The sequence below is a fragment of the Candidatus Alistipes pullistercoris genome, assembly GCF_027665465.1.
GTDB lineage: Bacteria > Bacteroidota > Bacteroidia > Bacteroidales > Rikenellaceae > Alistipes_A > Alistipes_A hominis.
The window spans coordinates 57,672-171,212 of sequence record NZ_JAQDED010000001.1 but is presented as its reverse complement, the minus strand read 5'-3'; the positions used below and the strand labels follow the sequence as shown (position 1 = coordinate 171,212).

Sequence of the window (113,541 nt, the reverse complement as noted above, 5' to 3'; positions counted from 1 at the left end):
ATCTCTCCACTCGTGCTAAAAACGTTACGACAATGAGATTTATTAATTACGTTAAAAACGCCTACGCCGAGCTTGTTCAAAAGGTGACGTGGCCGTCCTGGAATCAGCTTTCCAATTCAGCGGTAATTGTTATGACAGCTTCCCTGTTATTCGCTGTAGTGATTCTTGCGATGGACCTGGCATTCGAGAACATCATGAAGGCCATATATAGTATTCTTTATTAATTCTGTAAAGAAAAGATAAAGATGAGCGAAAAAGAGCAAAAACAGTGGTACGTGATCCGTGCCATCGGAGGTAAGGAAAAAAAGGTGAAGGAATACATCGAGACGGAAGTCCAGAATTCTCACCTCGAAGACTATATCTCCCAGGTTCTGATTCCGACTGAGAAAGTTTACCAGATCAAAAACGGTAAAAAGATCAGCCGGGAAAAGGTCTCTTATCCGGGCTATGTATTGGTCGAGGCCGCTCTCGTGGGCGAAATCCCGTTTATGCTTCGCAACACTCCCAACGTCTTAGGCTTCCTCGGAGACACGAAGGCTTCTTCCATGGTGGCAACCCCTCTCCGCCCTCAGGAAGTGAGCCGGATTTTAGGACGTGTCGACGAACTGAGCGTCAGCGAGGAGGAAAACGAAGTTCCTTTCTTCGAAGGAGAAACCGTCAAGGTTACCGATGGCCCATTCTCAAGCTTTTCGGGTACGATCGAGGCGGTGGACAACGAGCGGAAGAAACTCACGGTTTCCGTGAAGATATTCGGGCGCAAGACTCCTATGGAGTTGAGCTTTATGCAAGTAGAAAAAGAATAATTAACCAAGGAAAATTATGGCAAAAGAGGTTGCTGCGTTAATTAAACTGCAGATCAAAGGTGGTGCCGCCAATCCTTCGCCTCCGGTAGGGCCCGCTCTGGGTTCGAAAGGAGTGAACATCATGGACTTCTGTAAACAGTTCAATGCGAGGACCCAGGACAAGGCAGGCAAGGTACTTCCTGTCATTATCACCGTTTATGGCGATAAGTCGTTCGACTTTATCATTAAGCAGCCGCCGGTAGCCGTACAGCTCAAGGAAGCCGCAAAGCTTCAGTCGGGTTCCGCCGAGCCGAACCGTAAAAAGGTAGGCAAGGTGACCTGGGATCAGATCAAGGAGATCGCCCAGGATAAAATGCCGGATATGAATTGCTTTACGCTTGAGTCCGCGATGCGGATGGTGGCCGGTACAGCACGTAGCATGGGTATCGATGTCGTTGGTGAATTTCCTAATTTGTAATTGATAAAAATTACTGAAATGAGTAAGCTGACCAAAAATAGAAAATTAGTTCTTGCTAAGATTGAACCGAATAAGGCGTACAAGCTCAGCGAGGCGGCAGCTCTTCTAAAGGAGATTACCTTTACGAAATTCGATGCTTCCGTGGATTTGGACGTGCGACTTGGTGTTGATCCCCGTAAGTCCAACCAGATGGTAAGAGGTGTCGTTACGTTGCCCCACGGAACCGGGAAATCGGTTCGCGTGCTGGTGCTTTGTACTCCCGACAAGGAGACCGAAGCGACCGAGGCAGGCGCCGATTACGTAGGTTTGGACGAATACGTCGAGAAGATCAAAGGCGGTTGGACCGATGTGGACGTGATCATCACAACTCCTAATGTAATGGCGAAGGTGGGTGCGCTCGGACGTATTCTGGGTCCCCGTGGCCTGATGCCGAACCCTAAGACGGGTACCGTTACGATGGAAGTCGGAAAGGCGGTAAAAGAGGTGAAAGCCGGTAAGATCGACTTCAAAGTCGACAAATTCGGTATCGTTCACTCTTCGATCGGCAAGATCGCGTTCTCTGCGGAACAGATCGTCGACAATGCCAACGAGTTCATGAATGTAATCATGAAATTGAAACCGGCTACGGCTAAAGGTACTTACGTGAAGAGTATATTTCTCTCTACTACGATGAGCCCGGGCTTGCAGATTGATCCCAAATCCCTTGAAAACAAATAAACCGAAAGACGATGAACAGGGAAGAGAAAAAAGTTGTAATTGATAGTCTGGCCGAGAAGCTCACCGCATACGCTCACTACTACATTACCGATACTTCGGAACTGAACGCAGAGCAGACCGCTGCTTTGAGAAAGCTTTGTTTCGAAAAGGAAGTGAAGCTGGTGGTTGCGAAGAATACGTTGTTTATCAAGGCTCTCGAACAGACCGGGAAGATTAACGAGGAGGTGCTCCCTTCGCTGAAAGGCGAAACGGCGATCATGTTCGCCAACGTGGGTAAGAGTCCCGCCAAGTTGATCAAGGAGTTCCGCAAGGCGAATCCGAAACCGGTTCTGAAAGCTGCATGCGTGGAAGATTGCATCTATCTGGGCGATGCCGCCGTAGAGGAACTGGTTAACATCAAGTCGCGCGAAGAGCTTATTGGTGACATCATCGGACTGTTGCAGTCTCCCGCGAAGAACGTTATCTCCGCACTGCAGGGTTCTGCCGGACAAAAAATCGCAGGGTTGGTTAAAACCCTCGAAGCAAGGGGATAATATTTCCGGACGGTTTGCCGGAGGGCGTTATCGAAAATCCGCCTGAGTCCGCTGCCGAAGGAATGGTTCCCGAAAATTAACCAAAACGTTTAAAAGTCAAACATTTTAAAAATTTTATATTACGATGGCCGATATCAAAAAATTAGCTGAGGAGTTGGTTAACTTGACAGTTAAAGAAGTAAACGAACTTGCCAATGTTCTGAAAGAAGAATACGGAATTGAGCCCGCTGCTGCTGCTGTTGCCGTTGCCGCTGCTCCTGCTGCCGACGGTGGCGCCGCTGCTGCTGAGAAAACGTCTTTCGACGTGATCCTGAAGAGCGCAGGTCAGGCGAAACTGCAGGTAGTGAAAGTAGTGAAAGACATTACCGGTCTGGGTCTGAAAGAGGCTAAGGATCTGGTTGATGGCGCACCGAAAGCTATCAAAGAAGGCGTTTCCAAAGAAGAAGCAGAACAGGTTAAATCTCAGCTCGAAGAAGCTGGCGCTGAAGTTGAAGTTAAGTAGTAACTGCTTATAGTTCAGAACATATCGGGTGTAGAGTCTATTCTGATAGACTCTATACCTTTTCTCATTTAACAGAAGCAACAGCCAGTAACCGGCCCTACGGGCGGTTATGTTTTGCAAAAAGAGATGGCAGGGGTGGAAAACCAGTGATCCCGAACGGATTTTTCCGATCGGTCGTTTGAACTGCCGGGTCAGTTGCCGCGTTTGAAACTGAAAGCAGAAGCGCATTTCAAATCAGTTCTTATCTTCAACTTTAATTATTGGATACAATGTCTTCAAAAACAGATAATCAGCGTATTAGCTTTTCTTCCGTAAAAAACAGATTGCATTATCCCGATTTTTTGGAGGTGCAACTCAAATCATTTCAAGACTTTTTCCAATTAGATACCACGGCCGAGAACCGCAAAAACGAAGGGCTGTACAAGGTGTTCATGGAGAACTTCCCGATAACCGATACGCGTAACAACTTCGTGCTGGAATTCATCGATTATTACGTGGATCCGCCCCGTTACGGCCAGGACGAGTGCCTCGAACGCGGACTGACGTACAGCGTACCGCTGAAAGCGAAGCTGAAGTTGTACTGTACCGATCCCGAACACGAGGACTTCGATACGGTGATTCAGGACGTTTACTTCGGCACCATTCCCTATATGACTCCGCGCGGCACGTTCATTATCAACGGCGCCGAACGCGTAATCGTATCGCAGTTGCACCGTTCCCCGGGGGTGTTCTTCGGTCAGAGCACCCATACCAATGGAACCAAACTCTATTCGGCCCGTATCATCCCGTTTAAAGGGTCGTGGATCGAGTTTGCGACGGACATCAACAACGTGATGTACGCCTATATCGACCGAAAGAAGAAATTGCCGGTAACCACGCTGCTCCGTGCGATCGGATTCGAGAGCGACCGGCAGATCTTAGAGATATTTAACCTTGCGGAGGATGTAAAGGTTACTAAAGCCAACCTGAAGAAGATGGTCGGACAGCGGCTGGCTGCCCGGGTGCTGAAGACATGGGTTGAAGACTTTGTGGACGAAGATACCGGAGAGGTGGTTTCGATCGAACGAAACGAGATCATCATCGACCGGGAGACCGTCCTCGAAGAGAGCCATATTGAAGACATTATCGAGTCGGGCGCCAAAAGCATCCTAATCCATAAGGAGGCCCAGAACGGCACCGATTTCTCCATCGTATACAATACCCTGCAGAAAGACCCGTGCAACTCCGAAAAAGAGGCCGTCGTTTATATCTACCGCCAGTTGCGTAACTCGGAGCCGCCCGACGAGGCGACTGCGCGCGACGTGATCGAAAAGCTGTTCTTTTCGGACAAGCGTTACGACCTGGGAGATGTGGGGCGTTTCCGTATCAACAAGAAACTGGATCTGGACATCTCTCCGGACGTACGGATCCTGACGCGGGAGGATATTATCGCCATCATCCGTTACCTGATTCTGCTGATCAACTCGCAGACCGATGTGGACGATATCGACCATTTGTCGAACCGCCGCGTACGCACGGTGGGCGAGCAGTTGGCCAACCAGTTCAGCGTAGGTTTCGTCCGCATGGCGCGTACGATCCGCGAACGGATGAACGTGCGCGACAACGAAGTATTTACGCCGGTAGACCTGATCAATGCCAAAACGCTGTCGTCGGTCATCAATTCGTTCTTCGGAACGAACCAACTGTCGCAGTTCATGGATCAGACCAATCCGCTGGCCGAAATGACCCATAAGCGCCGCCTGTCGGCTCTGGGGCCCGGCGGTCTGTCGCGTGAGCGCGCCGGATTCGAAGTGCGCGACGTGCACTATACCCATTACGGCCGTCTGTGTCCGATCGAAACGCCGGAAGGCCCGAACATCGGATTGATTTCGTCGCTGTGCGTTTACGCGAAAATCAGCGACATGGGCTTTATCGAAACGCCGTACCGCAAAGTGGCGGACGGACGGGTCGATCTGACGGATAAAGGGATTCATTATTTCAGCGCCGAAGAGGAGGAAGGACTGACCATTGCGCAGGCCAACGCTCCGCTGAACGATGCGGGCGAGTTCCTCGTGCCGGACAAGATCAAAGCGCGCGACAACGGCGATTTTCCGGTGGTGACGGCTACGGAAGTGGATCTGATGGACGTTGCTCCGAACCAGATTTCGTCGATCGCCGCCAGCCTGATCCCGTTCCTCGAACACGACGATGCCAACCGTGCGCTGATGGGATCGAACATGATGCGTCAGGCCGTGCCGTTGGTGATGCCGGAGGCTCCGATCGTCGGAACGGGTCTGGAAAAAGACATGATCGCCGACAGCCGGATCCAGATCGTCGCCGAAGGCGAAGGAGAAGTCGTCTTCTCGGATGCGACGCAGATTCAGGTCAAATACGAACGTACCGAAGACCAGAAGATCGTTACGTTCGATCCGGAAGTGACGACCTATCGTCTGCCGCGCTATCGTAAGACCAATCAGAGCACGTCGATGACCCTGAAACCCCTGGTTCGCAAGGGCGATAAAGTGACCAAAGGGCAGATCATGACCGAAGGTTATTCTACGCAGGGCGGCGAGCTGGCGCTGGGGCGCAACCTGAAAGTGGCGTTCATGCCGTGGAAGGGTTACAACTTCGAGGATGCCATCGTGATCTCGGAACGCGTGATCCGCGAGGATATCTTCACTTCGGTGCATGTCGACGAATATATTATGGAAGTGCGCGATACCAAACGCGGTGTCGAGGAGCTTACTTCCGACATTCCGAACGTCAGCGAAGACGCTACGAAAGATCTCGACGAGAACGGTATCATCCGCATCGGCGCCAATGTGCAGCCGGGCGATATCCTGATCGGTAAGATCACGCCGAAAGGGGAGAGCGATCCTTCGCCGGAAGAGAAACTGCTGCGTGCGATCTTCGGCGACAAGGCCGGCGATGTGAAAGACGCTTCGCTGAAGGCGCAGCCTTCGCTGTTCGGCGTCGTGGTCGATAAGAAACTGTTCAGTCGCGCCAATAAGGACGGCAAGAAGAGCAAGGCTTCCGAAAAGGCGCAGTTGGAAAAGATGGAGACCGAGTTCTTGCAGCAGGCCGATGCGCTGAAAGAGCGTCTGATCGAAAAACTGTGGACGTTGCTCAAAGACAAATCGACGATCGGTATCCGCGATTATTTCGGGGTGGAACTGGTCCCGCAGGGGACGCGTTTCTCGCAGAAAATGCTGGCCGAACTCGACTACCTGAATATCGGCACCGATAAATGGACGGGCGACGCGCGTCTGGATACGCTGATCGAACAGACGATCAACAACTATACGATCAAGTACAAGGAACTGGATGCGGTTCTCAAGCGCGAGAAATACAACCTGACCAACGGGGACGAACTCCCGACCGGAATTATCCAGCTGGCCAAAGTGTACATTGCCAAGAAGCGCAAGTTGCGCGTGGGAGACAAGATGGCCGGCCGTCACGGTAACAAGGGGATCGTGGCGCGGATCGTTCGCGACGAGGACATGCCGTTCCTCGAAGACGGTTCGATCGTCGACATCGTGCTGAACCCGCTGGGCGTGCCTTCGCGTATGAACCTCGGACAGATTTACGAGACCGTGCTCGGATGGGCCGGCCGCGAACTCGGTCTGAAGTTCGCCACGCCGATTTTCGACGGGGCTTCGCTGGAGCAGATCAACGAATATACGGCTCAGGCCGGCGTACCGCGCAGTGGTCGCACCTATCTGCGAGACGGCGGTACCGGTGAGCAGTTCGACCAGCCGGCGACCGTCGGGGTGATCTACATGCTGAAACTCGGCCATATGGTCGACGACAAGATGCATGCCCGTTCGATCGGCCCGTACTCGCTGATTACGCAGCAGCCGCTGGGCGGTAAAGCGCAGTTCGGCGGTCAGCGTTTCGGAGAGATGGAGGTTTGGGCGCTCGAGGCGTTCGGCGCATCGAACATTTTGCAGGAGATCCTGACGATCAAGTCGGACGACGTGATGGGACGTGCCAAGGCCTATGAAGCGATTGTCAAGGGCGACAACATGCCGCAGCCCGGCATTCCGGAATCGCTGAACGTGTTGCTGCACGAACTCAGGGGATTGGCCATCAGCGTCAAGCTGGACTAAAAGTGCGTCGGCCGGAGAGCGGCGTTGCTGACGAACGGCGGAAGATCCCGAGTTCGCCGCGGCTCGAAGGTTTACTTGTTGAAGAATAAATAAAAGTTTAAAAATATGTCATTCAAGAAAGACAATAAGGCACAGAGCGGTTTTTCGAAAATTTCCATTGGTCTCGCATCTCCGGAGGAGATTCTCGAAAACTCGAGCGGCGAGGTGCTGAAACCCGAAACCATCAACTATCGCACCTACAAGCCCGAACGGGACGGCCTTTTTTGCGAGCGGATTTTCGGCCCGGTGAAAGACTACGAATGCCACTGCGGAAAATACAAGCGGATCCGTTACAAAGGGATCGTCTGCGACCGTTGCGGCGTGGAAGTGACCGAGAAAAAGGTGCGCCGGGAACGGATGGGACATATCTCGCTCGTGGTTCCGGTGGCTCATATCTGGTATTTCCGTTCGTTGCCGTCGAAGATCGGATACCTGCTGGGTATTCCGTCGAAGAAGCTCGAAGCGATCGTCTATTACGAACGTTATGTCGTCGTACAGGCCGGCGCTGCAGCCGTGAACGGAGTGTCCGATCTCGATCTGCTTGCCGAAAAGGAATACCTCGATATCCTGAACGCGCTGCCGAAAGGAAATCAGCAACTCGACGACAGCGATCCCGATAAATTCATCGCGCAGATGGGGGCCGAAGCGATCTACACGCTGTTGCAGCGGGTCGATCTGGACGAGCTTTCCTATTCGCTGCGCCACAAGGCGAGCACCGAGACTTCGCAGCAGCGTAAGGCCGAGGCGCTCAAACGCCTGCATGTGGTGGAAGCGTTCCGCGAGTCGCGCGAGATCAACAAGCCCGAGTGGATGATCCTGAAAGTGATTCCGGTGATTCCGCCCGAACTGCGTCCGCTCGTTCCGTTGGACGGAGGCCGTTTCGCTACGTCCGACCTGAACGACCTGTACCGCCGGGTGATCATCCGGAACAACCGTCTGAAACGGCTGATCGAGATCAAGGCGCCGGAAGTGATCCTGCGCAACGAAAAGCGTATGTTGCAGGAGGCCGTCGACTCGCTGTTCGACAACTCGCGCAAGAGCAACGCCGTGAAGACCGAGTCGAACCGTCCGCTCAAATCGCTGTCCGACAGTCTGAAAGGAAAGCAAGGACGTTTCCGTCAGAATCTGCTCGGTAAGCGCGTCGACTATTCGGCCCGTTCGGTCATCGTCGTAGGTCCCGAGTTGAAGATGCACGAGATGGGGATTCCGAAAGACATGGCGGCCGAGCTTTACAAGCCGTTCGTGATCCGGAAACTGATCGAAAGAGGAATCGTCAAGACCGTTAAATCGGCCAAAAAAATCATAGACCGTAAGGATCCGGTGATCTGGGATATCCTGGAAAACGTGATTAAAGGACATCCGGTGCTGATGAACCGCGCCCCGACCTTGCACCGTCTGGGTATCCAGGCGTTCCAGCCGAAACTGATCGAGGGCAAGGCGTTGCAATTGCACCCGCTGGCTTGTACGGCGTTCAACGCCGACTTCGACGGCGACCAGATGGCCGTGCATTTGCCGCTGGGCAATGCGGCGATCCTCGAAGCCCAGATCCTGATGCTCGGTTCGCACAACATCCTGAACCCGGCCAACGGAGCGCCGATCACGGTGCCTTCGCAGGACATGGTGCTCGGGTTGTACTATATTACCAAAGAGCGCGCCGGATCGCAGGGCGAAGGGCTTCAGTTCTACGGTCCCGAGGAGGCGCTGATCGCCTACAATGAAAAACGCGCCGACCTGCACGCCAAAGTGAAAGTAATGGTCGATACGCTCGACGAGAACGGGCAGCCGGTTCGTAAATTGGTCGATACGACCGTCGGCCGGATCATCTTCAACCAGGTGGTTCCCAAAGAGGTGGGCTTCCTGAACGAAGTGCTGACCAAACGTTCGCTGCGCGACATCATCGGCCTGGTGATGAAGAAGGCCGGAGCCGACAAAACGGCAGCTTTCCTCGACGATATCAAGCACATGGGATACCAGATGGCCTTCCGCGGCGGACTGTCGTTCAACCTCGATGCGGTGATCATTCCCGATGAAAAGGAAGCGCTGGTCAACGAAGGTTACGAGCGCGTCGAAGAGGTGATGGAGAGCTACAACATGGGGCTTATCACCAACAATGAACGTTACAACCAGATTATCGACATCTGGACGAATATCAATATGAAGCTGACCAAGACGGTGTTGGATCACCTGACCAAGGACATGCAGGGTTTCAATCCGGTGTACATGATGCTGGATTCCGGGGCCCGCGGTTCGAAGGAGCAGATCCGCCAGCTCTCCGGGATGCGCGGTTTGATGGCCAAGCCGCAGAAATCCGGGGCCGAAGGAGGTCAGGTCATCGAAAACCCGATCCTGTCGAACTTCAAGGAGGGGCTTTCGGTGTTGGAATATTTCATCTCTACGCACGGCGCCCGTAAGGGTCTGGCCGATACCGCGTTGAAAACGGCCGATGCCGGTTATCTGACGCGCCGTCTGGTCGATGTGGCGCAAGACGTGATTATCTGCGAAGAGGACTGCGGTACGCTGCGCGGCCTGACCGCTACGGCGATCAAGCGCAACGAGGATGTCGTACAGACGCTGTACGAACGTATCCTGGGCCGTACGACCGTGCACGACGTCTACAATCCGCATACCGGCGAGTTGATCGTGGCTGCCGGAGAAGAGATTACCGAAACGATCGCCGAGGCGATCGACGCAGCGCATGTGGAATCGGTGGATATCCGTTCGGTGCTGACGTGCGAGTCGCGCAAGGGCGTATGCGCCAAGTGTTACGGACGCAACCTGGCGACCGGACGCATGGTTCAGAAAGGCGAAGTGGTCGGCGTGATCGCCGCCCAGTCGATCGGCGAGCCGGGTACCCAGCTGACGCTGCGTACGTTCCACGTCGGCGGTGTAGCCGGTGGCGTGGCGACCGACAACAGCGTCGTTTCGCGCTACGAAGGACGTCTTGAGATCGACGAATTGCGCGTGGTGAAGAGCAAGAACGACGCAGGCAAAGAGATCAATACGGTGATCAGCCGCCTGTCCGAGTTGCGGATCGTCGACGTCAATACCGATATCGTGCTTTATACGCACAACCTGCCTTACGGCGCTACGTTGTACTTGAACGACGGCGATTTGGTCAAGAAGGGCGATCTGGTTTGCGAGTGGGATCCGTACAACGCCGTGATTATTTCGGAATACGACGGTAAGGTGGCTTTCGAAAATGTGATTGAAGGTGTCACGTACCGCGACGAGTTCGATGAGCAGACCGGCTTCCGCGAGAAGGTGATTACCGAGTCGAGAGACAAGACCAAGAACCCGATCATCAAGATTCTGGACAAAAAAGGCGAGGAACAGAAACAATACAACCTACCGGTAGGCGCGCATATCGTCGTGAAGGAGAACGCCGCCGTCAAAGCCGGAGAGATTCTGATTAAGATTCCGAGAGCCGTCGGCAAGGCGGGCGATATCACCGGCGGTCTGCCGCGTGTGACCGAATTGTTCGAGGCGCGGAACCCGTCGAATCCGGCCGTGGTTTCGGAAATCGACGGCGAGGTTTCGTTCGGCAAGATCAAGCGCGGTAACCGCGAGATCATCATTACTTCGAAAGTGGGCGATGTGAAACGTTATCTCGTTCCGCTGTCGCGCCAGATCCTGGTGCAGGAGAACGATTACGTCCGCGCCGGGATGCCGCTGTCGGACGGCGCGATTACGCCGGGGGATATTCTGGCGATCCAGGGCCCGACCAAGGTGCAGGAGTACATCGTCAACGAGGTGCAGGAAGTGTACCGGATGCAGGGCGTGAAGATCAACGACAAGCATTTCGAGGTGATCGTTCGCCAGATGATGAACAAGGTGCAGATCGAAGATCCGGGAGATACCCGTTTCCTCGAAGAACAGATCGTCGACAAGTGGGAATTCATGGCTGTCAACGACGACTTGTACGACAAGGTCGTCGTAACCGACGCCGGCGATTCGGCGACGATGAAACCGGGTATGATCATCACGTTGCGCAAGTTGCGCGACGAGAATTCGCAACTGAAACGGAAAGACCTGAAGCTCGTGCAGGTGCGCGATGTGATTCCGGCGACGTCGAATCAGGTGCTGCAGGGGATTACCCGTGCGGCGTTGCAGACCAGCAGCTTCATGTCGGCGGCTTCGTTCCAGGAAACGACCAAGGTGCTGAACGAAGCGGCTATTCTGGGTAAGGTCGATCCGTTGGTGAACCTCAAGGAGAACGTGATCTGCGGTCACTTGATTCCGGCCGGTACCGGGCAGCGCGATTTCGATACGATTATCGTGGGCGCCAAGGACGAATACAACAGCATGGTTTCCGGAAAGTAACCGAGTACGGAAAACGATAAAGCGAAGGCCCGGGATCATTCCCGGGCCTTCGCTTTTTGGATGCGGACGGTTATTCGCATACCCGGACGACCAGATCCTTTACGGTCAGGCCGGGGGCCGTCGACCGGAAAGAGACTCCCGTCCCGAGGCTGTCGTAGATGCGCATCGTGAAGCAGTAGGCGTCGTTGACGAAGCATTCGGCGATCGTGCCGTCGACGAAGAGCCGGATCTTCAACGGGGCGTACGGATCGATGCCGCACTTTCTTTGGAAGGTGCGGTACCGGCTGCCGATTCCGATCTCGCCGGTCTGAAAATCGACGGTCAGACTGTACCCTTCCGTCCGGTCGGCGGACTCCCTGAAACGGAGCGTCGCCTGTCCGAAGCCGCTCTGCGGAAACAGCGTCGCCGTCAGCATGTAATTCTCGGGCAGGTCGTACCGGGTATTCAATCCGACCCGTTTTTCCCGCAACGCCGTCCTGTCGAACAGCCGGACGACTTCCCGCACGGGGCGCTGATACAGTTGGCCTGCTGCATCGGCGTATAGTTCCCGGGGCATACTCAGCGTGCCGCCCCATTCGTATTCTCCCGCGTCCGAGTCGTTTTTATAATCGCCGATCCATCCGATCAGTATCCTGCGTTTCCCGTCGGACATGGTTTTGGCCACCCGGAGGTCTCCGCAGTCGTAGGGCTGTACGGGCGGGTCGATCGCCCCCGTATCGCGTACCTGCATATAGTGATAATCGGCGCAGTTGACGTTCCACAAGCCGTTCAGCTCGAACAGGTCGGGACAGTCGCCCGAAACGGAAGCCGGGTAGACGACGAGCGGCGCGTGCGGCGTCCAGTGCGTCAGATCGCGGGACGTGTACAGGCCGACGTTCGGCGCCGAGCCGTCGGCGAGCATGGCGTGCAAGGCGAGCCACCATCGGTTCTCCCGGCCGTTCCACACGACGTGCGGATCGCGGAAAGCCTGGTGATGGTAGATCTGTTTGTCGTCGATCGCTCCGTTGATCGTTTTGTTCCAGTAAATCTTTCCGTCGGCATAGAACGTATATTCCGGATGTTTCGTCCAGTGGATCAGGTCGACGCTTCGCGCCTGCATCACTTTCTGATCGCCGAGCGGATCGTTGCTGTTTTTGCCGGTGTAGAACAGGTAGAAGGTTCCGCCGTGTTCGACGACGCTTCCCGTCCAGATACTCTCCCAGTCCGGTCCCAGCGGGTCGGAACCTTTAATCAGCGCGTTCGGAAGTTCCTGCCAACGCAGCAGGTCGCGGCTGACGACGTGCGCCCAATCCGGGCCTTTCAGGTAAAAGAGATGGTAGTCTCCTTTCCAGTAGAACGGGATGACGTCTCCCGCCTTCGCGTCCTGCGGACGGAAATGCAAGGTCGGTTTCGTGTTCGCCGTTTGTTGCGGCGAACGCGGAGCGGATGCCGGTAGCGTGACGGCTGAAAAAACGGATAACAAGACGGTCAGCGCCGCTCGGCGGCAACGGTTCGGATGGATTCGTTTCATAGTCGGGAAGATCAGTTTTATTCAAAGTTATGATTTTTTACGTATTATTATAACTTTGTATCGAAATTCCCGAATGATGGATCGTAAGCAAATCGTTTTTGATTATTTGGGCCGGTATGCCTTGAGGTACGACTATTACGAGCATCCGGCGGCCCCGACGATCGAACTGGCCCGGCTGTATTGGCGCGACGACGGCTCGAAACACTGCAAAAATCTTTTTTTCCGCAATCATAAAGGCGACCGGCATTACCTCGTCGTTTTCGACTGCGACCGAAATCTGGCGATCCGCGATCTCGAACGCCGGCTGCGACAGGGAAAGCTCTCGTTCGCTTCCGAACAGCGGATGGAACGGTATCTGGGACTCCGTCCGGGTTCCGTATCGCCGTTCGGACTGATCAACGACACGGAAAATCACGTGCACCTGTTTCTCGACCGGAATCTGCGGCAGCAGCACTCCCTGAGCTTTCATCCGAACGACAACACGGGGACGATCGTGATCCCGCAAGCCGAATTCATCAGATATCTCGACGGATGCGGGAACAGCTATGAGTTTATCGATTTGTATTGATTCGGGGCGCTGCGGGTCTTCCGTCAATCGTCGCGCGGTTCTTTTTCCCGGTCGATCGGCTCTCCCTTCGCATTGAACATGAGCTCGGTACGGTTCGAAAGTTTGATTTCGGTGTTTTTACCGTCTCGTTTGGCAGCCTGTACTTCGCATCCCGGGAAGCGGTCTCTCGCGTATTGCAGGATGTCGGCCGGGATGGCGCTCTGCGGAACGGAACCGACCTTGGCGTCCATTTCGGTCCACATTCCTTTGTGGTTGAACGCTACGGCCACCCCGTTTTCCATCAGGACGTCGTAGGTGGTCGCCGACCCTTTCGGTTCAATCTTTATGATCGATATTCGGGTGTCCGAGAAGTGCTCGGAGAGGAATTTTCGTGCCTGGACGGGCAGCCTCTCCGGATTGGTCGTGGTTATTTTGTCTCCGCCTCGCGCCGCTGTCAGCGAGATCAGCAGGCATAGCAGGACGAACAGCGTTTTTTTCATAACGGACGTTTTAACGGATTCTTACCCTGTGACGAAGGCAAAGCCGGTGCCAGATCCGGAGGGCTCTGTCGGACGCGGCGTAAAAAAGAACGGGCCGTCCTTGTGCGAAGGAAGGCCCGTTAGGAGATGTAAGGGAACGGATCGATTTGTCGCGGGATCAATAGATGCTGAAATCGAGCGGTTGACCGGCGTAAAAATCGAGGATTTTTCGGCTGAATATGAAATTGAATTTGGCTTGTACCATGTCCGATTCGGATTTTTCCATCCGGGTTTTGGCGTCGTTGTAGTCGAAGATGGTCGAACGTCCGGCGTCCGCTTTTTCTTTCTGGTAACGGAAAGCTTCGCGAGCCGCCGCGAGCGATTTTTCGGCCGACAGGTACTTCTGGTAAGCCGCATCGGCGCTGTAATAGCTCTGTTCGATCTCCTTGCGTAGCGCCAATTGGGCTTCGGTAATGGCCAACTCCTGGATGCGGATGTTGTTTTGAGCCATCCGAACGTTGTTGCGCGTCGCGTTGCGGTTGAATATCGGAATGTTGATACTCAGACCGATGTATTCGCTGCCGTTGTTCTTGAGCTGGTTGAAAAAGGCGGCGTTCCGGGCTCCTTCGTAGATCGAGAAGTAGTAACCGTTGCTATATCCGGCTCCGAGCGAAATCGACGGATAAAAAGCCGATTTGGCCGATAGCAACGCCTTTTCGCTGCTTTTCAGTCGGAGTTGTTCGGCCAGTATCCGGGGCCGGTTGCCGACCGCGTAATCGTAAACTGTTCCGGGAGTCTCCATGCGGCTCATCGAGGCGATCGTGATATTTCCCAGGTCGGGCATCCGGATGTCGAAGCCGTCCTTGTTTTCGAGGTTCAGCGCCTGGCTCAGGTCGAGCAGCGACAGCAGCAGCGTGTTCCGACTCTGCGTCAGGTTCATTTCGTCGTTGGCCAGCAGCGCTTTGCTTTCGTAAAGATCCGATTCCGGATTGCGTCCGTTTTTGACCAGCAGTTCGCTGCGTTCGACTTGCTGGCGGCTCAGTTCGACTTGATTTTCGGCTACCTTGACCATTTCCTTGTTCAGCAGCACCTGAAGGTACAGCGAGGTCACGTTGAGCGAGACGTCTTCGCGCGCCCGTTCCAAATCTTTCAGCGAAGCTTGTAGGGAAAATTTTTGTCCTGCGATGTCGTGTTTGATACGCATTCCTTCGAACACGGTAACACTTGCGGAGGCTCCCAGCGAGGTGGACAACTGCGTGTGATCGACCGTCGTTCCGTCGCGTCCGGGACCGCGGCCGAAGGAGGCGTTCTCGCTGAGGTTGATACCCACGTTCGGCAGTCGGCTGTTGCGCGTCGTATTCAGCCGGAGTTCCTGGTTGTTGCTGCTTATCTGGAACTGTTTGACCGAAATATTGTTTTCAATAGCATAGTCGATACATTGCTGAAGCGTCCAGTCCTCTTTCGGCTGAGCGGAAGCGGAAACCGAAAGAGCGGCCGACAATAGGAAAGCTGCAAGGGTTCGGATCATGGTTCTATGTTTTATTCGATATGAGATTTCTGTTCTGGATGTGCGGTTTATCCGTTATTTGGTCGGCGTTGTCTTCGTCCCGCGGATCTGTTCGTTTCCGGTCAGCCCTTCGGTAACTTCGACGTTGACCCCGTTCGACAGTCCGATCTGGATCTCCTTGCGTTCGAAAGTCTGGTCGGTCGCCGTGGAGTCGCTGGTCAGCAGGTTGACGAACGTTTTGGTTCCTTCGAACTCGATGGAGCTTTCCGGGATTGAAATCACCCCTTCGCGCCGGTCGATCAGGATGTCGGCGTTGGCGCTGTATCCGGCGCGGATGAACACGTCTTCCGGAATTTTCGCCGCCGCCTTGATCTCGAACATGATGACTCCGTTCTCCTCGGTGCCTTTCGGCGCGATGTATTCGAGCGTCGCATCCAGCGAGATGTCCTGCAGGGCGCCGATCGTCAGCTTGACGGGCATACCTTCGCGGATGCGTCCCACTTCGGTTTCGTCCACCTTTCCGCGGAAGATCATGTTGTTCATGTCGGCGACCGACGCGATGGTCGTACCGTCGTTGAAGTTGTTGGACAGAATGACCGAGTTGCCGACCTTGATCGGGACGTCCAGAACCATTCCCGTGATGGTCGAGCGGATCTGCGTATTGCTCAGTTCCGCATTCCGCTTGGCAATGCCGTTCTGTACGATTTCGAGGTTGTCCTGCGCGTTCTGCAGCTCCTCTTTGGCTTTGGAGTATTCCGTTTCGTTCTTCTCGAACTCCTCCTTGGCGACCACGCCGGAGTCGAACAATCCCTTGACGCGTTCGAATTCCTGTTTGGTCTGAGCCAGGTTGATCCGGGCCACGTTGACGCGCGATTCGGCTGCGTTCAGCGTAGCCATATCGGGGATGACTTTCACTTTGGCGATCACTTCGCCCTGACGCACCGGTTCGCCGGCCTGTTTGTACACTTCCGAGACGATCCCCGATATCTGCGGCTTGATCAGCACCTCGTCCCGGGGTTCGACTTTGCCGGTGGCGACTGCCCGTTTTTCGAGCGTGTCGATGTGCGGTTTGACGATGGCGTAGACCTCTTTGACCGGCCGGGTCTTGTTCCACAGGAAGACGAATGTCCCGATCAGCAGGATCAGGAACAATATGCCCAGCGAAATTTTCAGAACTTTTTTCATATCGTTTGTGAATTGAGTTTCGTTTTAATTTTATTCTTCGCGGATCGCATCCACCGGTTTGATCCTGAGCGCCCTGCTCGCCGGAAGGATGCCGGCCAGCAGGCTTCCGAGAATCAGTACCGTCATCGAGAGCATACCGGTGCCGAACGAGATCTGCGGGCGGATCGGCCGTCCGGCGCTGGCCGTGAGTACCGATTCGGCGCCCGACAGCAGTGCGACCGCAAGCGCCAATCCGAAAATTCCGGCGACGAACGTCAGCACGAAACTTTCGCTCATGATCTGCGAGATGATGATCCGGGGCCGCGCTCCCAGGGCCCGGCGGACGCCGATCTCCTGCGTTCGTTCGCGGACGATGACCAGCATGATGTTGCTGACCCCTACCAGTCCGGCCAGCAGCGTGCCGATCCCGACGATCCAGGTCAGCGTGCCGATTCCGCCGAACAGCGAGTTGAACTTGTTGACCTGTTCGCCGAGGTTCTGCGAGTAGACCGCTTTCGTATCGTCCGGCGATATGGTGTGTCGTGCGAAGACCAGTTGTTTGATATTCGTTTCCACCTCTTTGATGTCGGCATCGTCGTTTGCGGCGACCGCCACCGAGTGTAGCTTGTGCCCCATGTTGTACATTTGTTGCATCGTCGAAACGGGCATCAATACCGATTTGTCGCCGTGGAACCGGAACCCGCGGTCGGGGACTTTGATCATGCCGATCACGGTCAGGTACATGTTGTTCATGCGGATCGTGCTGCCGACCGGGTCCTCGCCGCCGGGAAACAGATCCAGCCAGACCTGCTCGGTGAGGATGCATACCTTGCGCTGCTGCTCCATGTCGATTTCGTTGAAAAACCGGCCGAACCGGATCGGCTGCGGGCTGATCTGCTGAAAATCGGGATTGTATCCTACCAGGCTGTAATCGCCTTTTTTGTCGTTCCGGCTGAATTTGTATTCGCTGCCCCAGATGACCGAGCCGACGCTGCGGACGTTGGGCACCTGTTTTTTGATCGCAGCGAGGTCCTCGTTCTCGAACTGCCAGTAACGTCCGGAAGGGAGCCCTTTGTAGGGGATCGAGGTACGGCCGCCCCAGAAGAAACAGGAGTTGACGGACATATCGCCCAACTGTGAGAAAAGGGCGTTTTTCAATCCCAGTCCCGCGCCCAGCATGATCGTCAGCATGAATATGCCCCAGAAGACGCCGAACGCCGTCATGATGCTGCGTTTGCGGTTCCTGCTGATCGTCTGCCAGATCTCTTCCCAACGGTCTAAATCAAACATCGTTTCGTCTCGGTTTCGTTATTTATTGTGTCGCATCGCGTCGATCGTCTTGATCCGGGCCGCCCGGCGGGCCGGCACGTAGCCGGCGATCATTCCGGCGACGATCAGTACCAGCGTGGCGCTTAGAGTCACCGACAGGTCGAGGGTCGGATTCTTGAACATTTCGAAGCTGTCCTGCGGGGCGTTCGCCGCCGCCCGTTCCATGAAAAAGTTGACCAGTTCCATGATGCCGACCCCGCCGATCATGCCGATATAGCCGAATGCGGCGGTAATCAGCACCGATTCGATCAGCACCAGCTTGACCAGCGACGAGGGCTTGGCTCCCATCGCCTTGCGGATGCCGAATTCGAACGTTCGCTCGCGGACGGTCACCAGCATGATGTTGCTGACGCCTACGATGCCGGCGATCAGCGTGCCGATCCCGATGATCCAGATGAACAGCGCGATACCGTTGAAGATCATCTGCCCCTGTTTGTAGTTCTCCATGACGTCCCAGATGTACATGGCGCTTTTGTCGTCCGGCGAAAAGGTATGCGCCGCTCCCAGGCGGGCGAAAAGCCGGTCTTTGAAGTCCTTGCTCTGTTCGTCCGTCCGGATGTCCTTGACGGTGAACGACAGATCCCCCACGTCCCGTTTGTTGGCCATGTAGATTTGGAATACCGTGCTGATCGGGCTGTAAATCCTCGGCGTGTATGAGTAGTTGTTCCCTTTGTACAGACCCACGACCGTGTATCCCATTTTGTCGATCTGAATGACTTTACCGATCGGGTCGGCCCCTTTGAACAGGGTTTTCGAGGTCATGTCGTCCAGAACGACCACCTTCCGCCGCTCCTTGATGTCCGTTTCGTTGATGAATCGGCCCGCCGTGACGCGGACGCCTTTGATTTCGGGAAATTTGGGCGTGACGCCGTACAGGTTTGCCGTGTTGTACTCCCGGCCGTAAGCCAGGTTGGCTCCCCAGTGGTAAACGCTGGCGGCGATCTGGTCGATTTGATCCGGAAATTCGTTGGTCAGAACCTGGATGTCGTCCAGGTTCGGGGTAATGTTTCGCCCGCTCTGGAAACCTTTGTAGGGCATCGAGGTGCGTCCGCCGTAGACCTGCATCGAATTGACGGCCAGGTCGCCGAACGAATCCTGCATGGCGTTGCGCAGCCCGTTGCCCGATCCGAGCAGCACGATCAGCATGAAAATGCCCCATGCCACCGAAAATCCCGTTAGGAATGTCCGTAGCTTGTTGCGGCTGATTGTCGAGGCGATTTCCTGCAGTTGCTCCCTCATCGTTTCAGGTCGGTTACCGAGCCGATCAGCCCGTCTTTGATGTGGATGATTTTATCGGTTTGGTCGGCGACGCCCTGTTCGTGGGTGACCAGGATGATCGTCATTCCGGTGTCGTTTACCTTGCGCAGCAGATCCATCACTTCCTGGGACGTTTTGCTGTCCAGGGCGCCGGTCGGTTCGTCGGCGAGGATGATCTCGGGCCCGGTAATCAGCGCGCGGGCGATCGCGACGCGTTGTTTCTGTCCGCCGGACATTTCGTTCGGCATGTGGTCGGCCCAGTCGCGCAGCCCCAGCGATTCGAGGTAGTCGAGCGCTATGGCATTCCGTTTTTTACGCGACACCCCTTGGTAATAGAGCGGCAGCGCGACGTTTTCCATTGCATTTTTGTAATTGATCAGGTTGAAGGACTGGAAGATGAATCCGATCATCCGGTTCCGGTATTCGGCCGCTTTCGTTTCGCTCGGATTTTTGATCAGCGTGCCGTTCAGGTAGTAACTGCCCGTGTCGTAATCGTCGAGGATGCCCAGAATGTTCAGCAGGGTCGACTTGCCTGAGCCGGAGGCTCCCATGATCGAAACCAGCTCGCCACGCTTGATCTCCAGGTCGATTCCTTTCAATACGTGCAACGGGGAGCCGTTGTTATACGTTTTGTTGATGTTCTCCAGTCTAATCAGGCTTGCCATGTCGTCGGAAAAAGTTTGTCGGTTCGAGGTTGCTCCGCAGACGGATGAACGGGGTCGGTTCCGGTATTCCGGTTTGTACTGACGGCGATTCTGTCGGCTGCAAAGGAAGTTTGCACTGCAAATATATATAATAAAATTAATATTATGCAATACATAATAATTATTTTATCAAATAATTGTGCGCTCAGTTGTCTGCGGCCGGGAGCCCGATAATTTTTTTGTCTGGGTCCGGAATGAAAAACGGGGATATACCGTGCTGTGTCGCGTTTTGTCGGTTTCGGTTTTGCTTCGAGCGGAGATTTATTTTGAAAAATAAGAAAAATTCCGACAATATAAAAATATTTCTTTTCGAACGATTTTTATACCTTATTATTGTATGAATGGTGTCGGATTTGTCCCGTATTGCGAATAAATTCTTATCTTTGATAAAACCTTTATTCCTGTCCGACCTAAATTTCGAATTATGATAAACGTTTTACGCTTTTTGGGCATACTGGGTATCTGCTCGCTCGCTTTGCTGTTCCGTCCGCTTCCGGCAGGGGCGCAATCTACCGAGGTCATTCTGACCAGCGACCGGCAACTGACCGATCTGACGGATCCCGATAAAAAAATCGATATTTCGCTCGGGTTCAATCCGCGCGTGCAGAGTCTGCGCGAAATCTGCGAAGAGGGGAAAAAACGCGGCTGCAAGGAGCTGATCGTGGCATTCGACGAATTTTTCAGACAATATCGCAAGGATACCGGTTCCGAAAGGAAACTGACTCCCGATATGGACGAGTATGTCGATAAGATCAAAGTGATCAGCGATTTTGCCGCCAAATACGACATGGGGATCTGCCTGAGTCTGCTCAGCCCGCTCGAACTGGGGTCGGCTTATAAGAAACAGACCGGGCACGGCGGCCGCTGGGTGGCTTACAAAGTCGGGTTCCGCGATCCGCAGACCGGAAAGTTCAGTCTTCCGGTCTGGCAGCAGCTCGCCTGGACGAACAATAAGGGAAAGTCTCCGGTGAAGCTGACCGGCGTCAAGGCTTACGCGTTCCGCGAAACGCCGCTGGGGGGCAGTCCGTTCCGGGCGGTCGTTCCGGCGGATATCGTCCCGGTGGAGCAGGTGAAGTACGAGGCGACCGACACGCTGGGCGACGAGGTTACGGGAGCGGCGATGGATACGCGTTTGCTGCGGGTTTACTGCGACCGGCCGCAGTTGCCGGGTTATAACCGGGTGATGGTGGTGTTGGAATACGAAACCCAGGAGATGGATTATTTCAACGCGGACGCTTCCGCTTTCCTGAAAAGGCTGATGAAAAAGTATAAGGATAAGGGCGTCAACCTGACGGCGCTCTATTCCGATGAAATGCATATCCAGCAGGACTGGGGGTATTTCGGTCACCACGAGGGCGGTCAGTTTGCCGAACGCTACCTTACGCAAAGCATGGCCGATGCCTATGCCGAAAAATTCGGGCAGCCGTTCGACGACCGGTATATGCTCTATTTCGCTTACGGGGCGCCCTATTTCGAACCTACCGCGAATGCGGTGGTGAACGTACAGTATGTGATGGGGCCGTCGCCCGAGGATATCCACCGGACTTTCCTGCTGCGCGATCGTTATTACAGAATGTTGAATAACGGCGTGGTCGATCTGTTCTGCGATGCGAAGAGCTATGCCGAGGGACTGTTCGGACGGGAACTCCGCACAGCGGCGCACGCTTCGTGGGCGCAGAGCCCGACCATCGACCTGTGGAATACCGAAAAGCAGCCTTCGAATCCGAATCAGTACGAATATACATCCAATTTCGTGTGGGGAAACACGGTGCACCAGGCTTCGGCGGCCTGTTACGACTATTTCAAGTGGAGCGAGTACCTGCAACCGACCGGAAACGACTTTGCCGAGGGCGGCTGGGGCGACCGGAATTATTACGGGGCGGCGATGGCCGCGTCGATCGGCGTGATCAACAAGTACCCGAACGCTTATGCCGCCGCCTGGGGAATGCCCGACAGGGTGTGGGAATGGAAGATGGCTATCAACAGCGCGTTCGGCGCGCAGGCAACGGCGCCGATCGACCTGATCTCCGGGCATGTGCACCGCGACGTGGACGTACTGATCCTCTATCCGATGAATCTGGTGGCCGTCGAGCCGCGTTTCGGCAGCTGGATGGCCCAGTACGGGTATGCCAATTACCTGACGGCCGACAAGCTGTTGGAGATGGGGAAAATACTGCCCGACGGGCGGATTCAGGTGGGCGACAAGAAATACGGTACGCTGGTGGCCGTCTTCGAGCCCCTTCCGGAGAAGGGACTGCTGGAGATGATGGAACGATTCGTCGAAAGCGGCGGCCGGGTGGTGTGGTTCAGCGCTCCGCCCCTGATCAACACGGCCGGGGAGAACTGCGCTGCGCAGTGGCAAAAATTGTTCGGCGCTACCTACCGGCATGACCAATATATGGGCGAGATCGCTGCCGGCAAAGAGGTCGCTTTCTGCGGCAGTTTCGCCGCGGTGCCGCGACAAACCGTTTTGACTGATTTTCTGGTCGACCGGATCTATCCGGTCGAAGCGGGAGCGGGGTGCGAAGTAGTCGCTCGGGCCGACGGGCGGATCGTGGGCACGATCCGGAAGACGCAGAAAGGATCGGCGAGCTATTTCGGTTTTCGTCCGCGCGACGACCAGTCGGCCAGTCTCGGTTACGAGACCCGGACGCTGTTCGAGATCCTGCATGCGGTCGGGGCTTATCCGTCCAGCGGGAAATTCGGCGGGGTGAATGACAATCCGTCGGTCGTGTCGCGGACGAGCGACTATTTCGTCACGGCGTTCCCGAATACGACGACCGTAATCGTGAAGCATTATCGGACTCACCGCGAAAGCTGGCCCGGCGGATTCTCGCGCAACCAGCAGGAGGATGCCGAAGCGCTGGCCGCGAATCCGCTGCCGTCCGACCGGATCGAACTGAACGATGCGGCGGTGAACGGGCATCGGGTTTCTTACGAAGGAAAGATGTCGGTCGCGTTCCGTACCGGCGCCGATGGCCGTCTGATCGCTTTCGTCGGCCGCGACTGCCGGGGGATCACGCTCGACGGCGTGCAGTATGTTTTTGGAGAAAAACCTTTCGATCAGGTGGTTTTTGCTCCCGAGGCCGAGGATTCTCCGGTTTACCGGATCTGTGTTTCGGGACAGGGGCGGATTGCGCTGCCGGTTCCGGTGACGGCGAAAAAAGCGACCGTACGGCTCGGGAAAAAAACGGTGCCGTCCGAAACGGCCGACGGGAAATTGATGCTGGACGTTACGCCCGAACTGTCGGGACGATGGTTGACGGTCGGGAAATAGCGGCGGTCGGATGACGGGGCGTGTTTTCGACATACAACGTTTTTGTACCCACGACGGACCGGGGGTACGTACCACGGTGTTTCTGAAAGGGTGTCCGTTGCGTTGCGCCTGGTGCCACAATCCCGAATCGCAGCGTGCGGCGGACGAATTGCTGTTCTACCGTACGCGCTGTATCGGGTGCGGAGTATGCGACGAAGCGTGTCCTTACCGCGATGCGCGCCGAACGCTGCGGGATGCGGCGCTTCGACGCGAGCGGTGCGGGGGATGTTCGCGTTGTGCCGACGCCTGTCCGACCGGGGCCATCGAACGGGTCGGCCGGGATATGACGGTCGGGCAGGTGATGGAAGAGGTGCGCGGCGACGTTTCTTACTTCCGGCATTCGGGCGGGGGAGTCACCCTCTCCGGCGGCGAACCGATGGCGCAGTTCCAGTTTACCGCCGCTTTGCTGGAAGCATTGCGCCGGGAGGGTATCCATACGGCAATCGAGACTTCCGGACAAGGCCGGCTCTCCGATTTTCTCAGGGCGCAGCCGATGACCGATTTGTGGTTGTGGGACGTCAAGTCGCTCGACGGGGAACTGTATGAAAAATATACCGGTTTGCCGCTCGCGGCGATGCTGGATAACCTGCGGGCGGTGCACCGGGCGGGCGGGAACGTGCTGCTGCGTTCGATTTTTATTCCCGAATTGCACGATAACGCCGCTCATGCCGGAGCTCTGGCCGATTTGCTGGACGGGCTGGATGGTGTGAAGGTGGAGTACGTGGCTTATCACCGGCTCGGGATTTCGAAGCTTGAAAAACTGGGCCTGCCTGCTTGCGGGCCTGCTTTTCGCCCGCCTTCGGCCGAGGAGATCCGCAGGTTCGGGGCCCGGGTCGACGGGTTGCTGAAAAAACGTCGGACTGGATCGTTCTGACTCATAATTTGTTACTGTTTAAGAATATGAATGTAAAACGGATTTTGGTTTGGGGAGTCGTGGAAGGGCTGGCCGTTCTCGGTCTGACCCAGTGTTTGGTCGCCTGTCGGGAGCGGGCGGAAGAACCGGCGCCCCGCATCGTGAATATTATTAATTTCGTTCGCCAGACCGAGCCGCGTCCGGTGAATATTTCGGACGAGGATCTTTTCCTGACAACGCTCCGGCAGGTCGAACTGCTGGAAAAACACCGCTTGCGCGGGACTTTCTTGTTGCAGTACGACGCGCTGCTCAATCCGCGTTATCAGGAACTGATGCGCAGGGCGTTGAAAGAGGGTTCCGAAGTAGGCGGCTGGTGGGAGATCACCCAACCTCACGTCGAAGCGGCCGGCATGACGTGGCGCGGGGCCTATCCGTGGGACTGGCACGCGAACGTAGGTTTTTCGACGGGATATACTCCCGAAGAGCGCGAAAAATTGGTCGACGTCTACATGGCCGAATTCAAAAAGATTTTCGGGGCCTATCCGACGGCGGTCGGATCGTGGTTCATCGACGCGCATACGTTGCAGTACATGGCCGATCGTTACCGGATCGTCGCTTCGTGCAATTGCCGCGATCAGGTGGGAACGGACGGTTACACGCTGTGGGGCGGTTACTGGAACCAGGCTTATTACCCGAGCCGTAAAAATGCCTACATGCCGGCGCAGACTCCGCAAGAGCAGATCGGCGTCCCGGTGTTCCGGATGCTCGGCAGCGATCCGATCAACCAGTACGATAGCGGGCTCGGGCTTCCGGCCCAGGGAGTCGAGACGCTGGAGCCCGCCTATACCGAAGGGGGCGGCAACCCGGTTTGGATCGATTGGTTTTTCGACATGCTGACCGACGGGCCGTGCCTGGCTTTCCAGTATGCGCAGGTCGGACAGGAGAATTCGTTTACCTGGCCTCGGATGCGGCGCGGACTGGAATACCAGGTCGCAGTGGCGGATTCGCTGTCTCGGGCGGGAGCCCTGACCGTACAGACGTTGTCCGAATCGGGGCGATGGTTCAAGGAGCGTTTCGCGGAGACTCCGGCGACCTGCATCGTGGCGATGAAGGACAGCAAGCCGGCCGGCCGCAAAACGGTGTGGTACGACAGCCGTTTTTACCGGGCCAATGTCGTGTGGGAGGATAGTACGCTGCGTTTCCGCGACATCCATCTTTTCGATGAACGGCTGCCGTCGGCTTACCTGACGCAGCCGGGCACTTCGACGCAGTGCCTGTATACGACCCTGCCTCTGGTAGACGGTTTCAATTGGAGTTCGACGACGGAGACGGCCGGCCTGCGGTTGGTGGAAAAGATGGCCGACGGTAGTTGGCGGCCGGTTCCGGTGGGGATGCCGGCGGCCGGGGAGACCGCGCCCGGCGAACTGACCGTGACGACTCCGATCCTCGCAGGAGGTTCGTGCCGGATGGTTTTCGATGAGCGGGCGATCCGTATCCGGTTGACCGAAAACGCCGGAAAAGAGTATCGTTTCGTGCTGACGACGGCCCCGGAGAAGGCGTTGCCTTTTACCGCGATCGAACCGCAGTGCGTTCGGGCCCGTATCGGCGATCTCGATTACCGGGCGCAATGTACGGCCGGAACCGTCGGGGAGGAAGAGGCTGCGGATACGTTTCTGCTTATGCCGGATGCGGACGGCAGCCTGACGCTGGATCTGTCGCAGCGATAGCCGGCGGCCGGTCAGAAATATTGTTTGCCCCAGATGAACAGCAGGGCCCAGCAAACGAAGCGGGCTCCTTTGCCGATCAGCATCAGGACGGCCGCTTTCTTGAAATCCACCTTGTAAAATCCGAGAGCGATCGCGAATACGTCGCCTACGACCGGCAACCAGGTCAACAGGGCCAGCAGCGAGCCGAAGCGGTCTATTTTGCTTTTGTGTTTGACGAGGGTTTCGTGCTTGACGCCCATGTAGCGCTCGATCCATTCCCATTTGCCGAGCCATCCGAGCCAGTACGAAGTCAGTCCGCCGAGCCAGTTGCCGAGCGTGGCGACCAGCACGCACAACCATACGTTTCCGCCTGCGGCCAGCATACCCAGCAGCAGCACGTCGGAACTGAACGGAACGACCGTCGCGGCGATGAACGAGCCGGCGAACAGGCCGACGTATCCCAGATTAAGCAGCCATTCCACGCGGTATGTTTAACGGATTGGACGATTCGGGTGCATTACAGGATGTAGTTTCCGGTTTCCACGTCGCCGACCATCCGGCGGATTTCTTCCCATACTTTTTCATCGAACGTGGTTCCGACGACTTCGATCACCTTTCCGGCGGCGATGGAGCCGATCGTGCCGCACTGTTCCATCGACAATCCCCGGCACAATCCGAACAGGAATCCGGCGGCGTAAAAATCGCCTGCCCCGGTGCTGTCGACCCGGCGGGCATTCCCCATGATCCCTATGTGATCCACCCGGCCGCGGTATTTGACGTAAGCGCCGCGCGTACCGACCTTCACGACTGCGATCGAGCATTTACGGGCGATCTTGTCGAGCGCTTCCAGCGGGTTTTTTTCTCCTGTGAAAGCGGCCGCTTCCTGCTCGTTCGCAAACAGGATATCGACGTGTCGGTCGACCAGGTCGTGCAGGAAGCCGAGGTTTTCTTCGACGATGTTGAAACTCGCCAGATCGAGGGCGACTTGCAGTCCGCGCTCTTTGGCGATGCGTACGGCGTTCGAGATCAATTCGTGATCCTGCACCAGGTAGCCTTCGATGTAGAAGTATTCGTAACCGTCGAAAATTTCGGGCGTAAGTTCGGTATGGCGCATTTCGAGCGCTGCGCCGAGGTAGGTGCACATCGTGCGTTCGCCGTCGGGGGAGACCAACGATACGCAGCGTCCCGACGGTTCGTCGCCGCGGAAAACGGTCGGGGCGATTTGTAGTTCGTTCAGCGTCCGTTCGAAAAAGTCGCCCGTTTCGTCGCGTCCGACTTTGCCGATGTAGCCTGTCGAAGCGCCCATCCGGGCCAGTGCGCGGATCGTATTCGAAGCCGATCCGCCGAGCGAAAGCGTGTGGGGCGCGTCGGCGACCGATGCGTCGATCTGTCGTTGCAGTTCGCTGTCGACCAGGTTCATGCTGCCCCGCGGTAACTTGAAGGTATCGAGTATTTCGTCGTTTTTCAGGTTGATCAGGATGTCTGTCAGGGCATTGCCCATTCCGATGACGCTTTTCATGGATGATTCGGTTTTAGGTACAGTTGAGGTTTCGTGAAAAAATCGTGCCTTTCCGTTCACAGTGGGTCGGGAACCGCGTATGGAACGCTGATATGCATGGTGCGCCCGTTTCCGGCCGTTTTCTCGGACCGACTTTGCAAAGGTGTCTTTTTTTTCCCGGATTCACAAATTTTCAGGCCCGTTCGTACGCCGGTTATTTCCCCTCTTTCGTGCCGTCCGCCGGCACTTCCCGGAAATAGCGGATCACTTCGGCGGCGCGTTGCCGACCGATCAGTTCCGATAGTTCGGTTTCGGAAGCCGTCCGGATTCGGGACAGCGTGCGGAAGCGTTGCAGCAGTTTCTCTACCGAACGGTTGCCGAGGGTCGGGATGCTTTCCAGTTCGCTTTTGATAAAGGCGAGCGAACGCTTCTTGCGGTGGAAGGTGATGCCGAAACGGTGCGCTTCGTCGCGTATGTGCATCAGCACTTTCAACGCTTCGCTGTTGCGGTCGAGATAGTAAGGGGTGGAGTCGTGCGGGAAATAGACCTCTTCGATCCGTTTGGCCAGTCCGACGATGGCGACCCGGTCGGCGATCCCGAGCCGCAGCAGGGTTTCGTAGGCGAAGCGGAGCTGCCCCTTGCCTCCGTCCACGACGATCAGTTGCGGCAGTTCGGCGTCTTCGTCGAGCAACCTGCGGTAACGGCGTCCGATCACCTCTTCCATCGAGGCGAAGTCGTTGGCTCCAACGACGGTCTTGATGTTGAAATGGCGGTACTCCTTGCGCGCCGGTTTTGCGTCGCGGAATACGACGCACGAAGCCACCGGATTGGTTCCCTGTAGGTTCGAGTTGTCGAAGCATTCGATGTGCCGCGGCGGGACGCTCAGGTGGAGCTCTTTTTGCAGGGCGGCCAGGATGCGGTTCGTGTGCCGTTCGGGATCTTTGATTTCGATCTGCTTGAGTTTTTCGAGCCGGTACAGGCGGCTGTTGCGCTCCGAGAGTTCCAGTAGATGCAGCTTGTCGCCGCGCTGCGGCACGGTGAACGTTACTCCTTCGAATAGTTCCTGCGCCGGCAGCAGCGGGACGATCGCTTCGCGCGACAACCGTCCGCCCGGCAGTTGTTCGGCGATCCGGCTGATCGCGTAGGTCAGGATGTCCTGCGGCCGGTCTTCCAGCCCCGGTTTCAGTTCGACCGTGAACGAATTGACGACGGCTCCGTCGGCGATCCGCATGAAATTGCAGTAGGCCGCATCGTCGTCGACGACCAGCGAGAAGACGTCCAGGTTGGTCAGCGTGTTGCTGACGACTACCGATTTGCTCTGATAGGCGGCGAGGGCTTCGATCCGTTTTTTATAGACGGCGGCCTCTTCGAACCGCATTTCGGCTGCCGCGCCGACCATTTTCGCGCGCAGGTATTCGGTCGTCTCCCGGGTGTCGCCGCGCAGCAGCGACGTTACCAGTTCGATCCCTTCGCGGTATTCGGTTTCGCTTTGCAGACCGACGCAAGGTCCCTTACAGTTGCCGATGTGGTATTCCAGGCAGACGCTGTATTTGCCTTTGGCGATCGCTTCCGGGGAGAGATTCAGCGAACACGTGCGCAGGCTGTGGATGCTGCGCACCAGGTCGAGCACCGTTTTCTGGATATAGACCGAAGCGTACGGCCCGAAATAGCGAGAACCGTCGCGCTCGCGCCGCCGGGTGGACTGTACGCGCGGAAACGGTTCGTTGCGGATCACGATCCACGGATAGGTCTTGTCGTCCTTCAGCAGGATATTGTACCGCGGCTGAAGACTTTTGATCATGCTGTTTTCGAGCAGGAAAGCCTCGTTCTCGGTTGCCACGACCGTGTGCCTCAGGTCGGCGATCCGCGAGACCATCACGCGCACTTTGGCGCTCTCGTTGGCTTTCGACGTAAAATAGGAATAGACGCGGCGTTTGAGGTTTTTCGCCTTGCCTACGTAAATCACGCGGCCGTCGGCCCCGAGGAATTGATAAATGCCCGGGGATTCCGGCAGCAGGGCTACTTTTTCTTTCAGTTCGGCAATGCGTTTCGAGTCGGCCATGCGGTTAATTTGTGGTTTCGAAAATTAAAAGTATCAAAATTTATTCTACATTTGTAAAACGGCCGGAACTTTTTGTGAAAAAATTCCGGAGCCGGCAGAGCTATTTTATCGCCCGATTATGGAACTTATACAGCCCAGTGACCTCTATTTTGGACGGAGGGGATGGATCGCCCGCCTGCAAGCCCGTCTGATTATGAAGGTGGCCGCCCTGAAGAAAATCAATCGACTGTACGAAAGCGCATTTTCCTACGAGGGGCCTTATCCGGAAGGGTTGTTGCATAATCTGGGCGTCTCGTACGACGTCGCTCCGTCCGATCTCAAGAATATTCCGGCGTCGGGTCCGGCGATCGTGATCGCAAACCATCCGACCGGTGCGCTGGACGGGATGATCCTGATCGACCTGCTTTCGAAAGCGCGTCCCGACGTGAAGTTCATGGGGAATTTCCTGCTGAGCCGGATCGGCCCCCTGAAACGGTTCTTTATCGACGTCGATCCGTTCGACGCGAAGTCCGGCGGTAACGTGTCTGGAATCCGCGAGTCGTTGCAGCATCTCTCCGGCGGCGGACTGCTGGTGATCTTCCCGGCCGGCGAAGTGGCGACTTGGCAGCGCGGGTTCCGGGACGTTAAGGACCGGCCGTGGCCCGAGTCGGTGCTAAAGTTTATCCGGAAGGCGCAGGTGCCGGTCGTTCCCGTTTATATCGAAGCTTCCAACAGCCGGACGTTCCGGCTGGCCGGGAAGGTGCATCCGATGCTGCGGACGTTGTTGCTACCGCGCGAGTTGGTCAACAAAGCGGGCTGTTCGGTGCCGTTGCGCATCGCTTCGCCGATCCTGCCCAAAAAGACCGAGGATCTTTCCAAAACGGCTTATAACAGTTACCTGCGCGCTTCGGTCGAGTACCTGAAGCCGTCCGGTAGACGGCGTCCCCGCCGGGCCGAGCGCCGTGCGGCGCGGAAGGTGCCCGATGAGGTTCGCGGGGACGTCGACGTGAAATTGCTTTGCAGCGAGTTGGAAAGCCTGCGGGGACATTATCGGCTGTTCGTTTCGGGCGGTTATGAGGTTTATTGCGCTCCGCCGCAGCAAATCCCGAACATGATGCTGATGATCGCCACGTTGCGCGAACGGACGTTCCGCGAGATCGGCGAAGGCACCAAGAACGAGATCGATACCGACCGTTTCGACCGCTATTACCGGCAGTTGTTCATCTGGGACAACGAGGCGCTGCGGCTGGTCGGAGCCTACCGTTTGGGATTGGGCGACGAGATCATGCGGAACTACGGATTGAAAGGTTTCTATACCCATACGCTTTTCCGGATGTCGCCCCCGATGGGAGAGGTGATGAGCCGCACCATCGAGCTCGGTCGTTCGTTCATCGCGCGCGAATACCAGCGGAAACCGGCGTCGCTGATGCTGTTATGGAAGGGGATTCTCCACGTTCTGCTACAGAATGAACAGTATCGCTATCTGATGGGGCCGGTGACCGTTTCGGGAGGTTTCCAGCATACGTCCAAGCTGATTATCGCCGCGTATGTCAGTCGTTTCTACTTGGATCGGAAGAAGGCCTCTTACATCAGGCCCCGGACGGGAATCGTCGTTCCGGCTCGGATCGACGAGTCGCTGATCGCGGAGGTGCGTCCGATCGAACTGATCAATAAGATAATCTGCGATATCGAACGGAATGCGTTTTCGATCCCTGTGTTGATTCGCAAATACTTGCAACTGAACAGCAGTGTGCTCGGATTCAATACGGATCACGAGTTCTGCGACTCGCTCGACGCCCTGATGCTGCTCGACCTGCGGCGGGTGCCCGAAGAGACGATCTTGATGTTGTCCAAAGAACTGACCGACATCGACGTGATCGGCCGTTTCAAAAAAATCAAAGACTAGAAAGCTGCGTTTGCATCTGACGGCGTCAGTATCCGCCGAGGAAAGTGTCGGCGTCGATTACTTCGATTTCGAAATTTTCGGCATCGATGCGGTCGTTCCGGTCGGCCGTAACGATCGTGCCTCGGCTCGACCCGGTTTGCCGTAGCGCCCATAGCAATCCGTCGGTTTTGGTCTGCATCAGGTCGGGGTCGTCGTCGTAGCAGGCCTGGATGCAGCGGACACCCCCTTCCGCATCGGACGCGATAAAATCGCATCCGCCCTGTTCGTTCGTATAGCATACCGACCGGCTCTCCCGGCACAGGTGGTTGAATAGCATCGTTTCGAACAGTTTGTTCCGGTCGACGGTTTCGGCGGTCGATACGGCTGCGGCCAGCGCCGTGTCGACCGCATAGACCTTGCGCGGATTGACCGCCTGGCGCGCCGGGTTGTCGCTGAGGATCGAAACGAAGCGTACGAGTCCGGCCGTTTCGATGCATTGCATGTGCTCTGCGGCCGTGCTCACGGCCTTTATTTTCAGTTTTTCGCGCAGTTTGTTGGCGGTGACGGGTTCTCCGGTGTTGGTGATTAGGTGCAATGCCATCCGTTGCAGGGTGTTCCGGTCGCGGATGCCTCCCGCGATGACGGCGTCCTTGCAGAGGATTTCCGTGTAGAGTTGATGGAGCGCTTCGGTGTGTCCCGTTTTGATGAGTCCGGGAAAAGCTCCCCGCGACAGAAATTCGTTGACGGCCTGTTCGCCGGCCGGTTTATGCGTGAAGCTGAGAAATTCGTTGTACGAAAAGAGGTCGAGTCGGCGGAGCGAGAAAATATCCGGGACGGCGCCTGTCCCGTCCGGACGCTCGGCTTTTGCGAGCCGCAGGAGGGTTTCCAGCGAAACGGTGGAGACAATCTTGATCCCCTGGCGGATTTTTCGGTCGCAGAATTCGATCCATCCGGCCGCCAGGTCGATCCGGTTGAACAGGGCGATGCCTTTGCCCGACTCTTCCAGCAGCCGATCGAGCTTCGTGAAATCGCCCGCGTCGAAACCTCCGAGCCGCGGGTCGTCGAAGTCGGTGTACCACGCTTCGGGATAGTCGTTGTTCAGCATCCGGTGCAGCAACGCGCTGCATCCGCATCCGCGCACGCCCCCGATCAGCAGCATACGGTCGGTTAGGTAGGGAATGGACTCCTCGATTTCGCGCGGATGTCCGGGCGAAACGTTCGCGAGCATTTTACGTTGTTTGGAGACGATGTTTTCGAGCGCTGTTTTCGTGATCATGACGGTCTGAATGAATTGAATATCTGCAAATATAATTATTATATTTTAAAAACAGACGAATTAATTTTTTGTTAAGATCAGAATTGCGCGCGGGCGAAAGTTTCCGTTTTCCGATTTAATGGTATTTTTGTGCCGGATTGTGGCCGTTGCGGGATTCGACCGTCTGCCGGGCCGTTAAAAAGAATGATAAATGAAAATGAAGTTTGTGTTGATTTCGCTTTTTGTGCTGTCTTCAGGCGTCGCCTTTGCTCAGTCGGACACGGTTGCGGCCGGGAAAAAGGCGGAGCCGGTTTCGTACGTGCCGAAACTGGACGGAACGATCAAAGCGAAGATGGAGGTCGATCTGAACGGCGGGGAGTACCGGTTCAGCGTACGCAACGCCCGGCTGGGCGTTCGGGGGAACGTTTCGCCGAAAATGAATTACCGCCTTCAGATGGATTTCGGTAACGAAGGGAAAATATCGTTGCTGGATGCTTATGCCGGTTACCAGTCCGGAGGTTTTACGGCCGAACTCGGGCAGCAGCAGTACCATTTCAGCACCGATATGGATCGGGGGCCGTCCACGAATCTGTTCGCGAACCGTTCTTTCCTGTCGAAATACTTGACGAGTTATTACGGCAGCGAACTATCCGGCGGGAAAACCGTCGACTACGTCCGGACGCTCGGTTCGCGCGATCTGGGCGCGTTTTTCTCATACCGTTTCGCATCGAAACTGCCGCTGAAATTGCTCGCCGGCGTTTTCAACGGTTCGGGAATCAACAATCCCGTGTGGGGGAAACACGTGAACGTGATCGGTCGCGCGGAGCTCGGCGGCAGCGAGGGACTGCAGGGGGCGGTTGCTTATTACGACGGTTACGCTCCGCAGCATACGCGGGTTGTAGAACGCGATGGCGAAAACGTAACGGAAAATTTCGAGCAAAAGATGCGGATGGCCGGTTTCGAATTGCGTTATGTCCGCGGAAAGTTCCGGATCGAGGGGGAGTACGCGCGTCGCTATCTCGGAACCGGTAGTTCGTCGGAGGTGATGGCCGTGGCTCTCGTGCAGGGGTTCTATCGGTTCGATCTGCCCGAAAGGTCGTTTGCCCGCTACCTGTTGCCGGTCGTGCGCTGGGATCTCGGCAACGGGGTCGATTACCTGAATAGCGATACCCGACGGCGCGAGCTTTTCGATGCGAACCGGATTACGGCCGGGATCAACCTCGGATTCTCGACAAAACTGGTGCGTTCCGAGGTGCGGCTGAATTACGAAAAATACCTTCTGAAAGAGCGGCCGTCCGATTTCGCCGTCAACAAATTGTTGCACGACAAGTTTACGCTGGAAATCGTCGCGTCGTTTTAGCGGCCGGGCCGTTTGCGCAGAACCGGCCCGTCGCGCGATCCTTGTTCTCAGTCGAAGTCGCCCGGCATCGGCTGAATCCGTATGCGGCAGAATCATCGAAAAAACATACCGGGCCGCCCGTTTGGTAGGGCGGCGATCCATATTCCGAAAATATTCCGACGGGTTTTCTCCGGCGTTTCGGCGGACGACGGTTATTTGTAAATCATTCCGATTCGCTGCGTGCCTCCCCAGCGGTTGACCTGTATTTGCTGCGCGTCGATTACCTCCTGTCCGCGCAGGATGCGGAACGATAGTTTGAACGGAGGAGTGTCGGCGACGATGTCGGACGGCGGGTCGGCCGTCGGCACGGCATAGACGGATGCTGCGACGGACGCCGCCGGATCGGAAGTTTGGACGCTGTAGGTCGTTTCTTTGCGGATCGGGCTCGCGTCCGTATGCTCGACGGCGATTTGACGCTCTTCGGAGTCGTAAGAAGCGAGGCTCAGGTGCAGATTCATTCGTTCGCCGGCCGGATCGTCGCATCGCGCTTCCAGGCGGAAAATAGCGGTTGTTCCCACGGATTTCAAATTTAAACGTTTCTCCGCCGGGGTATCCGGCCGGTTCGATTCGAGCCGGCCGGACACCATGATTTCCCGGTTGATACCGAGCAAAATTACGACAAAACGGCAGATTACAAAAAATAAGTTTCAGAAATATTTAGAGGTGATTTGTAATGTATTAATGTTTTGTTGAACAGTTGTTTGCGTGTTTGTGTATTTATTTTGTTTATTATGTTGTTGAAATCATAAAAATAAATGATAGTCACTAATGTGTTGAACGGCATGAAAAAGCCTGAAAAACACGGATTATCAGTGAAAAAAGATCGATAAATATTGCGGTTTCGAAAATTATTGGTATCTTTGCACTCCGTTTTGTGTGAATGGAACAGATTTTTAACCAAACAAAGTAAAGGAAAAAGTAAGTAAAATGCCAACTATTCAACAGTTAGTACGTAAGGGAAGGTTGACGCCGAGCTTTAAAAGTAAAGCTCCCGCGTTGGATGCATGTCCGCAACGTCGTGGCGTATGTGTTCGTGTTTACACGACCACTCCCAAGAAGCCGAACTCGGCTATGCGAAAAGTAGCCCGTGTGAGATTGACCAACGGGAAAGAGGTGAATGCCTACATCCCGGGCGAAGGTCACAACCTGCAGGAGCACTCGATCGTGCTCGTTCGCGGTGGCCGTGTGAAAGACCTGCCGGGTGTTCGTTATCACTTGGTGCGCGGAGCGATGGACGCCGCAGGCGTGGACGGTCGCAAGCAACGCCGTTCGAAGTACGGGGCCAAAAGGCCGAAAGCAGGAGCAGCAGCGCCCGCAAAGAAAAAGTAACCATTAAATCAAACACAAAGACTTTTTAAACAATGAGAAAAGCGAAGCCTAAAAAGCGAATTCTACTTCCAGATCCCAAATTCGGAGACGGACTTGTGACAAGGTTTGTAAACAACCTTATGCTGGATGGTAAGAAGAGTATTGCCTATACGATTTTCTATGATGCCATAGAGATCGTGGGTGAGAAGATGAAGGATGCGGACAAGGCTCCCCTTGATATCTGGAAAAAAGCCCTCGAGAACATCACTCCCCAGGTGGAGGTGAAGTCGCGTCGCGTGGGCGGAGCAACCTTCCAGGTACCGACGGAAGTGAGACCCGAGCGTAAAGTTTCAATAGCAATGCGGAACCTTATCCTTTACTCTAAAAAACGCGCAGGTCGATCGATGGCGGAAAAAATGGCTGCTGAAATTCAAGCTGCGTACAACGAAGAAGGCGCTGCCTTCAAGCGGAAAGAAGAGATGCACAGAATGGCCGAAGCCAACAAGGCTTTTGCCCATTTCAGATTTTAATTTGTGAAGCGAGGGTAATTATATGGCAAGGGATTTAACATATACGAGAAATATCGGGATCATGGCTCACATCGATGCCGGTAAAACGACTACTTCGGAACGTATCCTTTTCTACACGGGAAAAACCCATAAAATCGGCGAGGTGCACGAAGGTGCCGCTACGATGGACTGGATGGTTCAGGAGCAGGAACGTGGTATTACCATCACTTCTGCTGCGACGACCGCTTTTTGGCAGTACAAAGATAAGACCTATCAGATCAATATCATCGACACCCCGGGTCACGTGGACTTCACCGCCGAGGTGGAACGTTCGCTGCGCGTGCTGGACGGTGCGGTGGCCACGTTCTGCGCCGTGGGCGGCGTGGAACCCCAGTCCGAAACCGTATGGCGTCAGGCCGACAAGTACCGCGTGCCGCGTATCGGTTACGTAAATAAAATGGACCGTACCGGCGCCGATTTCCTGAACGTTTGCGCTCAGGTCAAGGAGCGTCTCGGAGCCAATGCGTTGCCGGTCGTTCTGCCGATCGGGGCCGAAGACAAATTCGCCGGTTTGATAGACCTTATATATAATAGGGCTATTATTTACGACGATTCGAAAAAGGCCGATCTGGTAAACTATACTTACGAGGAGATTCCCGAAAACATGAAGGCCGAAGCCGCCGAATGGCGCGCTAAGCTGATCGAAGAGGTCGCGTCGGTAGACGACGCCTTGATGGAGAAGTTCTTCGAGGATCCCGATTCGATCACGTCTGACGAGTTGATCGCCGCGATCCGCAAGGCTACGATCTCGATGACGGTCGTGCCGATGCTCTGCGGTTCGTCCTTTAAAAATAAAGGGGTGCAATTGCTGCTCGACTACGTGATGGCATTCCTGCCGTCGCCGGTGGATATCGAAGCCGTTATCGGCACCGATCCGCGCACCGGAGAGGAAACCAGTCGCAAACCGGTTGAATCCGATCCGTTCTGCGGTCTGGCGTTCAAAATCGCTACCGACCCGTTCGTGGGCCGTCTGGCATTCGTCCGCGTTTATTCCGGAAAGATGGAAGCCGGTTCTTACGTGCACAACAGCCGTTCTTCGAAAAAGGAACGTATCAGCCGTATCTACCAGATGCATGCCAATAAGCAGAATCCGATGGAAGTGATCGGAGCCGGCGATATCTGCGCCGCGGTCGGTTTCAAGGATATCCGCACCGGCGATACGTTGTGCGACGAACAGCATCCGATCGTGCTCGAATCGATGACTTTCCCCGAACCGGTGATCGGTCTGGCCATCGAACCGAAAACGCAGAAAGACCTCGATAAGCTCGGTATCGCGCTCGGCAAACTGTCCGAGGAAGACCCGACCTTTACGGTGAAGACCGACGAAGATAGCGGACAGACCGTCATCAGCGGGATGGGCGAACTCCACTTGGAGATCATCGTGGACCGTTTGAAGCGTGAGTTTGGCGTCGAAATCAGTCAGGGCGCTCCGCAGGTGAACTACAAGGAGTCGCTGAAATCGAAAGTTCAGCACCGCGAAGTGTTCAAGAAGCAGACCGGCGGTCGCGGTAAGTTCGCCGACATCATCTTCGAAATCGGCCCTGCCGAAGAAGGCAAGATGGGACTCGAATTCGTCGATGTCGTGAAGGGCGGTAATATTCCGAAGGAATACATCCCGTCGATCCAGAAAGGGTTCGAATCGGCCATGTCCAACGGCCCGTTGGCAGGCTTCGCGCTCGACAGCATGAAGATCACGCTGATCGACGGTTCGTTCCACCCGGTCGATTCCGATGCGCTCTCTTTTGAAATTTGTGCCCGCAACGGTTTCCGCGAGGCTGCCCGTAAAGCTTCTCCGGTAATCCTCGAACCGATCATGAAGGTCGAAGTGGTGACTCCCGAAGAAAACATGGGCGACATTATCGGCGACCTGAACAAACGCCGCGGACAGATCGCCGGCATGGAATCGCGCGGCAACGCCCGCGTGGTGGATGCCAAGGTGCCGTTGTCGGAGATGTTCGGCTACGTTACGGTGCTGCGTACGATCTCGTCGGGACGCGCTACTTCTTCGATGGAGTTCTCTCATTTCGAAGAGGTTCCTGCGAACCTTGCCAAGGAGATTATCGAAAAAACAAATGGTAAAAAGGAATAATCCGTAGATTTATCAGAATTATGAGCCAGAAAATAAGAATTAAATTGAAATCATACGATCATAACCTCGTCGATAAATCGTCGGAAAAGATCGTAAAGACTGTGAAAGGTACGGGGGCGGTCGTAAGCGGCCCGATTCCGCTGCCTACGCAGAAGAAGATTTTCACCGTAAACCGTTCGACTTTCGTCAATAAGAAAGCGCGCGAGCAGTTCCAGTTGTGCACTTTCAAACGGATCCTCGATATCTACAGTTCGACTCCGAAGACGATCGATGCGCTGATGAAACTCGAGCTGCCCAGCGGCGTAGAGGTGGAAATCAAAGTCTGATCGCAGTACCCAAGTTGAATAACAAACGTTTTTAACAAAAGGCGGAAGGCTTGTAAGGACGGCGGCCTGTTTCGTACGGGCTGCCGGGGCCTTGCAAGTGGACTTCGCCTCCAATACTAATTAACAGACAAAAATGTCAGGACTAATTGGAAAAAAGATCGGAATGACTTCCGTGTTCGGTGCCGACGGTAAAAACATACCGTGCACCGTAATCGAAGCTGGTCCCTGTGTAGTTACGCAATTGAAGACCCCCGAGAAAGATGGTTACTCGGCAGTCCAGATTGCCTATGACGAAACGACCGAAAAACACACCAGCAACAGTTTACTGGGCCATTTCAAAAAGGCCAACACCACTCCGAAACGGAAACTGGTCGAATTCACCAGCTTCGAAAACGAATTGAACCTCGGCGACGTGATCACCGTGGATATTTTCGAAGAGAACGACTGGGTGGACGTTACGGGCATCTCCAAAGGCAAGGGCTTCCAGGGCGTTGTGAAACGTCACGGGTTCGCCGGTGTCGGCGGACAGACGCACGGCCAGCACAACCGTCAGCGCAAGCCGGGTTCGCTGGGTGCCTCTTCGTATCCGTCGCGCGTGTTCAAAGGCAAACGCCTTCCGGGCCGTACCGGCGGAGAGCGCGTTACGGTGCTCAACCTGCGTATCGTTAAGAAACTTCCCGAAAACAACCTGCTTCTGGTGAAGGGTTCGATTCCGGGTGCAAAAGGTTCGTACTTATTAATCGAAGACTAACATGGAAATAGCTATCTATAACGTTTCAGGGAAAGATACCGGCAAAAAGGCCGTCCTGAAAGATGAGATTTTCGGTATTGAGCCCAACAACCACGCGATCTACCTCGATGTCAAGCAGTATCTGGCCAATCAGCGTCAGGGAACCCACAAGTCGAAACAGCGTAACGAAGTGGCCGGCTCGACCCGTAAACTGAAGAAACAGAAAGGTACCGGCGGCGCACGCGCCGGCAGCATCCTGTCTCCGCTGTTCGTAGGCGGCGGCCGCGTATTCGGCCCGGTTCCGCGCGATTACAGCTTCAAGCTGAACAAGAAACTCAAACAGCTCGCCCGTAAAAGTGCCCTTGCCTATAAGGTCAAAGGCGAAGCCCTGACGGTCGTGGAGGATTTCGCGATGGAAGTTCCGAAGACCAAAGAGTTTATCGGCATTACCAAGAACCTGAACCTCGAAGGCAAGAAAATTCTGCTGGTTCTTCCCGAATCCAATGCGAACGTAGCGCTGTCGGCCCGTAACCTGCAGAATGTAAAGGTGGTTTTGGCGTCGAACATCAATACGTACGACGTGATGAACGCCGGCAACATCGTATTGGCCGAAGGTTCCGTGAATGTAATTAATCAAATGTTCGGATTATAGGCTACCGTCCGTCCTAAAAATTAGCATGACACAATGGATATATTAATTAAGCCAATTTTAACCGAGAGAATGGCGGCTCAGGGCGAAAAGCTGAACCGTTACGGTTTTATCGTAGATCCGAGGGCTAACAAACTGCAGATCAAGGATGCCGTCGAGGCGATGTACAATGTGGTTGTTATGGATGTAAATACTCTGAATTACATGGGCAAGCTCAAAAGCCGCTACACCAAGCACGGACTTTTGGTCGGACGCGCCAACAATTTCAAGAAGGCGATCGTCACCCTGAAAGACGGAGACAAGATTGATTTTTACAGTAATATCTAAGAGAGATGGCAGTAAGAAAGTTTAAACCCATGACCCCGGGTACCCGCCACAAAGTGATCGGTACCTTTGACGATATTACTTCGTCTACACCGGAAAAATCATTACTCAGCCCTCTGAAAAGTTCCGGCGGCCGCAACAACAGCGGTAAAATGACCGTCCGTTATATCGGAGGCGGTCACAAACGGATGTATCGTATTGTCGATTTCAAACGTGACAAAGATAACATGAGCGCCCAGGTGAAGACCATCGAATATGATCCGAACCGTTCCGCTCGCATCGCTCTGCTCTGCTATCCCGACGGCGAAAAACGTTATATGCTCGCCCCGAACGGACTGCAGGTGGGACAGACCGTATCGACCGGAGCCGGCGTGGCCCCCGAAGTGGGCAACACGCTGTTCCTCGCGGATATTCCGCTGGGTACGGTGATCCACAACATTGAACTCTACCCCGGACAGGGAGCCGTGATGGCTCGTAGTGCCGGTACCTACGCACAGCTTCTGGCTCGTGAAGGTAAATTCGCTATTATTAAGCTTCCTTCGGGTGAAACCCGTATGGTGCTCGTAACCTGCCGCGCAACGATCGGCGTCGTGTCGAATCCCGACCACAGCCTCGAATCGCACGGTAAAGCCGGCCGCAAACGTTGGCTCGGACGCCGTCCGCGCAACCGCGGTGTATCCATGAACCCGGTCGATCACCCGATGGGTGGTGGCGAAGGCCGTTCTTCGGGAGGACACCCGCGTTCACGCAAAGGTCTTCTCGCCAAGGGTTACAAGACGCGCGATCCTAAGAAGACTACGTCTAAGTTCATCGTATCCAGAAGGAAAAAATAATTTAAAAATAGTAGCATAATGAGCCGATCATTAAAAAAAGGACCATACATCGAGCCCAAACTGGAAGCGAGAGTCATCGCTCAGAACGAGGGAGGCAAGAAGTCTGTCATCAAGACGTGGTCGCGTGCAAGCATGATTTCGCCCGATTTCGTCGGACAGACCATCGCCGTGCACAACGGGAATAAGTTTATTCCTGTATATGTAACAGAGAACATGGTAGGACACAAGCTGGGCGAATTCGCTCCGACTCGCAACTTCCGTGGTCATTCAGGTAATAAGAAAAAATAGTAGGTAAAAATGGGTGCAAGAAAAAGCATAAGAGCCGAAAAATTGAAGGCCGAAAAGAAGCAGACGGCGATTGCCGTACTCCGCGACTGCCCGACCTCGCCGCTGAAGATGCGCATCGTCGCCGACATGATCCGCGGCATGGAGATCAATAAAGCGTTGGGTACCCTTCGTTACAGCAAGAAGGCAGCTTCGATCAGATTGGAAAAACTGTTGCGTTCGGCGATCGCCAACTGGGAACAGAAAAACGAAGGACAGCGTTTGGAAGACAATACGTTGTGCGTGAAAGAGATTTTCGTGGACGGCGGCAAGATGCTCAAACGGATCCAGCCGGCTCCTCAGGGCCGCGCACACCGTATCCGGAAGCGTTCGAACCACGTTACGGTCGTAGTCGATAAAATGGTAGTTAAAGCAGATAAAAAAGTTAAAGCAGATGGGACAGAAAGTTAATCCGATAGCAAACCGACTTGGTATCATCCGCGGTTGGGATTCCAACTGGTACGGCGGGAAGGATTTTTCCAGCAAGCTCGTCGAGGATGCTAAGATCCGCAAGTATCTGAATGCCCGTCTGGCTAAGGCAAGCATCTCGAAAATCATCATCGAACGTACGCTGAAGCTCGTAACCGTTACGATTTCTACGGCACGCCCCGGCATTATTATCGGCAAGGGCGGCCAGGAGGTCGACAAGCTGAAAGAAGAACTTCGTAAGTTGACCGGCAAGGAGATCCAGATCAATATCTTCGAGGTCAAACGTCCGGAAATCGACGCCGTGATCGTCGGTAACAACATCGCACGTCAACTGGAAGGCCGTATTTCGTACCGCCGGGCGATCAAAACCGCCATCGCATCGACGATGCGTATGGGCGCCGAAGGGATCAAGATTCAGATCTCGGGTCGCGTGGGCGGAGCCGAAATGGCCCGTAACGAAACCTATAAGGAAGGCCGTATTCCGCTGCACACGTTCCGTGCCGACGTAGATTACGCGCTCTCCGAAGCCCTGACCAAAGTGGGTCTTCTGGGGATCAAGGTGTGGATCTGCAACGGTGAAGTATATGACAAGCGCGACCTGTTCCAGATCTCGGGAGTCAATGCGCAGGCATCGGCCGGCAACCAGCAGGGCGGCGGTTACCGCGGCGACAAGCCGCGCGGCGGACGCGATAACAAAAAAAGAAAAAATAATAAGTAGGACTTCTTAAAGCGATAATAGCATGTTACAGCCAAAAAGAACCAAATTCAGAAGAATGCAGAAGGGCCGCATGAAGGGCAACGCACAGCGCGGAGCTCAGCTTGCGTTCGGCTCGTTCGGCATCAAGGCTATGGAATCTACTTGGATAACCGGTCGCCAGATAGAAGCCGCACGTCAGGCCATCGTGCGCTGCATGAAACGTGAAGGTCAGATCTGGATCCGTATATTCCCCGATAAACCCATCACGAAGAAGCCTGCCGAGGTACGTATGGGTAAAGGTAAAGGTTCTCCCGAAGGATTCGTCGCTCCGGTTACTCCGGGCCGTATCCTGTTCGAAGCGGAAGGTGTTCCGATGGAAGTTGCGCAGGAGGCGCTCCGTCTGGGCGCCCAGAAACTTCCGATCACCACTAAATTTGTAGTAAGAAGAGATTACACTGAAAATTCGATTTAGAGATGAAAACTTCTGAAATAAGAGAACTTACCGTGGCTGAAATCGAGGAGAGAATCGATGCGGAAAAAGCGAACCTGCTCCGCCAGAAGCTCAACCACTCGGTTTCTCCGGTAGAGAACCCGACCACATTGAAAAAGGCACGCAGGGATATTGCCCGCATGATGACGATCCTTGCCGAAAAGCAAAACGTAAAAAGTTAATTACCCATGGAAAGAAATCTCAGAAAGGAAAGAATCGGGGTGGTTGTCAGCAATAAGATGGATAAATCCGTTACGGTTGCCATAAAGAGAAAGGAGAAACATCCGATCTACGGTAAGTTCGTGAACAAGACGTCGAAATTCGTCGCTCACGATGAAACCAACACCTGCAACCCCGGCGACACCGTGCGGATTGCCGAAACAAGACCTCTCAGCAAGACGAAGCGTTGGAGATTAGTAGAAATCATAGAAAGAGCTAAATAGTCATGATACAACAGGAAAGCAGACTAACGGTAGCTGATAACAGCGGAGCGAAGGAAGTCCTTTGTATCCGTGTGCTGGGCGGAACGGGAAAACGTTACGCGTCCATCGGCGATAAAATTGTGGTGACCGTCAAGAGCGCTACCCCTTCCGGAGACGTGAAGAAAGGTACGGTATCGAAAGCGGTCGTAGTCAGAACCAAGAAGGAGATCAGACGCGCCAACGGATCCTACATCCGTTTCGACGACAATGCCGTGGTGCTTCTGAATAACCAGGGAGAAATGCGCGGAACCCGTATCTTCGGGCCGGTTGCCCGCGAATTGCGTGATTCTTACATGAAGATCATTTCACTTGCTCCCGAAGTATTGTAATTTTTAAAAGATTTCAAGATGTCAGTAAAATTGCATATTAAGAAAGGGGACACGGTGATCGTCAATGCAGGCGAGAGCAAGGGTCAGCAGGGAAAAGTGCTTCAGATCCTTGTCGACGACGAGCGCGCGATCGTTGAAGGTGTGAACATGATCAGCAAGCACACCAAACCCAACGCCAAGAATCCCCAGGGCGGTATCGTAAAGCAGGAGGCTCCGATCCATATTTCGAACCTGCAGCCGATCGACCCGAAAAGCGGCAAAGCGACCCGTGTCGGGCGCAAAGCCGACGCAGAAGGTAAATTAGTACGTTACGCTAAAAAGTCAGGGGAGGAGATTAAATAATGACTTACGTTCCTACACTAAAGAAAATGTACAAGGAGCAGGTGGTGCCTGCGCTTGTAAAGGAATTTGGTTACAGCAGCGTAATGCAGGTTCCCGTGCTCGAGAAGATCGTGATCAACCAGGGCCTCGGCCAGGCTGTCGCCGATAAGAAGATTATCGAAACGGCGCTCGACGAACTGAGCAAAATCACCGGTCAGAAGGCGGTTACGACTAAGTCCAAAAAGGATATTTCGAACTTCAAACTCCGTAAGGGAATGACCATTGGCGCCCGCGTGACGCTGCGTCACAACAAGATGTACGAATTTCTCGAAAGGCTGGTTGCCGTGGCGCTGCCGCGTATTCGCGACTTCAAGGGGATTAACGACAAATTCGATGGTCAGGGCAACTATACGCTCGGAATCACCGAACAGATTATCTTCCCGGAAATCGACATCGACAAGATCACGAAGATTCTGGGCATGGAGATCACGTTCGTGACGTCCGCCGCTACCGACGAAGAGGCTTATGCGCTGCTTAAACAGTTCGGTCTTCCGTTTAAGAACATTAAAAAGAACTAAGCAATATGGCAAAAGAATCAATGAAAGCCCGCGAGGTGAAACGCCTCAAACTGGTAGAGCGTTACGCTGCCAAACGGGCTGCGCTGAAAGAAGCCGGGGATTACGAAGGTCTGGCCAAGCTGCCGCGCAATTCGAACCCGATCCGCCTGCACAACCGTTGCAAACTGACCGGCCGCCCGAAAGGATACATGCGAATGTTCGGCATCAGCCGTATCCAGTTCCGCGAAATGGCTTCCCAGGGGCTGATTCCCGGCGTGAAGAAAGCGAGCTGGTAGATATTTTACGATTACGGGTTAAAAATTAGGTGATGAATTACGAATTTTTTTCGTACCTTTAGCGCCTGATTTTTAATCTGTAAATTGTAATTTTTACACAATAACTAATTTTAATAACATGACAGATCCAATTTCGGATTTTCTGACGCGAGTCAGAAACGCGGTGAAAGCCAACCACAAGGTGGTTGAAGCTCCCGGTTCAAAAATGAAACAGGCGATCACGAAGATCCTGTTCGAACAAGGCTATATCCTGGCCTACAAGTTCGAGGAGGATGCGAAGGGTCACGCTGTTATCAAAATTGCCTTGAAGTACCATCCGGAAACCAAGGTGAATGCGATCAAAGGCCTTAAGCGGGTAAGCCGTCCGGGTTTGCGCCGTTACGCCAGCGCAGCAGAGATGCCCCGTGTGCTGAACGGCCTGGGAATAGCTATCGTATCGACTTCCAAAGGCATTATGACCGACAAGAAAGCCCGTCAGGAAAATGTGGGCGGTGAAGTACTGTGCTACGTTTATTAATCTGTAAAAGAGGTAAACGCGATAGTTTGTCGTCCGTATGCCGCGAGGCCCGAACCCGCGGAGGAAGGACTTTTGAAAACCAAATGAATTAAGAAGAAATGTCAAGAATTGGAAAATTACCTGTAGACCTGCCCGCCGGTGTGACGGTTACCGTTGGCGCCGATAACGTGGTGAGTGTGAAAGGACCTCTGGGGCAACTCAGCCAGCAGGTTGATCCGGATATTACCGTGAAGGTGGAAGGAAACGTGTTGCACGTGACCCGTCCGACCGATCAGCCCCGTCACCGCTCGATGCACGGTCTGTACCGTGCGTTGATCCACAACATGGTTGTGGGGGTTTCGAAAGGATACGAAATCAAGCAGGAACTCGTCGGCGTCGGTTTCAAAGCCGAAGCCAAAGGACAGATTCTCGAACTGAGTCTCGGATACTCGCACGATATTTATGTGATGCTCCCGCCCGAAGTCAAGGTGGAAGCCGTTACCGAGAAGAAAGGCAACCCGATCGTGACGCTGAAAAGCGCCGACAAACAGCTCATCGGACAGGTGGCTGCGAAGATCCGCTCGTTGCGTAAACCGGAACCGTACAAAGGGAAAGGTATTAAGTTCGTGGGTGAGCAGCTCCGTCGCAAGGCTGGTAAATCTGCTAATGCTAAATAGTAAAATCGTACAATTATGTCATTGAATAAGGTAGAAAGAAGAGCGCGCATCAAACTGCGCATTCGCAAGATTGTCAGCGGAACGGCACAGAAGCCTCGGATGTCTGTGTTCAGAAGCAACAGGCATATCTCGGTACAGCTTATCGACGATCTGAACGGTGTTACTTTGGCAGCGGCCTCGTCGCGGGACAAGGAAGTGGCAGAAAAAGTGGCCGGTCTGAACAAGGTGCAGGTTGCTGCCCTGGTCGGCAAATTGGCCGCCGAACGCAGCGTACAGAAGGGTATCACCGAAGTATCGTTCGACCGAAACGGATACCTGTATCACGGTAGAGTAAAAATGTTAGCGGACGCCGCCAGAGAGGGTGGTCTTAAATTCTAAGCGATATGTCAAATACGAACATAAAAAAGGTGAGAACAAGCGACCTCGAGCTGAAAGACCGGCTCGTAAGCATCCAGCGCGTTACCAAGGTAACCAAGGGTGGTCGCACATTCAGCTTTTCGGCAATCGTTGTGGTAGGTAACGAAAACGGCGTCGTAGGCTACGGCCTCGGCAAAGCCGGCGAAGTGACCTCCGCCATTGCCAAAGGGGTTGAAGATGCGAAGAAAAACCTTGTTAAAATTCCCGTGCTGCACGGAACGATCCCGCACAAACAGGAAGCCCGTTACAGCGGTTCGCTGGTGATGATCCGTCCGGCCGCTCCCGGTACCGGCGTAATCGCCGGAGGCGCCATGCGTGCCGTGCTTGAGAGCGTCGGTATCCGCAACGTGCTTGCGAAGAGCAAAGGTTCGTCGAACCCGCACAACCTGGTGAAAGCCACCGTTGCCGCACTGTTGGAACTGCGCGATGCATACAGCGTGGCTCAAGTGCGCGGCGTATCACTCGACACAGTATTTAACGGATAATTCGTCAGGAAATGGCTAAATTGAAAATCACACAGATCAAAAGCCGCATCGGTTCGTCTGCACTCCAGAAAAGGAACCTCGATGCGCTGGGACTTCGCAAGATCAATCAGACCGTTGAGCACGATGATTCGGCTATCATACTGGGCATGATCGCAAAAGTGAAGCACCTCGTAAAAATTGAAGAAGTAAAATAGTTATTCTAATCCACCGCGAAGGGGCGGCCACGAGGCGGCTCCGGGTCGGTAAATAACAGAAAAACGGATGAATCTTAGTAATTTAAAGCCCGCAGAAGGGTCGACCGGCAAAGAAAAACGGATCGGCCGCGGTCAGGGATCCGGACATGGCGGAACGGCGACGCGTGGACGCAACGGCGCTCAGTCGCGTTCGGGATACTCTTCGAAATTAGGTTTCGAAGGAGGCCAGATGCCTTTGCAGAGACGCTTGCCCAAATACGGTTTTACGAACCTGAAAAGAGTGGAATACAAAGGGATTAACCTCGGTGTTCTGGAAGAGCTGGCAACCAAGAATTCCCTGAAGAGCATCGATGTGGAAACGTTGATCGAAGCCGGTTTCATTTCGAAAAACGACCGGGTCAAAATCCTTGGCAACGGAACGCTTTCCGTAGCGCTCGAAGTTACCGCGCATGCATTTTCAAAATCGGCTGCGGCTGCTATCGAAGCACAGCAGGGTAAGGTTGTAAAACTCTAACTTTTCAGTAATGAAAAAACTAATCGAGACCATCAAGAATATATTCAAGATCGAAGAGCTGCGCAAGAGAATCCTCTTTACGCTCTCTTTGCTTCTTGTATATCGCTTCGGTAGTTTTGTGGTGATTCCGGGTATCAATCCGGCTGCTCTGAACGACCTTCAGAGTCAGGTGGATGGCAACGGATTGCTGGGGCTGCTGAATATCTTCTCCGGAGGAGCATTCAGCAACGCCTCGATTTTCGCGCTCGGAATTATGCCCTATATCTCTGCTTCGATCGTAATCCAGTTGCTCGGAATCGTAGTTCCCTACTTCCAGAAACTGCAGAAAGAAGGGGAGAGCGGCCGCCGCAAAATCAACCAGTGGACCCGCTACCTGACCATTATCGTGCTGTTGCTGCAGGCTCCGGCCTATCTGGCCAATTTGCACGGTACGCTGCAACCTTATGCTTTCGTATTGGGTTCCGGCGCATTGTTCACCGTCAGTGCGACGATCGTGCTGATTGCCGGTACGATGTTCGTGATGTGGCTCGGCGAGAAGATTACCGATAAGGGGATCGGAAACGGCGTGTCGCTGATCATCATGGTGGGAATCATCGCCCGGCTGCCGCACGCGCTGATGGCCGAGTTGAATACCCGTTTTACGGAATCTACCGGTGGTTTCGTGATGCTGATCGTCGAACTGGCGCTGTTGTTCCTGGTTTTCGCGGCTACGATCGCTCTGGTACAGGCTGTCCGCAAGATTCCGGTGCAGTATGCCAAACGGATCGTAGGCAACAAACAGTATGGTGGCGTCCGTCAGTACATTCCGCTGAAAATCAATGCGGCAGGCGTGATGCCGATCATCTTCGCTCAGGCGTTGATGTTCATTCCCGCCCTGTTCAGCAAGTTCGAATCGACCAGTGCGATCGGTACGGCATTCAGCAACTATTCGGGTTTTTGGTACAATCTGGTGTTCGGATTACTGGTTGTGGCATTTACCTATTTCTATACAGCAATTACCGTGAATCCCAACATGATGGCGGAGGATATGAAACGTAACGGCGGTTTTATCCCGGGCGTGAAACCCGGCAAGAAAACGGTCGATTACCTCGATACCATCATGACGAGGATCACGCTGCCGGGTTCCGTTTTCCTTGCGATCGTGGCGATTCTGCCCGCTTTTGCGATGAAACTCGGAATCAACAATCAGTTTGCGCTGTTCTATGGCGGAACCTCGCTGCTGATCCTGGTGGGCGTTATTCTCGACACCCTGCAGCAGATTGAAAGCTACCTGCTCCTTCGTCACTACGACGGTTTGATGAAGACCGGACGGATCAAGGGCAGAAGCGCTTAAGCGGATTTGGTTTTATGATATATCTGAAGACACACGAAGAGATCGAATTACTCCGGGAGAACAACTTGCTCGTGAGCGCTACGTTGGCTGAACTGGCTAAGCACATCAAGCCGGGCGTGACGACCCTCGAGTTGGATAAAATAGCCGAAGATTTTATCCGCAGCCACGGGGCTGTTCCCAGTTTTCTCGGATACAACGGTTTTCCGAACACGCTTTGCATGTCGGTCAACGAACAGGTTGTACACGGGATTCCCTCTTCGAAAACCGTTTTGAAAGAAGGCGATATTCTTTCGGTGGATTGTGGCACATTTATGAAGGGGTTTTGTGGTGATTCTGCCTACACGTTTGCTGTAGGGGAGATTGCTCCGGAAGCGGAGAGTCTGCTCAGAGTCACCAAAGAGGCTCTTTATAAAGGGGTCGCACAGGCGAAACCCGGCAATCGCGTAGGCGATGTCGGCAATGCTGTGCAGGAACATGCCGAAAAGCACGGATACTCCGTGGTACGGGAGATGGTGGGACACGGCCTCGGCCGCAAAATGCACGAAGATCCCCAGGTACCCAATTACGGAGCCAGAGGCCGGGGGCCGCTGCTGAAAGCGGGCATGGTCATCTGTATCGAACCCATGATCAACATGGGGAAACGTGATATCGTTTTCGAACGCGACGGCTGGACGGTGCGTACGCGGGATCGCAAACCGGCGGCTCATTTCGAGTTTGCCGTGGCGATTACCGAGAACGGGCCCGATGTCCTGACGGATTTCGGAATTATCGAAAAAGCAATTAACAACTAAGCTCTATGGCGAAACAAGCTGCTATTGAAAAGGACGGAACCATTATCGAAGCGTTGTCCAATGCGATGTTCCGGGTGGAACTCGACAACGGCCATGTGATTACCGCCCATATTTCCGGGAAGATGCGGATGCACTACATCAAGATCTTACCGGGGGATAAAGTGAAAGTGGAGATGTCTCCTTACGATTTGACGAAGGGGCGCATCTCGTTCCGCTACAAATAGGTAGCCCGGCTACATGAGAGGACAAACCCGGGAGGGAATGTCGCGATTTACAACACACACACATTAAGATGTCTGAAAAATGAAAGTTAGAACATCCATCAAAAAGAGAAGCGAGGATTGCAAGATCGTGAAGCGTAAAGGCCGCCTTTATGTGATCTGCAAAAAGAATCCCAAGTTGAAAATGCGCCAAGGTTAGTTAAAAAATTAAAAGTGATTATCATTTATGGCACGTATTGTCGGTGTAGATTTACCCAAAAATAAAAGAGGCGAGATAGGCTTGACCTATATCTACGGTATTGGAAGAAGTACCGCTCGCGCGATCCTTGAGAAAGCACAGATCAGTTACGACCTCAAGGTGAAGGATTGGAGCGATGAGAATATTGCCGCCATCCGTAACGTCATTGCCAGCGAAGGTTACAAAGTCGAAGGAGAGTTGCGTTCGTCGGTTCAGTTGAACATCAAGCGTCTGATGGACATCGGTTGCTACCGTGGGATCCGTCACCGTCTGGGGCTTCCCGTTCGCGGACAGAGCACGAAGAACAATGCCCGCACCCGCAAGGGACGCAAGAAAACCGTAGCTAACAAGAAAAAAGCAACTAAGTAATATCAGAGAGTTATGGCTAAAAAAACAGGAGCAGTTAAAAAGAAGGTTGTCAAAGTTGACGCTCAAGGTATGGCCCATGTGCACTCGACTTTCAATAACGTAATCATTACGCTGACCAATGCAGCCGGCGAAGTGATCAGTTGGAGTTCCGCCGGGAAAATGGGTTTCAGAGGTTCCAAAAAGAATACCCCCTATGCAGCACAGACAGCGGCAACGGATTGTGCCAAAGTTGCATACGATATGGGACTCCGTAAAGTGAAGGTGTATGTGAAAGGTCCCGGCGCAGGTCGTGAATCAGCCATTCGCACCATCCATGGAGCTGGTATCGAAGTGCTCGAGATCATCGATGTTACTCCGCTGCCTCATAACGGATGCCGTCCCCCCAACCGTCGCCGCGTGTAATTGACGGTTTCAGGGATATCCGGGGCTTTGCTGTTGCGACAGCGGTGTTCCGGCGATCTCTGGACGGATCGAAACGTTTTGGATGGAAACTCTGAAAAACAAGAAAAATTTCTAACAATGGGAAGATATATAGGACCAAAAACAAAAATCGCCAGAAAGTTCGGCGAGGCAATTTTCGGGACGGATAAGGCGCTTGAGAAGAAGAACTATCCCCCGGGACAACACGGACTTGCCCGTAAACGCAAGAAAGTATCCGAATACGGTACGCAGTTGCTCGAAAAACAGAAGGCTAAGGCGATTTACGGTGTGCAGGAAAAACAGTTCTACAGGACTTACGAAGCTGCGGCTCGTCTGGGCGGTATCACCGGTGAGAACCTGCTGAAGTTGCTCGAGTGCCGTCTGGATAATGTGGTTTACCGTCTGGGGATCGCCCCGACGCGCGCCGCAGCCCGGCAGTTGGTGTCGCACCGCCACATTACGGTGAACGGCAACGTTGTCAATATTCCGTCCTACTCGCTCAAAGAAGGGGATACGGTTGGTGTACGTGAGAAATCGAAATCGTTGGAAGTGATTCAGGACGCTCTGGGCAGCGGTCGTCGCAGCCGTTTCGCATGGCTGGAGTGGGAAGGCGCTCAGATGACGGGCAAGTTTCTGTCGAAGCCCGAACGCGCCGACATTCCGGAGAATGTCAACGAGCAACTGATCGTGGAACTGTACTCTAAGTAGTAATTTAATCGAGGAGCAATAATTATGGCAATATTAGCATTTCAAAAACCTGAAAAGGTAATCATGCTCGAATCCACCTCTTCTTTCGGACGGTTTGAATTTCGTCCGCTGGAACCGGGATTCGGGATGACGGTCGGCAACGCACTGCGCCGCATTCTTCTTTCTTCGCTGGAAGGGTATGCGATCACGACGGTGAAAGTGGCCGGCGTAGACCATGAATTTGCTGCTATCCCCGGTGTTATGGAAGGAATGCTTGAGATCATTTTGAATCTCAAACAGGTACGTTTCATTAAAACCGTCGAAAGTGCCGACAGTGAAAAGGTGCGGGTCAGCGTAGCCGGCCAGACCGAACTCACGGCCGGATATATTTCGAATTTTCTTACGAACTTTAAGGTGTTGAATCCCGATCTGGTGATCTGCCGGCTCGATGCGGACGTAAAGCTGCAAATCGAGTTGACGATCGGCAAAGGGCGCGGATACGTGCCCGCCGAAGAGAACCGTCCCGCCGACGCGGAGTTCGGTCTGCTTCCGATCGATTCGATCCACACACCGATCAAGAATGTAAAATATTCGGTCGAAAACTACCGTGTAGAGCAGAAAACCGACTACGAGAAACTCAACTTGGAGATTACGACGGACGGTTCCATTCACCCGAAAGATGCACTGAAAGAGGCTGCTAAAATATTGATTCATCACTTCATGCTCTTCTCAGATGAAAAAATTACACTGAACCTCGAGGAAAACAGTGCTACGGAGGAATTTGACGAAGATGTGCTTCACATGCGTCAGCTGTTGAAAACCAAACTTTCCGATCAGGATCTTTCGGTGCGTGCGCTCAACTGCCTGAAGGCCGCCGAAGTGGAAACCGTGGGAGATCTGGTGCGTTTCAACCGGAACGATTTGCTTAAATTCAGAAACTTCGGTAAAAAGTCGCTCTCCGAGCTCGACGATTTGCTGACGAATCTGAATCTCCATTTCGGTATGGACGTATCGATCTACAAGCTGGACAAGGATTAACCGGAACTGCGACAGTAACGGGTCTGATCCGGACTCCCGGCGAAGGAGGATCGGTTTTTAACCTGGAAGCAAAAATTTAAGATCACGTAATTATGAGACATAACAAAAAAATTAACCACCTTGGCCGGCAGGCAGCGCACCGCAAGGCGCTGTTGGCCAACTTGGCAAACTCCCTGATCCGTCACAAACGGATCAATACGACGGTTGCCAAAGCAAAGGCTCTGAGAATGTACGTCGAGCCGTTGATTACCAAATCCAAACTGGATACGACTCATTCGCGTCGTGTTGTTTTCAGCTACCTGAAGGACAAGCAAGCCGTTGCCGAGCTGTTTCGCGAGATCGCTCCGAAGATCGCCGACCGTCCGGGCGGTTACTGCCGGATTCTGAAGACCGGTTTTCGCTTGGGGGATGCTGCCGAGATGTGCTTCATCGAACTGGTAGACTTCAACGAAACCTACACGAAGGAGGCGAAAGTGGCTGAAAAACCGAAAACGCGTCGTAGCCGTTCGGGTGCTAAGAAAGCTGCCGAACCGGTCGAAGCCGCTGCGGAAACGGTCGCTACCGATACCGAGGCTCCTGCGGAAGAGGTCAAGAAAGCGCCTGCAAAGAAGGCCGCCGCAAAAAAGCCCGCTGCTAAAAAAGCGGCGGAAGAGGCTCCTGCCGAAGAAAAGGCTTAATAAAACGTTGCTTCATACGAAGAGCGGGGATTCCAAGAATCCCCGCTCTTGTTTTATGCCGGTACGGCTGCCGAAATGCGGAGGGATACGTGCCGTTCGGCCGGACGACGTTCGGGGGAGGTCGGTTGCTTCGAGCCGAATACCTGACCGCGCGGTTTCCGGAAGATGCGGGCCCTTTTGTTTTTACGCCGCCGGGAATGTGGATCACGACATGGCCGAGATTCCGATGTGCGATTTCCGGAAGGCAATCCTGGATTTTATGGCGCGGTTTGTGAAGGGGAAAAGCCGCTGGCGCTCGATACCGGCGAAACGTGCGCCGACCGGGCGGAGGCGAAAAAAGACTTTACGATGCGGGATTAAGTCACGGTCTGTTTCGTATCTGTGCTGGACCGGAAGCGGAATATTGAGGTCGGCCGGAGCCGATGTCGTACGGATTTCCGGTCGAAATTCTCCGGAAAACAGACAATATTCCGACGCATTTTTTACCGGATTCAGGGAAACGACACGTTGTAAAACTTGTTTAATCCGGCGCGATGCACTATCTTTGAAGCGTTTTCGATTTCTGCTGATGCCGGGTATTCGCCGGTAAAAGCGTTGGAAATACGAGGGGCCCCTTAGGTGGCGGCATTGCGATCGAAACAGATAAACCGATTATAAACTAATTTAAGGAAAATTGTCATGGGACAGATTATCAGTGTTCATGCAAGGGAAATCCTCGACTCGAGAGGAAATCCGACGATTGAAGTGGAAGTAACTACCGCAAGCGGGGCTGTCGGCCGTGCAGCCGTTCCGTCCGGAGCCTCTACCGGCGAAAACGAAGCGCTCGAACTGCGCGACGGCGACAAGGGGCGTTATGGCGGAAAAGGCGTGCTGAAGGCCGTTCAGAATGTGAATGAAATCATCGCCAAGGAGATTCTCGGCATGCAGGTGACCGATCAGGTCGGCATCGACAAAACGATGATCGCGCTCGACGGAACCGCTACCAAGAGCAACCTCGGCGCCAATGCGATTCTCGGCGTGTCGCTGGCTTGCGCTCATGCCGCGGCCAATTTGCTCGGTATGCCGCTGTACCGCTATATCGGTGGAACGAACGCCAAGACGCTGCCTGTTCCGATGATGAATATCATCAACGGCGGTTCGCATTCGGACGCTCCGATCGCGTTCCAGGAATTTATGATCCGTCCGGTCGGAGCCGCTTCGTTCCGGGAAGGGCTGCGCATGGGCGCCGAGGTGTTCCACGCGCTGAAGAAAGTGTTGCACGACCGCGGACTGAGTACGGCCGTAGGCGACGAGGGCGGTTTCGCTCCGGCTCTGAACGGTACCGAAGACGCGCTGGAATCGATCATCGAGGCGATTAAGAAAGCCGGTTACAAGCCGGGCCGCAAGTGCGAAGGCGGCGATGTGGCCATCGGTATGGACTGCGCCTCTTCCGAGTTCTACAAAGACGGTATTTACGACTATACCAAGTTCGAAGGCGCCAAAGGTGCAAAACGCACCTCTGCCGAACAGGTCGCTTACCTCGAACAGCTGATCGCGAAGTACCCGATCGACTCGATCGAGGACGGTATGAGCGAAAACGACTGGGACGGCTGGAAAGCGCTGACCGACAAGATCGGCGACAAGTGCCAGTTGGTCGGCGACGATTTGTTCGTAACGAATGTGGAATTCCTGAAAAAAGGGATCGAGATGGGCTGCGGCAATTCGATTTTGATCAAAGTGAACCAGATCGGGTCGCTGACAGAAACGCTCGATGCGATCGAAATGGCTCACCGCGCCGGTTACACTTCGGTTACGTCTCACCGTTCGGGCGAAACCGAGGACGCAACGATCGCGGATATCGCGGTAGCTACCAATTCGGGCCAGATCAAGACCGGTTCGCTGAGCCGTTCCGACCGGATGGCCAAGTACAATCAGTTGCTCCGCATCGAAGAAGAACTGGGCGACGAGGCGATCTACGGGTATACGAAGATTTACAAGAAATAAGACTGTTTTCCGGCTGTCGCCGGGGCAAAGAAGAGGAAGCGCCCGCAAGGCCGCTTCCTCTTCTGCTTGAAGAGCGGTTATCTCGTAATGGACAGCTGTTTAGCCGGAGTCGGAATATGTAAAAGGCAGGCCCCGTGAGGGGCCTGCCTTTTGTATGCGGTTACGGATTGTATCCGTAAATTCGAAAGATTTTTTTAGTGACAACCGCAGCCGCAGCCGCCGTTCCCCTGTTCGTGATCGCAACCGTCTCCGCATCCGCAGTCGCATCCCCCGGCGGGATGCCCCGTCATCATGTCTTCCGGCGTGGCTTCGCGCACTTCGACGATCGTCCCCGAAAATTCCAGCGCTTTGCCGGCCATCGGGTGGTTGAAGTCCATCGTTACGCTGTCGTTGCCGACCGCTTTCACGACGCCGACCAGCCGGTTGCCCTGGTTGTCGCTCATCGGAAGCTGGTTGCCGATTTCGAGCATACCGTCCTCGATTTTACCGTCGACCATGAAGACCTCTTTGGGCAGTTCGACCACGGCGTCCGGAATCACTTCGCCGTAAGCGTTGGCGGCGTCCAGGCGGAATGCGAAAGGATCGCCTTTGCCCAGTCCGGCGAGGTTCGCCTCGAATGCCGGCAGCAGGAAGCCGGTTCCGTATACGAATTGCAAAGGGCTCTCGGCTTTGACCGTTTCAACGACCTGACCGTCGACTTTCAGCTGGTAGCTCAGAGCCACGAATGTTTTTTCTCCAATTTTCATTTTATCTTTTTTTAAGTAAATATTTATTCGGTTTCATACAAGATGCCGCAGGTGCAGCAAAGATTACGATCCCCGTAGCCGCCGTCGATCCGGCTGACATACGGGAAAAATTTGTTTTCGCGGAGCCGGCGCAGCGGATAAAAGGCCTTTTCGCGGCCGTAAGGATGACTCCAATCGTCCGCACAGCCTTCCGCTGCCGTGTGCGGCGCCATTTTCACGACGTTGTCGTCCGCATCGGCCTTCCCGTCGCGGATCTCTTCGCACTCCCGTTTGATCCGTACGAGCGCTTCCATGAAACGATCCAACTCGGCCTTCGGTTCGCTTTCGGTGGGTTCCACCATCAGCGTTTCGGGGACGGGGAACGAAAGGGTAGGCGCATGGAATCCGTAGTCCATCAGCCTGCGTGCGATATCGGCGCATTCCGTGCCGTAATCTTTGCGGAAATGGCGCAGGTCGAGGATCGCTTCGTGACCGACCCGTCCGGTTTCTCCGGTGTAGAGCACTTCGTATTCTCCTTTCAAAGCGGATGCCACGTAATTCGCCTGCACGATCGCCGTTTCGGTGGCGCGTCGCAGGCCGCTTTCGCCAAGCATTTTGATGTAGCCGTAGGTGATCGGCAGAATCGAGGCGCTGCCGAACGGCGCTGCCGCAACGGAAGTGATTCCGTTTTCGCCGCCCGTTTCGACCAGCGGATGGCTCGGCAGGAATTCGGCCAGATGCTGGGTGACGCAGATCGGTCCGACGCCCGGGCCGCCGCCGCCGTGCGGGATGGCGAACGTCTTGTGCAGGTTCAGGTGGCAAACGTCGGCCCCGATGTATCCGGGGTTGGTCAGCCCGACCTGCGCGTTCATATTCGCTCCGTCCATATAGACCTGTCCGCCGTTGTCGTGCACGATGTCCACGATCTCGCGGATACGGCTTTCGAAGACTCCGTGCGTCGACGGGTAGGTCACCATGATGCAGCAGAGTTCGCTGGCGTATCGGCCTGCTTTGGCTCGCAGGTCGTCGATGTCTATGTTCCCGTTCGTGTCGCAGGCCACGGTCACGATTCGCATACCGGCCATGGCGGCCGAAGCGGGGTTGGTGCCGTGCGCCGAAGCGGGGATCAGCGCGACGTTGCGGTAGCCCTGTCCGCGGCTCTGGTAGTAGGCGCGGATTACCATCAGGCCGGAATATTCGCCGTTGGCGCCCGAATTCGGCTGAAGCGATACGGCGTCCATTCCGGTGATCGTCGCGAGGTCTTTCGACAGTTCGTCGATCAACTCCCGGTAACCTTCCGCCTGGTCGGCCGGGACGAACGGGTGCAGGTCGGCCAGTCCGGCCAGGCTCAGCGGGAGCATCGTTACGGCCGGATTCAGCTTCATCGTGCACGAGCCGAGCGGGATCATGCCGTCGGCCAGCGAAATGTCGCGGCGTTCCAGTTTCTTGATGTAGCGCATCATGTCGGTTTCGCTGCGGTAGCGCTGGAAGACCGGTTCGGTCAGGTAGGGCGACGATCGCAGTACGTTTTTCGGAAAATCGGCCGTTTCGGCGATTTTCTTTACGACCGGCGCTCTTTTTCCCGCCGCTTTGGCGAACAGGGCGACGATCGCGTTCACTTCGTCTGCCGTCGACAGTTCGTCGAACGAGATCCGGACGCGTTCCTTGTCCGGGTAGAAAAAGTTCATCTGCCTTTCGAGGGCCGCCGTGCGTATTTTATCGGCGTCGGCCGCCACTTCGATCGTGTCGAAGAAGTTCCGAGCCGCCGTTTCGTATCCCAGTTTTTCGAGTGCCGCCGCCGCCGCCGCCGCATGGCCGTGCGTATGCAGCGCGATCCGGCGGATCCCTTCCGCCCCGTGGTAGACGGCGAAGAAACCGGCCATACTGGCCAGCAACGCCTGTGCCGTGCAGATATTGGAGGTCGCCCGTTCGCGCTTGATATGCTGTTCGCGGGTTTGCAGCGCCATGCGCAGCGCCTTGTTGCCGAGCCGATCGACCGATACGCCGATGATGCGGCCCGGCATATTCCGTTTATAGGCGTCCTTCGTAGTCAGGAAAGCGGCGTGCGGGCCTCCGAATCCCATCGGAAGGCCGAACCGTTGGGTCGATCCCACGGCGATGTCCGCGCCCCATTCGCCGGGGGCTTTCAGCAGGGCCAGGGCCAGGATGTCCGCCACGGCGGCGACCAGGACGCCCCGGCTGTGTGCTGCTGCGGCGAAATCGTCGTAATCGCAGATCGCTCCGTTCGCTGCCGGGTACTGGACGATCGCCCCGAACTCGCGGCCGGAAAACTCGTACCCGTCGTAGCTGTCGCAGACGATTTCGATGCCGAACGGTTCGCTGCGCGTCAGCAGCAAGTCGAACGTTTGCGGAAAGATGTTTTCGTCGACGAACAGAATGTTGCGCCCCTGTTGGACCGCTTCGCGCGAACGCAGGGCGTACATCATCAGCATCGCTTCGGCGGCGGCCGTCGCTTCGTCCAGCAGCGAACAGTTGCCGACTTCCATGCCGGTCAGCGAAATGACCGCCGTTTGGAAATTCAGCAGCGCTTCCAGCCGTCCCTGCGAAATTTCGGCCTGATAAGGCGTGTACGAGGTATACCAGGCCGGATTCTCGAAAACGTTCCGTTGGATCACGGCCGGCGTAGCCGTTCCGTAATAGCCCATGCCGATCAGACTGCGGTAGAGCTTATTTTTGCCGGCAATCGCGCGGATATGGGCGGCGAATTGGTATTCGCTCATTCCTTGCGGAGGCAGGTTTAGCGGTTTTTTCAGTCGGATCGCGTCCGGAATCACCTGTTCGATCAGCTCTTCGGTGCTACGGACTCCGATCGTGCGGAGCATCTCGGACACTCCGCGTTCGTCGGTTCCGATATGGCGTTTGATGAATGGGTCTTGTGACATGCGTTCAGCGTTGCAGTGGTAAAACGAGAGACAAAGGTAGTAATCCGCAGCGAATTACGGCGCGGAACCCCTCCGTCGTCCCCGGAAATTTTGAACAATTTTTGATAAGTTCGCGCAGAAAGCTGTCCGGCAGGATGTTACGCTTGCGCCGGGAATATGTCTTTCTTTAGTATTCGAAACAGCTTCCGCCGATAAATTCGCGCAGGATGGAGGTCGGCGGGATCTCCGCTTCGAATCGGTCCATCGAGGTGAAGTGATCGAGGAATTTCAGCAACCGATGCGCTTCGCCGAATTCGGGCACCGTGTCCGGAACTTCGCGCAGCAGCGGCCGCACGTAGTCTTTCAGTACGGAGAGTTCATAAAAAAGCGACGAGTTGAACATCAGGTCGGCCTGTTCCTGGTTCGGGAAAATATGCTTGTCTTCCCCGCGGCGGACGCTTTCCCAGCGACGCAACGTGTCGGTAGCGCTGTTGCCGCGGGTACGGTGATCCCGCACGATGCGGCGGATCAGCCGGCTGTCGGTCGTGGCGATGCGGTTCAGGTTGTCCATGGCGATCGACGTGAGCGCCGAGACGTAAATTTTGAACTTCATGTCGGCGGCGACGTGCGGCGTGAGTTTCGGGTTCAGGCCGTGGATTCCTTCGATGACGAGCACCGAGCGCTCTTCCATTTGCAGCGGCTGTTCGTGGAACTCCCGTTTCCCGGTGATGAAGTTGTAACGCGGGATTCGTACCGTTTCGCCTTTCAGCAGCCGGTTCAGATGGTCGTTGAACAGTTCCACGTCGACCGCTTCGAGGGCCTCGAAATCGTAATCGCCCTTTTCGTCGCGCGGGGTTTTTTCGCGTTCGACGAAGTAGTCGTCGAGCGAGATCAGCACCGGGTGCATACCGAGGATGCTGAGCTGGATGCCGAGCCGTTTCGAGAAAGTCGTCTTGCCGCTCGACGAAGGACCCGAGATCAGCACGATCTTCGCCCCGCCTTTCTGGTGCTGTATGGCTACCCGGTCGGCGATGTAACCCACGCTTTTTTCGTGCAGGGCCTCGCCCATGCGGATCAGCTCGCCGCCTTTGCCTTCGAGAATCTTCGAGTTGAGCGCCCCGATGTTCGAGACGCCGATGATATCGACCCAGCGCGCGTATTCCTTGAAAATCTTGAACATTTTGCTCTGCGGCACCTCTTTTTCGAGCTGCGTCGGCGCGGTGCGGTCCGGTACGGCCACCCGGAACCCTTTATAGTATTTGTGCAGGTCGAACAGGTGGATGTATCCGGTCGAAATGGCGAGTCCCCCGTAGAAATAACCGACGATGTCGGCCATCTTGTAGAGGGTGACGTACAGGTGCGGACGCGTGACGAGTAGGGCGATCTTGTCTTCGAGTCCCATTTGGCGGTACGTCTCCACGGCCTCTTCGCAGGTCACGCGCTGACGCACGATCGGAATGTTCTGTCCGATGATGTCCTGCATACGCTCTTTGATCCGGCCTATTTCGGTTTCCGGAATATCTTCCATGCCCTCTATCTCGCAGTAAAAGCCCTTCGCCACGGCATGTTTGATGTGGAGCTTCCGATCCGGGAACAGGTCGCATACCGCTTTGTCCAGAATGAAGAAGAGCGTCCGCTGGTAAACGCGCATACCTTCGAAATGCGTGATGTCGATAAAGCGGACGGTCAGCGGCGAATAGATCCGGTAAGAGAGTTCTTTGAGGCGGTTGTCGACGTAAGCCGCCAGCAGCGGGGTGTCGTTCCCTTTTTCCAGCGACAGCATCTGCGCGACCTGCAGCAGGCTGGTGCCCTGGTTGACGAATAGGTTGGCGCCCGTGTTTTCGCAAAATATTTTTACGGTGTCGTTCATAATCATGTTTGATTGAGTAAAGATAAAACGTTGTAAAGCGTGAAACAAGTATATAAAGATACGGACTTCGGGAATAATATTCAAATAAAGAAGGTTTTTTAGGGCCGCAAAGGCGTTCTTTATTGTGAATCCTTCATAATTTATTATCTTTGCACCGCTTTGTTGTCAAAGCTCTATAAATAATGTCTAACGTATTAATTTGCAAAACACACAAATGACAGCTAACAACGAAAATCAGGAAAAGAAAAAAGCCGCTCAACCGGTGGCAGCCGCTCCCGTAAATCTCGACTCGTTCGATTGGGATGCTTACGAACACGATCTGGGGGTTTACAACGACTCTAAGGAAAACATCGAGGCCAAATACGACCAAACGCTCTCGAAAGTGCAGGTCGGCGAAGTGGTCGAAGGTACCGTGATCGGTCTGAACAAGCGCGAAGTGGTCGTGAACATCGGTTATAAATCGGAAGGCATCATTCCGATCGGCGAATTCAGATACAATCCCGAACTGGCCGTAGGCGAGAAAGTGGAAGTTTACGTAGAGAGCGCCGAGGATAAGAAAGGCCAATTGCTCCTTTCGCACAAAAAGGCGCGTCAGTTGCGTTCGTGGGATCGCGTGAACGAGGCCCTCGAAAAAGACGAAGTGATCAAGGGTTACATCAAGTGTCGCACCAAGGGCGGTATGATCGTCGACGTATTCGGCATCGAAGCGTTCCTGCCGGGTTCGCAGATCGACGTGAAACCGATCCGCGATTACGATATCTATGTGGATAAAACGATGGAATTCAAGGTCGTGAAGATCAACCAGGAGTTCCGCAACGTGGTTGTTTCGCATAAAGCACTGATCGAGGCCGAGCTCGAAGCGCAGAAGAAGGAGATCATGTCCAAGCTCGAAAAAGGACAGATTCTCGAAGGTACCGTCAAGAACATCACTTCCTACGGCGTATTCATCGACCTGGGCGGCGTAGACGGTTTGATCCACATTACCGATCTGAGTTGGGGCCGCGTGAACCATCCCGAAGAGATCGTTCACCTGGACGAAAAGCTCAATGTCGTGATCCTCGACTTCGACGATGCCAAAAAACGTATCGCTCTGGGTCTGAAGCAGCTTTCTCCGCATCCGTGGGATGCCCTGGATACCGAACTGAAAGTCGGCGACAAGGTAAAAGGCAAAGTGGTGGTTATGGCCGATTACGGCGCGTTCATCGAAATTGCTCCGGGCGTAGAAGGTCTGATCCACGTTTCGGAAATGTCGTGGAGCCAACACCTGCGTTCCGCTCAGGAATTTATGAAGGTGGGCGACGAAGTGGAAGCCGTTATCCTGACGCTCGACCGCGAAGAACGCAAGATGTCGCTCGGCATCAAGCAGCTTACTCCCGATCCGTGGGCCGATATCGAGAAGAAATACGCCGTCGGTTCGAGACATACCGCCAAAGTGCGTAACTTTACTAACTTCGGCGTGTTCGTGGAGATCGAAGAAGGTATCGACGGCCTGATCCACATTTCGGATCTGAGTTGGACGAAGAAGATCAAGCATCCGGCCGAATTTACGCAGATCGGCGCTGAGATCGAAGTGGTCGTTCTCGAAATCGACAAGGACAACCGTCGTCTGAGCCTCGGTCACAAACAGCTCGAGGACAATCCGTGGAACGCGTTCGAAGCGCAGTTTGCCGTCGATTCGATCCACCGGGGAACCGTTTCCGAACTGACCGAAAAGGGCGCCATCATTTCGCTGGGCGACAACGTGGAAGGTTTTGCCGGTTCCAGGCAGTTGGTGAAGGAAGACGGGACGACCGCCAAAGAGGGCGAAACGCTCGATTTCAAGGTGCTCGAATTCTCGAAAGCTACCAAGCGGATTCTGTTGTCGCACACCCGTATTTTCGAAGAGGTGAAAAAACAGGAGGCACAGGCAGAAAAGAACGAACGCCGTAAGGCCGACGACGCAGCGAAGGAATCCGTGAAGAAGATCAACGCGTCGGTCGAAAAGACGACTCTCGGCGACATCTCTTCGCTGGCCGAACTGAAAGCTCGTATGGAAGAGAGCGCAGCCGAAGCCAAACCGAAAAAAGAAGCTGAAAAGGCCGAATAATATGAATTACTATGACGTTTCGGGTTACCATATTGGGTAGCGGTTCGGCTCTGCCGACTCCGAGACGGAATCCCTCTGCTCATGTACTGAACGTACATGAGCAGTTTTTTTTGGTCGATTGCGGGGAGGGAACCCAGGCCCGGTTGATGAGCTGCGGGATCAACCCGCTGAAAATAAATGCGGTATTTATTTCGCATCTGCATGGCGATCATGTTTACGGGCTTTTCGGGCTGATTTCGACGCTCGGGCTGACGGGGCGCCGCACGCCGTTGCAGATTTTCGCGCCGCGGCCGTTCGACGAGATCCTGGCGGCCCACCGGCGTTATTTCGATACGGAGTTGCCGTATGAAATCCGATGGAACGAAGTGCGGACGCGCCGCAGCGAGTTGATTTACGAGAACAAAGTGCTCGAAGTCCGTTCGGTGCCGCTGCGTCACCGGGTGCCCGCCGCCGGATTCCTGTTTCGGGAGAAGACGCCGCCGCTGAATGTCCGCAAAGAGGCGGTCGCGCGGTATGGGCTCGGGATCGCGCAGTGTGTCGCCGCCAAACGCGGCGAGGATGTCGCGCTGGACAGCGGCGAGACGATTCCGAACGGTGAACTTACCTATTTGCCTTACCGGGGGCGCAGTTACGCCTACCTGAGCGATACGCTGCCTTCGGCGCGTGCGGCCGGGCTGGTCGGGGGGGTCGATCTGCTGTATCACGAAGCGACTTTCGCCGCCGGGGATAAAGCGTTGGCCCGACAGACCGGGCATTCGACGACGGTGCAAGCTGCGCAGGTCGCGGAGAAAGCCGGCGCGCGCCGGTTGCTCATCGGACACTTTTCGTCCCGGTATAAGGATGAGAGCCTGCTCGTAGAAGAGGCCCGCGGCATATTCGCAGCGGCGGAAGCCGCCGTCGAAGGGGCGAGTTACGAGATTCCGCTTAAACGGGAGCCGTAAGCGGACGGTCGCCGCCGTGTCCGGGCGATTGCCGGCGGGACAGTTTGCGGTAGCGGCGGTAATAGAGCCATGCGGCGATACTGAGTCCGAAGATGAACCCGATCCACAGGCCCGAAGGCCCTATGCCGAGCGTGAAGGCACACAGGTAGCCGACCGGCAGGTTGATCAGCAGGTAGGAGACGAACGAGTAACTCATCAGTACCGCTACGTCCTGCATACCGCGCAATACGCCTACCAGGATGATCTGCAAACTGTCGGACAGTTGGTACAGCCCGGCGAAGATAAAAAGCTGGCCCGCGATGGCCACGACGGCCGCATCGTCGGTGAACAGCATCGGGATCCGGTATCGGAACAGGATCAGGCAACTCATCGTGACGACCGCGAAAGCGAGCCCCAGATGACACGAACCGGCGGCGGCGAGCCGTATGCCTTGCCTGTCTTTGCGACCGTAGGCATGACTGACCAGGATGGTAGTCGCCGTCGAAATGCCGACCTGCATCATGTAGGCCATCGTGCCGACCGACAGTACGATCTGGTGTGCGGCCAGTTCCGAAGGGCCGATCCAGCCCATCATGATCGACGACAGGGCGAAAGCCATCACTTCCAGCACGACCTGCACCGAAATGGGCAGTCCGACCGACAGCAGTCGGCGGATGTTTCTCCACGTTTGGACGGTACGGGAAAAGAAGGCGAAATAGCGGCGCACCGACTGGTTCCACAGGAAGTAGGCCAGCATGAACAGCGGCATACAGATCCGTGAAATCAGCGTGGAGAGTCCCGCCCCGGCGGCTCCGAGTTCCGGAAATCCGCCTTTGCCGAATATCAGCAAATAGTTGAATACGATGTTGATTGCGTTGGCGATCAGCACGACGGCCATGCCGGTGCGCGTATTTCCGACTCCTTCCAGGAATTGCTTGAAAGAGAGGTAGACCATATAGGGAATGATGCTCCATGCCAGGTAACGGTAATAAGGAACGGCCAGCCGCACCACCTCCGGCGATTGTCCCATGTATTCCAGCAGGTCGCCCAGCATCCACAGGACGCCGAATAGCAGCAGACCGACCAGCGAGTAGAGTACCAGCGCGTTTTGCAGCAGTCCTGCGGTGGTGCGGATTTTCCGCTGCGCATAGGCTTCGCCGGTCAGCGGCGTCAGGCCGAGCGACAGACCGGTGCCCCAGAACAAGAAGATCGTGAAGACGGCTCCGCCGAACGATACCGCCGCCAGCGGCAGCGCGCCCAGCCGAGCGACCATCAGGTTGTCCGACAGTTGTACGATGACCTGACCTATCTGAGACAGCACGACCGGACCGGCCAGCGCGAGGTTGGCTTTGTATTGCGGGATCCACTTGCGGAGGCTGGCGGTACGGTTCATGCGGTTGCGGTTTGCGGAGTGCAAAGGTAGGTCGAATCTTTCGGATTGGCAACCGAAGCGCCGGGGACGACATAAAAAAGAGAGACGGAAACCATTGGTTTCCGCCTCTTCGTGAGTTCGATAGAAGGTGTTTATCCGGTTCAGGAGGCTATGGTGCGCGTTTCGTTTCCGGGAACCACCGTGAATTTGATCTGGCCGTTTTTGCAGTCGACCATGATCCGGTCGCCCTCGTGCACCTCGCCCGATATGATCAGTTCGGCCAGCGGGTCTTCCACTTTGTCGAGCAACACCCGTTTCAGCGAGCGGACTCCGTAGTGCGGGTCGTACCCTTCGCGTACCAGACACCGTTTGGTCGCGTTGTTCACTTCGACCGTGTAACCCTGGTCGGCGATCCGCCTGTTCAGGCTGCCGAGTTCGATGTCGATGATCCGCAGGACGTCTTTTTCGGTCAGGGTTCCGAACGTTACGATGTCGTCGATCCGGTTGATGAATTCCGGGGCGAAGTTCCGTTCGAGGTTCTTGCGGTAGAGCGACTCCCTGTTCCGGTCGTCGGATGTCGGCTTGCGGGTCGTATTGTAGCCTACGCTTTTGCCGCGTTGCATAACCTCCCGCGATCCCACGTTCGAGGTCATGATGATGATCGTATTGCGGAAATCGATCAGGCGTCCCAGTCCGTCGGTCAGTCGGCCTTCGTCGAAAATCTGCAGCATCAGGTTGAATATGTCGCTGTGCGCTTTTTCGATCTCGTCGAACAGCAGTACGCAGTAAGGGCGGCGCCGTACTTTTTCGGTTAGTTGTCCTCCTTCGCCGTAGCCGACGTAGCCCGGAGGCGAACCGATCAGGCGGCTTACGTTGTGCTTCTCGGAATATTCGCTCATGTCGATGCGGATCATCGCTTCCTCGCTGTCGAACAGGTATTTGGCCAGTTGTTTGGCAACATGGGTCTTGCCGACGCCGGTCGGCCCGACGAACATGAATACGCCGATCGGACGGTTGGCGTCCTTCAGCCCGGCCCGGCTGCGGCGGATGGCCCGCGTTACGCGGGAAACGGCCTCGTCCTGTCCGATGACGACCGATGCGAGGTGAGCGTCCATCTCTTTGAGCCGGCGTTGTTCGCTGTCCGAAATGCGCGTTACCGGAATACCCGTCATCGAAGCGACCACTTCGCAGATCGCCTGCTCGTCGATCTCTACCGGACATCGGGTCATCTGCTCTTTCCACTGCGTTTCCATCTCCTGCAGGCGGCTGCGCAGCGCGCTTTCACGGTTTTTCAGCGTGGCGGCCGCGTCGTAATTCTGCATTCGGATCGCTCGGTTCTTTTCGGCGCATACCGTCTCGACGTCGCGTTCCATCGAGGCCAGCGGTTCGGGCGTCTTGACTTTGAACACGTGGGCGCGGCTGCCCGCTTCGTCCATCACGTCGATCGCTTTGTCCGGGAAGAAGCGGTCGGGCACGTAGCGTTGCGTCAGGTGGACGCAGGCTTCCAGCGCCGCTTCGGTATAATGAACGCAGTGGTGCGATTCGTAGTGTTTCTTGATGTTGTTCAGCATACACAGCGTTTCTTCGGCCGACGGCTGTTCCACGATGATCTTCTGAAAACGCCGCTCCAGCGCGCTGTCGCTTTCGATATTTTCGCGGTATTCGCTCAGGGTGGTGGCTCCGATGCACTGCAGTTCGCCCCGGGCCAGCGCCGGTTTCAGGATGTTGGCTGTGTCGAGCGACCCTTGCGTGCTGCCGGCGCCGACGATCGTGTGGATTTCGTCGATAAAGAGGATCACGTCGCTGCCGGAGAGTTCCTTCAGCAACAGGTTGATCCGTTCTTCGAACTGTCCGCGGTATTTCGTCCCTGCGACCAGCGAGGCGACGTCCAGCGAGAAGATCCGTTTGTGCAGCAGTGCGTGCGGGACTTTCTTCTGCGTGATCCGCAGCGCCAGCCCTTCGATGATGGCCGACTTCCCGACGCCCGCTTCGCCGATCAGCACCGGGTTGTTCTTTTTGCGCCGGCCGAGGATCTGGATCACCCGTTCGATTTCGGCGTCCCGGCCGATCACCGGGTCGAGTTTGCCTTCGGCCGCGCAGTTGGTCAGGTCGACGCCGAACTGGCCGAGCATACTGTCTTTGGCCGCCGGTTGCCCGTCGGTCACGGCGATACGCATTACTCCCGATACGAGTCGTTCGGGGTGTTCTCCGTTCTCTTCGCCGAGCAGCGAGAGATATTGCATATCCTCGTAGTAGTCCTCGTTGGGAGGCATGTCGCCGAGGTAGGAGACGATTTTTTCCGAAGTCACATTGTACAGCACCAGTATCCGCGAGCTGCGCGAGCTGCGGTCGTCGACGATGACCTGCAACAGGTGTCCCGTGTTACAGGTGTCCTGCACCATGCAGGGGCCGGACATACGCATCTGCTCGAGCAGCGCGTTTTCGTCGAAACGGACGTCCGGACAGGAGATGTTGAGCGGGGTGTCCGGCAAAACGACCGGGCCCAGTTCCCGTTCGAGACGTATTTTGATCTGATAAAGTTCCCATTCTTTCAGCAACCTTTTCAGCAGGTGAGATGCGTGCCCTCCTTCCTGTTTCAAGATAGCCAGAAACAGGTGGTCGAGGGTTACCTCATCGGCGTGACGTCGGCGTGCTTCGCGGCATCCTGCCGCAAAAACAGCCTCCAGCGTCTTTGTTTGCTTTACTTGCATAGCGTTTTCTCTAATTTTAATTTCGTGAAGATAACGCCGGAATATTCGGGTTTATTATGATGTCGGACGCCGGGGCCATTCTCCGACTTCCAGCTCCCGGATGTCCTCTCCGTCGATTACGAGCCGTATGGCCGTCCTTACCTGGTGAAAGCCAGCAATCCCTGCGGCCCCGGGATTGATATGAAGAAGACTGTTTTTTTTATCGTACATTACCTTCAGAATGTGGGAATGTCCGCATACGAAGATTTTCGGCCGGTGCATCCGCAGTTGCATTTCCACCCCGGAAGCATAGTGCCCGGGATAGCCGCCGATGTGGGTTATCATCACTGGAACCTGTTCGCATTCGAACAGCTCCCACCGCCGGAATGCCACGCGCGTCTGCCCTCCGTCGATGTTGCCGTACACGCCGTGCAGCGGCCTGAAGGCGGCAATGGCGTCGGCCGTTTCGATGGAGCCGAAGTCTCCGGCATGCCATAGTTCGTCGACGTCTTCGAAAAATTTCCGAAGAGGCTGATCGAAAATACCATGCGTGTCCGAGAGAATTCCTATGCGTTTCAAAGCCGGTGCGATCTTAAAAATTGTGCGGGAAAACGATTACCTTTGTAAAGATAACATTTTTTCTTTATGCAGACAAATATACCATTGGCGGAACGGTTGCGTCCGCAGTCGCTCGACGACTACGTCGGACAGGCCCATCTGGTCGGCGGCGGCGGGGTGTTCCGCCGCTTTCTGGAGACGGGCAACGTGCCGTCGTTTATCCTGTGGGGACCGCCGGGAGTCGGCAAGACGACGCTGGCGCGGCTGGTGGCGACGGCTCTCGACCGGAAGTTTTTCACGCTGTCGGCGGTCAATTCCGGCGTGAAAGAGGTGCGCGAAGTGATCGAGCAGGCCCGCAAGAGTCATTTCTTCAATACGCCGGCGCCGTTCCTGTTTATCGACGAAATCCACCGTTTCAACAAGTCTCAGCAGGATTCGCTGCTCGGCGCCGTCGAGCAGGGCGTGATTACGCTGATCGGCGCGACGACCGAAAATCCGTCGTTCGAAGTGATCTCGCCGCTGTTGTCGCGTTGTCAGGTCTATGTGCTGAAAGCGATGGAGGACAGCGATCTGCAACGATTGCTGGATCGCGCCGTCGCTGCTGACACGGTGCTCCGGGAGCGGGGCGTGCGGGTCGAACAGACCGGGGCGCTGTTCCGTTTCAGCGGAGGAGACGCCCGCAAGCTGCTGAACATTATCGATATTCTCTGCAATGCTACCGAGGGAGAGATCGTCATTAACGACGAAAACGTGACCGAATGTTTGCAACAAAATATCGCTTTGTACGATAAAAACGGCGAACAGCACTACGACGTAATCTCGGCTTTTATCAAATCGGTGCGCGGCAGCGATCCGAACGCGGCGATCTATTACCTCGCGCGGATGCTTGCCGGCGGCGAAGACCCGAAGTTCATCGCCCGGCGGCTGGTGATCCTGGCGTCGGAAGATATCGGTCTGGCCAATCCGAACGGGTTGTTGCTGGCCAACGCCTGTTTCGAAACGGTGCACAAGGTCGGTATGCCGGAAGCCCGCATCCCGCTGGCCGAGGCGACGATCTACCTGGCTACCAGTCCCAAGAGCAATTCGGCTTACCTGGCGATCGACCGGGCGCTGAAATTCGTGAACCAGGATACGACGAACCATCCCGTCCCGCTGCACATCCGCAATGCGCCGACCAGGCTGATGAAAAATCTCGGCTACGGCGACAATTACAAGTACGCCCACGACTTCGAAGATCACTTCGCCGACCAGGAGTTCATGCCGCAGGGCATGGAAGGCCGCCGGTTCTACGATCCGGCCGACAACCCGAAAGAGCGCGAAATCGAACAGCGGATCAAAAAACTCTGGAAAGGAAAGTATTGATAGTTAGAAGTAAATCTTCATAATATGGTATTTAAAAAAACACCTTAGAAATATTCTTTCCCGATTGTTTAATGCCGCAAAAGGTTTTTTTTTAGTTCTTTTTGCGGTATTTTATTTTGCTTTTTGCGAAAGGATAATGTAACTTTAAAGACAAACCAATATAAGAATGCTTATGGATCGATTGTTCTGAAAAATTTAGAATGTAATTAAATGTAAATGAATTGATGTGGATTATTGAATTTAAAGAAAAAAATTATGAAAAAAAGTATTTTGGCAGCTATCCTTTTAAGCGGAGGATTTATTGCGGTAACGATGCATATGAAGCGTAATGATCCTAATGTTGGTGATTTATTGTTAAAGAATGTGGAGGCCTTGTCTGGGGATGAAAGTTCGGAAAAATTTAAATATCCTTGTAGTAATGGGATTTATTTTGATACTTCAAAAACGATTTCCAGTGTTAGATATTGTGGATCATGTGGTTATGTTGATGCGTCGAATACATTTGATCCGAGTGAATGTTCTCTGTAATTGAAACTTGTTATTCTTCTCGAATTTATTGTATGAGAAAAGTTCTATGGGCTGTGCTGTTTGCTTCTCAGTTGTTTTCCAGTTGTCGTCAAAAGGTGACTATAACCGAGAAAATGGCTTTCCCTCAAGAAAAAAGAGTTCAAGCCGTTAAATTTCCGGTGGGTGACGTAATGAATCCTAGTTACATGATCCAAAAAGGAGATTATTTGCTTGTTCGGAGCGGACAGCCAAAAAAACAATTGTTTGTCTTTACAGTGCCGGATTTAAATTTTGTTTGTGCAACTGGAAATAAAGGGAAAGGGCCCAACGAAATTCCTTTCCCTCCGATGTTGGTCGAGTCGCGTACGGATACCCTTTATGTTTTTGGATATGCATACAGACATTTGAAGAGTTTGAAGGTGGACTCGGTAGCTTGTGTCCATTTGACCGAACGTTATGAAATTCCGTTGTACGAAGCTTTTAATCATATGCATTTGATTGATGATTCGGTGCTTTTGTATGAAACGGTTATGCTTCCTCAATATGCGGTTCACAAATATGATCTGAAAAATCGTAAAAGCATAGACGAACTGAAGATCGAACGGGAAACCCCCGAAAGTGAACTTACGTTCGATACCAGCAGGGGGTATATGGCGGCTAACGATTCGGTAATGATATACGTTTATTTGTATAAAAACCAGATCGATATTTATGATGTAAAGGATTTCAGGCTGAAGCGGCGGATCGTCGGAGTTTACAAACCTCAGAAGCCTGCATTTCGGGATGAAGAATTGTATTATTTGGGGGTTATTCCGGGGGATAAATATTTTTATGCCTTGTTCAAAGGCGCGCGAACCGAAAAAGGCGAAAACCGGAGCAATACGATCGAGGTGTACGATTACGACGGCAATCCGGTCGCTTTGTACCGGTTCGATATACCGCCGTTGTATTTTTATCCGGACGAAAAAAACAATTGTATCTACGCCACGCATCCTTCCTGCATGGATACGTTGCTCCGGTATGATTTATAAATTTTCATTTCTACCCCAAGAATCGACGTTTTCTCATTAAAGCATCGTTAAAATTGACTTTTAACGATGCTTTTATTTTGCTTTTTGCGAAAGGATAATATAACTTTAAAGACAAACCAATATAAGAATGCTTATGGATGAAGTAGAAATGTAAGAGAGAAAGCGTATGTGAAATCAAAATTGATTGAAATAGTTGTATAATTTTATTAATTAAAAAAAATGAGACTGAGAAGTTTAATGGTAATGTCTATTTTGATTGTGAAGGATATATGCAATCCACTAATGATTATACGAGAGTAATCGTTTGTGGCTGATTTCGGTCGAGTGGGGTCGAAGCGTTTGTTGGGAAAGACTCTCTAAATGTGTAAAAATGAAGTTTTCTTTCTTTTGTATTTGTTTGTTCGTCTTCTGGATTTCTTGTTCTACGAATTCCGGGACGAGTGGGGTTTTACGGAATGACAGTCTGTATGTTGTCGATGTCGATCGTGCGGAGCGAGAAAAAGTGTTATTCATGTCTTCGTTATTTCAAAAAGCGAATGCTATTGTTCTGGACACATCGGTGTGGATAGGAAGTCTTGACAAAATACAAGGTTTGAATAATCGCATCTTTATATTAGATAGACATCAAGCTAAAGGAGTATTTGAATTTACGCGTGACGGTGTATTCGTACGGCAGATCGGAAGTCGGGGGAATGGGCCGGGCGAATATATCGTTCCGGGTGATTTTTCACTGGATATGGTGAACGGTCGGATTTATATACTCGACGATCAAAAACAAACGATCAGTCAATACAATATCTCCGATGGGAAATTCCAGAAAACAATTGCATTGGACAAAGAGTCCGGGATTCGGAGCCATCGGATACAGTGGGCAGACGGATCATTGTTTGTAGATCTGTATTGTTTTGATGAGCAACCGGCTACGGATGGTTTGTTGCGGCGAATTGATCTTTCGACAGCAAAGAGTGATGGTGTTTATATGAGTTCGGCATACAATAAACAGTGGCACGATCCGGAACGGATAGATAGTAAAGTTTTTTATCCGGGAGAGAAGAATGCGTACCGATTCGTGAAACAGTTTATGGATACTGTATTTTATATCGGTTCCCAAGGAGTAATGCCTTATATGGCTTTGCAAAGCGAGGATCTGTTACGTCCGCAGGATTTAAAAGTTGTGGATATGAATTCCCGATTACCGCTGGAGGCACAACTTTTTCAGACGAAAAAGATCTATGGTATCCATGATTACAGGGAACATAATCATGTTATTTATTTTCGGTATATGAAGGGAGGAACGATTGTTTTTGTTGCGTTCGACACCAGAACGGGGAATACGACGTTATTTGATTTAATGACGGATGACCTGCTTTTTAGTGAAAATGCACAGACATTAATGCCGCAATTCGGTTGTTCGACAGGTGAGGGTGAATATTATTATTTTAATAATGCCCCTTTTATAAATTTGAAAGGATGGGTTGAAGGTGGGGTGCTGTCTCCGACATTGGAAGGGCTAGATAAATTGAAAGTTTTAAATGAAAATTCGAATCCCGTGATATTTTATTATGAGTATAAGAATTAATGGTCTTTGAAAGGTGTTTAGCCTGGCCGGCGTTTTGATTTAGTGTCGGGGGGGCGGTATCGTCCTAACGGTAAAAGCATTGCAAAAACGACTTTTTGCAATGCTTTTATTTTGCTTTTTGCGAAAGGATAATGTAACTTTAAAGACAAACCAATATAAGAATGCCTATGGATGAAGTAGAAATGTAAGAAAAAACGTATGTAAAATCAGAGTTTATTTAAATGGTTGTGTAATCTAATGAGAATTAATTTAAAAAAAATGAAAAAAATATTATTTGCTGTAATTTCTTTTATCGTTGTTGTTTTAATCAGTGTTGCGTCGAATAACAGAAATAGTAATATTCAGGACGTTGCTCTCTTGCTGAAAAATGTTGAGGTTTTGACTGCGGGTGAAGAAGGGGGTGCTTCGGGATCTTGCCAAAAAAGTGTCCCTAGTATTATGCGTGCCGATTGTGATGGAGATGGGAAATTTGAATCTACGTTTGCGATAATAACAACATATAGTTGCGAGGGAGACGGTTCAGGTCCCTGTAAGTCCGGGACGGTGAGTACTACGTATGATTGTGAGGGATATGTGACCGGTTATTCCGATCTCACTTTGGATATGAATTGTTAGTTATACATTTGGATTATGTTTATCTTGCATGTTATGCTAAGGGTATGCTGTTTTATTGTCGTCTTTATTTTATGTGCCTGTAACAATCGCACTCGGGGCGAAACTCCTTTAACTGTAAACAACGATTTGTACGTTGTCGATATTGATCACGCTGATAGGGAAAACATTGTGTATTCCGCTGTATTCGGAAAATTGAAAACGGTGGTCTTAGGTGCAAATGACAGTGTCCTGATCGGCGAGATCAGTAAAATGCAGGTGGGTCGTGACGGTATTTTCGTGCTGGACCGGAACCAGACCAAAGGCGTTTATCTGTTTTCGAGTGACGGGGCGTTTGTCCGCCGGTTCGGCAGTGTCGGAAACGGCCCCGGAGAGTATATCGCCCCGTTCGATTTCAGCCTTGATCAAAAAAACGACGAGTTGTTTATACTCGACGGGAGCAAACAACGGATTAATAAATATGATATCGGGACGGGGAAATTTATCGGATATATTACGGTTAACCCCAAAGGCGGTACCCGGAGTTATCATATTCAGTACAATGAAGGGGCTTTGTTTGCGGACGCGTTTTTCGGACAATCTTCCAAAGAGAGTTATTTGCTGCAAAAAATAGATACCGCCACGGGCGTGCAGCAGAACGCTTATCTGAATAACCTCTATAATCAGAGGTGGGAAAATCTGCAAGAAATTGAGCCTACGGTTTTTTATTCCGTCGATCGGGAGTCCTCGCGTTTCGTAGAGCGATTTATGGATACGGTTATCTATGTTAGTTCGAAAGAGGTGAAACCGTATCTGGTAGTCAAAACGGAGAAGTGGATGCGTGCGAAAGATTGGAAAAAATTTGAAAAGGATAAGATGAGTCCGACCTTTCTAATGACACTGTTTTCTGCGGGGAAAATTTTCGGCATAAGCGATTATATCGAAAAGAAAGGGAGTTTTATTTATTTCGGGTATTACGACGGACGCAAAGCCGATGCTGTCGTGTATCATGTTAAAACGAAAGAAACCAAATTGGTCGGAGGCATTAAGGATGATCTGCTTTTTAAAAAAGATGTTTCGATGACGTTGTATACTGTTCTGGGGTGTACGACCGATAAGGGTGTCTATTTTTATGACAATAATCCGTCCGGTAATTTGAAGTCGTGTGCGGTGGACGGTGTTTTGTCTCCGAAACTGGATAATCTGGATGAGTTGAAACAGTTGGATGAAAATTCGAATCCGGTAATATTTTATTACGAATATAAAAATTAGCGGTTCTTGTAGAGAGTTTAGCCTGGCCGGCGTTTTGATTTAGTGTCGGGGGGGGCGGTATCGTCCTAACGGTAAAAGCATTGCAAAAACGACTTTTTGCAATGCTTTTATTTTGTTTTTCGCTTCTAAAAGAGTAACTTCACGAAAGTTTGGCAGGATACTGCTATATATAAATGTCTGCGCGGATTATGAGAAAACTTTTATGGGTATTGTCGCTTGCCGTACCGCTCTTTTCGTGCGGCGATCGCGATACGGCCGTTACGGCGAAGCGAGCTTTCCCTCAGGAAAAAAGAATTCAAGCCGTTAAATGTCCGGTGGGTGACGTGATGGATCCTAGTTACATGATCCAAAAAGGGGATTATTTGCTTGTTCGGAGCGGACAGCCAAAAAAACAATTGTTTGTCTTTACTGTGCCGGATTTGCGGTTCGTTTGTGCGACCGGAAATCAGGGGAGAGGCCCGGAAGAATTTTCTACATTTCCTACTTTGGTAGAGTCGCGTACGGATACTTTTTATGTTTTTGGATATGCTCATAGGCATTTGAAAAGTCTTGCGGTGGACTCGGCGGCTCGTGTCCATTTGACGGAGTGTTATGAAATTCCGTTGCACGAAGTTTTTAACCATATGCATTTGATTGATGATTCGGTGCTTTTGTATGAAACGGTTATGCTTCCTCAATATGCGGTTCACAAATATGATCTGAAAAATCGTAAAAGCATAGACGAACTGAAGATCGAACGGGAAACCCCCGAAAGTGAACTTACGTTCGATACCAGCAGGGGGTATATGGCGGCTAACGATTCGGTAATGATATACGTTTATTTGTATAAAAACCAGATCGATATTTATGATGTAAAGGATTTCAGGCTGAAGCGGCGGATCGTCGGAGTTTACAAACCTCAGAAGCCTGCATTTCGGGATGAAGAATTGTATTATTTGGGGGTTATTCCGGGGGATAAATATTTTTATGCCTTGTTCAAAGGCGAGCGAACCGAAAAAGGCGAAAACCGCAGCAATACGATCGAAGTGTACGATTACGACGGCAATCCGGTCGCTCTGTACCGGTTCGATATACCGCCGTTGTATTTTTACCCGGACGAAAAAAACAATTGTATCTACGCCACGCATCCTTCCTGCATGGATACGTTGCTCCGGTATGATTTATAAATTTTCATTTCTACCCCAAGAATCGACGTTTTCTCATTAAAGCATCGTTAAAAGTCAATTTTAACGATGCTTTAATTTTGCTTTTCGCTTCTAAAAGAGTAACTTCACGAAAGTTTGGCAGGATACTGCTATATATAAATGTCTGCGCGGATTATGAGGAAACTTTTATGGGTATTGTCGCTTGCCGTACTGCTTTTTTCGTGCGGCAACCGCGATACGGTCGTTACGGCGAAGCGGGCTTTCCCGCAGGAGAAAAAGATCCGGGCCGTCCGTATTCCGGCGGGTGAAACGATGAATCCCGGACACATGCTGCAAAAGGGAGATTATCTTATCATTGAGAGTATTCTGTCTCCGAAAATGCTGTTCGTTTACTCCGCTCCCGATTTACGGTTTGTTTGTGCGACCGGGAATAAGGGAAACGGGCCCGATGAGTTTCCGAGTATCCCCTTTCTGATAGATTCGCAAACCGACAGCATATATGTGTTCGGTTACGGTCTTCGGTATCTCAAGTCGATGGCAGTCGATTCCGCTGCCGGTGTCCGTCTCACCGAACGGTACGCTCTCCTTTTTCACGAGGCTTTTAACAGTATGCATTTGTTGAAGGATTCCGTGCTGGTTTATCAGACCGTTATGCCTCCCCAGTATTCGATTAAAAAGTACAATCTGAGGCAAAACGAGATGATCGGCGAATTGAAAATGGAAAGAGAGAGTCCTCAAGAGGAACTTGCGTGGGATCTTAGCAGGGGCAAGATGGCTGCGAACGATTCTGTAATCGTTTATGTATATCTGTATAAAAATCAGATCGATCTGTACGATCTGGAAACTCTGGAATTGAAGAAGCGGATTGTGGGGGAGTATAAGCCTCAGCAGCCGACGTTTAAAGATGAAGAATTGTATTATGTAAGCGCCTTTGCCGGTAAAAAATATTTTTATGCTCTGTTCAAAGGCGAGCGGAATGCGGAAGGTAAAAATCCGAGCAATACGATCGAGGTGTACGATTACGACGGCAATCCGGTGGTTCGTTACCGGTTCGATATACCGCCGTTGTATTTTTATCCGGACGAAAAAAACAATTGTATCTACGCCACGCATCCTTCCTGCATGGATACGTTGCTCCGGTATGATTTGTAGGACGGCTGCCCGGTCGGCGGGAGGGGAAGTGACGATTACGTATTTTTTTGCTGTGACCGGCTGGAACCGTACAGCATTTTATCGAACTGATCGGAACGTTTGCCGACGGTTTTATTCATCCGGCAGGGTTTTGTATTTATAGAAAAATATCACGGGATTGGCATCGTCCTTCATTTTTTTCAATTTATCCGATTTGTTTAAGTTTTTGGAAAATAGATTCAGGGAAAAGCCCTCCATGAAATTTCCTATTGCATTTGTATTGACATAATAATATACACCCTCGTTACCGGCGCAGCCGAACTTAGGAAACCATACGTGCATATTATCTTTTTCAAAAAGCAGGTCGTCGGCAATCGTGTCGTATAGTTTCGTTTCGTTCGTTTCCGTATCGTACGTAGTAAAAGTCGAAGTCAGGCCGTTGCGATATACGAAGTAGATACGACCGTCGTGTTCGAAATAGCTGTTGATATCGAAAATCTTATTTTTTGAAAATATGTAATCGAATACCGAATGGATTGGAGCATTTTTTTCAATTGATGCTATATCTTCCGCGGTCATGATATCTTCGCTTTGCAAAGAAAGGTAAGGCATTACCTTTTCGCGGCTGATGTAAATAATGGTATTCATGAATACTTGCATGAACCGTGAAGATTCTTCGTTCACGGTGTAAAAAACATGGTCATGGATATAACTGGGATTCTTCCATCCTTTGTTGTACTGCGTTGCATTTAAAAAAGTACTTTGTTGTTTGCCTTTGCAGGTGTCTAATTTTTGTAATAAAAAGTCCCGTTTCGATGGAGCCAACGTATATACGTCCGTGAAAATAACTCCGTCGTTATATTGGATGTGGTAACTTCTTATTGGATCGTCTTTATTGATTTCGAAATGTCCGAGATACTTGCCCGATGTCATTTCGTATTTATTGATCCGTTGTCTTGGTCCGTCGAGAATGTAGATGATTCTGTTTTTCTGATCCAAGGTGAAATCGAAGGGTTTTATGTATTCTCCGGGACCGGAACCGATGTTTCCTATTTGCTGAATATAGTTTCCGTTGCGCGAATATTTAAAGACGCCTTTGGAAATATTGATGTCCAAAATATAAATGGTGCTGTCGTCCGCCTGTATTTTGTCTATATTTCCGATGACTTTCTCTTCCGAGTCGAGAATTATAGTTTCCAAATCACAGAAAATAGATGAGAATACAAACGATCGTTCCTTTGTTGAATGATCGAGGTCGATTGAGTATAAATTTTTGTTTTCCATGAGATTATCGTCCTGCCGCGGGCCTGAGCAGGACGATAATAGAAAACATATCGAAGATAAGCGAATGAAATGATCGAGTACGGATTTAGCGTTTTTTAGATCAAGCATGTTTAACCTTTGATTAGTTGCAATAGATAACTTCTACATTTTGCGATCCCCCCTGTCCGGTTTCCTTGGCAATCGTAGGTGTAATAAGTATATCCTTCCCAGCAACTGCCTCCGTTGCCGGCTTGGCACATATCCGTAAATGTCGTAAGCGTAGTTGCATGATTCCGCTGCAATTCGTTTTGATATTTTAATTGATGTCTTTATGAAGTATTCATTTGTGATATGAATGTATAACAAATGCAAATTAATATGTTTCGATTAACAGTTCTGGTGTCAAAGCGAAAATTAGTGGTTTTTGTAAAAAGGTCGGCTTGATTGAGGTTTTGCCTATTTTATCCGTATAAAAAAAAGCCGTAAACGGGCTTCTCCGGATGCGGTTTGCGGGGGGTATTTGTCGTATCGGGAGGTTTTGTTATCTTTACCGGATAAAATTCCGAGGATATGAACGAAGTGCTGAACCGAATTCCGAATATCAAACATACCGGCAGCGGCATGTTTTTCCTGATGGCCGGACCTTGCGTCGTCGAGGACGCGGATATGTTGAAAACCGTGGCCGAAACAGCCTGCCGGATCACCGAGCGGCTGCGTATTCCCTATATATTCAAAGCGTCGTACCGCAAGGCGAACCGTTCGCGGCTCGACTCGTTCAGCGGGATCGGCGATGAAAAGGCGCTGAAACTGCTGGCCGACATCCGGCGCGGATTCGGCGTGCCGGTAGTGACCGATATCCACAACCCGGAAGAGGCTGCGATCGCCGCCGAATACGTCGACGTGTTGCAGATACCGGCTTTCCTGTGCCGCCAGACCGATCTGCTGGTTGCCGCCGCGAAGACCGGCAAGGTCGTCAATATCAAAAAGGGACAATTTCTCGCTCCGGAAGCGATGTCCTTCGCCGCCGGGAAAGTCCGCGATGCGGGCAATCCGAACGTGATGCTGACCGACCGGGGCACGACCTTCGGTTATTACGACCTGATCGTCGATATGCGCGGCATCCCTGCGATGCAGAACCTCGGTTATCCCGTGGTTATGGACATTACCCATTCGTTGCAGCAGCCCAACCAGACGAGCGGCGTGACCGGCGGGCAGCCCGAAATGATCGAAACCATTGCGCGCGCATCGGTCGCGGCCGGCGTCGACGGTCTTTTTATCGAAACGCATCCGAACCCGGCCATTGCGAAAAGCGACGGGGCGAATATGCTGGCGCTGGATCGACTGGAAAGTCTTCTCGAACGGCTGGCGCGGATTCGGGAGACGATCAACGCATTCGGAAAATAGTCTTCGGACGGAGTGCCGCGCGGCGGCGCCCGTTCGTAAAATGACCATAAAAACCTCTTTCCGGACATTGCGCGTTCGCGGGAAGGAAAGTAATTTTGCGGAATGAAAAAAAATTGGAAAGTCATTGCGGTTTCCGCGGGCGGGGTGTTGGTGCTCGCCGTACTCGTTGTTTTGGCGCTGAACCGCAGCGGAGCGCCGTCCGAATCCGACGCCCTCGTTGATGTGCCTCAGGAAGATACGACCGTCCTGCTTTACGGAATCGACGTCGGGAAATACGACCTTGCCGAGAATACCGTGGAATTCGGCGAAACGATCGGGCAGATTTTCGGTCGTTACGGCGTGGGTCCCGGCCTGGTCGATCAGATTGCCCGGAAGTCGGAGCCCGTGTTCAGCCTGCGCGGGATCAAGGCAGGGCAGAAATATACCACCTTCCAGACGAAAGACTCGGCGGCCCGGCTGGCCTATTTCGTGTACGAGGCTTCGATGACCGATTACCTGGTGTTCGACCTGAGCGGGGATTCGGTGCGGGTCTATATGGATACGAAGAACGTGACCGTCAAACGGCGGATGAAGACGGCCACCATTACGTCGTCTTTGTGGAATTGCATGATCGACAATGGGATGAGTCCGATGCTGGCGATGGATCTGTCGGATATTTACGCCTGGTCGATCGACTTTTTCGGGATTCAGGAAGGCGATAACTTTACGGTGATCTATGACCAGAAATACGTGGATACGGTTGAAATCGGTCACGGGACGATCTGGGGCGCGCGATTCGAACACGGCGGAAAGAACTATTATGCGATCCCGTTCATGCAGGACGGCAAAGTGAGTTACTGGGACGAACAGGGGCAGAGCCTGCGTAAGAACCTGCTGAAAGCTCCGTTGAAATACAGCCGGATCAGTTCGCGCTTTTCGGCTTCGCGGCTGCACCCGATATTGCGTATCCGGCGTCCGCACTACGGGGTGGATTACGCCGCGCCTTCCGGTACGCCGGTCGTAGCGGTCGGAGACGGCGTGGTGATCGCCAAAGGATATGGCGGCGGAGGCGGTAATACGTTGAAAATTAAACACAATTCGGGACAGTTGGTTTCGGGCTATCTGCATTTGAAGGGGTATGCGAAAGGGATTAATAAGGGAACCCGAGTGCGTCAGGGACAGTTGATCGGTTACGTCGGAGCGACGGGATTGGCCACCGGGCCGCACCTGGATTTCCGGTTGTGGCGCAACGGGACGCCGATCGACCCGTTAAAAGTGCCCACCGAGCCGGCCGAACCGGTTCGCGCCGCCAACAAGCAGGCGTTCGACGGAGTCCGCGACCGGATCATGGCCGAGTTGAACGGCACGTTGGCCGATAGCCTGAAAGTCACGTCGTTCGCTCCGGCCGCCGATACGTCGCGCGCGGCGAACCCCGATTCAGTGAAACAGACTCCGGCCCGATGATCGACGAACGGATCGCGAAATTTCTCGCGGAGCATCATGTGCTGACGCTGGCGACGGAGGATGAGAAGGGGCCGTATTGTTGCAACTTGTTTTACGTTTACCTGCCGCAGCGCAACTGGTTCGTGGCGACTTCGGCCGCCGATACGCTGCATGTGCGGCAGGCGACGCGGAATCCGCGGGTCGCCGCGTCCGTGGTGCTCGAAACCTCGGTCGTCGGCAAGGTGCGGGGATTGCAGTTGCGCGGTACGATGGCGCGGCCGGAAGGGGAGGAGCGTCGGGTCGCCCGGAATGCTTACCTCAGGCGGTTTCCGTTTGCGGCGGTGATGGATCTGGAGCTGTGGATCATCCGCCCCGTTTTTTTCAAGTACACGGACAACCGGCTCGGTTTCGGAAAAAAAATAATATGGGAAAACGATACGAACAGTTGAATTGAATACGCTGAAAGACAAACGAATTACGGTTACCGGAGGAACCGGACTGGTGGGTAGTCACCTCGTTGCCGAACTGCTCTGCGCCGGGTGCACGGTGAGGATGTTGGTACGCGATATAAAGCGGCAACAGTTGTTGCACCGGACGCTGGAGCGCATGGGTGTTTCGTCTTTTTACGACCGGATCGAATTTCGGGAAACGGCGCTGAATAACCCGTATGCGCTGCGTGAAGCGGTGGAGGGAACCGACGTGCTGTTCCACTGTGCGGCGCAGGTTTCTTTCGATCCGGAAAGGTCGGACGAAATTATCGTTGCGAATACCGAACTGGCGACGCATGTCGTGAACGCCTGCCTCGACAGCGGAGTCGGCTTGCTGGTGCATGTCAGTTCCGTGGCGACGCTCGGCCCGGCCCGGCCCGGGGAGAAGCTGGTCGATGAAACGTGCATACCGGACAGTCTGGTCGGATTGTCGGCCTATTCGGTCAGTAAGTTCTATGCGGAAAATATCGTCCGGCGGGGCGCCCTGCAGGGGTTGCGGACGGTTGTCGTCAATCCGTCGATCGTTATCGGCGAAGGGGACTGGAAATCGGGAAGTTCCCAGTTGATCGCATTCGGTGCCCACGGGAACTTTTTCTATACGAAAGGCGTAAAGGGGTACGTGGATGTCCGGGACGTGGCGCGGGCGACGGTTTTGTTGGCCGAAGTGCCGGAAGCTGTCGGACAGCGGTATATTCTTTCCGCCGAAAACCTTCCGTTCAAAGCGTTTTTTTCGATCGTCGCCGAGACGGCCGGCCGCCGTTTGCCGCGCATTTGTATCGGAACCCGTGCGCTGAACCTGGCCGCCGCCGCCGAGCGGGAACTTCGGCGGGTGACCCGGCACAAGCAGCTCCTGTCCGAATCGATCCTGTCCAGCGCCGTCAGCAGTTCGTATTACAGCAATGAAAAGGTGTTGCGGACGCTCGATTTCGAATTTACCCCGGTGCAGGAGACGCTGCGAAGAGTCACCCGGGCCTATCTGGAAGAGAAGAAGAGATGAACCGTATCGCTGTGATTATCGTGGCCGGAGGTAGCGGCTCGCGGATGGGCGCCGAGGTACCCAAGCAGTTCCTGGTGCTCGACGGGTTGCCGATCCTGATGCATACGATCCGGCGTTTCGCCGAGACGCTGGCGGATGCCCGGACGATCGTCGTACTGCCCGCAGCGCATATCGGCTATTGGCGGAATCTTTGCCGCGAATACGCTTTTACGACGCCGCATGAAGTCTGCGAGGGCGGAGCGACCCGTTTCGAGTCGGTGCGCCGCGGATTGGATCATGCGGGCGATGCCGGACTGGTCGCCGTACACGACGGCGTGCGGCCGCTGGTCGGCCGGGAAGTGATTCTGCGGGCCGTGCGGGATGCGCAGGCCTACGGGGCCGTGATTCCGGTCGTCGCACCGGTCGATTCGCTGCGGCGGATCGCGGACGGGGGCAGCAACATCGTAGACCGTTCTGCGTTCCGCATCGTCCAGACTCCGCAGGTTTTCCACACGGAAATTCTCCGGAAAGCCTATCGACAGCCTTTTCGGGACTCTTTTACCGACGATGCGAGCGTGGTCGAGGCGGACGGCGGACGGATATATCTTTGCGAAGGTTCTTATATGAATATCAAAATTACTACGCCGGTCGATATCGTGACGGCCGAGGCGTTGCTGAAAGTCCGGTAGTACCGCCGCGTCAGTCCGTTCCGCCCGTACCTTGGGTCTTTTTAGAGAATCCGTGGATTACTGTTTGTGCATGAATTTTTTCTTGATCCAGCGCGGGAAGATGATCGCGCCGATGGCGAGGTAGGGGTAGTAAGTTACCCCGCGCCACAGCAGGGCGATCAGCGTGGCCGCTCCCAACTGCATAGCCGGCGAAACGCTGATCAGGTCGCTGCAATAGCTCGAAAATACGTATTCTGCGAAGCCGCTTCCGCCGGGGGTAGGCATCACCAGCATCATGATCCAGATCACCAGCTGCCGCGCGAACAGCAGGAATTGGTCGCTGACTGCGAAAAAGGCCATGATCAGCGCATTGGCCACCAGGTAGCGCGAACTCCACGACAGGAAGGTCGAAGAACACGCTTTCAGCCAAAATTTGTAGTTGTAGCGCCGGATTTCGTGCGACGAGCGGATGATGTCCGTGCCGGTCTGTCCGGCCGCATGGTACCAGCGGCGCAGGAATTTCAGTTTGAAAACTTTCAACAGCAGCCATTTCAGCCCGCGCGGATTGACGAACAGCCCGTACGAAAGCACCAGCACGAATCCCAGTTTCAGGAAATAGCCGGTCAGCGCGATTCCCATCAGGCTGCGCGTAAGCACTCCGGAAGAGGTTGAAACGTCGAAAAGTTCCGACGGGCCGACGATCAGTATCAGCAGCGGGAACATCACGATGAAATAGAGTTCGTCGAGGAACGAGGTGAGCATTACGATCGCCGAGCTGCGCCCGACGCTGATCCCTTCTTTGTGGACGTAGATGATCGCGACGCTGGTGCCCCCGACGGCCGACGGCGTGATCGCCGACGTGAACTCCCACAGCATGATGACCCGGAACGCCTGCCGCCACGAAAGCTGGTTGTTGCTGAGGATGCGGATACGGATGATGTAGCCGATGTCGCGGCCGAACATGAACACCACGGCCATAACGAGCCAGAACACCATGTGCCACGAGAAAGTGATTCCGGAAAACACCTGGATGTCGAAGTCTTTCCACAGCATGTACCCTACCGCTCCCAATCCGATGAGGATCGGATAGAAAGCGTTCGAAAGCCGTATCTTGCTCAACGGGCTTTTCGGCGGATGCTGCGGCTCCGGGGTATTTTCGGGTCGGTTGTTCATTGTCTGTTTACCGGTTGTCCGGGACTTTTCCGGACGGTACCATTTTATTGAGTTTATCCCCGCGTCGTACCGGCGAAGGGGTTTTTACGGAACAATAGACGCCCTGAGGAACCCGTTCGGCGGATTTCAGGGCTACCCGGATGTCTTCGGCCGTGAATTCCAACACTCCGGTCGTCTCTCCGGTGATGAAAACTTCCTCTCCGGCTTCCAGCGGAGCCGCTTCGACCAGGATCTCCGCTACGCCGATCCGGGAGAAGTAATTCGTTACCTTGCCGACGTACACCTTGCGCATCGTGGCGGACGACCCGTAGTGACTGCTCCACTGTCCGGCCCGTTCGCCGAGGTAGTACCCGCCCCAGAAACCGCGGTTGAATACGGTCTGCAGCCGCTGCTTCCATGCCTCGGCCTTTTCCGGGGTATACGTTCCGGCTTCGATCGCCCGCAGCGCTTCGTCGTAGCATTCGACGACCCGTTTGACGTATTCCGCCGAACGGGCCCGGCCCTCGATCTTCAGCACCCGCACTCCGGCCTCCAGGAAACGGTCGAGGAAATCGACCGTGCAGAGGTCCTTCGGCGACATGATATAATGGTTCTCGATCTCCAGTTCTTCGCCGGTATCTTTGTCCCTGACCTCGTAAGCCCTGCGGCAGATCTGGCGACAGCTTCCCCGGTTTGCCGAACAGTTCGTGTGGTGCAGGCTCAGGTAGCATTTGCCGGAGATGGCCATGCAGAGCGCACCGTGCGCGAACATTTCGATTTTGACCGGTTTGCCGTGCGGACCGCGGATATCCCGCTCGAGAATGCCGCGGCGGATCGCCTGCACCTGCGCGAGGCTCAATTCGCGTGCCAGTACCACCACGTCGGCATATTGCGCGTAAAATGCGACCGATTCGATGTTCGACACGTTCAGTTGCGTGGAGATGTGGACTTCGAGACCGATCGATCGGGCGTAGAAAATCGCCGCCTGATCCGATGCGATCACGGCGTCCACGCCTTCCCGTCGGGCCCTGTCCAGAATCCGGCGCATTTCGGGCAGGTCTTCGTCGTATAGGATCGTATTGACGGTCAGGTAAGTGCGGATGCCGTTCTCGCGGGCGGTCGCGACGATCCTTGCCAGGTCGTCCAGCGTGAAGTTGAACGACGACCGGGCGCGCATGTTCAGTTGTTCGACGCCGAAATAGATCGAATCGGCTCCGGCCTGCACGGCCGCCGCCAGCGATTCGTAGCAGCCTACCGGCGCCATGATCTCGATTTCGTCGCGTTTTATCTTTTCCATCGTTTTGCAGTTGGGGCGCGTTGTCCCCATTTTTTCGAAAGACCCGTTATTTTTTGCGGTTCAACAGGGTTTCGCCCAGTTCCTGCAGCGGGACGATGCGTTCGATCCCGACTTCCAGGCTGTTGAGGATTCGGTCGGCATTGCGGAAATAGTCGGCGATCGCCTTTTCGGTGATCTTCCGGACTCCCAGCCGGTCGTAGATGCCACGCACGGTTTCGATTTTCTCCGCCGCCGACATGCCGCCGTCGTGCAGCCGCGCGAGCAGTTCGCCGCGGGTGGCCGCATCGGCGGTTTTCAGCGCCGTAGTCAGCAGGAACGTTTTTTTGCCGGCCAGGATATCCCCGCCGATCGGTTTGCCGAATACGGCGGCGTCGCCGTACGTGTCGAACAGGTCGTCCTGCAGTTGGAAAGCCAGTCCGACGTTGATCCCGAAGTTGTATAACAGTTCGGCCTGCCACGGTTGGGCTTCCGCGCAGATTGCCCCGAGTTTGAGCGCGCCGGCCAACAGCACGCCCGTTTTCAGCCGGATCATCTCCAGGTACCGGTCGACCGTTACGTCGTCGCGCGATTCGAAGTCCATGTCGTACTGCTGTCCTTCGCAGACGCCGATGGCCGTTTCGTTGAACGTTTCGAGTAGCTGCGGCAGCACTCTCCGGTCGCATCCGCACAACAGTTTATAAGCGTAGATCATCATTGCGTCGCCGGACAGGATCGCCACGTTGTCGTTCCAGCGCGTATGCACGGCAGGTTTGCCGCGACGGGTGTCGGAACGGTCCATGATGTCGTCGTGCAGCAGCGTGAAGTTGTGGAACACTTCGACGGCGAGAGCGGCCGGTTTGGCGCAGTCGATCTCATCGCGAAACAGGTTGCAGGCCATCAGCAGCGCGACCGGACGGATTCGTTTGCCGCCCTCTTCGAGTGAATAGACGATCGGAGCGTACAGCAGTTCGGGTTGCTGCGGATATTTCAGGTTTTTGATTTCGTTCTGAACGATATCGGCCAGTTCGTGGAAAGAGTACATAATGCCGGATTTTAAGGGTCTTCCGTTTGATTCGGATGCAAAGTTAAGAAAAAAACGTTACGGCCGTACCGGGGCGTCCGGCGGAACGTTGCCGCCGGACGCGCAATCTGTCCGGATTGCGAAATAATATCGGCGCGTCGCCGTTATTTTCAAACCGGATGCTTGCAGGGATGATTTTTTTTGTATATTTGAAAGACATTTTACGTGATTCGCAACCATTTGAAATAATTAAATAATTTAAAACCTGATTTAACAGATGAAAAAAGTAGCAGTTGGCGTGGATATCGGAGGTACCAATTCCGCCTATGGTTTAGTCGACGAGCAGGGGAATATTTTGAGCGAGGGCGTATTTCCGACCCGCAATTTCCCGGATTCGGATCTTTATATCGAAGAGTTGTATATCGGAATCCAGAATCTGCTGAAGACGGCCGGAGAAGAGTACGAACTGATCGGAGTGGGTATCGGCGCGCCCAACGGCAACTTTTATAAAGGAACGATCGAATTCGCGCCCAACTTACCGTGGAAGGGCACGGTGAATTTGGTCGAAAAAATGAAGCGTTTCTTCCCGACGCTGCCGGTGATCGTTACCAACGACGCCAATGCGGCGGCCGTCGGCGAAATGGTATACGGCGGCGCGCGCGGCATGAAGGACTTTTTGGTCGTGACGCTCGGCACGGGACTCGGCAGCGGGTTCGTAGCCAACGGCCAGTTGATTTACGGGCACGACGGTTTCGCCGGCGAGCTCGGGCACGTGACGGTCAGCCATACGGGGCGCGTCTGCGGATGCGGTCGCAAGGGATGTCTCGAAACTTATGTTTCGGCGACCGGGATCAAACGAACGATTTTCAAGCTGATGGCCGACAGCATCGAGGACAGCGAATTCCGGCATGTGACGTTTACCGACCTGACTGCCGAAATGATTACCAAAGCGGCGCTCAACGGCGACCCGTTGGCAATCGAAGCGTACGAATACACCGGCATGTTGCTCGGACGCGCGCTGGCTGATGCGGTGAGCATCACCAGTCCCGAGGCGATCTTCCTGTTCGGCGGATTGGCCAAGGCCGGCAAGTATATTTTCGAGCCGACGAAGAAATACATGGAGATGAACATGATGCCGATTTTCCGCAACAAGGTGAAATTGTTGCCGTCCGGTATCGACGGGAAAAACGCCGCCGTTCTCGGGGCGTCGGCTCTCGCATGGCAGCATGTGCAAAACAAGGGATAAATATTCCCATACTGTTATGTGTGCAAACTAGAGTGAGCCTGACAGATACGACTGTCCGGTAAGAGGCCGGGCCTTTCCGGAAATTGGTTTTTGAAAGCCCTCCCCATTCGGGGAGCGGCTTTTTTTACGATTCTACCGAGATTTCTGTTAGTTAAAATACTTTCGCCATAAAAAAATGCCGATCTACCTTTTGTTCGGAATCGCTGTCCTGGAATCTCGGGAATTGCAGAAGCCCAAAGTCCGAACGGTCGAAAAGCAGGAGTTTGCCCACCTGAACTCGCTAACGCTGGAAATCGAGCGGATCGATCTCGCGGCCGAAATCGTAGGGGCGGATCGGATCGCGGATTCTTTTTCGGGCTGTGGCGTTTGAAGGACGCGTATTTGCTCCCCGGTTTGAAATGTTCGGATTTCGATATGCGATCTCTATCGATTGAGGAGTCTATGAACGCGCGGATGCGGGACGGGAAATAGAGAATTTTCGCGCTTCGGCGATCTTCGTTTCCCGAAAATAACGTATCTTGCGAAGGTCATGTAGGCTGGAATCGGTATCCTGTTTGCTGGGTAACGATCCGGAACGCAAGAAAAATCAAATTTCGAAAGATATGAAAAGTGTTAAGGAAAGTCTGCTGGAGCGCCGGTCGATCCGGCGTTACGAACGCCAGCCGATCGAACCGGAAAAGCTGGATTTTATTTATGAAGCGATCCGCAACGCGCCGACCAGTTACAACGGTCAGCAGTTTTCGGTAATCGCCGTTACCGACCAGGCCCTGAAAGAGCAATTGTACGAGATTACCGGACAGAAACAGATCAAGACGTCGGCCGTTTTCATGGTCTTCTGCATGGATTTTCATAAACTGCGGCTCGCGGCCAAACAGAAGGGCGTCGATACGCCGGCGTTCGACGCTACGATCGACGGTTATACGGTCGGCGTGATCGACGCTTCGCTGGCGATGATGAGCGCCGTGACGGCCGCCGAATCGCTCGGACTGGGCTGCTGCTGCGTCGGGTATATCCGCACGGCCGATCCCGAAAAGGTTTCGCAGATGCTGGCGTTGCCGCGGGGCGTTTCGATCGTCTGCGGACTCGCCGTCGGCTATCCGCGCGAGAAGCCCGATCTGAAACCGAAGCTGCCGCTGCCGCTGGTCGTTCACGAGAACCGGTATTGCGCCGATGACCGGATGCTGCCGCTGCTCGATCGTTATGACAAGGAGGTCGCCGAATTCAACTGTTGCCGTGCGGGCGACCGTACCGACAACGACTGGGCCTGCCACATCGCCGATTATCACCGCCATTCGATGGAACATTCGATCCGGGAATACCTTGAGCGGCAAATCGGTCTGAAGTAAGTCCGTGCCGTCGAAGCGTACATAAACCGAACCGGGATACTCCGAAAGGAGTGTCCCGGTTTTACTTTTACCAAGCCGCCCGGTTCAGACCGTCTTTTCGAACAGAATATGAATCCATATCGGCCTGTTGCGGCCGTACAGTTTGTACTGAATCTGGTTCAATGCGCGTGCGACGAAACAGAGCGCCCATTGTATTCGGTCGATCTTCGGTCGGACGAGTTTTTCGCCGCAGCGGATGCATCCTTCCTCCTGTTCGTAGCTGCCGTAGGGATATCCGCACAGGCGGTAGATCGCCACCGACAGCGGGTTGGTGACGGCCTGTCCGCGTCCTGTGAGCCGGATCTCGCGGGGTGTCATGCCGGGGAACAGGGCGGTCAGCCGCTGCCGGTCGAAACGGTTCAGGTGGCCGGTCGTCGGATTGACCGCGCCGCACCGTAGGCAACGGGTGCGGTTGGCGCGCAGATCCTGCCGGTAGGGAACGCCGATTACCGCGTAGCGCGATGCGACGCGGACGATCTCGTTGCAGGCCTGCTGCAATTTTTCGGGCGGGACGTGTTCCAGCACTTCGGTGCAGAAAACGGTATCGAACGCATTGTTCGCGAAACGGAGTCCGGTAACGTCGCCCTGTACGGCCGTGATGCCGGGCGCGTCGATTTCGGGTTTCGTAAGGTCGAGCGCTACCACTTCCGGGTACAGGGCGGTGAGTTTCCGCGATAGGTAACAGTCCCGCGCGCCGATCTCGAGCACCCGTTTCCCTTTCGGGGTCAGCGACATCAGGTCTGCGATGCGGAGTTGTTCGCGGACCGTGCCGCGTTGCCTGGCTATATCGAACATAGAGCGTCAGATTTCGAATGTGAAGATGCGCATCGTGCGTCCGTCGATCGTCAGCAGCCGTCCGGCCAGTCCGTCGCCGATACCCGCGAGCAGCTTGATCGTTTCGAGCGCTTGCAGCGAGCCGATGACTCCGACGATCGGCGAAAGTACTCCGACGATCGGCTGTTGTACCGGCTGTTCCGGATAAAGAGAACGGTACGATCCGGCCCCCGCCGTGTTGAAGACCGAAACCTGTCCGCCGATCTGCTCGGCAGTACCGTATACCATCGGTATCCGCCGGGCCGAACAGAAATCGTCGATCGCATAACGGGTGGCGTAGTTGTCGGTGCAGTCCACGACGACGTCGCAATCCGACAGGATTTCGTCCGCATTGCCGCCGTCGAGCCGGTCGGTGCGGATTTCGATCCGGCAGGCCGGATTCAGCCGCGACAGCCGTGCCGCGGCGACTTCCGCTTTCGGAGCGTCCAGGTCGGCGGTCGTGTAGAGAATCTGGCGTTGCAGGTTGCTCAGCGATACGGTGTCGTTTTCGACGATCCGCAGGCGGCCGACTCCCGCCGCCGCCAGGTAGTTCAGCGTCGCCGAGCCGAGTCCTCCGGCTCCGACCACCGTTACGCGACTTTCCGAGAGCCGTTGCTGCCCGGTTGCCGAAAACCCTTCGACCAGCAGGTTGCGTTGATAGCGTTCCGTTTCTCGTTCGGTCATGCGGGTTTATTTTTGTTTTTTGTTATAGAGGAACCGTTTGATCTTGTGGGTCGGCGTTTTTTCGAATTCGTCTTTCTGTTCGATGACGGTCGATATTTTCGAGAAGCGGTTTACTTTCGAGTTGACGTAAGCGAGTAGCTCGTGCTTGATGTTTTCCATCCGGATGCCCAGTTCTTCCTTCATCGTCTTGTATTTGCGTTCGAGTTCTTCGCGGTTGAAGTAGACGATCGCCACCAGCTTGCCCATGTTGTCCTCCCTGACCAGCGAGTCGTTGACGAGCGCGTGACTGTTGAGGACGTTTTCGATCTCTTCGGGATAGATGTTTTCGCCGCTCGGGCCGAGAATCATGTTCGACAGCCGTCCCTTGATGTAGAGGTATCCGTCCTGGTCGAATAGGCCGAGGTCTTTCGTGCGGAACCAGCCGTCCGAGGTGAACGAGTCGGCGGTCGCTTCGGGGTCTTTGTAGTAGCCGATCATCACGTTCGGCCCTTTGACGACGATTTCGCCTTCGCCCGACTGCGGATTCACGTTGTCCAGCCGCGCCTGGACGCCTTCGAGCATCGGACCGGTCGACTGGTGGCGTACCATCGACGGGTTGACGCCGGCCAGTACCGGAGCCGTTTCGGTCAGCCCGTAGCCGATCGCGTACGGAAATTTCCCTTCGAACAGGAAGCGCTCGACGGTTCCGTCGAGTTTTGCCCCGCCGATCCCGAAAAAGCGGATGCGGCCGCCGAATAGTTTCATCAGTTTTTTGCCCGCTATGCGGTGCAGCCATTTGCGGCCCCACTCTTTCCGATACAGCCACCGCATCAGGCGGTTGGCCGACAGTTGGCGCAGGATTTTGTTTTTGTATATTTTCTCGATAATCAGCGGTACGCTCAGCATGATAGTCGGCCGTACCTCTTTGAGGATCGGCAGCAGTACGGCGGCGGTGGGCGCTTTGTCGAGATAGATCACCGAGGCTCCCCACATGAACGGCAGCAACATGCCCAGCGAGCATTCGTAAGTATGCGACAGCGGCAGGATCGACAGGAAGACGTCGTTTTGGTAAACCGGTTGCAGGATGCTGACCATCGCCAGTTCGCTGCAAAGGTTTTTGTGCGACAGCATGACCCCTTTGGGCCGGGAAGTCGTTCCGGAAGTATAGATGATGGCGGCGAGGTCTTCCTCTTTCGGATCCCTGATCGTTCCGCGCGGAGCGTCCGAATGGGAAGATATGACCCCGAGGTTCATCGAGCGAATTACGACCTGTAGCTGTGCGATAACTTCCTTGGATACTTTCGTATAGAGTTTGTCGGAAGCGACCAAGGCTTTCGCCTCGGAGTGCAGGATGATGCGGTCGATCTCCGCTCCGGAAAAGTCCGGCAAGATCGGGACGATGACCATGCCCGAAATCGCGGCGGCGAAATAAGCCGCTCCCCAGTTGGGCATGTTGTTGCTCAGCAGGGCGATCTTGTCCCCGTGGCTGAGACCGGATGCGACGAACGTTTCGATCAGGGAGTCTACCCGGTCTGCAAAATCGCGGTACGTGAGCGCCTCCCCGCCGTACATCGAAAAACACTTATTGGAACTGTAAGCGTGGATGCTGTGCTGATATAATTCCAGAAGCGTGTTGAACATAATTGATACGTTTGTTAAAAGCGATAAACACTCCCTATGTAAAATGCAAATGTAAAGATTTTTGTTTTATAAATCGTACTTTTGCGCAAATAACCCGAACCGTAAACGGCAAAAATGACAAACTCCGAAAAAATCCGCAGGAAGGCTTTGTCGCTCGGATTCGATCTGTGCGGGATTGCCCGCTGCCGTTCGCTGGAGCGGCAGTACGATCGGTTTAAGAATTGGCTCGCCGACGGATGCGACGGCGGCTTGGAGTATTTGCGCCGGAATACCGGCAAACGTTTCGATCCGGGGGCGCTCTGCGAAGGCGCCCGTTCGGTGATCGTTTGCGGGGTCGGCTACCACCGCCCGCCGTCGGCGCACGAAGTGGCTTCCCGCATCGCTTCTTATGCGCATTCGAGAGATTACCATCTGACGATCCGCGAACGGTTGAACGAATTGTCGGCCTACCTGCGGGAACTCGTGCCCGGGGCGTCCGGACGGGTTTTTACCGATACCGCTCCGCTGGCCGAAAAGTCGTGGGCGGTCGAGGCCGGCCTGGGCTGGATCGGACGCAATTCGTTGCTGGCGAATCCCCGGCTCGGCTCGTTCCTGTTGCTGGGCGAGGTGGTTACGACGGCCGAATTGGAGCCGGACGCGCCGTTCGTGCGCGACGGCTGCGGAACCTGCCGCGCCTGCGTGGACGCCTGTCCGGTCGCGGCGATCCGTCCCGACCGGACGATCGACGCGGGGCGCTGCATTTCCCGCCGGACGATCGAAACCGGCGACGGGGACGAAGGCGATCTGCACGGCTGGCTGTTCGGGTGCGACGTATGCCAAAGGGCCTGTCCTTACAACCGCAAAGCCCCGGTCTCCGTACACGACTCTTTCGCACCGCTTGCAGAACTGGAACGGTTGGACGTCGACGACTGGTTGGGATTGGACGAGGCCGGTTTCCGGCGGATTTTCGGCGAAACACCGCTTGCCCGGTGCGGTTTGCGCCGCCTACAAGAGCGGATACGCAGGCTGAAGTGAAGCCGGACGGATGCCGAGACGTGCGATTTTTCGCGTGCTTCGGAACAAAATCCGGCTTGCCCCTGAGGTTAACGTTTTGCCTGATAACCGATTGTATCCGGGGTGAAAAAAAACGAAAACTCGGGGCCGGCGAATGTTTGTAGGATTCATAATAAAACGTATTTTTGTGAATTGAAAACGGAAGCGTATTTTCAAAATTTAAAATAACAATTTGTAGATATGATGATCTTGTTGCAAGCAACTGAACCGGTGGCTGCCGCCACGGCCGCTGCCGCTGCGGCGACCGAGCAGGCTGCCCAGACGATGAGTTTCGGAGAGCTTTTCCTGGCCGGCGGTTTCCTGATGTGGCCTTTGTTGATTTTAGGGGGCGTGGCCGTGTTTATTTTCTTCGAACGGTTCTGGGCGATCCGCAAGGCTTCCGCCGTGGACGTGAATTTCATGAACCGGATTCGCGAGCAGATTTTCGACGGGAAAATCTCCGCGGCGATCCAACTTTGCCGTTCCACCAACACTCCGATCGCCCGGATGGTCGAAAAGGGGATCGAGCGGATCGGCCGTCCGCTGAGCGACGTGAACAGTTCGATCGAGAACGTAGGCAACCTGGAAGTGTCGAAGCTCGAAAACGGTCTGCCGATTCTGGCGACGATCGCCGGCGGCGCGCCGATGATCGGGTTTCTCGGTACGGTGGTCGGCATGGTGCAGGCTTTTATGAACATGTCGCAGGCGGGAGGAACGGTCGATATGACGGTGTTGGCCAGCGGTATGTACGTGGCGATGGTGACGACGGTCGGCGGTCTGACGGTCGGCGTGCCGGCCTATTTCGGGTATAACTACCTGGTAGCCCGTATCGAGAAGCTGGTATTCCAGATGGAGGCCAACTCGATTGCGTTCATGGATATCCTGAACCAGCCGATCGAACAGTAAGACAACACTTGTAACAAGAATTAAAATCGCACGATTATGGCCATTAAAAGAGGATCGAAGGTAGAGGTAGGGTTCAGCGCTTCGTCGATGACGGACCTGATCTTCCTGCTGCTGCTTTTCATGATGCTCTCGACCACGCTGATCAATCCGAACGCCGTGAAGCTGACGTTGCCGAAAAGTTCCAATCAGTTGAAGGAGAAACCGTACACGACGGTTTCGATCAACTCCGATCTGGGCTATTTCATCGAGACGACGCCCGTTTCCTTCGATCGGCTCGAAGAGACGCTGGTCGCGAAACTGACCGGAACGGAAGATCCTACCGTGTCGCTGCACTGCGACAAAAGCGTTCCGATCGAAGAGGTGGTGAAAGTGATGAACATCGCCATGAAGAATAAGTTCAAACTGATTTTGGCAACGAGACCGGAATAACCGATGATTGACTTTCAGCCGGAAGACCGTACGCAGCAGCGCCTCGTAGGCGGAATAGCGACGCTGATTTACGCAGTGTCGGTGTTGCTGTTGTTGTTGCTGTTGAAATTTCAACTGCTTCCGCCTCCCGACAACGGCGAGGGGCTGATGATTAATTTCGGGAATGTCGAGGAGGCTGCTCCTGGAGCCGACCTCGCGATGAACGACCAGGCTGCCGAGGCTCCGCAGCAACCGCAGCAACAGGCTCCGCCGCAGCAGGCTGCCGAGGACGAGCAGTTGACGCAGGACTTCGAGGAGACCGACGTCGTAGTTAGGGAGAAGAAGAAAGACGAAAAGAAAACGCCGAAAAAAGAGGATAAGAAGGTCGAGGCCAAGCCCAAGCCCGAACAGAAACCGGTCGAGAAGCCGCGCGAGGTGAATCGTAAAGCGCTGTTTCCGGGCCGCACCGAGGGCAGCAAAGCTGCGAGCGAAGGAACCGGAACCGGGGCCGGCAATCAGGGGAACCCGGCCGGAACGCCGGAAGGAAGCCACGAAGGAACCGGGACGGGCACCGGCGGCAATTCGGCGAGCCTGTCCGGGCGATCGCTGGTCGGAATGCTTCCGAAACCCGATTACAGCGCTAAAGACCAGGGACGCGTCGTGATCGAAATCATGGTGGATCAGCAGGGGAAAGTCACTGCGGCGACCTATCGTTCGAAAGGTTCCACGACGCAGAACAGTTCGCTGGTCAATTCCGCGCTGCAGGCGGCCCGCCGCGCGCAGTTCAACGTGGACGAGAACGCTCCGGTTTCGCAGTCGGGAACCATTACCTACAATTTCCGGATGCAGTGACGTCGTTCTCCGCAGAACGGAGTATAGCCGTAATAGCGTATGAGGTATCTGTTGATTTTGATATGTGTCGTTTTCGGAGGCGGGGAGCTTTGCGCCCAGCCTGCCGTCGCCTTCGAGACCAAAACGTACGATCTGGGCGAGGTCGGTGAAAAGGGCGGAGCCGTGAGCCGGGATTTCCGTTTCGAAAATACCGGGGACGCTCCGCTGGTGATTATAAAAGCCGAAACGGCCTGCAATTGCACGAAAGTCCGCTTTTCGCGGAAACCGGTGGCTCCGGGACGGAAAGGTACGGTGACGGTGGTTTACGATCCCGCCAAGCAAGACGGCTCTTTTCTGAAAGCCGTCAAAATCCTGACGAATACGCCCGAAAAGCAGTATATCGTTACGATCCGCGGAAACGTCGTTCCGTAGGAGGAAATTACCGGATATTTGATTATTTTTGTTTTGGCCCGCCCTTTGACGGACGGGTAGGTTATTTAGTGTCGGACGATTGTGGAACTATTGATAAAAAATTGCCTGGTGCTTCCGATGACGGAACAGCCCGGCAGACCGAAATATTACCGGGGCGCGGTTGCCATCAGCGGCGACCGGATCGCGTTGGTGAGCGACTCCCCGCAGCGGATCGAACGTTACGAGCGGGAGCGAGGAGAAGGATTGCAGGTGGCGGACGGCGCCGGACGGCTCGTGATGCCGGGTCTGATTAACCTGCACAACCACGTGTCGATGACCCTGATGCGCGGCTATGCCGACGACCTGCCGCTGATGCCGTGGCTGACCGAAAAGATTTGGCCGTTCGAGGCGAAACTGGACGGCGACGATATTTACAGCGGGGCCGAGCTGGGAATCGCCGAAATGCTGCTCGGCGGTACGACCGCTTTCGTCGATATGTACTGGTATGCCGACCGGGTCGCCGAGGCGGCGATCCGCAGCGGAATCCGGGCGGTCGTCAGTCCGGCTTTCGTCGGAACGGCGTTCGACGGTTACGTCGAACGGACGCAGCGGATGATTGAACGGTATAACGGCGCCGCCGGCGATCGCATCCGGGTTTGGGTCGCTCCGCATGCCCCGTACACCTGTACGCCCGAACAAATCCGCGAATCGCTGAAACTGTGCGAACGCAACGGGGTAGGCGTCAATATCCATGTCGCCGAGACTTTGTCGGAAGTGGAAACGATTCGCGAACGATACGGTAAAACGCCGGTGGAGCATCTACGCGATCTCGGTGTTTTCGATTACCGCGCGTTGGCGGTGCATTGCGTCCACCTGACCGAAACGGATATGGAGATCCTGTCCCGGCAGGGCGTTTCCGTCGTGTATAATCCGCAGAGCAACATGAAGCTCGCGAGCGGGATCGCTCCGGTCGCCCGGTTGCTCGAACGGGGCGCCAACGTCGGCATCGGCACCGATGGGCCGAGTTCGAACAACGACCTGGATATGTGGGACGAGATGCGTACGGGGTCGTTTTTGCAGAAAGTAGCTACCGGAGATCCGTGCGTATTGCCGGCGTACGAAGTGTTGCGGATGGCGACGACGCGGGCGGCCGATGCGATCGGCATGAAGGGCGAGATCGGCGTGTTAGCCGAAGGGGCCCGCGCCGACCTGATCGTGCTGAACCTCGATAAACCGCACCTGACTCCGTGTCACGACCTGGTCGCGAACCTGGTTTACTGCGCGAAGCCGTCCGACGTGGAGACGGTGATGGTCGACGGACGCATCGTGGTGCGGCAGGGTGCACTGGCGAACGGAGATTTCGGAGCGATCCGCCGTGAGGTCGAACGCCGCCTGGGCGTTTTGCAACGGCGCGGGGAGTAGACCGGCGGATTGCGGCCGGTTTGTGTCGGAACCTAACCAAAACTTAAATAAAAAGATGAAGTTACTACGTTTTACATGCCTGTTTTTAGGCGCGGTTGCCGTTTTTGACGGCGCTTCGGGCGCGGTCGTCCGGCAGGATAATTCGCAGGTACCGGGCATTCATGCGATTGGAAACGGCGGTCTGTGCGTCTATGGACAGGGCGCCGATATCCTGCAACTGTTCGGTCCGCCTTACTCTTCTCCCGGTTTTTTCACGATGAATCTGCAGGGAGATTACCGGGTCGATCTGCAACGCGAGCCTCGGACGGCCGTTTGGCACAGCCTGATTACCGACGGTGGGGCGGAAGTAGCCCGTCAGACCGATTTCGTAACCGTCGGCAGCGATGGTTTCGTCCGCCGTATTCATGCGCAGCGTCCGTTCAGTTACCGGATCACCGTCAGGATGGAAGATCGGTATGCTCCGTATGAGGAGCTGATAACGGTCAGGGAGGATATGTCGGCCGCGGAATTAAAGAATGCGAACCGGCGTTACCGGATCGGCATCGCTCCCGGCGTTCCTTTTTACAGCAGTTATAAAGCCCCTTCGGGTTATCTGTACGAGGTGTTTACGACCGGTTCGGCGACGCTCGTCCCGGGAGCGGGCGGCGATAAAAGTTGGGTGCTGAACGTGACTCCGGGCGACGGAGCCTTGTACGTAGTTGCCGGACCGAACGAACGCCGGCTTGCCGAAAACAGCGCGGCGATCGCTTCCGCATCGCCCGAATCGTTGCAGAAGGCGAGTGCGAAAAGCTGGAAGAAATATGCGGCGAAGCAGCACCGGTTCAAAGCGTCGAACCTGCCGGACGACCGCCGCGACGAATTTTTCCGGGCCGTGGACGACATCGGCGTGCTGATCAAGAGCCAGCAAGGACGCGAAGGCGGCGTACTGGCCGGGATCGTTTACCACATGGGCTACGTGCGCGATCAGTACGGGGTTTCGCGGGCGCTGTTGGCGCTGGGACACAGCGAAGAGGCCCGCGGCATTTTGGAGTTCTACCATAACATATGGAAGGCTTACGGATATATCCAGAATGCGCAGGCGATCGGTTATCCCGGAATTTTCCACCGTCACGAAAACGACGAGACCGAGATTACCGGTTATCTGGTCGTGCAGGCGTTCGATTATTTCCGGAAAACGAACGATGCGGCGTTCCTCGAACGAATTCTTCCGATGCTCGAGTGGGCGACCCAGGCGCAGCAACGCAACCTGATCGACGGTATGCTGCCGTTCAACGGCGACGAGACTTACATTGCCGGCGGCGTCGTGCCGCGCAAGGTGATGTACCACGGTTCGGCCGAGGCGACGCTGCTGTTTATCGAAGGGAGTTCGCGGTTGCTGGATTTCGTCCGTACGCGGTCGCTGTGGAACGAAGACCGGATCGCCGCGCTCGAACGCGACGTACGGCAATGCAGCGATCGTTACCGCGATAATTTTTACCGGGACGGCAAGCTGTTCATCAACAATCCGCAGCGCGAGGCGAAGGTCAGCTATCCGGCTACGCGTCCCGGCGTTTGCCTGCACCCCGATCATTTCGATTACTTTACCGAGACCTACCATTTCAAAGGGTGTCTTTATTTCTGCGAGGATTGCATGCGCAAAGACAACAGCCGGGTCGAACTGCCGCCCGTAGAGCGTTTCAGTATTCCGTCCGCCTACCTTTTCCCGATCTACATCAATGCGCAGCTCCTTTCCGATTCCGAGAAACGGGCTTTGCTCGACGAGGTGGTCGCGCTTTACCGGAAGACCGGGAAAATCTCGTCGCAGGACCGGATACTGGGCTACGATTTCGGCATGTTCCTATATGCGCTGGCCGACTGCGGGGATCCGCTCGCTGCAGATGTTTACGACCGGATGATGGCCCTGCGCGACGATTCGGGCGCATGGGTCGAATATTATGTCGATGGACAGCCGAGCGGCTGTCGGTGTCGGCCGTGGGAGAGCGGCATCAATATCGAGGCGGCGATCAAATACGCCCGGTAGATGCCTCGGCATGTCCGGATCGAACGAAGGCTTCTTCGTAAGGAGAAGCCTTTGTTATTTTGCGAACCCGGGGCGCATCGGGGAATCAGCGGATTTTTGCGCCGGTCGGCGGCAGCTCGTCCGACGACCGGTTCACTCCGACTCCGAACAGGGCGAAATCGTACCGGACGGGGTCGTCCGGATCGAGCCGCCGCAGCGAGCCGGTGATCTCTTCGACCGCTTTCCAGTCGTTTTGCCGTCGGGTGAGTAGGCCCAGCGCACGGCCGGTATTGCCGGTGTGGACGTCGAGCGGCAAGTAGAGCGCCGAGGGCGGGATCGTCCGCCACAGTCCGAAATCAACGCCGCGACTGTCGCTGCGCACCATCCATTTGAGAAACATGTTCAACCGTTTGCAGGCCGCGCCCTTGTCGATGCTGGAGAGGTGCTTTTCGCAGCGCGTCGGATGATCGCTTTCCCAGAACGTCGTGCGGAACCGCGACAGTACCGTGCGCAGATCGCCCGTGGCGGCGTATGTCTGTTCGAAATAGCCGCCGAGACTTCCGTAGCGGCTGCATAGTCGGCGCAGGGCGCGAATAAAGGCGATGCAGTCCGCTCCGTTGAACGTGCGGTGAACGAAGTTCAGCAGCGCGTTCAGTTCCTGTTCCGACGCATGGACGGTGAAATCGTACGGAGCGTCGTCCATCAGGCGCATCAGCCGGCCGGCATTGCGAACGATCGATTTGCGGTTGCCCCATGCGATCGTGGCGGCCAGAAAACCGCTGATCTCGATGTCCTCCCTGCGTTCGAAGCGGTGAGGAACGGAGATCGGGTCGTCCGCAATGAAGTCGGGCGCGTTGTAGCGGTCGTGCAGGCCGTCGAGCAGCTCTTTGAGTTCGTCGTGTTCCATCAGGGGCGAATCAGTCCGTCGATCATCTGGATTTTGCGGTCGGACATTTCGGCCAATTGTTCGTCGTGCGTCACGATGACGACCGTTTGCCCGAACGTATCGCGCAGCGTGAAGAACAGTTTGTGGATCTCTTCCTTATTTTTGGTGTCGAGGTTGCCGGACGGCTCGTCGGCCAGCAGTACGGCGGGCGAGTTGATCAGTGCGCGGGCGATGGCTACGCGTTGCTGTTCGCCCCCCGACAGTTCGGCGGGTTTATGGGTCAGACGGTGTTCCATGGCCAGCATCCCGAGCAGTTCGGCGGCCCGTTTTTCGACTTCGTGCCGTTCGCGTCCGGCGATGTAGCCCGGAATACACACGTTCTCGAACGCGGAAAACTCGGGCAGCAGGTGGTGGAACTGGAATACGAAGCCGATCTTCGTGTTGCGGAATTTCGAGATGTTCTTGTCCGACAGCGTATGCACGGCTACGCCGTCGATCTCGATCTCGCCGGAAGTGGGCCGGCTCAGCGTGCCGAGGATTTGCAGCAGCGTCGTTTTGCCGGCGCCGCTCGGCCCGACGATCGAAACGACTTCCCCTTTGTCGATCGACAGGTCGATTCCTTTGAGCACTTCGAGCGCACCGAAACTTTTGTGTATATCTTTGGTTTTTATCATGGTTTTGCGGTATTTGCAGCGGTAAAACGGTCCCACAGCGCGATGACCTGCGCGGCTTCGCGAACGTCGTGCACCCGCAGGATCGAGGCTCCCTGGCGCAGGCATTCCCAGTGCAGCGCGGAGGTGCCGGTCAGCGCGTCGTCCGGCGTCGTGTCGAGCGTCCGGTAGATCATCGATTTGCGCGAGATGCCGGCTAAAAACGGAAGCCCCGTGTCGCGGAATGTTTCGCCCATCCGGCCGAGCAGCATGAAATTCTGATCGACGGTTTTTGAAAAACCGAATCCCGGATCGAGCACGATCTGTTCGACTCCGGCGCTGCGCAGCGTTTCGGTTTTTGCTGCGAAGTAACCGCGTATTTCGCCGATCAGATCGTCGTAGTGCGTCCGGCTCTGCATGTTCTGCGGCGTGCCGCGCATGTGCATGGCAATGAACGGCACCCGGTAACGGGCGGCTACGCCGGCGATTTCCGGTTCGGCTTCCGCGCCCGTGATGTCGTTGACGATACACGGGCCGAAGTTTTCGAGCGTTTTTTCCATTACGCCGGCCCGGAAAGTGTCGATCGACACGGCGGTGTCGGGAAATTTTTTGCGGATGATCTCCAACGCCGAGGCGAGTCTGCGGAACTCCTCCCGAGGGGAGACGTCGTCCGCTCCCGGACGCGACGAATACCCGCCGACGTCCAGAATGGCGGCGCCTTCCGATACGGCCTGCCGCACCCGGCGTTCGATCGCATCCGCTTCCTGAGTCCGGCTGCCGCTGAAAAACGAATCCGGCGTCACGTTGACGATCGCCATGACGACGGGGTTTTCAAGGCTGATTTCGATTTTTCCTACGGTCAGTTTCATAATTGGCCGAATAATTCGTGCAATTTCAATACCTGGGGGATGACCAGCGTGCGGTCGTCCGAAACGATCACGTGGTCGGCCCGCGCGATGCGTTCTTCTTCGCTGAGCTGGGCCGCGATCCGCGCCCGCACGGACGCTTCGTCCGTTCCGTCGCGCCGGCAGGTACGCCGGATACGCAGCGCTTCCGGCGCAGTCACTTCGACCGTGGCGTCCATTAGCCGGTCGGCGCCGCTTTCGAACAGCACGGCGGCTTCCTGGATGACGTAATGACCCGTTTGCCGTCCGGCCCATCGCATGAAATCGACCGCGACGGCCGGATGGACGATCCGGTTCAGCCGCTCCCGCAGGAGGCAGTTGCCGAAAATTTGCGCGGCGACCGCCCGCCTGTCCAGGACTCCGTCCCGGTAAGCGGCGCTGCCGAGCAATTCCCGGATTTTTCCGATGACGGCCGGGTCGGTGTTCATCAGCCGCCTGGCTTCGGTGTCCGAGTCGTACACCGGAACCCCCAGCAACGAAAAGAGGCGGCAAACCGTGCTTTTTCCGCTTCCGATCCCTCCGGTTATACCGACCTTAATCATCGCTTCGTTTTGGAAATTCGATTTCGACCGGAGCGGCCACCGATTTGATTTTCAAGTCGGTGATCTGGGACGAAATGGTGTTTTGCAACCAGAACGGCGAGATATCGTACAGGCCCGAGGCCGTCGTCGACGGCGTTACCGCGATGTTGTCCGACGAGATGAACACTCCGTTTTTACGCGGAGCGATCTTGTGCAGCAAGATCTGGTATCCTGATCCTTCCACCTGACACCGCACCGAATAATAGACGCTGTCGATGCGGACGGGGATGTTGATATTGGCCGTATAGGAGTGACTGAGCTTGGTCACGTACCACAAGATCAGCGATAATCCCAGTAGCATGAAGAATACCGGGTTGCTGAGCCTGCGTGCGGTGACTTTCAGGTATAAGGTGAATTTATGCATTTCCCACGTTCGGTTTCTTTGCAAAATAAAGGAAAATTCGGGGAATAAAAAAATATCCGTCCGTCCTTGTCCGAAAACCGAAAGAGAAGCGAGATAGGGTATAGGAAGACAAAAAGGCTTCGCATCGCGAAGCCTTTTGTCGTATATTCAAGGAAACGGTTTATTTGTCGAGCGACAGTTTTTCGCTGTTTTTGTTGGTTTTGCCTTCCGCGGCGTATTTTTTGTTCAGTCCTTCCAGAACGATTTGCGTGATGTCCAGCGACGGGTCGGCGTTCATGACCGGGCCGCCCGAAGTCGTGCTGAGAATGATTTTGAAACGGTAGTCGCTGTTGAATTCCTTCAGGTATTCGGTGATGTTGTAGTGGATTTTGTTCAGCATGACCTGTTCCTGTTCGGCCAATTCGTTCATCACTTTGTCGCGGTGCTGAACGAACGACTGCTGTTTTTTCTCCAGATTTTCCTGCATGGTCATCGCTTCCGAACGGGTGACCAGCCCTTTGTCGATCTTGTTCTGGTAATCTTTCAGGTCGGATTCGAGGCTGCGCCCTTTCGAGGTGAGTTCCGCATCCGCTTTTTTGGCTTTGGCTTCGTATTCGGCGCGCAGGTCGAGGTACATGTCGTACTTGCTGATCAGCGAATCGACGTTGAAGTAAGCGATGGTCCCGCTCGATGCCGCTGCTGCAGCGTCGCTTTCCGTGGTTTCTGCGGCAGGTTTCGTTTCGCCGCCGGCCGGGGCTTGGTTTTTGTTGCAGCCTACAGTCGTCAGGGCGACCGCAGCGAGAATTAACAGGATCTTTTTCATGTCAGATTTTAAAAATGTGTTTTATAAAATTCGGTTTTGTTTCGTGCTTGCGGATTTTCCGTACCTGTTCGAATCCGTTTGACAGAGCGTGTTTTTCCGCCGATTATTGCGCAAATATATTAATTATTTCTTTTCATTTGCTTATTTTTGCAGGTAAATATGGTAGCGTATTATGTATGAATACATCACGGGTCGGATCGAGACGCTGACTCCGGCGTCGGTCGTCGTGGAAGCTGCGGGCGTCGGGTATTTTTTGAATATCTCGTTGCAGACTTTTTCGCAGATCGGTTCCCGGACAGAGGTGAAACTGTATACCCATTTTGCGGTGCGTGAGGACGCGCAGGTGCTTTACGGCTTTTTCAGCCGCGCCGAACGCGATATTTTCCGGTCGTTGATCGGCGTTTCGGGAGTCGGGGGCAATACGGCCCGGATGATCCTCTCTTCGTTTACGGCCGAGGAGGTCTGCACGATCGTCGCGACCGGACAGGCCGACGTGCTGAAGACCGTCAAGGGACTCGGTCTGAAAACCGCGCAGAAAATCATCGTGGAATTGCGGGATAAGATCGGCGCGGGCAGCGCTGCCGCGACTTACGTTCCGGTGCAGGGTGCGGCGGGGGAGACTTTCTCCGAGGCGGTGGCCGCGCTGACGATGCTCGGATTTACGCGGCAGGCGACCGAGAAGGCGTTGCGGGCTATTCAGCAGGAATCTCCGGCGGCTTCGGTCGAGGAACTGGTGCGGCTTGCGTTGAAGCGTTTGTGACGCCGGCCGCGGGACGCGGAACGCGGCGACGGAAAGATCGTTCCGTTTTTGCGGCCGGATCGATTTTTTTTACGGAAAATTACGGCAATCCGGCAAATTATTCTATTTTTGTTGCCAAATTCGTGGCATATGTCTATGCTTTCTGACAGTAATGGTTTGTTTTTTAGGGTTTTCGGCAGAAAGCCCCGGCGCTGTTACATGAAAATCGAATAAACATACTATCATATGGATTTATACCTGATCATCGTCATCATTATGCTTGCTCTGGCAGTCTCGGGACTGGTTGTGGGAGTCGCTAACGATGCGGTGAATTTTCTAAATTCGGCCCTGGGTTCCAAGGCCGCACCCCGTTATGTGATCATGACGGTGGCTTCGGTCGGAATCATCGTCGGAGCCATCACTTCGAACGGGATGATGGAAGTCGCCCGCAGCGGCGTTTTCCATCCGGAGATGTTTACATTCGCCGAGGTCATGCTGCTGTTCCTGGCGGTGATGTTCACCAACGTGATCCTGCTGGATATTTTCAATACGCTGGGAATGCCTACTTCTACTACCGTGTCGCTGGTGTTCGGGCTGCTGGGAGCCGCCGTAGGGATCAGTATCTTCAAAATAGCGAACGATGCGCTGGTGACGCTGCCCGACGGTTCGCTGGCCACGATGGCCGACATGATCAATACGGGCAATGCGATGGCGATTATCGGCGGAATCCTGATTTCGGTGGTAATCGCTTTTGTTTGCGGTACGGTCGTGATGTACATCACGCGGCTGATCTTTTCGTTCCGTTACCAGTCGAAACTGAAGTCGTACGGAGCCGTCTGGTGCGGGATCGCTCTGACGGCTATTTCGTATTTCGCCGTTTTCAAAGGGTTGAAAGGGACGCAGGTCATTCCCGCCGACTGGATGAGCTGGATGGAAGGGCATATACCGATGATGCTCGGCGGGCTGCTGGTCGGCTGGAGCTTGATTATGTCGATTCTCAGTATGCTGAAGGTGAATATCCTGCGGATCACCGTGCTGGCGGGCACGTTTTCGCTGGCGCTCGCTTTCGCCGGCAACGACCTGGTGAACTTCATCGGGGTGTTTGTCGCCGGAGTCGACGCTTACGACATCGTCCGGACGACCGGGGATACGAATATGCTGATGGGCGGATTGAACGATCCGGTCGTCGCCAACCTGCTGATCCTGTTCCTTTCGGGAGCGGTCATGGTCGTTACGCTGTGGTTCTCGAAAAAGGCCCAGAGCGTTTCCGACACCGAGATCAATCTGGCGCGCCAGGATGTAGGCGTAGAGCGTTTCGGTTCGACCTCTGCGTCGCGGGCGATCGTCCGCGCCACGATCAACTGCAATAAGAATTACGAGAAATATACGCCCGAGCGGATTCAGCGTTTCATCGCGAGCCGTTTCGTCCCGGTCGCCAATGCCAAGGACAAAGCGCCTTTCGATCTGATCCGGGCGACGGTGAACCTGACGGTCGCCTCGCTGCTGATCTCGATGGCTACGTCGTTGCAACTGCCGCTTTCGACTACTTACGTGACCTTTATGGTGGCGATGGGTAGTTCGCTTTCCGACCGGGCCTGGGGGCGGGAGAGTGCCGTGTACCGGATTACCGGGGTGTTGACCGTGATTGCCGGATGGTTCTTTACGGCATTGGTGGCCTTCACGGTCTCTTTTGCCGTTGCCGTTTTGCTGATGTGGGGCGGGGTGTTCGCCGTGGCTGGACTCAGCGTGCTGTGCTGTTATCTGATGATCCGGAGTACGAAGGCGCATAACCGGAAGTTGAAACGCGAAGCCGAAAAGCAGGCCGAACATAAGGCCGTTACCGACGAAAGTTCGATCGTGGATCGCAGCGTGCGGGAGATTACCGAAATGATGAACAAGGTGACGACGATCTACAACCAGACGCTGATCGGTTTGTTCAACGAAGACCGTAAGCTGCTCAAAAACATGGTTCGCGAATCGGAGGCGCTCTATCAGGTCGCGCACGAACGGAAACACGAAGTGCTGCCGACGCTGCTCGAGTTGCAGGAGAACTATGTCGAAACGGGGCATTATTACGTGCAGATCGCCGACTACCTCGACGAGGTAGCCAAGGCGCTGGTGCATATCACCCGGCCGAGTTTCGACCATATCAATAACAACCACGAGGGATTCCGCGTCGATCAGTTGGAAGATCTCAAACGGGTCAACAATCAGGTAAGCCGGATTTATCTGCATATCAACGAAATGCTGCGAACCAGCCATTTCGAGGAGTTGGACGAAATCCTGCGGATGCGCGACGAACTGTTCGATACGCTCGCTGCGGCGATCAAGAGCCAGATTAAGCGCGTGAAGGCGAAAGCCTCGACCACGCGCAGCAGCATCCTCTACCTGACCATCATCAACGAAACCAAGACGATGGTGCTCCAGAGCCGGAACTTGTTGAAAGCGCAGAAGTATTTCGTGATGAAAAAATAGGCGGCGTCCGGTTTTTTTGCAAAAGATTTCCGCCAACGGGCAATATTTCGGGCCGGACGCAGTTTGATATAATAGCGGGAGGGGCGTGTTGTTTTTGGAGGAAATTAGTCGTAGATTTGTAACCGGTTAGAGTTGCGGCAGTGAAACGAATTTTGTACATATTGGTTCTGGCGGCTGCTTTCGGCGGGTGTAAGGACGACGAGACCTACCTCGATAAGCAGCGTACTTCTTTCGAGAGTTATCTTTCGAGGATGGATTTTTCCTATACGACGCCCAACGGCGTTTACCGGTATGTGGCTAATGCGGATCGGGAGGGGTATGACCGGGAGGTGCCGGTCGAATACGGCGATTCGGTCAGTTTCGATTTCGCCGCCTACTTGTTTTCTTCGTCGATCGGCGCGCTCTACTACACCAACGTGAAAGAGTGGATTCCTGCGAAGGACCTGGAGGTGCTCAATCCGGAGTACTGGGACTTCTCGACGCGGCGGATCAAGCTGGGCAGCGCTTCGCTCGTCAAAGGTCTCGAATACGGCCTGGTGAATAGCCGTCAGAACGATTCGCTGTTGCTGTTCATGACTTCCGACCTGGTTTACGGAACCGAGAACATGGGAGTCGTGAATCCCGATCAGCCGGTCGTGTGGGCGGTAAAAATTAAAAAAGTAGTGAAACCATGATAAAAGTTATTCGGGCGATCCTGTCTGTTTTTATCGTTGCCGTGTCGGTCGCTTCCTGCGCGAAACAGCCTTCCGACGATTTGGGGGGCAGGCAACAGCTCGCCTTCGAGGAATGGATGAAATATTACGGCGACGGAGCCGTCAAACAGTCGACGGGTATTTATACTAAAAAGCTGGATTCCTTGCCCGGTAACGTGATCAGGCATCCGCAGGAAGGCAACTGGATACGGGTAAACTATACGGGGCGGATCCTCAATACGGGAAATATATTCGTTACGCGCGACAGCGCTACGGCGCAGTTGCAGGGCACTTTTCAATATTATACGCATTACGTGCCCGAATATTTCCAGTTTAAGAGCGATAACGGTTCCGTGCCGAGCGGCATGTTGTACGCGCTCGGCGAGATGAATGCGGGGGACGTCGTCCGTGCCTATATTCCTTACGGATTGGCGTACGGGACTTCGGGGACGTCGTTCGGTTCGGGCTACGAAGGCCAGGTCGCTTCCGTTCCCGGGAGCACGCCGATCATTATGGATATGGAACTGCTCGAAATTGTCGCCGATCCGGTGATTGCCGAAAACGAGTTGGTGCAGGATTTCGCTTATAACGAATGGGGCAAGACGATCGAAGATACGGTGAGGGCCAACATTTACCGCCGGACGTTGAGTTTGGGCAAGGATACGGCTACCGTAAAAGCGGATACGACGGTCAGCGTGTATTACGTGGGACGTTTTATGGACGGTTTCGTTTTCGATACGAATATAGAGGATACGGCCAGAAAGTATAATATTTACAGCTCTTCGAACCGTTACGATTCGATCACCGTGAATACCGGCGGAACGGATACGACCTATGTGAAGGGTTTCTACCATGCGATCGTCGGGATGAAATTCGGGGAAACGGCGCAGACCGTCTTTACGTCGGCCTACGGTTACGGTTCCACGTTGCAGAGTCCCGAGAACGAGACCTGGATCAATCCCTATACGCCGCTGATGTTTACGATTATGGTGATTCCGCCCAATGGGGACGGTACGGCCTACCATCCGTACAGCATCAAAGGGGTGAAAGCGCTGACCAAGGACGAGGATGACGTGTGGATCACGGGTTACGTGGTCGGTGCGGTTGACGGCGCCAGCGTCGAGACGGGAGCCGTCTATTCCGATACGGTCAAGGTCAAAACCAATATCCTGCTGTCCGATATCCGTACTCCGGACGACGCTTCGCGGGTCGTGGCCGTCGAATTGCCCGAAGGAACGATCCGGGATAAGCTGAACCTGGTGGACAATGAGGCCATATACCGAAAAAAAATCGTCGTTCGCGGAAATATAAGGCAGTATCTCGGACAGACCGGTCTGGTCGATGTGACGCAGTATGTCAAAAAATAGGACGATATAAGAACGGACGGAGGGGGAAGGAAAGCGGTTTTCTTCCCCTTTTCCGTAGGGTTATGGCAAACGATTACTTCTCTTTCAAACGGTTTACGGTGTGGCAGCGCCGCGCTGCGATGCGGGTCGGAACCGACGGAGTGTTGCTCGGCGCCTGGTTCGATCCGGGCGGAGACGGCGCGCGGATGCTGGATGTGGGCACCGGTACCGGCGTGATCGCGCTGATGGCGGCCCAGCGGAATCCGTCGGCGCGGATCGACGCCGTCGAAATCGATGCCGGCAGTTGTGCGGATGCCGCGGAAAATTTCGCCGGGTCGCCCTGGGCGGAACGCCTGGCTCTTTTCGGTGAGTCTTTCGTGTCCTTTTGCGGGCACGCTACGCGGAAATACGATCGGATAGTCTCCAATCCGCCTTATTTCGTCGGTTCGCTGAAGTGTCCCGATCCGGGACGTACCCGGGCGCGGCATACCGATTCGCTGCCCCATCCGGAATTGCTGGCCGGAGCGGCCGGGCTGTTGACCGAAAAGGGATGCCTGAGCGTCGTGCTGCCGGCGGACGGAGCGGATGCGTTTACCGGGCAGGCGGCCCGATACGGCCTGTTTCCGGCACGGACGCTTGCCGTTTGCCCGGTGCCGGGGACGGTGCCGAAACGGATGCTGATCGAATTCCGGACATTCCGGGGGGGCGTCGAAACGGAAGTGCTGGCGATTGCGCCGGAAGGCGGAACGGGTTATACGGACCGGTACCGGGCGCTGACCGGAGATTTTTATCTGAAAATGTGAGCGTTTTTCGAAATATAGTGTATTTTTGTTCGTACCGTTTCGGCGAGAATAGCGAATTAAAAACGATAGATTATGAAAAAAGTGTTGGTTTTAGGTGCGTTGTGCGCCCTGGTAACGGGGGCTTCGGCACAGGTTAAAGCTTATAAGGCGGATCAGATGACGAATCCCAACTCGGTGGCTTATGCGCTGCCGCGCACGGTGGTCAAAGTGCGTGTCGTTGCGGAAAAAGAGAGCGTGCGCGTCGGCCCGTATGCCCGGTTCGCTCAGAAATACCTCGGCGTGATCGCTCCGCTGGCCGATAAGGATATCTATACGATCAAGAGTGCGACGCTTTGCGGCGTTCAGGAGGCCGATCCGGCGGAAGTGTACGCGCTGGACAATCCGGACAAAAGTCCGGTGCGGATTTACGATCCGACTCCCGAAGGATTCGTTGCGGCCCCGCTGGACGGCGTGGAACCGGCCGGCATCGCCGGCCCGATACGTAAGGGAGTCCGGATGCGGGGCGCCGGCCCGGATGTGATTTCCTATGTCGAATGCGATACCGCTTTTCTGAAGGTGCCGATCGACAAGCAGAGCACGGTCGAGAAAAGCGCCGAATCGATGGCGGCGGATGCGGCTAACATGATCTTTTCGTTGCGCCGGCATCGGCTCGATCTGGTGACCGGTGAAGCCGGCGAGAATGTGTTCGGCGGCGGTTTGAAGGCGGCTCTGGACGAGATCAGCCGCCTGGAACAGGAATATTTGGCTTTGTTCCTCGGTAAACAGTACCGACAGACGGTCGCGAGGGAATACAATGCGCTTCCGTCGAAAGACGAAAATACTTTGGTCGTATGCCGCTTCTCCGATACGGCGGGTCTGTTGCCCGACAACGACCTTTCGGGCCGTCCGATCACGCTGGAAATGACCCCTGAGAAAAAGGCCGAGGCCTCTCCGCTGGCGAACCGGAACAAGGAGATCAAGGGCGGAGTCTTTTACCGCATAGCCGATATGGTGAACTGCCGGCTGACCGATGGGAACCGTCAGATCGCCCAGGCACGGATGCCGATCTATCAGTTCGGGGTGGTGGTACAGGTGCCGGTTACGGCCGTTAAATAGGGTTCCCGAATGAACGATACCGCATTGATGATCCGCTTGTTGGGACGCCTGAAAAAAGAGATGAACGGCGCTGTGGCGGAAGCGATGCAACGCAGGGGACTGAATTATCCGTTGAATTACGGGGTTTCGGTTCCGACGATCCGAAGCATTGCCGGGGAGTACGGTACGTCGCACTCCCTGGCGATGCTTTTATACCGTCAGCAGGTGCGCGAGTTGAAATTGGCTGCCGCTTTCGTCGACGATCCGCAGCAAGTTACGCCGGATCAGATGCGGTTGTGGGCGGACGGGTTCGCGAATACCGAATTGGTCGAGCAGGTGGTGTATAATCTGTTCCGCAAGGCGCCCGGCGCGGAGCGGGTTGCGCTTGAGTGGCTCGACTCCCCGAAGCCGTTGTTGCGTTACGCCGGTTTGCTGACGGCCGCTTCGACGGTGCGTCCGGAGATGGAACAGACGATGAGACAGGCGTTTTTCGACCGGATCGACCAGCTCGTTTTTCGGGAAATCGACAGCCCCGCCGTCGTGCGCGGGATTGTGACGGCCTTACGGCAGTTGGCCCGTACCGGCCCGTCGATGCGTCGAATGGTGGAAGACCGGATCGCCGTTTACGGAGCGGCTGCGGAAAGCCTGCCGCAACAGGTCGCCGAAGAACTCCGGTGGCAGTTGGAATATCTCGATCCGGTCGGGTAAATTATCTGAAGTCGATTATTTCGACGTCCTTGTATTTCTTTTTGTCGAATGTAAATTGATCGGGCGCGACAGCGATGTCGGGCGTGATCTTGCTGATTTTGATTTCGACGGTACCAGCGCCGTCCGTATCGTAATCGATACCGACGGGCAGTCCGCTTTGCGGATCGAGTAGCAATCGGATCGACCGGTAGCCTGCGCCCTTGGTTCTCGGCGTCAGTTCCACCCGTTCCGCCGTTCGTCCGCCGACCGCGACGCTTCCTTTATAGGCGTTATCGAAATCCTGTTCGTCCATCTTGAAAAAACGGGAAGGGTTCGACAGGAGCGAATGGTCGTTCGGGTCGGGCTTTTCGATCGTCACCTCGTCTTCGTTGCTGTTGTAGGTGTATAGCAGCTTGCCGTCGCAGAACAGTTCGTAATCGTTTACATGGACGTAATAGCGGTCGCCGCTGACGACGATCCGTCCGGCTACGTCGCTGAACTCGTTCTCCATGCTGGCCGTAAAGAGTATTTCGTACGCTTTGCCGGAAGCGATCTTGTCGGACAGCGTGCGGATCAGTTTCGCGGATTTCTCGTCGGCATGTGCCGTGGTGAGCGTGAAAACGAGCAGCAGCGGCAGGATGATTCTGCGGAGCAGGCTGGATCGGTCGTGTGGTTTCATAACGGAAAAATCAGGTTTGAACTCTCTTCGAAAGCAACGGAATCGGTCGGTTCCGTTGCTCTTTTGTAAAAACGCGTTTCTGCGATTAAAAATTATCGAGCGACTTGAAAATATGTTCCAGCGACAGAATGTCCTGGATCAGTACTTCGCGCGGTTTGCTGCCTTCGGCTTTGCCGACGATGCCGGCCATTTCGAGTTGATCCATCAGTCGGCCGGCGCGGTTGTATCCGATTGAGAAACGCCGCTGGATCGACGAGGTGGACCCCTGCTGGTTCTGTACCACGAAACGGGCGACGTCTTCGAACATCGCGTCCAGTTGCGACAGGTCGTTCGGTTTGCTGCCTGCGGCTCCTGTGTCTCCGCCTCCTTCCGGCGTGTATTCCGGCAGTTCGTAAGCGCCTACGTATCCGCGCTGTCCGGCGATGAATTCGGTGATCCGTTCGATCTCGGGCGTATCGACGAACGCGCATTGTACGCGTATCAGGTCGTTGCCGGTCGAAACCAGCATGTCTCCGCGCCCGATCAGTTGGTTGGCTCCCGGCTGGTCGATGATCGTCCGCGAATCGACCATCGACGTGACCCGGAAAGCGATCCGCGCCGGGAAGTTGGCTTTGATTACGCCGGTGATGATGTTGGTCGTCGGTCGCTGCGTGGCGATCACCAGGTGGATGCCGACGGCCCGCGCCAACTGCGCGATCCGGGCGATCGGCGTTTCGATTTCGCGCCCGGCGGTCATGATCAGGTCGGCGAACTCGTCGATGATTACGACGATGTAGGGCAGGAAGCGGTGTCCCTTGTTCGGGTTCAGCTTTCGGTGGATGAATTTGTCGTTGTATTCGGTGATCTTACGCACCTCGGCGGCCCGCAGCAGGTTGTAACGGGCGTCCATCTCGATGCAGAGCGAATTGAGCGTATAGATCACCTTGTGCGTATCGGTGATGATCGCGTCCTCTTCGCCGGGCATTTTCGCCAGGAAATGACGTTCCAGCTTCGAATAGAGCGTCAGTTCCACCTTCTTCGGATCGACCAGCACCAGCTTCAGTTCCGACGGATGTTTCTTGTACAGCAGCGACGTGATGATCGCGTTCAATCCGACCGATTTGCCCTGTCCGGTCGCGCCGGCTACCAGCAGGTGCGGCATTTTGGCCAGGTCGATGACGAACGTTTCGTCCTGAATCGTTTTGCCGAGCACCACCGGGATGTCGTAGTCCGATTCCTGGAACTTCACCGATTTGATGATCGAGTACATCGAGACGATCTTCTTGTCTTTGTTCGGCACTTCGATGCCGATCGTTCCCTTGCCCGGGATCGGCGCGATGATCCGGATGCCGAGCGCGGCGAGACTCTGCGCGATATCGTCCTCGAGGTTCTTGATTTTCGAAATACGAACGCCGGGAGCCTGTACGATCTCATACAGCGTGACCGTCGGCCCGACCGTCGCTTTGATCTTGTCGATCTTGATCCCGAAATTTTCGAGCGTTTCTTTGATCCGGTTTTTGTTTTCGACG

113 protein-coding genes and 1 tRNA gene (2 of these 114 running past the window's edge) are annotated in these 113,541 nt (G+C 54.6%); 81 read left to right on the top strand and 33 right to left on the bottom strand.

Features of this window, described 5'->3' with window-relative positions; translation table 11 throughout:
- The 9 genes from PGR91_RS00825 to rpoC form a co-directional block, all read left to right on the top strand.
- A tRNA-Trp gene (locus PGR91_RS00825) sits at positions 1–15 on the top strand (it extends 56 nt beyond the left edge of the window).
- A 17-nt stretch (positions 16–32) separates the two neighbouring features.
- Positions 33–224 (top strand): preprotein translocase subunit SecE, encoded by a 192-nt coding sequence (secE, locus tag PGR91_RS00820; protein WP_055202394.1) that lies wholly within the window; start codon positions 33–35, stop codon positions 222–224.
- Positions 225–245: 21 nt separating this feature from the next.
- Positions 246–803, top strand: coding sequence for a transcription termination/antitermination protein NusG (gene nusG, locus PGR91_RS00815; RefSeq protein ID WP_101571532.1), 558 nt, complete (start codon positions 246–248; stop codon positions 801–803).
- Between the two features lie 16 nt (positions 804–819).
- On the top strand, positions 820–1,260 hold the full coding sequence (gene rplK / locus PGR91_RS00810) for a 50S ribosomal protein L11 (RefSeq protein WP_055202390.1): 441 nt from the start codon (positions 820–822) through the stop codon (positions 1,258–1,260).
- Between the two features lie 18 nt (positions 1,261–1,278).
- Positions 1,279–1,977 carry a 50S ribosomal protein L1 gene (gene rplA / locus PGR91_RS00805; protein WP_118458244.1) on the top strand — a complete coding sequence of 233 codons (699 nt, stop codon included), beginning with the start codon at positions 1,279–1,281 and terminating at the stop codon, positions 1,975–1,977.
- An 11-nt stretch (positions 1,978–1,988) separates the two neighbouring features.
- Complete coding sequence (gene rplJ, locus PGR91_RS00800; RefSeq protein ID WP_055202386.1) at positions 1,989–2,510, top strand: 50S ribosomal protein L10; 522 nt, start codon at positions 1,989–1,991, stop codon at positions 2,508–2,510.
- A 124-nt stretch (positions 2,511–2,634) separates the two neighbouring features.
- Positions 2,635–3,012: a 50S ribosomal protein L7/L12 gene (gene rplL, locus PGR91_RS00795; protein WP_055202384.1), complete on the top strand. Its 378-nt coding sequence runs from the start codon at positions 2,635–2,637 to the stop codon at positions 3,010–3,012.
- 269 nt (positions 3,013–3,281) lie between these two features.
- A complete protein-coding gene (gene rpoB, locus PGR91_RS00790) occupies positions 3,282–7,100 on the top strand; it encodes a DNA-directed RNA polymerase subunit beta (RefSeq protein ID WP_101571530.1) in 3,819 nt (1,272 codons plus the stop codon).
- Between the two features lie 105 nt (positions 7,101–7,205).
- Complete coding sequence (rpoC, locus tag PGR91_RS00785; protein WP_101571528.1) at positions 7,206–11,459, top strand: DNA-directed RNA polymerase subunit beta'; 4,254 nt, start codon at positions 7,206–7,208, stop codon at positions 11,457–11,459.
- Between the two features lie 70 nt (positions 11,460–11,529).
- Here rpoC and PGR91_RS00780 read toward each other — a convergent pair whose 3' ends face one another.
- Complete coding sequence (locus PGR91_RS00780; protein WP_101571526.1) at positions 11,530–12,969, bottom strand: glycoside hydrolase family 32 protein; 1,440 nt, start codon at positions 12,967–12,969, stop codon at positions 11,530–11,532.
- Between the two features lie 76 nt (positions 12,970–13,045).
- On the opposite strand from PGR91_RS00780, the gene PGR91_RS00775 reads away from it, so the two are divergent.
- A complete protein-coding gene (locus tag PGR91_RS00775; RefSeq protein ID WP_055202376.1) occupies positions 13,046–13,537 on the top strand; it encodes a prolyl-tRNA synthetase associated domain-containing protein in 492 nt (163 codons plus the stop codon).
- Positions 13,538–13,560: 23 nt separating this feature from the next.
- On the opposite strand, the gene PGR91_RS00770 is transcribed toward PGR91_RS00775, so the two are convergent.
- From PGR91_RS00770 to PGR91_RS00745, 6 genes are all read right to left on the bottom strand, one after another.
- Positions 13,561–14,016 carry a PepSY-like domain-containing protein gene (locus PGR91_RS00770; protein WP_118655348.1) on the bottom strand — a complete coding sequence of 152 codons (456 nt, stop codon included), beginning with the start codon at positions 14,014–14,016 and terminating at the stop codon, positions 13,561–13,563.
- A 157-nt stretch (positions 14,017–14,173) separates the two neighbouring features.
- On the bottom strand, positions 14,174–15,523 hold the full coding sequence (locus tag PGR91_RS00765) for a TolC family protein (RefSeq protein ID WP_055202372.1): 1,350 nt from the start codon (positions 15,521–15,523) through the stop codon (positions 14,174–14,176).
- A 54-nt stretch (positions 15,524–15,577) separates the two neighbouring features.
- Entirely contained in the window at positions 15,578–16,687 is a 1,110-nt protein-coding gene (locus tag PGR91_RS00760; protein ID WP_118458214.1) for an efflux RND transporter periplasmic adaptor subunit, read from the bottom strand.
- A 30-nt stretch (positions 16,688–16,717) separates the two neighbouring features.
- Positions 16,718–17,956 carry an ABC transporter permease gene (locus tag PGR91_RS00755; RefSeq protein WP_055202368.1) on the bottom strand — a complete coding sequence of 413 codons (1,239 nt, stop codon included), beginning with the start codon at positions 17,954–17,956 and terminating at the stop codon, positions 16,718–16,720.
- A gap of 18 nt (positions 17,957–17,974) precedes the next feature.
- A complete protein-coding gene (locus PGR91_RS00750) occupies positions 17,975–19,234 on the bottom strand; it encodes an ABC transporter permease (RefSeq protein ID WP_118655346.1) in 1,260 nt (419 codons plus the stop codon).
- Entirely contained in the window at positions 19,231–19,908 is a 678-nt protein-coding gene (locus tag PGR91_RS00745) for an ABC transporter ATP-binding protein (RefSeq protein ID WP_055203491.1), read from the bottom strand. Before PGR91_RS00745 ends, PGR91_RS00750 begins: the two co-directional genes overlap by 4 nt.
- A 472-nt stretch (positions 19,909–20,380) precedes the next feature.
- Between PGR91_RS00745 and PGR91_RS00740 the strand changes: the two genes are divergently transcribed.
- Genes PGR91_RS00740 through PGR91_RS00730 form a run of 3 tightly spaced genes read left to right on the top strand, consistent with a single transcriptional unit; the run spans position 20,381 to position 25,852 of the window.
- Positions 20,381–23,233 (top strand): hypothetical protein, encoded by a 2,853-nt coding sequence (locus PGR91_RS00740; protein ID WP_182424188.1) that lies wholly within the window; start codon positions 20,381–20,383, stop codon positions 23,231–23,233.
- 10 nt (positions 23,234–23,243) lie between these two features.
- Positions 23,244–24,146 (top strand): glycyl-radical enzyme activating protein, encoded by a 903-nt coding sequence (locus PGR91_RS00735; protein ID WP_118655344.1) that lies wholly within the window; start codon positions 23,244–23,246, stop codon positions 24,144–24,146.
- Positions 24,147–24,172: 26 nt separating this feature from the next.
- On the top strand, positions 24,173–25,852 hold the full coding sequence (locus PGR91_RS00730) for a hypothetical protein (RefSeq protein WP_118655342.1): 1,680 nt from the start codon (positions 24,173–24,175) through the stop codon (positions 25,850–25,852).
- Between the two features lie 11 nt (positions 25,853–25,863).
- On the opposite strand, the gene PGR91_RS00725 is transcribed toward PGR91_RS00730, so the two are convergent.
- From PGR91_RS00725 to uvrC, 3 genes are all read right to left on the bottom strand, one after another.
- Positions 25,864–26,313, bottom strand: coding sequence for a YqaA family protein (locus tag PGR91_RS00725; RefSeq protein ID WP_055202359.1), 450 nt, complete (start codon positions 26,311–26,313; stop codon positions 25,864–25,866).
- A gap of 35 nt (positions 26,314–26,348) precedes the next feature.
- Positions 26,349–27,350, bottom strand: a complete 1,002-nt coding sequence (locus tag PGR91_RS00720) for an adenosine kinase (RefSeq protein WP_118655340.1) — start codon at positions 27,348–27,350, stop codon at positions 26,349–26,351.
- Positions 27,351–27,543: 193 nt separating this feature from the next.
- Complete coding sequence (uvrC, locus tag PGR91_RS00715; RefSeq protein ID WP_118655339.1) at positions 27,544–29,391, bottom strand: excinuclease ABC subunit UvrC; 1,848 nt, start codon at positions 29,389–29,391, stop codon at positions 27,544–27,546.
- 118 nt (positions 29,392–29,509) lie between these two features.
- Between uvrC and PGR91_RS00710 the strand changes: the two genes are divergently transcribed.
- Positions 29,510–31,276 (top strand): lysophospholipid acyltransferase family protein, encoded by a 1,767-nt coding sequence (locus tag PGR91_RS00710; protein ID WP_118655337.1) that lies wholly within the window; start codon positions 29,510–29,512, stop codon positions 31,274–31,276.
- A gap of 25 nt (positions 31,277–31,301) precedes the next feature.
- On the opposite strand, the gene PGR91_RS00705 is transcribed toward PGR91_RS00710, so the two are convergent.
- On the bottom strand, positions 31,302–32,531 hold the full coding sequence (locus PGR91_RS00705; protein WP_118655335.1) for an ATP-binding protein: 1,230 nt from the start codon (positions 32,529–32,531) through the stop codon (positions 31,302–31,304).
- Positions 32,532–32,721: 190 nt separating this feature from the next.
- On the opposite strand from PGR91_RS00705, the gene PGR91_RS00700 reads away from it, so the two are divergent.
- Positions 32,722–33,870 carry a porin gene (locus PGR91_RS00700; RefSeq protein ID WP_101571511.1) on the top strand — a complete coding sequence of 383 codons (1,149 nt, stop codon included), beginning with the start codon at positions 32,722–32,724 and terminating at the stop codon, positions 33,868–33,870.
- 191 nt (positions 33,871–34,061) lie between these two features.
- Here the strand turns inward: PGR91_RS00700 and PGR91_RS00695 are convergent, their stop codons facing one another.
- Entirely contained in the window at positions 34,062–34,427 is a 366-nt protein-coding gene (locus PGR91_RS00695) for a hypothetical protein (RefSeq protein WP_145996510.1), read from the bottom strand.
- A gap of 409 nt (positions 34,428–34,836) precedes the next feature.
- On the opposite strand from PGR91_RS00695, the gene rpsL reads away from it, so the two are divergent.
- The 34 genes from rpsL to eno all read left to right on the top strand — a co-directional run bounded on the left by rpsL (position 34,837) and on the right by eno (position 55,202).
- The gene (gene rpsL, locus PGR91_RS00690; protein WP_055202346.1) at positions 34,837–35,238 is read left to right on the top strand and encodes a 30S ribosomal protein S12; all 402 of its coding nucleotides are present in this window, start codon (positions 34,837–34,839) and stop codon (positions 35,236–35,238) included.
- 32 nt (positions 35,239–35,270) lie between these two features.
- Entirely contained in the window at positions 35,271–35,747 is a 477-nt protein-coding gene (gene rpsG, locus PGR91_RS00685; RefSeq protein WP_055202344.1) for a 30S ribosomal protein S7, read from the top strand.
- Between the two features lie 22 nt (positions 35,748–35,769).
- Positions 35,770–37,875 (top strand): elongation factor G, encoded by a 2,106-nt coding sequence (fusA, locus tag PGR91_RS00680; RefSeq protein ID WP_101571507.1) that lies wholly within the window; start codon positions 35,770–35,772, stop codon positions 37,873–37,875.
- Positions 37,876–37,895: 20 nt separating this feature from the next.
- Positions 37,896–38,201 carry a 30S ribosomal protein S10 gene (gene rpsJ, locus PGR91_RS00675; RefSeq protein ID WP_055202340.1) on the top strand — a complete coding sequence of 102 codons (306 nt, stop codon included), beginning with the start codon at positions 37,896–37,898 and terminating at the stop codon, positions 38,199–38,201.
- A 133-nt stretch (positions 38,202–38,334) separates the two neighbouring features.
- Positions 38,335–38,952 (top strand): 50S ribosomal protein L3, encoded by a 618-nt coding sequence (gene rplC, locus PGR91_RS00670; protein WP_101571505.1) that lies wholly within the window; start codon positions 38,335–38,337, stop codon positions 38,950–38,952.
- A 1-nt stretch (position 38,953) separates the two neighbouring features.
- Complete coding sequence (rplD, locus tag PGR91_RS00665) at positions 38,954–39,583, top strand: 50S ribosomal protein L4 (protein WP_101571503.1); 630 nt, start codon at positions 38,954–38,956, stop codon at positions 39,581–39,583.
- A gap of 33 nt (positions 39,584–39,616) precedes the next feature.
- On the top strand, positions 39,617–39,907 hold the full coding sequence (rplW, locus tag PGR91_RS00660) for a 50S ribosomal protein L23 (protein ID WP_055202334.1): 291 nt from the start codon (positions 39,617–39,619) through the stop codon (positions 39,905–39,907).
- A 5-nt stretch (positions 39,908–39,912) separates the two neighbouring features.
- A complete protein-coding gene (gene rplB, locus PGR91_RS00655) occupies positions 39,913–40,737 on the top strand; it encodes a 50S ribosomal protein L2 (RefSeq protein ID WP_055202332.1) in 825 nt (274 codons plus the stop codon).
- An 18-nt stretch (positions 40,738–40,755) separates the two neighbouring features.
- On the top strand, positions 40,756–41,025 hold the full coding sequence (rpsS, locus tag PGR91_RS00650) for a 30S ribosomal protein S19 (protein WP_026089662.1): 270 nt from the start codon (positions 40,756–40,758) through the stop codon (positions 41,023–41,025).
- Positions 41,026–41,034: 9 nt separating this feature from the next.
- On the top strand, positions 41,035–41,472 hold the full coding sequence (gene rplV, locus PGR91_RS00645; RefSeq protein ID WP_055202330.1) for a 50S ribosomal protein L22: 438 nt from the start codon (positions 41,035–41,037) through the stop codon (positions 41,470–41,472).
- Positions 41,456–42,208 (top strand): 30S ribosomal protein S3, encoded by a 753-nt coding sequence (gene rpsC, locus PGR91_RS00640; RefSeq protein WP_055202328.1) that lies wholly within the window; start codon positions 41,456–41,458, stop codon positions 42,206–42,208. Before rplV ends, rpsC begins: the two co-directional genes overlap by 17 nt.
- Before the next feature lie 22 nt (positions 42,209–42,230).
- Positions 42,231–42,659, top strand: a complete 429-nt coding sequence (rplP, locus tag PGR91_RS00635; protein ID WP_055202326.1) for a 50S ribosomal protein L16 — start codon at positions 42,231–42,233, stop codon at positions 42,657–42,659.
- A 2-nt stretch (positions 42,660–42,661) separates the two neighbouring features.
- Entirely contained in the window at positions 42,662–42,859 is a 198-nt protein-coding gene (gene rpmC / locus PGR91_RS00630) for a 50S ribosomal protein L29 (RefSeq protein WP_055202324.1), read from the top strand.
- Positions 42,860–42,865: 6 nt separating this feature from the next.
- A complete protein-coding gene (rpsQ, locus tag PGR91_RS00625; protein ID WP_055202322.1) occupies positions 42,866–43,120 on the top strand; it encodes a 30S ribosomal protein S17 in 255 nt (84 codons plus the stop codon).
- A gap of 2 nt (positions 43,121–43,122) precedes the next feature.
- Positions 43,123–43,488, top strand: coding sequence for a 50S ribosomal protein L14 (gene rplN / locus PGR91_RS00620; RefSeq protein WP_055202320.1), 366 nt, complete (start codon positions 43,123–43,125; stop codon positions 43,486–43,488).
- Between the two features lie 18 nt (positions 43,489–43,506).
- Positions 43,507–43,830, top strand: coding sequence for a 50S ribosomal protein L24 (gene rplX / locus PGR91_RS00615; RefSeq protein WP_055202318.1), 324 nt, complete (start codon positions 43,507–43,509; stop codon positions 43,828–43,830).
- A complete protein-coding gene (gene rplE, locus PGR91_RS00610; RefSeq protein ID WP_055202316.1) occupies positions 43,830–44,387 on the top strand; it encodes a 50S ribosomal protein L5 in 558 nt (185 codons plus the stop codon). The genes rplX and rplE overlap by 1 nt, the downstream gene beginning before the upstream one ends.
- Before the next feature lie 5 nt (positions 44,388–44,392).
- The gene (rpsN, locus tag PGR91_RS00605; RefSeq protein WP_055202315.1) at positions 44,393–44,662 is read left to right on the top strand and encodes a 30S ribosomal protein S14; all 270 of its coding nucleotides are present in this window, start codon (positions 44,393–44,395) and stop codon (positions 44,660–44,662) included.
- Between the two features lie 118 nt (positions 44,663–44,780).
- Positions 44,781–45,179 (top strand): 30S ribosomal protein S8, encoded by a 399-nt coding sequence (rpsH, locus tag PGR91_RS00600; RefSeq protein ID WP_055202313.1) that lies wholly within the window; start codon positions 44,781–44,783, stop codon positions 45,177–45,179.
- Positions 45,180–45,277: 98 nt separating this feature from the next.
- Positions 45,278–45,835 carry a 50S ribosomal protein L6 gene (gene rplF, locus PGR91_RS00595; protein WP_055202311.1) on the top strand — a complete coding sequence of 186 codons (558 nt, stop codon included), beginning with the start codon at positions 45,278–45,280 and terminating at the stop codon, positions 45,833–45,835.
- Positions 45,836–45,850: 15 nt separating this feature from the next.
- Positions 45,851–46,213 carry a 50S ribosomal protein L18 gene (rplR, locus tag PGR91_RS00590; protein WP_055202309.1) on the top strand — a complete coding sequence of 121 codons (363 nt, stop codon included), beginning with the start codon at positions 45,851–45,853 and terminating at the stop codon, positions 46,211–46,213.
- A gap of 5 nt (positions 46,214–46,218) precedes the next feature.
- Positions 46,219–46,737 carry a 30S ribosomal protein S5 gene (gene rpsE / locus PGR91_RS00585; RefSeq protein WP_055202307.1) on the top strand — a complete coding sequence of 173 codons (519 nt, stop codon included), beginning with the start codon at positions 46,219–46,221 and terminating at the stop codon, positions 46,735–46,737.
- 11 nt (positions 46,738–46,748) lie between these two features.
- Positions 46,749–46,931, top strand: coding sequence for a 50S ribosomal protein L30 (rpmD, locus tag PGR91_RS00580; RefSeq protein WP_055202305.1), 183 nt, complete (start codon positions 46,749–46,751; stop codon positions 46,929–46,931).
- Between the two features lie 67 nt (positions 46,932–46,998).
- A complete protein-coding gene (gene rplO / locus PGR91_RS00575) occupies positions 46,999–47,445 on the top strand; it encodes a 50S ribosomal protein L15 (protein ID WP_055202302.1) in 447 nt (148 codons plus the stop codon).
- A gap of 10 nt (positions 47,446–47,455) precedes the next feature.
- Complete coding sequence (secY, locus tag PGR91_RS00570; protein WP_055202300.1) at positions 47,456–48,778, top strand: preprotein translocase subunit SecY; 1,323 nt, start codon at positions 47,456–47,458, stop codon at positions 48,776–48,778.
- 14 nt (positions 48,779–48,792) lie between these two features.
- On the top strand, positions 48,793–49,569 hold the full coding sequence (map, locus tag PGR91_RS00565) for a type I methionyl aminopeptidase (protein WP_055202298.1): 777 nt from the start codon (positions 48,793–48,795) through the stop codon (positions 49,567–49,569).
- Between the two features lie 5 nt (positions 49,570–49,574).
- Positions 49,575–49,793: a translation initiation factor IF-1 gene (gene infA / locus PGR91_RS00560; RefSeq protein ID WP_055202295.1), complete on the top strand. Its 219-nt coding sequence runs from the start codon at positions 49,575–49,577 to the stop codon at positions 49,791–49,793.
- Positions 49,794–49,872: 79 nt separating this feature from the next.
- Positions 49,873–49,989, top strand: coding sequence for a 50S ribosomal protein L36 (gene rpmJ / locus PGR91_RS00555; RefSeq protein ID WP_009132884.1), 117 nt, complete (start codon positions 49,873–49,875; stop codon positions 49,987–49,989).
- A gap of 27 nt (positions 49,990–50,016) precedes the next feature.
- Positions 50,017–50,397, top strand: coding sequence for a 30S ribosomal protein S13 (rpsM, locus tag PGR91_RS00550; RefSeq protein ID WP_055202292.1), 381 nt, complete (start codon positions 50,017–50,019; stop codon positions 50,395–50,397).
- Between the two features lie 12 nt (positions 50,398–50,409).
- Entirely contained in the window at positions 50,410–50,799 is a 390-nt protein-coding gene (rpsK, locus tag PGR91_RS00545; protein ID WP_055202290.1) for a 30S ribosomal protein S11, read from the top strand.
- A 117-nt stretch (positions 50,800–50,916) separates the two neighbouring features.
- A complete protein-coding gene (rpsD, locus tag PGR91_RS00540; RefSeq protein ID WP_055202288.1) occupies positions 50,917–51,525 on the top strand; it encodes a 30S ribosomal protein S4 in 609 nt (202 codons plus the stop codon).
- Between the two features lie 24 nt (positions 51,526–51,549).
- Complete coding sequence (locus tag PGR91_RS00535; RefSeq protein WP_055202285.1) at positions 51,550–52,542, top strand: DNA-directed RNA polymerase subunit alpha; 993 nt, start codon at positions 51,550–51,552, stop codon at positions 52,540–52,542.
- A 92-nt stretch (positions 52,543–52,634) separates the two neighbouring features.
- Complete coding sequence (gene rplQ / locus PGR91_RS00530; protein WP_101571501.1) at positions 52,635–53,219, top strand: 50S ribosomal protein L17; 585 nt, start codon at positions 52,635–52,637, stop codon at positions 53,217–53,219.
- Between the two features lie 678 nt (positions 53,220–53,897).
- Positions 53,898–55,202 carry a phosphopyruvate hydratase gene (gene eno / locus PGR91_RS00525; protein WP_055202279.1) on the top strand — a complete coding sequence of 435 codons (1,305 nt, stop codon included), beginning with the start codon at positions 53,898–53,900 and terminating at the stop codon, positions 55,200–55,202.
- A gap of 194 nt (positions 55,203–55,396) precedes the next feature.
- On the opposite strand, the gene PGR91_RS00520 is transcribed toward eno, so the two are convergent.
- The 3 genes from PGR91_RS00520 to PGR91_RS00510 all read right to left on the bottom strand — a co-directional run bounded on the left by PGR91_RS00520 (position 55,397) and on the right by PGR91_RS00510 (position 60,679).
- Complete coding sequence (locus tag PGR91_RS00520) at positions 55,397–55,948, bottom strand: FKBP-type peptidyl-prolyl cis-trans isomerase (RefSeq protein WP_118655333.1); 552 nt, start codon at positions 55,946–55,948, stop codon at positions 55,397–55,399.
- A gap of 23 nt (positions 55,949–55,971) precedes the next feature.
- Complete coding sequence (gene gcvP, locus PGR91_RS00515; protein ID WP_118655331.1) at positions 55,972–58,830, bottom strand: aminomethyl-transferring glycine dehydrogenase; 2,859 nt, start codon at positions 58,828–58,830, stop codon at positions 55,972–55,974.
- A 166-nt stretch (positions 58,831–58,996) separates the two neighbouring features.
- Positions 58,997–60,679, bottom strand: coding sequence for a nucleoside kinase (locus tag PGR91_RS00510; protein WP_055203489.1), 1,683 nt, complete (start codon positions 60,677–60,679; stop codon positions 58,997–58,999).
- Positions 60,680–60,893: 214 nt separating this feature from the next.
- On the opposite strand from PGR91_RS00510, the gene rpsA reads away from it, so the two are divergent.
- Both rpsA and PGR91_RS00500 read left to right on the top strand, forming a co-directional pair.
- Positions 60,894–62,765: a 30S ribosomal protein S1 gene (gene rpsA / locus PGR91_RS00505; RefSeq protein WP_222613629.1), complete on the top strand. Its 1,872-nt coding sequence runs from the start codon at positions 60,894–60,896 to the stop codon at positions 62,763–62,765.
- Between the two features lie 11 nt (positions 62,766–62,776).
- The gene (locus PGR91_RS00500) at positions 62,777–63,706 is read left to right on the top strand and encodes a ribonuclease Z (protein WP_101571493.1); all 930 of its coding nucleotides are present in this window, start codon (positions 62,777–62,779) and stop codon (positions 63,704–63,706) included.
- On the opposite strand, the gene PGR91_RS00495 is transcribed toward PGR91_RS00500, so the two are convergent.
- From PGR91_RS00495 to PGR91_RS00485, 3 genes are all read right to left on the bottom strand, one after another.
- Positions 63,690–65,078, bottom strand: coding sequence for an MATE family efflux transporter (locus PGR91_RS00495; RefSeq protein WP_118458242.1), 1,389 nt, complete (start codon positions 65,076–65,078; stop codon positions 63,690–63,692). The two genes, PGR91_RS00500 and PGR91_RS00495, sit on opposite strands and share 17 nt — an antisense overlap.
- Before the next feature lie 140 nt (positions 65,079–65,218).
- Positions 65,219–67,768, bottom strand: coding sequence for an ATP-dependent Clp protease ATP-binding subunit (locus PGR91_RS00490; RefSeq protein WP_118458197.1), 2,550 nt, complete (start codon positions 67,766–67,768; stop codon positions 65,219–65,221).
- A gap of 54 nt (positions 67,769–67,822) precedes the next feature.
- Positions 67,823–68,326, bottom strand: coding sequence for a metallophosphoesterase family protein (locus PGR91_RS00485; protein WP_055202267.1), 504 nt, complete (start codon positions 68,324–68,326; stop codon positions 67,823–67,825).
- A 66-nt stretch (positions 68,327–68,392) separates the two neighbouring features.
- Here PGR91_RS00485 and PGR91_RS00480 point away from each other — a divergent pair, with 66 nt between their 5' ends.
- The 8 genes from PGR91_RS00480 to PGR91_RS00445 all read left to right on the top strand — a co-directional run bounded on the left by PGR91_RS00480 (position 68,393) and on the right by PGR91_RS00445 (position 76,944).
- Positions 68,393–69,667, top strand: a complete 1,275-nt coding sequence (locus tag PGR91_RS00480; RefSeq protein ID WP_055202265.1) for a replication-associated recombination protein A — start codon at positions 68,393–68,395, stop codon at positions 69,665–69,667.
- Positions 69,668–69,922: 255 nt separating this feature from the next.
- On the top strand, positions 69,923–70,195 hold the full coding sequence (locus PGR91_RS00475) for a hypothetical protein (protein WP_147386992.1): 273 nt from the start codon (positions 69,923–69,925) through the stop codon (positions 70,193–70,195).
- A gap of 32 nt (positions 70,196–70,227) precedes the next feature.
- The gene (locus PGR91_RS00470; RefSeq protein WP_172970734.1) at positions 70,228–71,205 is read left to right on the top strand and encodes a BF3164 family lipoprotein; all 978 of its coding nucleotides are present in this window, start codon (positions 70,228–70,230) and stop codon (positions 71,203–71,205) included.
- Positions 71,206–71,575: 370 nt separating this feature from the next.
- Positions 71,576–72,784 carry a 6-bladed beta-propeller gene (locus PGR91_RS00465; RefSeq protein WP_270399099.1) on the top strand — a complete coding sequence of 403 codons (1,209 nt, stop codon included), beginning with the start codon at positions 71,576–71,578 and terminating at the stop codon, positions 72,782–72,784.
- A 258-nt stretch (positions 72,785–73,042) separates the two neighbouring features.
- Positions 73,043–73,399, top strand: coding sequence for a hypothetical protein (locus PGR91_RS00460; protein ID WP_147387414.1), 357 nt, complete (start codon positions 73,043–73,045; stop codon positions 73,397–73,399).
- A 15-nt stretch (positions 73,400–73,414) separates the two neighbouring features.
- Complete coding sequence (locus tag PGR91_RS00455) at positions 73,415–74,647, top strand: 6-bladed beta-propeller (RefSeq protein WP_118459170.1); 1,233 nt, start codon at positions 73,415–73,417, stop codon at positions 74,645–74,647.
- Between the two features lie 188 nt (positions 74,648–74,835).
- Positions 74,836–75,813 carry a BF3164 family lipoprotein gene (locus tag PGR91_RS00450; protein WP_270399098.1) on the top strand — a complete coding sequence of 326 codons (978 nt, stop codon included), beginning with the start codon at positions 74,836–74,838 and terminating at the stop codon, positions 75,811–75,813.
- Positions 75,814–75,966: 153 nt separating this feature from the next.
- Positions 75,967–76,944 carry a BF3164 family lipoprotein gene (locus PGR91_RS00445; protein ID WP_182424264.1) on the top strand — a complete coding sequence of 326 codons (978 nt, stop codon included), beginning with the start codon at positions 75,967–75,969 and terminating at the stop codon, positions 76,942–76,944.
- A gap of 111 nt (positions 76,945–77,055) precedes the next feature.
- Here PGR91_RS00445 and PGR91_RS00440 read toward each other — a convergent pair whose 3' ends face one another.
- On the bottom strand, positions 77,056–78,207 hold the full coding sequence (locus PGR91_RS00440) for a 6-bladed beta-propeller (RefSeq protein ID WP_220452167.1): 1,152 nt from the start codon (positions 78,205–78,207) through the stop codon (positions 77,056–77,058).
- A 549-nt stretch (positions 78,208–78,756) separates the two neighbouring features.
- On the opposite strand from PGR91_RS00440, the gene kdsA reads away from it, so the two are divergent.
- From kdsA to PGR91_RS00415, 5 genes are all read left to right on the top strand, one after another.
- On the top strand, positions 78,757–79,590 hold the full coding sequence (gene kdsA, locus PGR91_RS00435; protein WP_101571481.1) for a 3-deoxy-8-phosphooctulonate synthase: 834 nt from the start codon (positions 78,757–78,759) through the stop codon (positions 79,588–79,590).
- Between the two features lie 102 nt (positions 79,591–79,692).
- Positions 79,693–81,033: a peptidoglycan DD-metalloendopeptidase family protein gene (locus PGR91_RS00430; protein WP_101571479.1), complete on the top strand. Its 1,341-nt coding sequence runs from the start codon at positions 79,693–79,695 to the stop codon at positions 81,031–81,033.
- Positions 81,030–81,461 carry a pyridoxamine 5'-phosphate oxidase family protein gene (locus PGR91_RS00425; RefSeq protein WP_118657080.1) on the top strand — a complete coding sequence of 144 codons (432 nt, stop codon included), beginning with the start codon at positions 81,030–81,032 and terminating at the stop codon, positions 81,459–81,461. The genes PGR91_RS00430 and PGR91_RS00425 overlap by 4 nt, the downstream gene beginning before the upstream one ends.
- Position 81,462: 1 nt before the next feature.
- Positions 81,463–82,497: an NAD-dependent epimerase/dehydratase family protein gene (locus PGR91_RS00420; RefSeq protein ID WP_182424265.1), complete on the top strand. Its 1,035-nt coding sequence runs from the start codon at positions 81,463–81,465 to the stop codon at positions 82,495–82,497.
- Entirely contained in the window at positions 82,494–83,165 is a 672-nt protein-coding gene (locus PGR91_RS00415) for a 2-C-methyl-D-erythritol 4-phosphate cytidylyltransferase (RefSeq protein ID WP_118458159.1), read from the top strand. Before PGR91_RS00420 ends, PGR91_RS00415 begins: the two co-directional genes overlap by 4 nt.
- A 57-nt stretch (positions 83,166–83,222) precedes the next feature.
- On the opposite strand, the gene PGR91_RS00410 is transcribed toward PGR91_RS00415, so the two are convergent.
- Genes PGR91_RS00410 through PGR91_RS00400 form a run of 3 tightly spaced genes read right to left on the bottom strand, consistent with a single transcriptional unit; the run spans position 83,223 to position 86,614 of the window.
- The gene (locus PGR91_RS00410; protein ID WP_081032486.1) at positions 83,223–84,317 is read right to left on the bottom strand and encodes a lysylphosphatidylglycerol synthase transmembrane domain-containing protein; all 1,095 of its coding nucleotides are present in this window, start codon (positions 84,315–84,317) and stop codon (positions 83,223–83,225) included.
- A 7-nt stretch (positions 84,318–84,324) separates the two neighbouring features.
- Entirely contained in the window at positions 84,325–85,584 is a 1,260-nt protein-coding gene (locus PGR91_RS00405; RefSeq protein ID WP_101571651.1) for a peptidase U32 family protein, read from the bottom strand.
- Positions 85,585–85,639: 55 nt separating this feature from the next.
- Complete coding sequence (locus PGR91_RS00400) at positions 85,640–86,614, bottom strand: polyprenyl synthetase family protein (RefSeq protein WP_101571473.1); 975 nt, start codon at positions 86,612–86,614, stop codon at positions 85,640–85,642.
- 256 nt (positions 86,615–86,870) lie between these two features.
- Between PGR91_RS00400 and PGR91_RS00395 the strand changes: the two genes are divergently transcribed.
- The 3 genes from PGR91_RS00395 (at position 86,871) to PGR91_RS00385 (ending at position 89,185) form a co-directional block, all read left to right on the top strand.
- Positions 86,871–87,839, top strand: a complete 969-nt coding sequence (locus PGR91_RS00395; RefSeq protein WP_055202241.1) for an ROK family protein — start codon at positions 86,871–86,873, stop codon at positions 87,837–87,839.
- Between the two features lie 175 nt (positions 87,840–88,014).
- Positions 88,015–88,209: a hypothetical protein gene (locus PGR91_RS00390; RefSeq protein WP_101571471.1), complete on the top strand. Its 195-nt coding sequence runs from the start codon at positions 88,015–88,017 to the stop codon at positions 88,207–88,209.
- A gap of 232 nt (positions 88,210–88,441) precedes the next feature.
- Positions 88,442–89,185 (top strand): nitroreductase family protein, encoded by a 744-nt coding sequence (locus tag PGR91_RS00385; RefSeq protein ID WP_118457760.1) that lies wholly within the window; start codon positions 88,442–88,444, stop codon positions 89,183–89,185.
- A gap of 84 nt (positions 89,186–89,269) precedes the next feature.
- Here PGR91_RS00385 and PGR91_RS00380 read toward each other — a convergent pair whose 3' ends face one another.
- From PGR91_RS00380 to PGR91_RS00370, 3 genes are read right to left on the bottom strand one after another with little or no spacing between them, the layout of a single operon-like run.
- The gene (locus PGR91_RS00380; protein WP_118657084.1) at positions 89,270–90,019 is read right to left on the bottom strand and encodes a class I SAM-dependent methyltransferase; all 750 of its coding nucleotides are present in this window, start codon (positions 90,017–90,019) and stop codon (positions 89,270–89,272) included.
- A gap of 6 nt (positions 90,020–90,025) precedes the next feature.
- A complete protein-coding gene (locus PGR91_RS00375; RefSeq protein WP_055202235.1) occupies positions 90,026–90,721 on the bottom strand; it encodes a HesA/MoeB/ThiF family protein in 696 nt (231 codons plus the stop codon).
- Between the two features lie 6 nt (positions 90,722–90,727).
- Positions 90,728–92,344 (bottom strand): AMP-binding protein, encoded by a 1,617-nt coding sequence (locus tag PGR91_RS00370; RefSeq protein WP_101571467.1) that lies wholly within the window; start codon positions 92,342–92,344, stop codon positions 90,728–90,730.
- 111 nt (positions 92,345–92,455) lie between these two features.
- On the opposite strand from PGR91_RS00370, the gene queG reads away from it, so the two are divergent.
- From queG to PGR91_RS00335, 7 genes are all read left to right on the top strand, one after another.
- Positions 92,456–93,355 (top strand): tRNA epoxyqueuosine(34) reductase QueG, encoded by a 900-nt coding sequence (gene queG, locus PGR91_RS00365; RefSeq protein ID WP_118657086.1) that lies wholly within the window; start codon positions 92,456–92,458, stop codon positions 93,353–93,355.
- Positions 93,356–93,574: 219 nt separating this feature from the next.
- The gene (locus PGR91_RS00360) at positions 93,575–94,279 is read left to right on the top strand and encodes a MotA/TolQ/ExbB proton channel family protein (protein ID WP_055202228.1); all 705 of its coding nucleotides are present in this window, start codon (positions 93,575–93,577) and stop codon (positions 94,277–94,279) included.
- Between the two features lie 36 nt (positions 94,280–94,315).
- Positions 94,316–94,708 (top strand): ExbD/TolR family protein, encoded by a 393-nt coding sequence (locus PGR91_RS00355; RefSeq protein WP_118657088.1) that lies wholly within the window; start codon positions 94,316–94,318, stop codon positions 94,706–94,708.
- A gap of 3 nt (positions 94,709–94,711) precedes the next feature.
- Positions 94,712–95,539 carry a TonB family protein gene (locus tag PGR91_RS00350; RefSeq protein ID WP_101571463.1) on the top strand — a complete coding sequence of 276 codons (828 nt, stop codon included), beginning with the start codon at positions 94,712–94,714 and terminating at the stop codon, positions 95,537–95,539.
- A gap of 39 nt (positions 95,540–95,578) precedes the next feature.
- Entirely contained in the window at positions 95,579–95,950 is a 372-nt protein-coding gene (locus PGR91_RS00345) for a DUF1573 domain-containing protein (protein ID WP_101571461.1), read from the top strand.
- 117 nt (positions 95,951–96,067) lie between these two features.
- Positions 96,068–97,351, top strand: coding sequence for an amidohydrolase (locus PGR91_RS00340; protein WP_118657140.1), 1,284 nt, complete (start codon positions 96,068–96,070; stop codon positions 97,349–97,351).
- A gap of 55 nt (positions 97,352–97,406) precedes the next feature.
- Positions 97,407–99,371 carry a hypothetical protein gene (locus PGR91_RS00335; RefSeq protein ID WP_118657090.1) on the top strand — a complete coding sequence of 655 codons (1,965 nt, stop codon included), beginning with the start codon at positions 97,407–97,409 and terminating at the stop codon, positions 99,369–99,371.
- An 85-nt stretch (positions 99,372–99,456) separates the two neighbouring features.
- On the opposite strand, the gene PGR91_RS00330 is transcribed toward PGR91_RS00335, so the two are convergent.
- The 6 genes from PGR91_RS00330 to PGR91_RS00305 all read right to left on the bottom strand — a co-directional run bounded on the left by PGR91_RS00330 (position 99,457) and on the right by PGR91_RS00305 (position 103,538).
- On the bottom strand, positions 99,457–100,257 hold the full coding sequence (locus PGR91_RS00330) for a TIGR02757 family protein (RefSeq protein ID WP_118457739.1): 801 nt from the start codon (positions 100,255–100,257) through the stop codon (positions 99,457–99,459).
- On the bottom strand, positions 100,257–100,910 hold the full coding sequence (locus tag PGR91_RS00325) for an ABC transporter ATP-binding protein (protein WP_055202215.1): 654 nt from the start codon (positions 100,908–100,910) through the stop codon (positions 100,257–100,259). The genes PGR91_RS00330 and PGR91_RS00325 overlap by 1 nt, the downstream gene beginning before the upstream one ends.
- Positions 100,907–101,755, bottom strand: a complete 849-nt coding sequence (gene folP / locus PGR91_RS00320) for a dihydropteroate synthase (RefSeq protein WP_118657092.1) — start codon at positions 101,753–101,755, stop codon at positions 100,907–100,909. Before folP ends, PGR91_RS00325 begins: the two co-directional genes overlap by 4 nt.
- Positions 101,752–102,333 (bottom strand): dephospho-CoA kinase, encoded by a 582-nt coding sequence (gene coaE, locus PGR91_RS00315; RefSeq protein WP_101571457.1) that lies wholly within the window; start codon positions 102,331–102,333, stop codon positions 101,752–101,754. Before coaE ends, folP begins: the two co-directional genes overlap by 4 nt.
- Complete coding sequence (locus PGR91_RS00310; protein WP_118657094.1) at positions 102,326–102,736, bottom strand: hypothetical protein; 411 nt, start codon at positions 102,734–102,736, stop codon at positions 102,326–102,328. The genes coaE and PGR91_RS00310 overlap by 8 nt, the downstream gene beginning before the upstream one ends.
- Positions 102,737–102,896: 160 nt before the next feature.
- Complete coding sequence (locus PGR91_RS00305) at positions 102,897–103,538, bottom strand: OmpH family outer membrane protein (RefSeq protein WP_055202209.1); 642 nt, start codon at positions 103,536–103,538, stop codon at positions 102,897–102,899.
- A gap of 172 nt (positions 103,539–103,710) precedes the next feature.
- Here PGR91_RS00305 and ruvA point away from each other — a divergent pair, with 172 nt between their 5' ends.
- From ruvA to PGR91_RS00270, 7 genes are all read left to right on the top strand, one after another.
- On the top strand, positions 103,711–104,298 hold the full coding sequence (gene ruvA, locus PGR91_RS00300; protein WP_118657096.1) for a Holliday junction branch migration protein RuvA: 588 nt from the start codon (positions 103,711–103,713) through the stop codon (positions 104,296–104,298).
- Between the two features lie 225 nt (positions 104,299–104,523).
- Positions 104,524–106,752: an inorganic phosphate transporter gene (locus PGR91_RS00295; protein WP_118657098.1), complete on the top strand. Its 2,229-nt coding sequence runs from the start codon at positions 104,524–104,526 to the stop codon at positions 106,750–106,752.
- Between the two features lie 152 nt (positions 106,753–106,904).
- A complete protein-coding gene (locus tag PGR91_RS00290) occupies positions 106,905–107,426 on the top strand; it encodes an FKBP-type peptidyl-prolyl cis-trans isomerase (protein WP_118457731.1) in 522 nt (173 codons plus the stop codon).
- Entirely contained in the window at positions 107,423–108,811 is a 1,389-nt protein-coding gene (locus PGR91_RS00285; protein ID WP_101571451.1) for a DUF6359 domain-containing protein, read from the top strand. Before PGR91_RS00290 ends, PGR91_RS00285 begins: the two co-directional genes overlap by 4 nt.
- 62 nt (positions 108,812–108,873) lie before the next feature.
- Positions 108,874–109,593, top strand: coding sequence for a tRNA1(Val) (adenine(37)-N6)-methyltransferase (locus PGR91_RS00280; RefSeq protein ID WP_118457727.1), 720 nt, complete (start codon positions 108,874–108,876; stop codon positions 109,591–109,593).
- Positions 109,594–109,665: 72 nt separating this feature from the next.
- Positions 109,666–110,688, top strand: coding sequence for a DUF4831 family protein (locus tag PGR91_RS00275; protein WP_101571449.1), 1,023 nt, complete (start codon positions 109,666–109,668; stop codon positions 110,686–110,688).
- 9 nt (positions 110,689–110,697) lie between these two features.
- The gene (locus PGR91_RS00270; protein ID WP_118657100.1) at positions 110,698–111,375 is read left to right on the top strand and encodes a DNA alkylation repair protein; all 678 of its coding nucleotides are present in this window, start codon (positions 110,698–110,700) and stop codon (positions 111,373–111,375) included.
- 1 nt (position 111,376) lies between these two features.
- On the opposite strand, the gene PGR91_RS00265 is transcribed toward PGR91_RS00270, so the two are convergent.
- Positions 111,377–112,033 (bottom strand): LolA family protein, encoded by a 657-nt coding sequence (locus PGR91_RS00265; protein ID WP_118657102.1) that lies wholly within the window; start codon positions 112,031–112,033, stop codon positions 111,377–111,379.
- An 85-nt stretch (positions 112,034–112,118) separates the two neighbouring features.
- Positions 112,119–113,541, bottom strand: the 3' portion of a protein-coding gene (locus tag PGR91_RS00260) for an FtsK/SpoIIIE family DNA translocase (protein ID WP_101571443.1). The gene runs 1,394 nt beyond the window's last position; 1,423 of the gene's 2,817 nt are visible here — the last part of the coding sequence; the start codon falls outside the window, past its right edge; the stop codon is at positions 112,119–112,121.

What these genes read in the sequence shown, in the direction of transcription:
- PGR91_RS00340 (WP_118657140.1), top strand. Translation starts at nt 96,068, where the DNA reads ATGACGGAACAGCCCGGCAGACCGAAATATTACCGGGGCGCGGTTGCC.
- fusA (WP_101571507.1), top strand. Translation starts at nt 35,770, where the DNA reads ATGGCAAGGGATTTAACATATACGAGAAATATCGGGATCATGGCTCAC.
- PGR91_RS00425 (WP_118657080.1), top strand. Translation starts at nt 81,030, where the DNA reads ATGATCGACGAACGGATCGCGAAATTTCTCGCGGAGCATCATGTGCTG.
- rplN (WP_055202320.1), top strand. Translation starts at nt 43,123, where the DNA reads ATGATACAACAGGAAAGCAGACTAACGGTAGCTGATAACAGCGGAGCG.
- ruvA (WP_118657096.1), top strand. Translation starts at nt 103,711, where the DNA reads ATGTATGAATACATCACGGGTCGGATCGAGACGCTGACTCCGGCGTCG.
- rpsH (WP_055202313.1), top strand. Translation starts at nt 44,781, where the DNA reads ATGACAGATCCAATTTCGGATTTTCTGACGCGAGTCAGAAACGCGGTG.
- gcvP (WP_118655331.1), bottom strand. Translation starts at nt 58,830, where the DNA reads ATGTCACAAGACCCATTCATCAAACGCCATATCGGAACCGACGAACGC.
- queG (WP_118657086.1), top strand. Translation starts at nt 92,456, where the DNA reads ATGACAAACTCCGAAAAAATCCGCAGGAAGGCTTTGTCGCTCGGATTC.
- PGR91_RS00395 (WP_055202241.1), top strand. Translation starts at nt 86,871, where the DNA reads ATGAAAAAAGTAGCAGTTGGCGTGGATATCGGAGGTACCAATTCCGCC.
- rpsQ (WP_055202322.1), top strand. Translation starts at nt 42,866, where the DNA reads ATGGAAAGAAATCTCAGAAAGGAAAGAATCGGGGTGGTTGTCAGCAAT.
- PGR91_RS00265 (WP_118657102.1), bottom strand. Translation starts at nt 112,033, where the DNA reads ATGAAACCACACGACCGATCCAGCCTGCTCCGCAGAATCATCCTGCCG.
- PGR91_RS00355 (WP_118657088.1), top strand. Translation starts at nt 94,316, where the DNA reads ATGGCCATTAAAAGAGGATCGAAGGTAGAGGTAGGGTTCAGCGCTTCG.
- PGR91_RS00415 (WP_118458159.1), top strand. Translation starts at nt 82,494, where the DNA reads ATGAACCGTATCGCTGTGATTATCGTGGCCGGAGGTAGCGGCTCGCGG.
- PGR91_RS00350 (WP_101571463.1), top strand. Translation starts at nt 94,712, where the DNA reads ATGATTGACTTTCAGCCGGAAGACCGTACGCAGCAGCGCCTCGTAGGC.
- PGR91_RS00495 (WP_118458242.1), bottom strand. Translation starts at nt 65,078, where the DNA reads ATGAACCGTACCGCCAGCCTCCGCAAGTGGATCCCGCAATACAAAGCC.
- PGR91_RS00520 (WP_118655333.1), bottom strand. Translation starts at nt 55,948, where the DNA reads ATGAAAATTGGAGAAAAAACATTCGTGGCTCTGAGCTACCAGCTGAAA.
- rplC (WP_101571505.1), top strand. Translation starts at nt 38,335, where the DNA reads ATGTCAGGACTAATTGGAAAAAAGATCGGAATGACTTCCGTGTTCGGT.
- PGR91_RS00510 (WP_055203489.1), bottom strand. Translation starts at nt 60,679, where the DNA reads ATGAACGACACCGTAAAAATATTTTGCGAAAACACGGGCGCCAACCTA.
- rpsG (WP_055202344.1), top strand. Translation starts at nt 35,271, where the DNA reads ATGAGAAAAGCGAAGCCTAAAAAGCGAATTCTACTTCCAGATCCCAAA.
- rpoB (WP_101571530.1), top strand. Translation starts at nt 3,282, where the DNA reads ATGTCTTCAAAAACAGATAATCAGCGTATTAGCTTTTCTTCCGTAAAA.
- PGR91_RS00335 (WP_118657090.1), top strand. Translation starts at nt 97,407, where the DNA reads ATGAAGTTACTACGTTTTACATGCCTGTTTTTAGGCGCGGTTGCCGTT.
- PGR91_RS00455 (WP_118459170.1), top strand. Translation starts at nt 73,415, where the DNA reads ATGTTTATCTTGCATGTTATGCTAAGGGTATGCTGTTTTATTGTCGTC.
- PGR91_RS00450 (WP_270399098.1), top strand. Translation starts at nt 74,836, where the DNA reads ATGAGAAAACTTTTATGGGTATTGTCGCTTGCCGTACCGCTCTTTTCG.
- PGR91_RS00330 (WP_118457739.1), bottom strand. Translation starts at nt 100,257, where the DNA reads ATGGAACACGACGAACTCAAAGAGCTGCTCGACGGCCTGCACGACCGC.
- PGR91_RS00475 (WP_147386992.1), top strand. Translation starts at nt 69,923, where the DNA reads ATGAAAAAAAGTATTTTGGCAGCTATCCTTTTAAGCGGAGGATTTATT.
- rplW (WP_055202334.1), top strand. Translation starts at nt 39,617, where the DNA reads ATGGATATATTAATTAAGCCAATTTTAACCGAGAGAATGGCGGCTCAG.
- PGR91_RS00410 (WP_081032486.1), bottom strand. Translation starts at nt 84,317, where the DNA reads ATGAACAACCGACCCGAAAATACCCCGGAGCCGCAGCATCCGCCGAAA.
- PGR91_RS00345 (WP_101571461.1), top strand. Translation starts at nt 95,579, where the DNA reads ATGAGGTATCTGTTGATTTTGATATGTGTCGTTTTCGGAGGCGGGGAG.
- rpsE (WP_055202307.1), top strand. Translation starts at nt 46,219, where the DNA reads ATGTCAAATACGAACATAAAAAAGGTGAGAACAAGCGACCTCGAGCTG.
- rpsM (WP_055202292.1), top strand. Translation starts at nt 50,017, where the DNA reads ATGGCACGTATTGTCGGTGTAGATTTACCCAAAAATAAAAGAGGCGAG.
- rplQ (WP_101571501.1), top strand. Translation starts at nt 52,635, where the DNA reads ATGAGACATAACAAAAAAATTAACCACCTTGGCCGGCAGGCAGCGCAC.
- PGR91_RS00740 (WP_182424188.1), top strand. Translation starts at nt 20,381, where the DNA reads ATGATAAACGTTTTACGCTTTTTGGGCATACTGGGTATCTGCTCGCTC.
- PGR91_RS00775 (WP_055202376.1), top strand. Translation starts at nt 13,046, where the DNA reads ATGGATCGTAAGCAAATCGTTTTTGATTATTTGGGCCGGTATGCCTTG.
- PGR91_RS00440 (WP_220452167.1), bottom strand. Translation starts at nt 78,207, where the DNA reads ATGGAAAACAAAAATTTATACTCAATCGACCTCGATCATTCAACAAAG.
- PGR91_RS00385 (WP_118457760.1), top strand. Translation starts at nt 88,442, where the DNA reads ATGAAAAGTGTTAAGGAAAGTCTGCTGGAGCGCCGGTCGATCCGGCGT.
- rpsL (WP_055202346.1), top strand. Translation starts at nt 34,837, where the DNA reads ATGCCAACTATTCAACAGTTAGTACGTAAGGGAAGGTTGACGCCGAGC.
- rpmJ (WP_009132884.1), top strand. Translation starts at nt 49,873, where the DNA reads ATGAAAGTTAGAACATCCATCAAAAAGAGAAGCGAGGATTGCAAGATC.
- PGR91_RS00280 (WP_118457727.1), top strand. Translation starts at nt 108,874, where the DNA reads ATGGCAAACGATTACTTCTCTTTCAAACGGTTTACGGTGTGGCAGCGC.
- rpmC (WP_055202324.1), top strand. Translation starts at nt 42,662, where the DNA reads ATGAAAACTTCTGAAATAAGAGAACTTACCGTGGCTGAAATCGAGGAG.
- rplX (WP_055202318.1), top strand. Translation starts at nt 43,507, where the DNA reads ATGTCAGTAAAATTGCATATTAAGAAAGGGGACACGGTGATCGTCAAT.
- PGR91_RS00285 (WP_101571451.1), top strand. Translation starts at nt 107,423, where the DNA reads ATGATAAAAGTTATTCGGGCGATCCTGTCTGTTTTTATCGTTGCCGTG.
- rplD (WP_101571503.1), top strand. Translation starts at nt 38,954, where the DNA reads ATGGAAATAGCTATCTATAACGTTTCAGGGAAAGATACCGGCAAAAAG.
- rplA (WP_118458244.1), top strand. Translation starts at nt 1,279, where the DNA reads ATGAGTAAGCTGACCAAAAATAGAAAATTAGTTCTTGCTAAGATTGAA.
- PGR91_RS00305 (WP_055202209.1), bottom strand. Translation starts at nt 103,538, where the DNA reads ATGAAAAAGATCCTGTTAATTCTCGCTGCGGTCGCCCTGACGACTGTA.
- PGR91_RS00400 (WP_101571473.1), bottom strand. Translation starts at nt 86,614, where the DNA reads ATGTACTCTTTCCACGAACTGGCCGATATCGTTCAGAACGAAATCAAA.
- rplK (WP_055202390.1), top strand. Translation starts at nt 820, where the DNA reads ATGGCAAAAGAGGTTGCTGCGTTAATTAAACTGCAGATCAAAGGTGGT.
- rpsK (WP_055202290.1), top strand. Translation starts at nt 50,410, where the DNA reads ATGGCTAAAAAAACAGGAGCAGTTAAAAAGAAGGTTGTCAAAGTTGAC.
- rpsJ (WP_055202340.1), top strand. Translation starts at nt 37,896, where the DNA reads ATGAGCCAGAAAATAAGAATTAAATTGAAATCATACGATCATAACCTC.
- rpsS (WP_026089662.1), top strand. Translation starts at nt 40,756, where the DNA reads ATGAGCCGATCATTAAAAAAAGGACCATACATCGAGCCCAAACTGGAA.
- PGR91_RS00325 (WP_055202215.1), bottom strand. Translation starts at nt 100,910, where the DNA reads ATGATAAAAACCAAAGATATACACAAAAGTTTCGGTGCGCTCGAAGTG.
- rpmD (WP_055202305.1), top strand. Translation starts at nt 46,749, where the DNA reads ATGGCTAAATTGAAAATCACACAGATCAAAAGCCGCATCGGTTCGTCT.
- PGR91_RS00705 (WP_118655335.1), bottom strand. Translation starts at nt 32,531, where the DNA reads ATGATCACGAAAACAGCGCTCGAAAACATCGTCTCCAAACAACGTAAA.
- PGR91_RS00700 (WP_101571511.1), top strand. Translation starts at nt 32,722, where the DNA reads ATGAAAATGAAGTTTGTGTTGATTTCGCTTTTTGTGCTGTCTTCAGGC.
- rpsA (WP_222613629.1), top strand. Translation starts at nt 60,894, where the DNA reads ATGACAGCTAACAACGAAAATCAGGAAAAGAAAAAAGCCGCTCAACCG.
- nusG (WP_101571532.1), top strand. Translation starts at nt 246, where the DNA reads ATGAGCGAAAAAGAGCAAAAACAGTGGTACGTGATCCGTGCCATCGGA.
- PGR91_RS00770 (WP_118655348.1), bottom strand. Translation starts at nt 14,016, where the DNA reads ATGAAAAAAACGCTGTTCGTCCTGCTATGCCTGCTGATCTCGCTGACA.
- rpsC (WP_055202328.1), top strand. Translation starts at nt 41,456, where the DNA reads ATGGGACAGAAAGTTAATCCGATAGCAAACCGACTTGGTATCATCCGC.
- PGR91_RS00735 (WP_118655344.1), top strand. Translation starts at nt 23,244, where the DNA reads ATGACGGGGCGTGTTTTCGACATACAACGTTTTTGTACCCACGACGGA.
- PGR91_RS00760 (WP_118458214.1), bottom strand. Translation starts at nt 16,687, where the DNA reads ATGAAAAAAGTTCTGAAAATTTCGCTGGGCATATTGTTCCTGATCCTG.
- PGR91_RS00500 (WP_101571493.1), top strand. Translation starts at nt 62,777, where the DNA reads ATGACGTTTCGGGTTACCATATTGGGTAGCGGTTCGGCTCTGCCGACT.
- rpsN (WP_055202315.1), top strand. Translation starts at nt 44,393, where the DNA reads ATGGCAAAAGAATCAATGAAAGCCCGCGAGGTGAAACGCCTCAAACTG.
- PGR91_RS00360 (WP_055202228.1), top strand. Translation starts at nt 93,575, where the DNA reads ATGATGATCTTGTTGCAAGCAACTGAACCGGTGGCTGCCGCCACGGCC.
- eno (WP_055202279.1), top strand. Translation starts at nt 53,898, where the DNA reads ATGGGACAGATTATCAGTGTTCATGCAAGGGAAATCCTCGACTCGAGA.
- rplB (WP_055202332.1), top strand. Translation starts at nt 39,913, where the DNA reads ATGGCAGTAAGAAAGTTTAAACCCATGACCCCGGGTACCCGCCACAAA.
- PGR91_RS00445 (WP_182424264.1), top strand. Translation starts at nt 75,967, where the DNA reads ATGAGGAAACTTTTATGGGTATTGTCGCTTGCCGTACTGCTTTTTTCG.
- PGR91_RS00470 (WP_172970734.1), top strand. Translation starts at nt 70,228, where the DNA reads ATGAGAAAAGTTCTATGGGCTGTGCTGTTTGCTTCTCAGTTGTTTTCC.
- folP (WP_118657092.1), bottom strand. Translation starts at nt 101,755, where the DNA reads ATGAAACTGACCGTAGGAAAAATCGAAATCAGCCTTGAAAACCCCGTC.
- PGR91_RS00310 (WP_118657094.1), bottom strand. Translation starts at nt 102,736, where the DNA reads ATGCATAAATTCACCTTATACCTGAAAGTCACCGCACGCAGGCTCAGC.
- PGR91_RS00750 (WP_118655346.1), bottom strand. Translation starts at nt 19,234, where the DNA reads ATGAGGGAGCAACTGCAGGAAATCGCCTCGACAATCAGCCGCAACAAG.
- secE (WP_055202394.1), top strand. Translation starts at nt 33, where the DNA reads ATGAGATTTATTAATTACGTTAAAAACGCCTACGCCGAGCTTGTTCAA.
- PGR91_RS00375 (WP_055202235.1), bottom strand. Translation starts at nt 90,721, where the DNA reads ATGACCGAACGAGAAACGGAACGCTATCAACGCAACCTGCTGGTCGAA.
- PGR91_RS00490 (WP_118458197.1), bottom strand. Translation starts at nt 67,768, where the DNA reads ATGCAAGTAAAGCAAACAAAGACGCTGGAGGCTGTTTTTGCGGCAGGA.
- rplF (WP_055202311.1), top strand. Translation starts at nt 45,278, where the DNA reads ATGTCAAGAATTGGAAAATTACCTGTAGACCTGCCCGCCGGTGTGACG.
- PGR91_RS00535 (WP_055202285.1), top strand. Translation starts at nt 51,550, where the DNA reads ATGGCAATATTAGCATTTCAAAAACCTGAAAAGGTAATCATGCTCGAA.
- secY (WP_055202300.1), top strand. Translation starts at nt 47,456, where the DNA reads ATGAAAAAACTAATCGAGACCATCAAGAATATATTCAAGATCGAAGAG.
- rplO (WP_055202302.1), top strand. Translation starts at nt 46,999, where the DNA reads ATGAATCTTAGTAATTTAAAGCCCGCAGAAGGGTCGACCGGCAAAGAA.
- rplJ (WP_055202386.1), top strand. Translation starts at nt 1,989, where the DNA reads ATGAACAGGGAAGAGAAAAAAGTTGTAATTGATAGTCTGGCCGAGAAG.
- PGR91_RS00465 (WP_270399099.1), top strand. Translation starts at nt 71,576, where the DNA reads ATGAAGTTTTCTTTCTTTTGTATTTGTTTGTTCGTCTTCTGGATTTCT.
- PGR91_RS00730 (WP_118655342.1), top strand. Translation starts at nt 24,173, where the DNA reads ATGAATGTAAAACGGATTTTGGTTTGGGGAGTCGTGGAAGGGCTGGCC.
- uvrC (WP_118655339.1), bottom strand. Translation starts at nt 29,391, where the DNA reads ATGGCCGACTCGAAACGCATTGCCGAACTGAAAGAAAAAGTAGCCCTG.
- kdsA (WP_101571481.1), top strand. Translation starts at nt 78,757, where the DNA reads ATGAACGAAGTGCTGAACCGAATTCCGAATATCAAACATACCGGCAGC.
- PGR91_RS00780 (WP_101571526.1), bottom strand. Translation starts at nt 12,969, where the DNA reads ATGAAACGAATCCATCCGAACCGTTGCCGCCGAGCGGCGCTGACCGTC.
- PGR91_RS00755 (WP_055202368.1), bottom strand. Translation starts at nt 17,956, where the DNA reads ATGTTTGATTTAGACCGTTGGGAAGAGATCTGGCAGACGATCAGCAGG.
- PGR91_RS00430 (WP_101571479.1), top strand. Translation starts at nt 79,693, where the DNA reads ATGAAAAAAAATTGGAAAGTCATTGCGGTTTCCGCGGGCGGGGTGTTG.
- PGR91_RS00275 (WP_101571449.1), top strand. Translation starts at nt 109,666, where the DNA reads ATGAAAAAAGTGTTGGTTTTAGGTGCGTTGTGCGCCCTGGTAACGGGG.
- PGR91_RS00480 (WP_055202265.1), top strand. Translation starts at nt 68,393, where the DNA reads ATGCAGACAAATATACCATTGGCGGAACGGTTGCGTCCGCAGTCGCTC.
- rpoC (WP_101571528.1), top strand. Translation starts at nt 7,206, where the DNA reads ATGTCATTCAAGAAAGACAATAAGGCACAGAGCGGTTTTTCGAAAATT.
- PGR91_RS00765 (WP_055202372.1), bottom strand. Translation starts at nt 15,523, where the DNA reads ATGATCCGAACCCTTGCAGCTTTCCTATTGTCGGCCGCTCTTTCGGTT.
- rpsD (WP_055202288.1), top strand. Translation starts at nt 50,917, where the DNA reads ATGGGAAGATATATAGGACCAAAAACAAAAATCGCCAGAAAGTTCGGC.
- PGR91_RS00380 (WP_118657084.1), bottom strand. Translation starts at nt 90,019, where the DNA reads ATGTTCGATATAGCCAGGCAACGCGGCACGGTCCGCGAACAACTCCGC.
- rplR (WP_055202309.1), top strand. Translation starts at nt 45,851, where the DNA reads ATGTCATTGAATAAGGTAGAAAGAAGAGCGCGCATCAAACTGCGCATT.
- infA (WP_055202295.1), top strand. Translation starts at nt 49,575, where the DNA reads ATGGCGAAACAAGCTGCTATTGAAAAGGACGGAACCATTATCGAAGCG.
- map (WP_055202298.1), top strand. Translation starts at nt 48,793, where the DNA reads ATGATATATCTGAAGACACACGAAGAGATCGAATTACTCCGGGAGAAC.
- rplV (WP_055202330.1), top strand. Translation starts at nt 41,035, where the DNA reads ATGGGTGCAAGAAAAAGCATAAGAGCCGAAAAATTGAAGGCCGAAAAG.
- PGR91_RS00270 (WP_118657100.1), top strand. Translation starts at nt 110,698, where the DNA reads ATGAACGATACCGCATTGATGATCCGCTTGTTGGGACGCCTGAAAAAA.
- PGR91_RS00295 (WP_118657098.1), top strand. Translation starts at nt 104,524, where the DNA reads ATGGATTTATACCTGATCATCGTCATCATTATGCTTGCTCTGGCAGTC.
- PGR91_RS00720 (WP_118655340.1), bottom strand. Translation starts at nt 27,350, where the DNA reads ATGAAAAGCGTCATCGGAATGGGCAATGCCCTGACAGACATCCTGATC.
- PGR91_RS00390 (WP_101571471.1), top strand. Translation starts at nt 88,015, where the DNA reads ATGCCGATCTACCTTTTGTTCGGAATCGCTGTCCTGGAATCTCGGGAA.
- rplP (WP_055202326.1), top strand. Translation starts at nt 42,231, where the DNA reads ATGTTACAGCCAAAAAGAACCAAATTCAGAAGAATGCAGAAGGGCCGC.
- PGR91_RS00710 (WP_118655337.1), top strand. Translation starts at nt 29,510, where the DNA reads ATGGAACTTATACAGCCCAGTGACCTCTATTTTGGACGGAGGGGATGG.
- rplE (WP_055202316.1), top strand. Translation starts at nt 43,830, where the DNA reads ATGACTTACGTTCCTACACTAAAGAAAATGTACAAGGAGCAGGTGGTG.
- rplL (WP_055202384.1), top strand. Translation starts at nt 2,635, where the DNA reads ATGGCCGATATCAAAAAATTAGCTGAGGAGTTGGTTAACTTGACAGTT.
- PGR91_RS00460 (WP_147387414.1), top strand. Translation starts at nt 73,043, where the DNA reads ATGAAAAAAATATTATTTGCTGTAATTTCTTTTATCGTTGTTGTTTTA.
- coaE (WP_101571457.1), bottom strand. Translation starts at nt 102,333, where the DNA reads ATGATTAAGGTCGGTATAACCGGAGGGATCGGAAGCGGAAAAAGCACG.